Here is a 115,343-nt window from a genome sequence, read left to right on the forward strand (position 1 = left end):
TCACTCGCAGTAATCTCTGCGAAGTTCGTATAGTTACCTGTAGCGGTTACTACCGCTGTATAGGTCAGTACTAATGGCGTGGTCGTTGTAACACTAAGTCCACTCCAACTGATCAATCCACCACTCTCACTTCCGCTGTTACTAATACTTCCAATGGTAGTATAACCATCTGGAACCGTATCGCCAACACCAACTCCGGTAGCATCATTGGCACCTGCATTGCTCAGCGTAACACTAAAAGTGACCGTGTCACCGGCACTAATCGTTGTACTCCCATCAGCATCTGTAGTCAATACTGCACTCTTGGCAATACTCAAATCACTGGTCAATGCAACGGTAGGTGTAGCACTGGTCTCATCATCTTCTACTGGTGCATCGGTATCTGGAGTACCATCTGGGGTACTGTCTGGATCAAAATTATCACTCGCAGTAATCTCTGCAAAGTTTGTATAGTTACCTGTAGCGGTTACTACCGCTGTATAGGTCAGTACTAATGGGGTCGTCGTTGTAACACTAAGTCCACTCCAACTGATCAATCCTCCACTCTCACTTCCACTATTACTAATACTTCCAATGGTAGTATAACCATCGGGAACCGTATCCCCAACGCCAACTCCGGTAGCATCATTGGCACCTGCATTGCTGACTGTAACACTAAAAGTGACCGTGTCACCGGCACTAATCGTTGTACTCCCATCAGCATCTGTAGTCAATACTGCACTCTTGGCAATACTCAAATCACTAGATGGATTGACCGTTAACGTTGCACTATTCTGTTCATTAATACATACATTATCAGGGTGTGTTACGATTACATTATACGTATTCCCACTCAAACTTGTGGTTGGATTTGTAATTGTTAATGTAGCGCTATTAAAATCACTATAAACTCCACCATCTATAGTACCGTCTATATTAGTTCCATTTCTTTGCCATTGATATGCAATAGTTCCAGAAACATCAGTCGCAGGAGGGATCGCATAATTAGGAACAGTTGCCGGAGGGGTTCCTGTATATGTTGTGGTAGATTCCGCATTTGCAGTTACACTAAAAGTAACAGTAACACCGGCATTTACCGTTTCGTTTGCAGGTACAGCACTTACTGTTAATCGCGTTGCAACAACTTCATTACCATTTACTCCATCATAACCACCAGTTCCACCTGTTACCAATCCATTTCCATCAAAGCCAGTACCATCCAAAACACCATCTGCTGGAGTAGTATCAGTACCTCCAGACTCTACGACATCATTACAACCATCATTATCACTATCCAAGTCTTGACCGTTAGGGGTTCCATCTCCGTCTACATCAGTATTACAAGAAGGAGTTAATTCTAAATTAAATTGAAAACTACCGACAAAACCTAAATTGGTGTATCTAATTTCTAAATCATCTCCTTTATTAACATTAAAACTGAAAGAATCATTTGGAGAATCAGAAGCACCACAACAGAAGGAAGCAAAAACTTGCCTAGTTCCATTAATAAAAAGTTCGAATGTGTCATCAACACTAAATCCAGTACTTCCAAAAGTTAATACTCCATCTATATCAGCTTCACGTTTAAATATTGTTTGATAATAAGGTTGGAAACCCACATCATCTATATTTGTCCCTACATAACTTGGGGGCACTAAACCTGTACTAGAATTTGTATCAAAAACACCAGGTGAAGTTTGAGCATAAGATCCTGACTCCGTAAAACTCAAAGAATTCCCACCTACAAAAGCTTCTCCAACAAAAGTAGGTGCACCTACAGAACCATTAAGTGTACTATTCTGATCACTATTTCCAAAAGTAGACCCTACAACCGCAAAATGACCACTGTAATACTCTGCATCCCAATACCCAACTCCAAAACTACCATCTTCTACTCCATCTGGACTTCCTATAAGCACAGTACTTACATAACATTCATTCTCATCTAATATTCCATCGTTTTCATCATCTAAATCTGTCCAATCAGGTTCTCCGTCCATATCAGTATCCACTGCGGATCCATTGATAGTAATGATAAGATTAGCATCATCTATACTTAGAAGTGCATCTCGTAATTCATAGGGAATCGTATCCGTAAGTGTTTGACCAACCAATAAATTAGCCACTGCAGGGTTTGTGGTATCTACTGTATAAGTGTATGTACCGTCTGGATTAATAGTAAGAAACCCATAGGTAGTTGCTACCGTCGTTACACCAACAACAGGAGTACCATCAATAGTGATTACTACTACTCCATTATCTCCTTGCCAAAAGATGTCTGAAACACCTGCTATTTGTGCACTTGGATCAGCTGAAGTTGCATCCGGACCATAATTGTATGACAACACTAATTGATCAATCGGTCCATCAAATGCTACATTAATATTACCTGTGGCATCTGATGGCACAGCATTTCCTATACCATAAAATGTACCACTACCTGCTTCCACAATACCTCCTGTTCTAGTAAACTGATAAGAAACAGGGGAACCTGACAAACTACCTTGAATAGTTATTTGATCTTGCCAAAAACTTCCCTGTGAATAATCAATATCAGTTACTAAAAAACCAAGATTAAAGACTTGTTCCGAAAAGCCAATGATGATCTCAGTATCAGCAACGGGTTGAGAAGGCGGATCTATACTAAATAACAAATATCCAGTATGTCCTCCATTTGTACCAGTATTCAATGAAATTAAGTTATTTGCAGCTCCTATGCCGTCTGGGTCCAGCTCTGTGAAACTTAACATTACGGCATCTACTGTTCTTGACAAACCATCTACGGCTTGACCGTCCGTAAATTCATTCTCCCAAATTAACCTAGACAAAGGTCGATCTAATAAATCTTGACCTACTCCAGTACCATCACCATCAATTACATTTCCAGTTACTGTATTGTTAATATTAACAGTTACACTGTTAACATCATCAATAGCTAATGGAGGGTCATCAACTCCGTTAATAGTAATAGTAAGTATTCCATAATCAAACATTCCATCATCATCTTCTACTGTATATGATATGATATCATCTAATGAAGTCCCGTTAACTAACCCTAGCACGGCTTCATCGTTATTATCAACCGAGTAAGTATATGAACCATTCGAATTGATTGTGATTTCTCCATAAAGAGTTTGGTAGGTTGTTCCTACTGCAGCAGGAAACACATCAACTTCTGTCACTGTTAGAGCAGGAGTGCCAGATGGCGGTGTATCATTACCTAATAAATTACCCGTAATATCTATAGTCGAATCAGCTAAAATTGAATTAGAATCATCTGCAGCATATGTTTGTGTTGGGAATCGAACTATATTAATCCTAGTTTGCGACATTGATGATCCACCAGTAGTATCATTAATAGTGAAATCTATAAACCTAGAGCCAACTGAATAAGGATCTTGAAAATTTCTATAGAAGATTCCTAAAATAAAATCTTCGAAAACATTATTTGGTATTGGATTATTAGAAGTTTCTGAAATCGTAAAATTAGTTCCGACTTGTGATAATTGAATAACTATTGCACCTGCATTAAAACTATATGTCGCAGAATTTGTACCTCCAAAGGTGAAAAAATTAATTCCTCCCCCATCTGCAAAAAGAAAAATTTGTTCATTAGCATCTATATTACCAGTAACAGTAAAAGTAGCTCCAGACACAAAACCATTATCTGAAGTAAGACTAACTCCTCTTCCTACTGCATATCCAAAACCTGGATCAGGAATCTGGTTAAATTCAAAATCGGTACCTACGACCAAATTATCTAAATCAAGAACAGGAGGATCCAAAGGAGATCTTGAAAAAGAACTCTTTTTTCCAATAGTTTTACCAAAAGCATTATTTTGTTCTATTACATAATAGTTATTAGTAAATGTATCAACCGAACCATTATGATAATTTGGACCGTTATACACTTCAACTCTATCTTGGGCTTTTAGAAGCAATGGATTCATTAAGAAAACGCAACTAACAATTACCAAAATATTATTTAACTTATAGTAACAATTTTTGTCTGTAGTTCCATTGACTAATTTTTGAAAAAAAAATGATACTTGCTTGTAAATCTTTTGCATACTTGCAATTTTATTGAGTTTGTTTGAATTAATAGTTTATAACAGAAATGAGGTTTTATTGGATTATGATCTGAAATCAATCTTTTCTTTTATTCCAACAAGAGTGTTCCTTTCTTATTGTTCATAAAAAATAACATACTAGGTTTGAAATAAAGAGAATGAAAAATTTACTCTTCAATATTTCCTTTAAATTTTTATTAAGCATAGAAGTAACGAAGTATTTTTTAACCATTATAATCAAGAGTATTATTTGATTTACGATTCTTTTTTTAAAGCTATTAACATTATTGCTTTTTCAATTATTTCATTCAAAGAATTGAAAATCTTAATAAAAAAACCACTCATTGCTTATCAATGCGAAACATCAACCAAGTTTAACCTTTCTAAATTTAGACATATTAAAAAAATAAAACTTGTTAAATAACCGCATTTTATATATGTAAAAACCACACTAATTATTCGCCTTTTTCATTCCAATTTTTAGCAAGTTAAAAAATTAAATAACTGATTTTTAATAATTTACATCAATATCAAGTTTTATATATTTTTTAAAAATGAAAAAAAAAGAGAGAATAATACACTTTTTCAAAAGTATAATTCCCTCAATTTTTAATAAAAAAAAGTTAAAAATTCCCTTATCAATAGTTATAATTAAACACCGAAGAGAAATAGAATGTTAATTCAATTTGTATACTAATTTTCTAAAAGGCAAAAAAAACATCCTTAATGGAGTTTTTTTTGTTCTCAACAATTAGTCAGGAGTTACACAGAAACATTCGCCAGTAAATATATTTGCTTCTACAGTGCCAGCACAATAATCTCTACAATCATCCATTAACTCTCTTCCACCTCCGTGAACAGTTTTCTGGGCTTTTTTACTTAATACACTTACACCTTGTAAACTTGATAGCTTTTTCATAATTAAAATAAATTTGATTTTTCTGTAAACATTTTACGACACTTACAGATTATGTCGAAAATCCATACTATAATATCCCACCAAAAGATATTATCTATCTTATGATTTTAGAAGAATAAGCTATAAAAAAAGAGTTTATGTGAAGTATTAAAATGCATTATTACTATCCTATATTATGGAACAATGCCTTTCTAAAACATTGCTAAGCTACTGATAAACAAGCATAAAGACATAATCAAGATTATGGTTTTACCTCATTTAACAAAAGAATTAACGTAAATTAAAGAAAACACACCACATATCTTAATTAAAAGTTAATTTTATGTAAAATTAGGGGGAAAATCCCCTGTATAAAAATTAGATTATTCCTTCTTTTTTATGTTTGTTTTAAACTTTATTAAAGCATTTTACTCTGTACCAATAATTTATTAAACAAAAAAAGGACAGCTAATGCTGTCCTTTTAATCAATATTATTTAAAAAAGTACTTTATATTCTATACGAAACCTCTTTTACGAGCTTCCTCTAACAATTTTTGATCATCGGCTTTGGCAATAGAAAACATCTCTTTGATCTGATTTTTGCGTTTTTCTATTGCACTTAATGACAAGCTTACATAATTGGGTAAATTCTTAGTTTTTACACCTCTAGAAAGATGATATAGAATCTTTAGATTTTTTTCATCTAGTGAGAAATTGTTAGTCATCATTTTTCTAAAATGATTATTCACTGTTGCACTATAATAAGGAGTACCACTCACTATATTATTAAATGCTAGTAACAATTCACTAGAAGTCAAGTCACTTTTTATTAAAAATCCTGATGGATTGATATTCTTTAATATATTATGAATTCTATGATCTTCTCTATGCATCGTAAGGATAATAACTTTGGCCTTAGGTAACAGTTCCTTTGCATGTTTTGCTAAATCCTCTCCGGATGTAATCTTTCCATCAGAAGAAGGTGGTAATTTAATATCTACAAAAAGCATATCATAAGGAGTGGTCTTAGAAGATTTTAGAATACTATCATACGCGTCATCACAATTAGATGCGATATCGATTTTGATTTGATATTCTTTTTGGTTTTCTCCTAATAAGGTGTTCTTGTATCCCTCGATAATCATAGGGTGATCATCAATCATAAGAACTTTTAGCTTTTTCTTCATCTTTAAAAATTTGTGTGTCAATTGTTATCCTATCGGCTCTATATAGTAGTAACTATGATTATCACCTTTTTATTATATGGAAACCAGATTTGATAACTTTTTACATTAATTAAATTGGTATGCCTACAGATACTTTAGTACCTGCATCTTGATTACTAATAAAATCTACTACACCGTTCATTTGAGTAACTCTAGATGTAATGTTTTTTAAACCAATTCCTCTTTTTACCTTACTGCTTTTGAATCCTATCCCATCATCTAAAATAGTAAGATTTATTTTATCATCCACATAATCGAAGCTTATTTTTACACTTTTTGCTTGCGCGTGTTTAAATATATTCTGTAATGACTCCTGTATAATACGGAATAAGTTTACTTTTTTCTGATCATCTATGGTCTCCCAATCAATATTTTCATCATTAGTAAACTCAAACTCCATTTTATGAACTGTACACAAATCACTGACCAAACTCTCTACTACATCTACATAGGCAATATCTGGCGATAAGGTATCTGTACCCAGATCATGAGAGATTAATCGAATCTCTTTTTCTATAGATTTAAGCTCATCAATAAACACATTTCTGGATTCTGTAAATCCATCGTTAGCCCGCTGATTGATCCCATCCAGACTTAATCGTACTCCGAATAATCTACCCAGCACCCCATCATGCAATTCTTCAGACATACGATGTTGTTCCATCTTACGCCCTTCTTCTAGCTTAAGTTGCTGACTAAGAAGTAAACGATAAATCTCCTGGTTAGATTGCTGTTGCTTTTGCTCGAATAGTAGTTCTTTATTACTCTGCTGTTGTCTAAAGATTACATATCCTAATAGAAACAATACCGATAATCCTAATATGGCAAAAATGAGTAATTGGTTTTCTCGGCTTATGGCTGCAATTTCCTCTGTTTTTTCTTCGGTTTCAAACTTGATTCTAGCAAATTTATTAGTATATGCCCGTTCTTCTTTAATCAAACTATCATTAAGTTTAATATGTTTTTGAGCATACGATAAGCCATCACCACTAGCAGTAACTTCCATTAACATTTGATAAGCCAATAATAATTCTACATTATTATTTACGATTGGTGCTACCTCCTCAACTTTTAATGCATGAAATTTAGCCAAACTATCATTTCCTTTCGACTTATGAAATTCTGCAAGGTGCATATGGTTTGTTGATAAACCAACTAAATCATTAACACTATCTCTTATTCTCAAAGTTTTATTAAACAAATCTAGTGTTTCATTACTATCAGCTCCTGATAAAAACTGAACATATGCCAGATTATCCAATAAACGAGCGTAGTGTTTAGGTCTGTTTCCAAAAAAGCTTTTGTAGGATAAAGCTTTATTATAAGACTCTTTTGCTTCTTCATACTTTTTAAGAGATTTATATACGGTTCCAATGTTATTATAAGATTGAGTAGCATAAAAAACTTCTTTTGGAGTATTCTTCGCGTGTTCTATAGCTTTTTCATAATACAAAATTGCATCATCATAACGCTCTAATTGTTGAGCAATAATACCTAAGTTATTGTAAGATAGTGGGACATATTTCAAGTTACCAGATGTCTCAAATTTTCTAATAGCTCTGACCACATAATCCTCACTTTCCCCGTAATCTTTAATCTTTCTTGTTAATTTTACCAAGTCAAGTAAAATCGAACCATGTTCAAATGCCAGTTCTGCTACATTGTAAGAATTACTGTTTTCTAAACTCTTATATATCTTATCAGCTCTATTGAAATTTATATATGCACTATCCAAAATTGTATTCCTGTAAAAAACACCATAATTAACATAAGCCTTGGCCATACCTATAGAATCACCTATTGAAACCGCTAAATCTAGCATTTCATCAGTAACACTTTTTGATTTACTGTGTATTTTTAATTTTCTATAGATTTTGGATATTTCGCCATATTTTTTTCTTTTGTAAAAATTATCTTCAAGACCTCTAGCTAAATTGTAAGCATTATGAGCATTAATTTTTCGATCTTCCTCTGACATGGTTTTGTCATTCGATTTGGCAATATACTCTTCTATTAAATTCGATTTTATTTTCGCTTCATTATTACCATCAATAGCTATTTTATCACATCCCATTAAAAAAACAAGAAAGAAAAAGGACATACTTACGGCAACGCTATTCGAAGAAAACTTAGTCATTATAAAGTAATTTTATTAGCTCAATATTCAAAATTGCTATACTTTTAAATAAATATACAAAATAAAAAAGAGCCTATTAATAGACTCTTTTTTATTTTGTATATTTTATAGTTTTAGCTTCCGTACTCCACCTCTTCCTCGTCTCCTTGTTCTCCTGATTTCATTTCTAATGTATCAGCTTCATCAATTCCTACTTCTTCACTAATCGTGTCCGCTTCACAAGCGATGAACATTGAACTTACAAATAATACTGCGAAAATAGTTTTTATAGCTTTCATAACGGTTTATCTTTAATAGTTATATTTTATTTTGGTGTAATCAGTTTATTAATAATTTTTTTTCCTTTTTCAAGACTTTTTTTGTCTAGTTAGAATATACTTTCGTCTATTCAATTTTAATTGGTTAAGGATTTCGCTGGCCAGCAATACTCCGATTTCTCTTTGTATATCCTTTTAGTAAATGTGTAATAGGTTGATAACCTTAATTGTACACTACAAATGTAGGGAGATTGCCCCCTTGCGCCTAATATATTAAGGTAGGTTTAGTGGATGGGTACCTGTAGGAAGTAGATAGGTAGGTTATACGAGTGGATGACCCGATTTCAAAAAGTACTAAATTGTGTAGGAATTAGATTACTAGTGTAGTTCATGTAAATAAACCATAAAAAAAACTTAAAAAAAATAAAAATTCAATAAAAAGAATGATACAATCACTTTTAGCCCTAACCCCTCTTCTGTGCTGAATCAGAGCTAATTATGGATATTCCCCAAACTATGATAAGAAAATTCCCTCAAAAACCCGTAAGTCACTCATTTCAAAATAAATATAAAAAATCCCCGAACTCAAAAAATATAGTATATAACTTTATATACTTATTAAATAGGGGAAAAATGACTCTATAGATCCTAAAAAATCACATTGTATACATTTAAATACATGCAAGAATAACTAATTGTCATAAAAAAACAATGATCATAAATTTAAACCGGGGAATATTCAAATCATATATTTCATTACATCCTATAAGTTTATGTGAACAAAAAATAGGTGACAGAAAATTATATGTATAATAAGGTATACTCGTGAAATGTCCCACAAAACCCCTTACCTTAATCCCTGCCTAACGGTAAGGCAGGCGCTCCCCAAAGAACCACTATGTCTACATAAATTTGAATTTAATGAATTGAGAAGAACATCCCTCTATATCTCCCTTCAAAGGGAGACTTTTTACCCCCTTCCTTTTGAAGGAAGGGTTGGGGATGGATGTTTTACAAAACATTAAAAAAACCTCTCTTAAAAAAGAGAGGTTTTGACTTGCGTTTTATTATACAAATGATTTTGTGTGAAATTAGTATAAAATAAAACAATCTGCTGCCCTGTTACACATTTACTAGATATTTACAAACAGCATCCTATTATTTATCATATTTGTCGCAAGTAATCCACCCACAAGGATTTTCTAAATAAAATCTCACTACACATACAAGAAACTATTCTTAGCTAGTGTATCCTTAATCTCTTCTACATTTGTTTTATATGATTTAGAGAAAGGGATCATATCACTGGTATTCTTAATAGCACATTTTGCTTTACCAAAATGTATTCTAGACACATACTTGGTATTAATGATGTAGCTATTATGAATACGTACAAAATGATCTGGCAATAGATTCTGAAAATGTTTTAGTGTTTTAAAAGCCTCTACTTTATTACCGTTACTCATCATAAAGTCTGTTGTATTATTATCCGCTTTTAGATATAACACTTCGTCAATATTTACAAAACGATAATCTCCATAAGACTTAAAACATAAGGTATTATCCATAACTTCTCCAAAATCTTTCTCGAACCTATGTAAAGTTTTGGTTAAATCACTCTTAGAGAATGGCTTGAGGATATAATCCAAAACACTGTTACGTATACCTTCTATAGCATAAGCAGTTGTTTTTGTAATAATTACAAACTCTGGTAGATTTGTCATATACTTAGTAAGTTCTGACATTAGGTTATACTGGGTTTTAGAAGATTGAACTCCCGGAACTTCTGGTTCTAGAAAAACCAATCTTGGTTTTCTTTCTAAAATCAAATCCAATGCTTCCTGCTCATTTTTAGCAATTCCAGTACAGATGTAATCATTGTGATCTTCTAATGCGATCTGAATTGTGCGTGCAGAATTCTGATCATTATCAATAATGATATAAGGGTATTTCATGAGGTAAACAATTAAAGGTTAGCGTTGGTTATTAAATACTGTTAGTATTCTAAAAAAATTGTACACATTTACTGACTACAAGTTATACTATTTAGTAGTATTTATATTACGGTAAAACCACAATATTAGTACGGAACTGTACTATTTATAGGGATTTGAAGTATTTCTTTGATCGGGGGTAAATTGCATGTTATCGGTTTATGGGGTTAAGATTCTCTAAACGATAAAAGATACATCTTAGTATATTTAATTAAAAAAAAAGATTTTTGAAATACATTTTGACTCTAAAAATCCAGACAACCACCTATAAACTTTTTATGTCCGTTATGGATTCCGGTGTAGACCAGAATGACAGATATTAATTTGTTATTCTAAAGACTTGTCATTCCAGCCCTTCGACTTGGCTCAGGATAGATTAAAGGCTGGAATCCATTTTATCACGCTTAATACCTTACCAAGCTTAGATAAGAATCCCAAGAAGGAGAGGGACACTAAAAATTCAGGAACAATCTTTTAATCCAGATTATACATTGGAAAAGTAGTATAAAAAAATATCAATTAGATTTATATGGTGATTATGATTAAAAAATATCCATATAAGCAATGAGTTAGATTAAAATATTTTAAATAGTTTTAGAGAAAATAATAAACAACCTATTATTCATTTTGACATTTTTCAATCTAAAATTCGTCAATTATAGTACTTTGACTTTAGGAAAAGTGTATCGAGAATAGAATTTCAGATTCAAAAAGCTATTCTCGATACGTTTTGCCTTCTGTCATCTAGGGTAAAATACTCGAACTGACGCTTTTTCAATACTAAATCCTCAGGTAAATAACAGGTTTCAATATTAAAAATAAACAAATGAAAAAAGTAGTTGTACTTACTGGTGCAGGAATTAGTGCAGAAAGCGGAATTAATACTTTCAGAGATGCTGATGGACTTTGGGAAGGCCACGATATTATGGAAGTTGCTTCTCCTATCGGCTGGAATAATGACCCAGCATTAGTGTTGGACTTTTATAATAAAAGACGAAGTCAATTACATGCCGTAGTTCCTAATCAAGCTCATCAAGCTCTTGTTGCATTAGAGCAAACACATCAGGTTACTATTGTTACCCAAAATGTAGATGATCTGCACGAACGTGCCGGAAGCAGTAATGTAGTTCACCTACACGGAGAATTATTAAAAGTAAGAAGCCAGTTTGATAAGGACCTAGTATTAGACTGGAAAACAGATCTTAATCTAGGAGATTTCTGTGAATACAATTCTCAATTACGTCCGCATATTGTTTGGTTTGGCGAAGAAGTACCTATGTTAGACAAAGCCATACAGATAACTGAGCAAGCTGATATCCTTATGATTATTGGTACTTCTATGCAGGTATATCCTGCCGCAAGTCTGGTTCAATTTGTTTCTAACAACACCCCAATATATTTTATAGATCCTAAACCTGCGATTTCACCTAAAGATAACCTAACTATTATTAGCGAAAAAGCTTCTATTGGCGTTCCGCAAGTAGTTAAAGAGCTAAGTGTTAATTATTAGATATTAGGTGCTAGGAAAAGCCTGAAGGGTTTGCTTTATACTCAGTATTTTATGCTTTTTTACTTAATACTTTTCACTTTTCAAAACTGAGTTCTCGCTTGTTTTCCCCAATCAATTAATTTCTGTGCGTTTTCTTCCGATAGATTTCCATGAATCCACGTATAAGAATCTAATGGCATGGTTTTATCTTCCACCATTTCTATCAACTCTTCTAACTTATGATCTTTTTTCTTATCAGAATAAGTATCCCAAGCAGAAGCATCAAAATGTCCTTTTCCGTGTTCTATATGATCCGCTAACCAATAATTAACTGGAGTAATCTCTGCATACCAAGGATATTGGGTTTGCGAACTATGACAATCATAACAATTGGTTCTCAGTATTTCTTTTACTTCTGAGGAAGGAGTAGTTTGAGCTTCAAAAGCTGCTATGGCTTCATAACCGGACTCATTCTTATCTGGTCTAAAAAATTGTATAATTATTACCAGGACTACTAACGAAATTCCAATTTTTTTTATCATTTTTTATATATTGCATTTATAGTGCCCAAAATACTAATTAAAATATAATATTCATTATCCAAGTTTTCTTTTTAATCTTTAAATAAGAGTATGATCAATCTAAAAGAGGAAATTAGAAATACCAATCATTCTAGAGAAAAACGGAGTTATTTTGCTAATCTAATTTTACAAAATCCTGAACTACTACCGCAATTATTAGATATCTGTAGTAAAGTAGATGATGAAATTTCATGCAAAGCTTCTTGGGGATTAGAATTTTTATCTAAAAACAACCTCCACGCAATATTACCTTATCTAGATTCATTGACGCCCATCTTTCCTATAGTACATCAAGATCCTGCTGTTAGACCTATTGCGAAAATATGCGAATATCTAACGCTGGCATATTACAAAAAAAATGATATTGTAGTTAAGAAACATCTCACCTCAACACATAGAGAAAAAATAACAGAAGCCTGTTTTGATTGGTTGATCTCTGACCAAAAGGTGGCGGCAAAGGCATACTCTATGACAAGCCTATATTTATTAGGTACAGAATTCGATTGGGTACATGCAGAACTTAAAATTACATTACAGAACAACTATCACGATGGCAGTGCTGCATACAAAGCAAGATCGCGCATGATATTGAAAAAATTATGAGTTGATGGTTGAAAAACACAAAAACTAAAACAACAAAGTTGTAAAGACCGAAACTTTAAACTCCAACCATCCAAAACTCTGGTAATCCAAAAAATCATTCTTCGTACTTCGTAATTCGTGATTAAATAAATTATCTTTGCAACTTTCAAAAAAAACAACGTTATGTCATTATCTCCTTTACAAGCTATTTCTCCTATTGATGGTCGCTATGCTTCTAAAACACAATCATTAAGTACTTATTTTAGCGAAGAAGCCTTAATAAAATATCGTGTACTAGTAGAAATAGAATATTTTATCGCTTTATGCGAAATACCACTACCGCAACTAAAGAGTATTGACACTTCTGTATTTGGAAAATTAAGAGAGATCTACACTGAGTTTTCTACCGAAGATGCACAGGCTATAAAAGATATTGAAAAAGTAACTAACCACGATGTAAAAGCTGTTGAATATTTTATCAAAGAAAAATTTGATGCCCTTGGTTTACAAGAATATAAAGAATTTATTCATTTTGGGTTAACCTCGCAAGATATCAATAATACAGCTATACCTTTAAGTATTAAAGAAGCGGTTGGCGATGTATACATACCTCATTATCTAGAATTAAAGGAAAAATTAAAGTCACTAGTAGAAGAATGGTCTGAAATTTCTATGCTAGCGCGCACTCATGGGCAACCTGCCTCTCCGACCCGATTAGGAAAAGAGTTTCAGGTATATGTAACCAGACTAGAAGCACAATTTGATTTATTAAATGATATTCCGAGTGCTGCAAAATTTGGTGGAGCTACAGGAAACTACAATGCGCATAAAGTAGCGTACCCTAACATTGATTGGAAAGCGTTTGGAACTCGTTTTGTGCAAGAAAAACTAGGTTTACACCATTCTTTCCCTACGACTCAAATAGAGCACTATGATCATATGGCAGCTTTGTTCGATGGATTAAAGCGTATAAATACTATTATCCTAGATTTGGATCGTGATGTATGGACATACGTTTCTATGGACTACTTTAAACAAAAAATCAAAAAAGGGGAAGTTGGATCTTCTGCTATGCCACATAAGGTAAATCCTATTGATTTTGAAAACAGTGAAGGAAATATTGGTATTGCTAATGCTTTATTCGAGCACTTATCTGCTAAATTACCAGTAAGCAGATTACAACGTGACCTTACAGATAGTACAGTACTTAGAAATGTAGGAGTTCCTTTTGGACATACTATCATTGCATTTCAAGCGACACTAAAAGGGCTAAACAAATTGTTATTAAATAAAGAAAAGTTTGCCCAAGATCTTGAAAACAATTGGGCTGTAGTAGCAGAAGCTATTCAAACTATTTTAAGAAGAGAAGGGTATCCTAATCCTTATGAAGCTTTAAAAGGATTAACCAGAACTAATACTAAAATCAACCAAAACTCTATTGCTGATTTCATAGGAACATTAGAAGTTTCGGATTCAATAAAATCCGAATTAAAAGCAATAACACCATCTAACTACACAGGTATTTAGTGATTAGTAGTTGATTAACGGGATATTCCTATAAAAACTAAACAAAAAGCTTCGACTAATATTTAGTCGAAGCTTTTTGTTATAACGTAAACTTATATTATTAATTAATGTCTATCTCTCCTATAATATTTTTAAAAGCATTCATATCTACATCTCCTTTATCAATAGCATTCATTAATTTGGCAACATTTTGCGGTTTCATATCATCTCCTAAAACTCTCACTAACGCTAATCCTCTTTCTTTATTAGAAGCAAAAACAATCATTTCATTAATATCATCTTCATCTCCCTGAAACTTAAGCACTGCTTTTGTCCCGTTAGAACCAAACCTCATTAAAGTTTCATACTTTTCTGAATTAAGTATGGTATTGATCGCCATTTTTTCCTCATCATACCTTGCTTTGGTTTTATCTTTAAGTGGTAATGCTAAGAAATTGACTTTCTTAATGCTCTCCAATGCTTCTTTTTCTTCTTTAGAAAGCGCTACTTTATCAGTGTCTAATAAACTTGTAGCCAAATCTACTGCTACAAAATCTTCATCTCCCTGATGATCTACAAAATACTTCTGCAGTGAGGTTCCATTACTACAACTCATGAATAACATTACACAAGCGATACCTATTAATTTTTTTATGTTTTTCATTTTAATTGGTTTTGATCCATCTTAGATGGACAAGGTTGATTGATTGATGATGATAAACTACTTCAGACCATTACATCTGAAGTAGCTTTGGTGTACGTAACTTAAACTAAATATATACTCTTAATTTTTCTTTTTAACTTTCTTAAGCTCTTGTCCCCCAGGAACATTAAGGTGATCTGCAATTTTAGACACTTGTCTTAAATCAATATCACCAGTTATTGTTAGCACTACTGTATTAGGTCCTCCGTCATTTTCTATTCCTTCCATAAACATAAACAGTTCTGTTACAAAATTGTCATTTTTACCAGGCTTAGAATAAAACTTCACATTTTTACCATCACTTTTTACTCTCATCAGTTCATCTAATGAAGTACTTTTTAGGTATTTCTGCACATCAGCCTTCATCTTCTGACCGATTTCATTGTTTTCTGTAGCAAAAACTTTGATATTTTTAATATTCTCTACTAAGTTAATATACTCCTTAACTTCGGGATCATTACTTTCTAGATCCATTTTGCTTAATAACTTGAACATTTTACTAGTTACCACTACAGATGACACATCGTTCATGTCTTCATATTTATCAAAATTACTCTGAGCAACAGACAGGTATGGTACTAATGCTACTAATATTACGATTGCAAACTTTTTCATAATTAAATCATTTTTAAAGATTCCCATATTTGGGAAAATAATATTCGTTTTTATTTTATCAATTTGTTTTTAGCATTTTCAAATTCGTTTAGATACACTAATTCTTTTTTAGCAGTATCAAACTCATTAAGGTATACTAGATCCTTTTTACCCTCATTCATTAATTTAGCAACCAAATTAAGGGCTTCTTTGGTTTTTTGTAATGCTATTTCAGGATCATCATAAGTACCATAAACTCCTTCGTGATCAGCTCCTATCGGCACATCTTTTATAAATAGCCCCACAATTAAAGCTATTGATGCTGCTACACCTATCCAAGTGTACCAAGGGACTCGATTGGTACTTAATGTAACCTCTGAATTAGTAGTTACTTGACTTTCATCAGAAAAAAACTGAAATAAATCTTTATATCTCTCCAAATGTGACGGCACGCTTTCTCTGGTAAAATAAACCTTTAATTCTTTTTCTTCAGAAAGGGTCGTTTCTCCTTCAAAATACTTTTCCAGTAATTTTTCTATGTTAGACAACTCCATAATTGTGTTTTTTTAATAATTCTTGTCGTATTGTTTTTCTTCCTCTTGATAATGCTACTCGTACAGCTGTTTCGTTCATTTCTAACATTTCTGCTATCTCCGCATTATTATATTGTTCTATATCTCTGAGCTGAACAATCATTCGCTGTTGTTCTGGCAATCCATTCATGATCTTACCTACCCAATCCAGACTATCTTTTGCTTCTATCTCTCGCTGTAATGAAGCTCGCTCATCTTTATAATTACTATGTACTATTTTTAAATTTCCGGTTTCTTTTGCTTTTAACTTATCATAACAATAGTTTTTGGTCATGGTCATCGCAAATGCTTCCACATTTTTATACTCCGCCATTTTGGTTTTATTCCTCCATAGCTTCAATAATACTTCTTGGGTAGCATCCTCTGCTTCCTCGTTGCTTACCAACAATCGTTTAGCCAATCTATATAGCTTGTCTTTAAAACCATTAGTAAGCGTTATAAATGCTCTTTCTTTCATCTGCTTTCCTTATTTATGGTTAATACACAGATGGAATTCGCAAATAACAATTCATATTTTATATGTAACCATTTACTATTGCTCATTTCATATTTGTTGGTTGGTTGTTACAAAACTAACTTGTTAGCTTTATATAAGGGAGACGACTACATCTGTAATTTGTTACATCATTTTTTTAAAATTATAATAAAGTCCCTATTTTTAGGGTTCTATAAAACAAAAAAGTCTATGAAATTCTTGAAGTATTTTGCCTTACTCCTTTTCTCTGTAACTATGTTCACTAGTTGTTTTGAAGATAATGATGATGTACTAAGAATATCAGGAGTACAGGAAATTAATGATTTTATCTGGAAAGGTATGAATGCTTTTTATGTATACAAAGCGGATGTAGATGATTTAGCAAACGATCGTTTTTCTTCTAATCAAGAGTACAGTAATTTTCTTAATAGTTTCTCATCACCCGAAACTATTTTTGAAGGGGTAAGAACTCAAGGAACGGTAACTGTAGGTTCAGAACAAATAAAAGTTGATGAATTCAGTTTTTTGGTAGATGATTATATTGCATTAGAACAAGCTTTTGATGGAATCACTAGAAATAATGGCATGGAGTTCGGCTTGGTTAGATACCCTAATAATAATTCTAATGTATTTGGATATGTAAGATACGTACTTCCTGGAACAGATGCAGAGACAAAAGGAATTGAGAGAGGTATTATTTTTAATACCATAGATGGCACTCAGATTACGGATCAAAATTTTAGTCAATTACTTGCTCCTGATACCTATACAATTGGTCTTGCTACTTTTGATGGAAACGATGTAACTCCAACAACTACATCGATCTCTCTTACCAAAGTACAATACACCGAAAACCCTGTTTTTCTTACCAAAACATTAGATGTTGGAGGAAATCCTGTAGGATACTTAATGTATAATGGATTTACAGCAGATTTTGATGCTCAGTTAAATACCGCGTTTGGTCAGTTTGCATCTGACAATGTTACAGATCTTATATTAGATTTACGTTACAATGGTGGAGGTTCGGTAACAACTGCAATTGACTTATCCAGCATGATTACCGGACAGTTTAATGGGCAAGTATTTACAACAGAAGAGTGGAATGAAGATCGACAAGAACAATTTGGTGACACCAATCTTTTTGATAATCAAATTAGAACCGGTGCTGGAATTAATAGTTTAAACCTTAGTAGAGTTTATGTATTAACAACCAGAAGTTCTGCATCTGCAAGTGAACTAGTAATTAATGGACTAGACCCTTATATTAATGTAATTCAGGTTGGTTCTACAAGTAGAGGAAAATTTCAGGCTTCTATCACTTTATATGATTCAGATAATTTTGGACGAAATGAAGCTAATACAGGACATACATACGCAATGCAACCACTAGTGCTTAGATCCTTAAATTCTGCAGGATTTACAGATTATTTTGGTGGTTTTATACCTGAAATTGAAGTTGCTGAAGATTTCTCAAACCTAGGAATATTGGGTGATCCTAACGAACCATTACTAAAAGCAGCTATTGATGATATTTTAGGAAATAGATCACTGTCAAAATATAATTCTATCGAATTAGAAACTATAGGCGAAAGTAAAATGTATACTCCTAATTACCAGAGAATGTATAAAACTCTGGATAAGAAATAAATAATTCACATAATAAAGAACAACAAAAAAGCCCTAAACTAAAGAGTTTGGGGCTTTTTTGTTGTTCTTTAAACTAAGCTCTTAGAATTTTAGATTAAATCCAATTCTGGCATTCCTACCTCTGGTACTAAATCCAAATATTTCTTGATACTCTTCATTGGTAATATTATTCATTGCTGCAAAAACAGTCATATTATCCAAAAGTTGATGACTAATGTAAAAATCCAAAATTCCATAGCTATCCAAAGGAACAGGAGTAGGCTCAAAAGTTACCGGGTCAAAATTGGTATCAGTACGCTCCCCATTATATTGATAACTTAGAGATGTAAATGTTTTACCTGATAATTGGTACCCAATATTTGCTTGAATAGTATGTTCTGGAATTCTAATATCATTTTCCAGCCTAGATATATTTGTATATGTATAATTACCACGTAACGTAAATTTATCACCTAACATTTTCGCATCAAACTCAAACTCAACACCATCAACTTTAATATCATTAGGCGAATTAAAGTTTACAAAAGTGTTAGGATCAAAAGTGATGAAATTTTCAGAATTACGGTTAAAATATACAATACTTAAAATAGCTCTTTTTTCATGAGAGAATTCTAATCCTCCTTCAATCGTCCTGCTTTCTTCTGGCTCTAAATCCGGATTTCCACTAAAAAATGCCGTATCAAATAATTGAAATAATGAAGGTGTGATGTAAGCTGTACTATATGACGCCAAGGCTTTGATATAATTACCTCCAAAAGTATAGGTAAAGGATGGATTAACATTATAAACCATATGATTCCCATAAGCACTATGAATATTTAGTCTTGCTCCAGCATTAACGTTTAACCCAAATTTAGATACATATACTAGATTTACATAAGGATCAATGATGTCAAAGTCTGCTTCATTATCGTTAATTGTTTGCTCTAAATCATCACTACCAAATGGAACACTGAAAAGATTAAAATCACTATAAGAACCATTAGCTCCAATTACAGTATACAATGTCTTATTAAAACTGTACTTATTATATGCATCAAAAGTATATACTTTACTCTCATATCTAGATGGAAAATTAGAATCAAATTCTCTCTCTAATAGTGCATAACTATCCACAAATGTGAAACTTCCATTAGGATATTTTGCCTCCCAAAATGATCCACCTCTTAATTGGCGGCTATCAAACTGATTATCTGCATCAAATCCTGCACCACCATCAAAATCAGTTTTATATTGATCTAAGTTTCCAAAAAAGTGAAACTTAAAATTCTTATTCCATTGATATCCTAATTTAGCAGAAACATTAAATTTATTATAAGCATCACTTTCCGCTCCTTCGGCTTCTGCAGCAGAAAGTCCATCTGTAGATTGATGCGAAAGACTTCCTAAATAACTCACCTTGCCAATTGTACCATTAATCGAAGCTAAGTTTACAAACTCATTTATATCGTAGTCTTGATCGTCCTGCGACTGATTAGTTCCAATACTAGAAGAAAATTGCGCTGATATTTCATCTTTGCTTTCAGACTTTGTAGTTATATTTATTACTGCTGCCGCTGCTCCAGAACCATATAAGGTACTAGAAGCTCCCTTTAATATTTCTATAGATTCAATTTGGTTAGTAGACAATAATCGAAGATCATAATCTCCAGCTGATGTAGAAGGATCACTTACAGTGACTCCATCAATTCTAATAACCACCTGACGATTACGTCCTCCACGAACATATACTCCTAATGGTTCTCCGGCTGCATTATTACTACCATTAATAAACACTCCTGCTACTCTGTTTAATACGGTAGCTACTGATTGCCCTTGACTACGTTCTAGCTCTTCAGAACTAATTTTGGTAATTACCTTACCACTTTGTTCTCTTTTCAATTTGAATTTAGAATCAGAAAGTACCACCTCCTCTAATTCGTTTACTTTTTCATCTTTTGTCGAATCTTGCGCTGAAACAACCTGAGCCCCTAACATGAATAGTGTAGCCCCAAAAAACACTTTTTTGTTCATTTCCTAAATGACTTAATTTTACAATTACCGGAAAAAAGTATGCAGTTTACCCATACCTAAACTTCTATCCCGAAAGTTTAACATAACAAATCTAGGCAGGTCTCCTGGCTTGCGTCTTGTTATTTACCTTCCCACCATAATAGGCAGTGGTTATAAAGAATTAATAACAGGCATCCGTCTTAATCGGACATAGCTTACAGTTGCGGGAACAGCTCAGGATTCATTAATTCCAAATTCAGAATTAATGCACCTGATTCCCTTTTAATCCTTCACGCTATGAAAAGCGTGCTGGAACCAAAATTCTGCGCGAATGTATCATATTTCTTCGAAAGTGCATTCGCTTTACCAAATAAATTAGTTTTACTAGTATCTTAGCGATCTTTAAAACCTTGTTACAAATGTTGTATTATATTACTGGTGGAGAGCGTTCAGGCAAAAGCAGCCATGCTCAAAACCTTGCTTTAGAACTATCAGACAGTCCTACGTACATAGCTACATCGAGAGTTTGGGATGGTGATCATCGAAAACGTATTGACAGACATATTGCAGATCGCGATAGTCGATGGACCTCTATCGAAGAAGAAAAAGAACTATCTAAAGTCATTAAAAATGATACAGTTGTTGTTATCGATTGTGTCACATTATGGCTTACCAATTTTTTTGTTGACACTAAAAATGATACTGAACTTTCTTTATCTCAAGCTAAACTAGAATTTGATCGACTTCTGAAAATTAATGCAACTATCATTATCATATCTAACGAAATAGGCATGGGAGTTCACGCTACTACGGAAATAGGCAGGAAATTTACCGAATTACAGGGCTGGATGAATCAGCATATTGCAAAGCAAGCCGATCAAGCAATACTAATGGTATCTGGAATACCAGTAAAAATAAAATAAATGAGTTTTGATATTACTCCATTAGACAAATCATTAGAGAATAAAATTCAGCATAAAATAAACCTAAAGACCAAACCTCTTGGTTCCTTAGGTACATTAGAAAAAATCGCATTACAAATAGGATTAATCCAAAACACGATACATCCCAAACTACAAAAACCTACCATACTTGTTTTTGCAGGAGATCACGGTATTGCACAAAAAGGCGAAGTAAACCCTTATCCTCAGATAGTGACGCAACAAATGGTCTACAATTTCCTTAAAGGTGGAGCTGCTATTAACTCATTATGCATTCAGAATAATATTAATCTAAAAATCGTAGACGCTGGTGTTAATCACGACTTTAATAATATAACAGGACTCATTGACGCTAAAGTGGCTTATGGCACAAAAAACTATCAGACAGAACCTGCTATGTCCATTGATCAATGCAACACAGCTATTGAAAAAGGAGCTACTGTTGTTTCAGAAACATTTCAAAATGGATGTAACGTAATAGGGTTTGGAGAAATGGGAATTGGAAATTCATCTGCCGCTGCATTGCTAATGGCACATTTTACAAAAATACCAATTACAGAATGTGTAGGTGCAGGAACAGGAGCGCAAGGAGAAGCTATAAAAATAAAACGAACTATTTTAGAGACTGTTTTTAAGAAACACTCTCCAAATACTCCAATAGAAGCTTTAGCTAGTTTTAGTGGGTTTGAAATTGCAATGATTACAGGGGCAATACTAAAAGCAGCAGCACTAAAAATGACTATTATAATTGATGGTTTTATAGTTACAGCCGCACTTTTATCGGCATGTGCAATCAATGAAAATGTACTTAACTATTGCATTTTTGCTCATACATCTGAAGAACAAGGTCATCAAAAAATGTTAGATTTTTTAGAAAAAAAGCCTCTATTATCTTTAGGCATGAGATTAGGCGAAGGTACTGGAGCGGCAGTTGCTTATCCTATTTTAGAATCTGCGGTTGCGTTTCTCAACAATATGGCAAGTTTTGAAGAAGCCGAAGTAACTACCAATGAATAGCTAACCATTCCACTACAATGAAAAAAGGTTTTTTATCTATATTAGTTTCCGTAATAGGTTTTTTCTTTGTGTATAAATACAATGCTTTAATGCATGAAATATATCATAGTCTAATTACTGGAAAGCAAATTCGTTTTCTCTTTATTGACGATTTAATTTCTTTTAAAAGATTATTCAAAATAGTTGTTATCTGTATTTCATTGTTGAGTTTTTATCTAGGAATCATAGCTTTTCTAAACAAAAACAAAATAGGACTAATAGGAATGTTTGTAGCAATTATTTTATTTATTTCAACTTTTATCCCTTTTTGGAAATATACTATTGAAGATTCGGGTTTAGACATCATAATTAATTAAATTTAAAAGAGTTTGTACTGATGAAAAAAGAGATTCATATATTTTTTACTGCTCTTATGTTTTTTACGAGAATACCTTGTCCGAAATGGGTAGATCATGATCCTCAATATTTACGCAAGAGCTCAAAATATTTTCCGTTAGTTGGTATTCTAGTGGGAAGTATTGGAGCGAGTGTTTTTTACGGAAGTTCGTATATTTTTTCTATAGAAATTTCATTACTACTTTCTATGTTTGCAACAATTTATACAACCGGAGCTTTTCATGAAGATGGGTTTGCTGATGTCTGTGATGGTTTTGGTGGTGGATGGACCAAAGAGAAGATTCTTTTAATCATGAAAGATTCTAGACTAGGAACCTATGGTACTGTCGGAATTCTGTTAATACTTGCTATCAAATTTTTGGCATTACGAGAAGTAGAAGTCTTTTATATTCCTTTTGTGATAATTGCAGGACACAGTCTCAGTCGATTTATAGCGACAACACTAATATTCACGCATCCATATGTGCGTGATACAGAAGATAGCAAAGCAAAACCAGCTGCAAAAAGCATGAGTATTTCTATGCTTTTGATTAGTGGTTTCTTTGGAGTTGTTCCTTTGTTTTTATTCTTAAACCCTTTACTATTTTTGACACTCATACCAATGTATCTATCTAAAATGTTTTTAGCTTCAAAATTTAAAAAATGGATAGGTGGCCAAACAGGTGATTGCGCGGGAGCAGTACAACAGCTTAGCGAAGTAATATTTTATCTTAGTATCATAGCTTTATGGAAATATATCTGGTAAGACATACCACTCCGAATATCGAAAAAGGAATTTGTTACGGGCAAAGTGATCTGGGTATAACAGATAGTTTTGAATCTGAAGTTATAGAAATTCATAACCAAATTCCAATAAAAGAAATTTCAAAAATATACTGTAGCCCTTTACAGCGTTGTAAAATATTAGCAGAAACATTTGATATTCCAACTACTTTTGACAACAGACTTAAAGAGCTTGATTTTGGTGATTGGGAACTAAAAGTTTGGAATGATATTTCTCCGTCGGCACTGAATCCCTGGATGGAAGATTTTGTAAATGTGCAGGTTCCTAATGGCGAATCCTATATTATGCTTCAGGAAAGAATGTTGGAGTTTTATAATTCTTTAGAACACGAGGACGAAGACAGTATCATCATTGTAGCCCACGCAGGGCCGATGCGAGCATTACTCTCGTATATTCAGCAGATAGCTCTTAAAGACTCTTTTAGTATCAAAATAAATTATGGAGATGTCATTAAAATCTAATCAATCTCTAGTCTTGCAAAGTTGTAATTAGAAGATATTTCCTTACCAATTACTTGGATATTTAATCTTTGGGCAAAAAGCGGAGCGTTTATTACCAATGTATGATATTCCCCATTTTCTCCACAAGCATCTACGTCTAGAGCTTCTAAATCTTTAATAAGTTTCTGGTCAATTATTCTTCCTAAAAAATCTGGTCCTAACGTTTTATTACATGATACAATAATGGCTTCAATTCCATAATCAATCATGTCTAATACCAATTGTTTTCTAGGTTGTTGCCAGATGGGTAACATCGCTTTTATACCAGCTGCCATTGATACTTTTTCCTCCCAATCTCTATGTGACTGAATATCGATATCCCCAAATACGGCAGATTTCAAATTAAATGTAGCAGTTAGTGATTTTAAATTCTTAATATATAATTGTTCATAATCATTCCAGGTGCTTTCAAAAAAATGAATCGACACCCCAAGAGCTTTTGCCTGAGCTTTCAGTATAGCTTTCGGAATTCCGTGCGAACGAGACCGATCTCCGTATTCATTTAATACATTTAATAAAACGGATGGTACATATCCATTTTCTACAGCTATATGCATGGCATAACAACTATCTTTCCCTCCACTCCAAGAACATAAAAATGACATATAATATTATTTAAAAACACAAATTAACGGTAAATCATAGTAGGTTTTCAAAAAAATATCGAAGTTTGACAAATATTCTAAAATCACATGAAGAATTATCTAATTCTATTAGTACTACTTGCTTCTTTTCTATCCTGTAAACAAGAGAAGAAGGTAATTATTCCCGTCACTGTTGAAAAACTTATAGATCAAAAAATTGACTATGCTACTGGTTTTACTATTCAAAATCATGAAACGTATAAAGAAATAAGCATTACATCACCGTGGCCTGATGCTAAAAGTACATTTACTTATATCTTATATCCTAAAGGATCAGGAAAACCAACTATCAATAGTAAAGCTTCTTATATAGAAACCCCTGTAGATAAAACCGTAGTTACTTCTACTACTGATATCCCTATGCTTGAGTATTTAAAATTAGAAAATAAGCTAATTGGTTTTCCACATAGTGATTATATTTCTTCAGAAAAAACTCGAACTTTAATTGATAATGGAACCATTGTAGAATTAGGAAACAATGGTCATTTAAATACAGAACTTACTTTAGAATTAGCCCCTGAGCTTATCATTGGATATTCTGCTACTGGAGATATAAAAACATATGATCTTCTGGAAAAAACAGGAATTCCAGTCGTTATGAATGGTTCGTGGATGGAACAACATCCATTAGGGCGTGCTGAATGGATAAAATTTGTTGCTGCTTTTTACAATAAAGAAAAAGAAGCCGATAGTATATTCAAGAAAATTGAGAAAGATTATAATGATGCTGCCTCCTTAGCCAACAATGCTGCTACAACTCCTACAGTTGTATCAGGTAATATGTTTAAAGATGTTTGGCATGTACCAGGAGGCAATAGTTATGTAGCTAAATTTTTAAAAGATGCTAACACTAACTACTTATGGGCTGAAACCAAAAAAACAGGAAGTATCGCATTAAACTTTGAGAGTGTATTAGAAAAAGCTCAAAACGCCGAGTTTTGGATCGGCTCAGGATCTTCTAAGTCATTGGAAGAGCTAAAAGGAAAGAACAATCGATATACCTTTTTTGAAGCATTTAAAAATAAAACCGTATATTCTTCAACATTAAAAACTGGTGCAAAAGGCGGATTGGTATACTATGAATTAGGGCCTATGCGTCCGGATTTGATCCTTAAAGATATTATCCAAATAACGCACCCCGAATTATTAACAGATTACGAACCTTATTTTTTCGAAAAACTGAACTAATTGACCCCAAACAAATCATATAAAACTGTATTTATTATCATTATCATAGTATTGCTACTATGCTTTGTTACGAACATTAGTTTAGGTTCTGTACTTATTCCCTGGTTTGACACCTTAAAAAGTTTAGTAGGTGCCACTGTAGAAAAAGAATCCTGGAGACATATTATTATCGATTATCGATTACCTAAAGCAATCACAGCAATTATAGTAGGAAGTGGTTTAGGGGTATCGGGATTATTAATGCAAACTTTATTCAGAAACCCATTAGCAGGACCTTTTGTTTTAGGAATTAGTTCTGGTGCAAGCCTTGGTGTAGCTTTATTGATTCTAGGAAGCGCTTTGATTGGTGGTTCTACAGCATTGTTTTTAGTATCCAATTGGGGTCTTGTTATTGCTGCCAGTACAGGTAGTGTTTTAGTCCTTTTTATGGTCATGCTGGTTTCTTCTCGAGTGCGAGATACCATGGCAATTCTGATTATCGGTTTAATGTTCGGTAGTATCACTGCTGCCATAGTCAGTGTACTCTCCTACTTTGCTCCGGCAGAACAATTGCAACGCTATATTTTTTGGGGATTCGGTAGTTTAGGAAATTTATCATGGATCGATTTATTAATATTTTCTGTTATCGGAATAATCGGAATGATACTCGCTACATTTGCTATAAAACCTTTAAATACATTATTATTAGGAGAAAACTATGCGCGTAGTCTAGGATTAAATATCAAAAAAAGTCGTTTTCTGATTATAATTGCCACCGGATTGTTAGCAGGAAGTATTACCGCTTTTGCAGGGCCAATAGCTTTTATAGGATTAGCGGTACCGCACCTAACAAGACAATTATTTCATACATCAGATCATAAAACATTAATTCCGGCAGTTATATTATTTGGAAGTATTATCATGTTAGTTTGTGATACCATTTCCCAATTACCTGGTACAGAATACACCCTACCCATTAATGCTATTACATCCTTAATTGGTGCTCCAGTTGTAATCTGGCTATTGGTACGAAAAAGAAAGATGTTATTTTAAAAACTAATACTGAGGATATCGTACAAAGTATTGAGTGATTAGAATTAAGTAAAAAACTAAATCTAACAAAGAGAAACAGGAAATTACATATAAATAATAATGAGGAAATAAAAAGTAAGAATATTCAAAAAACACTCTGTACTAAATACTTTGTACTAAGTACTAAATATAATCATGGAAATAGAACCATTAGATACTGAAAATCAAAATATCGTCCTAAAAACTGAAGATCTCTCGATTGGTTACAGTCATAAAAACAATTTAGAGGTTGTTGCTGCAGATATCAATCTTAAATTATATGAAGGAGAACTTGTAGGATTGGTCGGTGCTAATGGTATTGGTAAATCTACGTTGCTTCGCACGCTGTCCAAAGTACAACCAGCACTTCGTGGAGATATATTTTTATCTGATAAAGAAATTAAAACTTATAAAACTTCTGAATTAGCTTCTCAATTAAGTATTGTTCTTACGGAGCAAATTGCTTCAAAAAATCTAACAGTACAGGAACTAGTTGCACTAGGAAGACAACCTTATACGAATTGGGTAGGTAAATTGTTAGAAGAAGACATCGAAAAAGTTCGTAAAGCGATAGAAGTTACACATATTACCGAATTGGTAGACAAACGATGTTTCGAATTAAGTGATGGGCAGCTACAAAAAGTGCTCATCGCTCGCGCAATTGCTCAGGATACTCCTTTCATTATGCTAGATGAGCCTACAACGCATCTAGATGTTTACCATAAGGCATATATTTTAAAACTTTTGAAACGGCTAGCTTTCGAAACTCAAAAAACAATTTTATTCTCTACACATGAAATTGACTTTGCGATACAGTTATGTGATAAAATGATTGTAATGAATACGGAAGGTTTTGAGTTTGGTCGTCCTAAAGAATTGATACAGTGTCGAGCTTTTTCTTCTTTGTTTCCAGAAGATCTTATTTTATTTGATCCAGAAACCGGTAGTTACAAAGTAAGGCATTAACTCCTCCTTATTTGATATATCTTTCCGTTTGTCCAATAAATATTCCTTTTATAGAAAAAACGTATAATTTATGAGCAGTTAACATCTCTGTTTTATATTTAGAACAGATACCTTTGTTCCTTAACAAAATTTATAAATGATGAACAAAATTTTTAGACTCAAATCGATTTTAGTAGTATTCACTTTAGCATTACTTTTTACTGGTTGTAGTGCTGATGACAACACTGATTTAATTATTACGGATCCAGACGCGGAGTTTGATGCCGATCTACTCGTTACTGAAGCCGGAACTGGTGACAGAAGAAATGTTACTGTTAATGCTACTAACGTTTCTGGGAGCACTTTTAAAGCAAAAGTTAAGTTTTCTGCCAATACGGCTAATATGAGAAGGTTATATATTACTCAGAATATCTCTGCTTCTGGAGAAGAACCTTTTGTATTTACTTCTCAGGAAGTAGATGAAAAACCTGATGGATCATTAGATCTTGTTGGAGATGATAAAGATGATTTCGAATTCCAATTAGACTTACCTAAACCAACATTGACAGCTGGAACCGTAGTATATAAGTTATGGGCGACTACAGGAAGAGGTGATTTTAGAGATGTTAATAAGCGTAACGCACTTGGTGACGATGTAGTTGGTACTATTACACTACAATATGGAACAGGTGTAAATAATGGAAATGGTATCAAATCTTTTTCTCAAACTATGTTAGCTGCACCACTTGGCGATGGATCTTCTGAAACATTCATATCTCTTTTTAACAATGAAGTGTATGTTATCAACGATGGTATAGAGACTGCTGCATTATGGGATTTTGGATACTATTACGGAGCGACACAAAATGCATCTTTAGCTTCTACAGCTAACTACCCATCAAACATTATTGATGTACCAGCAATTTCTGGTTTAGACGCCGCAGAACTAAACAATTTTTATATTGCTACTTCTACAATTGACTTTGATGCAATTACAAGTGCATCAGATCTTAATGGTATCACTACACCAACTACAGAAAGAGTAACAGGTTTATCTGAAGGAGATGTATTAGAATTTGCAGATCAATATGGTAATAAAGGAGTAATTAAAGTGATGGAAATTTCAGGAACCGATGGAACTGGAGATTTTATCAAAATAGATATTAAAGTTCAGATTTAATTATAACACTTATTATTATTTTTTAAATGGCTATTCGTTTTTCGGGTAGCCATTTATTATTTTTGGTTAAAACAAATTGCTGTATCCTCATTGTTGCTTAATTTTATAATAAATTTTTACTTTGGAAAATCTACAAAAGATTATCAATCAAATTATACAATGGGGAATCACTCCAAAACTCTCTATTAAAAAGAAAGAACTTGTTCTAAAAAAATCGTTAATATCATTATATCAGGAGTATCTACTCATAGAAGGAAACATACAAGAGGATGAAAAAGAATATCCTGAGGCGCCAGAATTTAACTTCGAAAAGATCTCTAACACTATACGATCTAATTTTCCTAAGTTAGGGTTTTATCAAATGGTCTTAGATCCTTTTGACATGATAAAACCAGATAATGGACTTGGTGATGCCAATGACGATTTATCCGATATTATCAAAGACCTGATGGAAGTACAATGGCGATTCCAAAACACCAGCAATGTCGATGCTATTTGGTATTTTGAATTTATTATGCGTAACCACTCCGAAAGACATTTAGTAAATATTTTGAAGACGCTAAAGGATTTGGAGGAACAATTATAATTTGATTATTTCCATAAACTTCTTCTCGGCATATACTAGCTAAATCTTTATCTTTGAAAAACAATTCTCAAGACAAGCTCTTGAGGATTTGTAGTAAACTTATTTATCTTGGGGAAACCTCGGGAAATTAAAATCTCGATTATCGAGTAAACAAAAAATTACATGTCAGAATACATATTGCTTATTGTTGCAGTTGTTGCAATAATCATCGGTTTCTTTATCGGTAAATACGTGGCTTCACTAAAAAACAAAAGTGATCAGAGTACACTTAATGAGCGTGCTAATCAATTACAATTACAGTTTGATGAAGCTAAAAAAGCTGCAGATCAACAATTGGAGTTCACCAAGCAACAGCAAGAAACGTATAAGCAATCTTTAGAAAAACAACTTTCTGATATTTCAACCGAACGAGAAGAAATCCGTAGAGAAAAAGATTTCCTTAATACAGAATTGACACGTCGTAATGCGGAGTTTGAAAACCTGCAACTCAAAAACCAAGAACAAAAAGACGAAGTAGAAAAACTACAGGAAAAATTCACTAAAGAATTCGAAAACCTGGCCAATAAAATCCTGGATGAAAAATCCAATAAGTTCACAGAACAGAATAAAGAGAATATCAAAAACATCCTGAATCCATTACAGGAAAAGATCAACACCTTCGAGAAAAAAGTAGAACAAACACATAAAGAAAGTATCGATTATCACGCAGCTTTACGTCAGCAAATAGTAGGATTAAAAGATCTTAATGAACAGATGAGTAAAGAGGCTACCAATCTTACAAAAGCTTTAAAAGGTGATAGTAAGATGCAAGGAAATTGGGGTGAACTGGTGCTAGAGCGTGTATTAGAAAAATCTGGTTTAGAGAAGGATCGAGAATATTTTGTACAACAAAGCTTCACAACAGCAGATGGTCAGCGCGTATTACCGGATGTCGTAATTCATCTACCAGACAGTAAAAAAATGATCATTGATTCTAAGGTAACGCTAACGGCCTACGAACGCTTAGTTAATGAGGATGATGAAAATCTCAGAGCTACCTATTTAAAAGAGCATATCACCTCATTAAAACGCCATATCGATCAACTTTCTGAAAAAAATTATCAAGATCTATATGATATCGAATCGCCAGATTTTGTGCTGCTTTTTGTTCCCATAGAACCAGCATTTGCTATTGCGATTAATGAAGACAATAAATTATATAACCAAGCCTTTGAAAAAAACATAGTAATTGTAACCCCATCTACACTGTTAGCTACACTGCGCACGATTGATACGATGTGGAACAATGAAAAACAACAACGTAATGCAATAGAAATTGCCAGACAAGCAGGAGCACTATATGATAAGTTCGAAGGATTAGTAAAAGATCTTACTGGAGTTGGTAAAAAGATAGATGATGCTAAAAAAGATTACTCTTCTGCTATGAATAAACTAGTAGATGGACGAGGTAACCTAATAACCAGCGTAGAAAAACTTAAAAAGATGGGAGCCAAGGCCAAAAAATCCCTTCCTGAGGCAATTATAAAACGTGCATCGGAAGATAATACTAATGACATTATAATGTAACTCTTATGGAAACAGATATTTCTCAAGTTCTAGTTCAATCATTGACAGGACTATTTTATGTATTACCAACATTAGTATTTATTATAATTAGTAGTTACTACCTAATGAAAATGGGAGGTAAAATGGATGGGATTTTGATACTGGTTGGGAACATTATTATTTTTCTCTCCTCCATTATTAACCAGGTATTGTTTATTCAACTTTCTGTCTACCAATCTTGGGATGGTTATTACTATTCTTATATATCAACTGCTCTTAGTATTTTATCATTTATTGGTTCTATATTATTTGTCGCGGGAACATTTCTTTTAATCAGAAAGGTTATAAAAACAAAATCATCTACAGAAGTTATTGCAAAAAGGACTGTAGATGATAATGAATCGTAAGAAATTAATACAAACCTTTATCTATGGAACAAGCATATCCTGATTTTTTAGAAATTATAAAATACCTCATCATAGGAATTTTTAGTTCGATTACTCAAATTTTTGTTTCCATCGTTTGTATATATTTTTATCGAAAAATAGGTTCTAGTGTAGAACGGATCTTGTTACTTATAGGCAGTCTATTATTAACACTATTCACTATACTATCTAGTTCTTCGATAGCATTTTATATGTTTTTGGGAGCAAATCAATACGCTACCATTTTGTACATATTTCAAATAGGTTCATTTTTAGGATCTTTACTATTTGCTATAGGTTTTCTGATTACTATAAGAAAAATAGTTAAAACTAAAATGATAACTCAAAATTTATAAAATGCAAAATCAATTTCTAAAAATATATTGCTTAGTATTTCTTTCTGGAATTGCTTTTCATTTTACCAATGCCCAAGAAATCTATTTCCCAGAGCGCGGAAACTGGGAAGAAAAAAAGTCTTCAGAATTTAAGATAAATACAACCAAACTTAACGAGGCGGTCCAGTATGCGAAAGACAATGAATATTCTGGATCTAAAGATTTACGCCAAGCCATACTAAAAGGATTCGAAAAAGAACCTTATCATAAAATATTGGGACCCACCAAAAAAAGAGGAACTCCTGCCGGTTTGATTCTAAAAGATGGATATATCATTGCTAAATGGGGCGATGTAGATCGTGTAGATATGACATTTAGTGTTACCAAAAGTTATTTATCCACCGCTGCAGGATTAGCTATTGATGAAAAATTAATCAATTCTGTAGATGATTTTGCATATAATTATGTTTGGGATCACACGTATGATGGTGAACATAATAAGAAAATAAGCTGGCGACATTTACTCACCCAATCTTCGGATTGGTCAGGACAATTATGGGGAGGATATGATTGGGCAGATCGTCCACCAAAAGAAGGAGGCATCGATGATTGGAAATTTAGAAAATTAAACGAACCTGGAAACGTTTTTGAATATAATGATGTTCGGGTAAATGTTTTGGCATATTCACTTTTAAATGTTTGGAGAAAGCCTTTACCGCAAATCCTTAAAGAAAAAATTATGGATCCTATTGGTGCATCCACAACCTGGCGATGGTATGGCTATGATAATTCTTGGGTGAATATCGATGGTATCCAAATGCAATCTGCAAGTGGTGGTGGGCATTCTGGTGGAGGATTATTTATAAATACTGAAGATCATGCACGTTTTGGATTATTATTTATGAATAATGGAGCATGGAAAAATCAACAATTAATTTCTAAAAACTGGATAGCAGAAGCTGTCAAACCTTCTAAAGCTAATATGAACTATGGATTCATGTGGTGGTTAAATAAAAAAGGGACTCGCCATTGGAAAGGTTTACCTGAACATTTATTTTATGCTGCAGGTTTTGGGGGTAATTTTATCATTATTGATCAAAAACAAAATCTAGTCATTGTAACTAGATGGTTAGAGCCCAGCCAAATTGACGAATTTGTAAACAAAGTATATGAAGCTTTTTAAACACATCAACTAAGAACTTATGAAAAAAATATTAGCCTTGATAATTTTAGCCATTACGTTGCTTTTTGGTATTTGGTATGCCACCGTATATTTTGCTTCTTACAGCGAAGGTGTAAGAAGTGGAGAATTGATCAAATTCAGTAATAAAGGAGTAATGTTTAAAACTTGGGAAGGAGAAATCAGTCAAGGAATTTCTGGAGCTCAGATATTTAGTTTTTCTGTAGAAGATAAAAACAAAGAAGTGATCAAAAAGCTAGAAGAATTTCAAGGGAAATATGTAAAACTAAAGTACAAAGAACGTTTTGCAACGATTTCCTGGTTAGGAGATTCCAAGTATTTTGTTATCGATGCAGAAGAAGAAGAATCACCGCATTTTAGAAAATAACACCAATTGTACTTTGAATGTGTTGTTAAAGAAAATATACTGTTTTAGTACCTAGAAAAAATTCAGAAAAATAATGAAAAATTGATTTTTCAGTCTATTATATTGCAGTAGCTTTTTAGACCTCACAGGTTTTAGAAACCTGCGAGGTCTTGACTAGATCAAAACTTTTGATGGATTATTGTCTAAAATCAATTTTTATAATATACTCAGCTATTTTATATATAGTAAATTCAAAGTCAACAAGGTATAATCTAAGAAATCAATTAAATGAAAAAATATAAAACCGCCAGACAATCCAGAGTTGTCATTTCAGAATTAATGCTCCCCTCTCATTCTAATTTTAGTGGAAAAATACATGGGGGTTATATTCTTTCTTTAATGGATCAAATTGCATTTGCCTGCGCATCTAAACATTCTGAAACCTATTGTGTCACCGCCAGTGTAGATAAAGTAGATTTTCTAAAACCAATAGAAGTTGGTGAACTGGTAACTATGAAAGCTTCTATAAACAACGTAGGTACCACTTCTATGGTAGTTGGCGTACGTGTAGAATCAGAAAATATTATGACTGGTAAAGTTAAGCATTGTAATTCTAGTTATTTTAGCATGGTTGCGAAAGACTCTGAAGGAAAAAGTGTTCCTGTTCCAGGTTTAGTTTTAGAAAATGAAACAGCCGTACGTCGTTTTGTAAGAAGTATCAATCGCAAAGAAGATGTTAAAGCTAGAAGAGATCGTTTTAAAGCATCAGAATTTAAACTTGAAGATCACCTAGAACTATTAAAGGAATACAATGTTCAGGTAGCACTATAATTTATCAAAAATCTTTACGTTATAGTTGTGAAATCAGAAGTATTGTACGCTCCTGATAATATTTGCTATATTGAAGAAAAAAATAAACTTATGAAATCCCCAAAACTATTATTATCATTATTTACAATTGTTTTATTAAGCTGCGGTGGCAGTGATGATGATACTACAGAACCTGAAGTTACTGTAGATCCAGATCCAATTCCTGAACAAACCTCTACCTATAATGCTCACGTAAAAACGATAATAGATACTAATTGCATCGAGTGTCATGGAACTCCTCTTCAAAATTCTGCTCCAATGGCATTAGAAACTTTTCAGGAAGTGAGAAATGCTGTAACTGATAGAAATTTATTTAGTTTCATTGAAACTAATAATGGCTTTAATGTAATGCCTCCTTCAGATAATGGAGGAAGAATGCCACAAGCTACTATAGATATTGTAGAAGATTGGATTGCTGATGGACTTTTAGAGCAATAATTATCTAAAAAGTCAACCCTTTGGCTACGCTCAGGGTTCGACTAAGTGCGCTCAAGATTCGTTTATATCCGAGGATTAAGCGAATCAGAAGATCACTTTACACCAAAAACTGAAAAAGATCAGGTTTATCATTTAGGTAATCTCCAAAGAAGTTATGCTTCTTCATTCTAGAGATAAGTGGCTGTAGGTCATTTTTATCTTTAAGCTCTATACCTACAACAGCAGGACCATTTTCTCTACTTGATTTTTTAGAATATTCAAAATGCGTAATATCATCATTAGGTCCTAAGATTTCTCCAACAAACTGTTTCAGAGCTCCAGCTCTTTGTGGGAAACGAACAATAAAATAATGTTTTAGATCTGCAAATAGCAACGCTCGCTCTTTAATTTCCGCAGTACGAGTGATATCATTATTGCTTCCACTAACGATACAAACCACATTTTTACCTTTTATTTTATCTTTATAAAATTCTAACGCTGCTAGCGTTAATGCTCCTGCGGGTTCTACTACAATTGCATCTCTGTTATATAAATCTAAAATAGTTTGACATACTAACCCTTCTGACACTGTTATCATATCAGACAAATGAGATTTACAAATATCAAAATTTAAATCTCCTACTCTTTGTACTGCTGCTCCATCAATAAATTTATCGATATTAAAAATCTCTGTATTTTTATTTCGCTGAATTGAGGTCAACATAGAAGGCGCTCCTTTCGGTTCTACGCCAATAATTTTAGTTTTAGGCGAAAGTGCTTTCATCGCTCCGCATAATCCCGAAGCGAGACCTCCTCCTCCAATTGCTACAAAAATGTAATCAATCGGATCATCCGTTTGTTCAAAAATTTCCAACCCTATTGTTCCTTGCCCTTCTATAGTTTTAGGATCATCAAATGGATGCACAAAAGTTTTTCCTTCTTTAGTACATAATTCTTTTGCCGCTTTGGACGCATCATCAAAAGTATCTCCTTCCAGAACTATCTCTACAAATTTACCACCAAACATTTGGGTTTGTTCTACCTTTTGTTTTGGTGTTACAGATGGCATGTAAATAGTACCCTGTATCCCTAAATGGTGGCAAGCAAAAGCTACACCTTGTGCATGATTTCCTGCACTGGCACACACAACGCCTTTAGCTAATTGCTCTTCCGTTAAAGAACTAATTTTATTAAAAGCTCCTCTTATTTTGTAAGATCTAACTCGTTGTAGGTCTTCTCTTTTCAGTAATATATTCGCATCATACATTCTAGAATAACGAATACTATTCATTAAGGGAGTAACCATAGAAACCTCCTTGATAGTGGAGGCCGCCTTTTGTATATCTTCTAATTCCGGAAAATATGTAGTTACTTCTGTATTCATGAATACTAATTTTATATTTTAAGGTTTGCCAGTCTGAGCCCATCAAAGATTACACAATACACATCTCAAAAAACTTCAACAGACCCAGCTAGACAAATAAATTATTTGAAGCGTCATTTCGAGTGATTTTTCGTAATAAAATGAAGAAAAATTGTATCGAGAAAAGCTTCAACTATTCAAAATCTTATTCTCGATACACTTCTCCTCACGTCGAAGTACTCGAATCGACGATTTTTTTACACTATTGGCTTCATTGCCGTCATAGATGCTCTTAATCTTGCTCCTACTACTTCTATAGGATGATTTCTTAAAGCAGCATTTACTTCTATTAGCTTTGCATTATCAACTCCATTGCTTTTACCCTCGTCATAAGCTTTACCAATCACATCAGTATTGATTTTTTTCATAAAATCTCCTAATAACGGTTTACACGCATGATCAAACAAATAGCATCCATACTCTGCTGTATCCGAAATTACTCTGTTCATTTCGAATAACTTCTTACGTGCAATTGTATTCGCAATAAGTGGAGTTTCATGTAGTGATTCATAGTAAGCAGATTCCTCGATAATACCAGATGAAGTCATTGCTTCAAAAGCAAGTTCTACTCCTGCTCTTACCATAGCAACCATTAGCACCCCGTTATCATAGAATTCCTGTTCAGAAATAGTTACCTCTCCTGCTGGTGTTTTCTCGAATGCTGTTTCTCCAGTTGCCGCTCTCCACGATAATAGATTTTTATCATCATTTGCCCAATCTTCCATCATTGTTTTAGAGAAATGACCACCGATAATATCATCCATATGTTTTTGGAACAATGGACGCATAATATCTTTTAACTCTTCAGAAAGTTCGAAAGCTTTTACTTTCGAAGGATTAGACAATCGGTCCATCATATTTGTAATACCTCCATATTTTAATCCTTCTGTAATGGTTTCCCATCCGTACTGAATTAATTTAGAAGCATATCCTGCGTCAATTCCTTTTTCTATCATCTTATCAAAACAAAGAATAGAACCCGTTTGTAACAAACCACAAAGAATAGTTTGCTCCCCCATAAGATCTGATTTCACCTCTGCAACGAAAGACGATTCTAATACCCCTGCTCTATCACCACCTGTTCCTGTAGCGTATGCCTTGGCCTGTGCTAACCCATGTCCTTTAGGATCATTCTCTGGATGTACCGCAATTAGTGTAGGCACTCCGAATCCTCTTTTATACTCTTCTCTCACTTCAGAGCCAGGGCTTTTTGGTGCTACCATAATTACAGTAAGATCCTCTCTGACTTGCATTCCTTCTTCTACAATATTAAACCCGTGAGAGTACGATAGAGTAGCTCCTTTTTTCATTAACGGCATAACAGCATTTACTACCTGAGTATGTTGTTTGTCTGGCGTAAGGTTGATCACCACATCTGCGTTAGGAACCAATTCTTCATAAGTTCCCACTGTAAATCCATTATCTGTAGCGTTCTTATACGATTGTCTTTTTTCTTTGATAGCAGCTTCACGAAGTGTGTATGAAATATCCAATCCCGAATCTCTCATATTCAATCCTTGATTCAGCCCTTGCGCTCCGCAACCTACTATTACTATTTTTTTTCCTTTAAGGACTCCAACTCCGTCTGTAAACTCAGAAGAGTCCATAAATCTACATTTTCCTAATTGTGTTAATTGATCTCTTAATGATAGCGTATTAAAATAATTTGCCATTTCTTTCTTAATTTGTGATTACTTCCGCTTACACGGAAATCTATTTAATTTTGATTTTTAGTTGTTTCTTTTTCTTTTGGTGTATCCCTTCGACTGCGCTTTGACAATACTTCGACACTTGTCCGCCTTTGGAGGAAGCTCAATATAGCATCTCAGTGTGACATCTCAGGGTCGGGCTATTCACTATATCTTTTCTACTGGTTCTCGATACATCCGCCTAGGACGGATACTCGAACTGACGTAGAAAAGGATGTCGTTGCTATCCCTTACACAGTCTCTACTCCAAAACTTTCTATTATTTTAGATATATGCATCTTTTCTTTTGTAACAGCAATTCTGCCTGAACGTACAAATTGCATTAAACCATACGGTTCTAATTTATCATACAACTCTTCAACTTCTTTACGTCTTCCTGTTTTTTCCAAAACAAAAAACTCTGGCGTTACAGTGACAATGTTTGAGTTGCTTTCTTTAATAACATTTTGTATTTGTCTTTCTTCAAACAAAAGTTTAGATGCTACTTTAAACAATGCTGTTTCTTGATAAATTGTTTCATCATCCTTATGATAAAAAGCTTTAATAACCTCAATTTGTTTTTCTATCTGACCTACCAGCTTCTTAACCTTTTCTTCCGTTATTTTTACTACAATCGTAAATCGAAAAACATCTTTAATTTCTGAAACGGATGCTGTCATACTATCTAAATTAATATGACGCTTCAGGAAGATTGCTGATATTCTGTTCAACAATCCTATATTATTCTCAGTATATACTGATATGGTATAACACTCTCTCTCCATTATTATATCTTTTAATAGATTCTAACCTACGCTAGAATGACAACTTATTATTACTCTAATCTTATATCCGAAACTGATGCTCCTGTAGGTATCATCGGAAATACATTGTTTTCCTTTTCTACACATACTTCTAAAAAATATGGTTCTTTTGAAGCTATCATTTCCGCAATAGCTCCTTGTAAATCTTCTCTTTTATTTACTCTTTTAGCTTCTATATGATAACCCTTTGCAATAGTCACAAAATCAGGATTCACCATTTCTGTTGATGCATATCGCTTATCAAAAAACAACTGTTGCCACTGACGTACCATACCTAAGAAATCATTATTAAGAACAACAATCTTCACAGGAACTCTAGTCTGAAAAATAGTACCCAATTCTTGTATCGTCATTTGATATCCACCATCGCCAATAATAGCTACAACTTCTCTCTCCGGAGCTCCCATTTTCGCTCCGATAGCTGCTGGCAAAGCAAATCCCATGGTTCCTAAGCCTCCAGAAGTTACATTGCTTTTGGATTTTATAAACTCAGCATATCTACATGCGATCATTTGGTGTTGTCCTACATCAGAAACAATAATAGCATCTCCTTTTGTTTCCTCATTAATACCTCTAAGTACTTCTCCCATAGAAAGACCTTCTTTAGAAGGATATAACTCCTCTTTAATCACCTTATCATATTCTATAGTATCAAAATCCTTAAACTCCTGTAACCAAGCATCATGATTATTAGACTCAACCATCGAAAGTAATTCTCCCAATGTATTTTTTACATCACCCATAACGGCTACATCTGCCTTTACATTCTTATTTACTTCTGCAGGGTCTATTTCGAAATGAATTACTTTAGCTTGTTTTGCATACGTTTCTAAATTACCAGTAACACGATCATCGAAACGCATCCCTATCGCTAATAAAAGGTCACATTCGTTAGTTAATTTATTAGGTCCATAATTACCGTGCATTCCTACCATTCCCACATTAAGTGGATGAGCCGTTGGCAATGCTGATAATCCTAAAATTGTCCAAGCTGATGGAATGTTAGTTTTTTCAATAAAATCCTTTAATTCTTCCTCTGCTTCGCCAAGAATAACTCCTTGACCGAAAACAATCATTGGTTTTTTTGCGCTGTTAATCAAACTAGCAGCTTGCTCTAATGTTTTAGGATCGGTTTCAGGAACCGGTTTATAACTTCTTACTCCTTTACATTTTGAATATTTAAAATCAAGCTCACCAAACTGAGCATCTTTTGTTATATCGATAAGAACCGGACCTGGACGACCGGAACGCGCAATATAAAATGCTTTGGCTAACACAGAAGGAATATCTTCAGCTTTGGTTACTTGGTGATTCCATTTAGTGATTGGTGTAGAAATTCCTATAATATCTGTTTCCTGAAAAGCATCAGATCCTAATAAATGAGATCCTACTTGCCCAGTAATACAAACCATAGGTGTAGAATCAATCTGAGCATCCGCTATTCCTGTTACGAAATTAGTCGCTCCTGGCCCGGATGTTGCGATTGCTACACCGACTTTTCCACTTGTTCTGGCATATCCTTGAGCAGCATGCGTTGCTCCTTGTTCATGTCTAGTAAGTATATGTTGTAATTTATCCTGAAACTTATAAAGTTCATCATAGACTGGCATGATTGCTCCACCAGGGTATCCATAAATTAGATCGACCCCTTCTGCTAGTAAGCAATGTATTACAGCTTCTGCTCCTGTCATATGACCAGTAGTTTCATTAGCTTCCTTTTCTATTGTTTGCGTTTGTGTTTCCATTACGCTTTATGTTTTTATATTCCGGTTATTTACCAGAATGTTCTTAGAACTCATCTGTCACACATCCTTGTGATGCAGATGAAACTGTGTTTGCATATTTATATAAAACTCCTTTACTGAATTTTAATGGCGGTTGAACCCAAGAAGCTTTTCTTCTTTTAACTTCTTCTTCCTCGATCGCTACAGTAATAGAATTCGTTTCTGCATCAATTGTAATGACATCTCCATCTTCTACCAATGCTATCAAACCTCCTTCTTGTGCTTCTGGAGTGATATGTCCTACCACGAATCCATGAGTTCCTCCAGAGAATCTACCGTCAGTAATTAGTGCAACCTCTTTACCAAGACCCGCTCCCATAATTGCCGCTGTTGGTTTTAACATTTCTGGCATTCCGGGACCTCCTTTTGGGCCTTCGTACCTAATGACGACTACATTTCCTTTTCCCACTTTTCCATCTCTTATTCCATCATTAGCATCATATTCGCTATTAAACACTATTGCTTTTCCTTGAAAACGAAGTCCTTCTTTACCCGTGATTTTTGCAACACAACCTCCTTCTGCTAGGTTACCAAACATTATTCTAAGGTGTCCTGTAGGTTTAATTGGGTTCTCTAATGGTTTTATTACATCTTGTCCTTCTGAAAGATCTGGTACATCTAATAAATTTTCTGCAAGTGTTTTTCCCGTAACGGTCAAACAATCTCCGTGTAACAACCCTTTCTTAAGTAAATATTTAAGTACAGCTGGAATTCCACCTACCGCGTGTACATCTTCCATCAAATATTTCCCACTTGGCTTTAGATCTGCTAAAAACGGAGTCTCATCACTTATTCTTTGGAAATCTGCAAGTGTAAATTCTACATCTGCTGCTCTCGCAATTGCTAAAAAGTGTAATACCGCATTGGTAGAACCTCCTAATATAGTTACCAATCGTATCGCATTTTCTAAAGATTTTTTGGTGACAATATCTAATGGCTTAATATCTTTTTCTAAAAGTGTTCGCATCGCACGACCTGCTGCGATACTTTCTTTTTCTTTATTGTTGCTAATTGCAGGGTTTGATGAATTATACGGCAAAGACATTCCTAAAGCTTCTATTGCAGAAGCCATGGTATTGGCAGTATACATACCTCCACAAGCTCCTGCTCCGGGACAAGCTTTTTCTATTACACTCTTATATTCGTTCTGAGTAATAGTTCCAGCTACTTTTTCTCCCCAAGCTTCAAAAGCAGAAACTATATCCAATTTCTTTCCCGCGTGTAATCCAGAAGCAATTGTACCTCCATACACCAAAATTGAAGGACGGTTTAATCGTAGCATAGCCATTAATGCTCCAGGCATATTTTTATCACATCCTACTACTGTTACCATTCCATCATAAGACATAGCCTGTACAACAGTCTCCATGGAATCTGCAATTACATCTCTGGACGGCAATGAGAAACGCATTCCTGGTGTTCCCATAGAAATACCATCGCTAACACCAATCGTATTAAATATTAATCCTACTACATCCTCTTCTTGCGTTCCTTGCTTTACTAGCTTTGCCAAATCATTAAGATGCATATTACACGGATTACCTTCATAACCTGTACTTGCAATACCAACCAATGGTTTTTTAAAGTCTTCGTCAGTTAAACCAATAGCATGAAGCATTGCTTGTGCTGCCGGTTGTGTATCGTCTTGTGTAACTTGTTTACTATATTTATTAATGCTCATTCCTTTTGAATGTAAATTTTTTATTAATTCTTTAAAATTTTAACTATTTATTCGATTAATTAATACTTAACCAAACAAACCACAGTATAAAACTATTTCGTAATGACTAAACTGTTGAATTTTATTCAATAAGCTTACAACATCCAACCACTACCAAATGCTTATTAATAACTGATTTACAACCATTTAACTTCTTTTTATTTACAATCACTATTTGTTAATTTTTGTTACACATTATTTTCAGACATAAAAAAACTCCCTTCAAATTACGAAGGGAGTTTAGTATATAAATTATATCAATATCCCTCAGCTTAGTGAAATAATCACGACGATACTAATGACATTGATGTTTCTATTTTTTATTACTCTCATTGTAAATTTTTAAATATGGAATAAAAAAATCCCTTTACTTTCGCAAAGGGATCAATTCATATATTATATATCAACAATATCCCTTATCAAGATGAAATAATCACCTCAATACTAATGACATTTTTGATATTTATGTTTTTACTTTTCATTGGTGTAAATATAACAAAATATTTTTTTGAAAAACAAACACTGTTTTAAAAGGTTTTAATCCAGCTTGAATAAATTATTTTTCATACAATATATTACTAGCCCAACTCTGGTTTTCACCTGTAACTTCTTAAAAACAGATTCGCGATAGTTCTCTATAGTCTTTGGACTTAGGTTCATTTCACCAGCAATACTTTTATATGTAAGTTCTGAACACGCATATTTTAGAAATGTCCATTCTCTATCTGTTAACTTATCCGCAAGGTTTTGACCAATATCAGCATCTGGTTTTTCAGAATACTTTAGCGCAGTCTCTATTTTACTAGAATAATAAAACCCTTGCTCTATGACCATTTTCATCGCAAACTCAAAATTCTCTGGATGAATATCCTTCAATAAATACCCTCTAGCGCCTGCTCTCAGCATTTTTATAATGGTTTCTTCGTCATCTTCCATCGTCAATGCTAAAGCCTTCTGCTCCGGCTGGTTTTCTTTTAACCATTGCATGGTCTGGATACCATCCATCACTGGCATTTTTACATCCAATAAAATAAGCTCTGGTTTTTTTCTTTTATGTAGGTAATATTGTGTTAGTTCTTTCCCGTTCTTAAGGATTGCCAATACTTCGTAGCCTTCTAGATTTGTAATCAAGCTTTCTAGAGATTGTGCAAAGAGAAGGTGATCATCTACAATAACCACAGTTTTTTTCTTCATTGTAATTTAAATTTCATTATACCTTATCGTCATCTTTAAATGGATACTGCAAGGTAAGCAAAACTCCTTTACCCGGTTCGGATACACTGTCTAAATTTGCATTAACCAGCCCAGCTCTACTTTTCATATTTAACAAACCAGAATTGGCTTGAACCGACTCCATATCATACCCAATCCCATCATCTTTTATAGTAATTGTTAAATCATCTATAGTATATTCTAATTTTACTAAAAGATGAGATGCTTCTGCGTGTTTTATGGTATTTGAGAAAAACTCCTGAATGATGCGATATATAATAATTTCATCTTTAGGATTTATAACCACTTCTTCTCCGGTTACGATAAACTCTGGTGTAAGAAAATTTAATTTTTTAAAACGGTCTAATTCTACCTGGATAGATTTCTCTATACCGATATTCTGAATTACTTCGTGATTAAGAGTTTTAGAAAGGTTTCTTATTTCTTGTAGACTATCGCCAACTAAGTTTCTAATATCCTGAACAGAATCTTTGATTTTTGGTTCAAGATTGGTATTTAAAATATTGATTTGCATCACTGCAGTAGACAATAACTGACCGATATTATCGTGTAATTCCCAGCTTACGTTTTTAAGGGTTTGTTCCTGGATTTCTAGTTTAGAGTTTTGTAATTCTTCATCAAAACGTTGTTTTGCCTTGAATTGCTCAAGAAGCAATTTATTTTTACGTTTTTGAAAAGCAATAAAAAATATAATACCGAATATCGCAAAGAATAAGATAATTATGGTAAAATAAACAATTAATAAGATTTGTTCCTTTTCGAGCATACCAGAAATCCAATAGTATAACAAGAATACATAAAAATATTCACTATTGTTAATATTGTTAGAAAAATTCTAACAAATTCAGGACTGACAGTATTACTATAATACTGTTCATAAATAAAAATTGGATTCACTATTAGATGAAAAACTAATGCACCTATAGAAACATAAAATGGGATAGTCTTATAAAAATTTAGTATTTCATCACTTTGCAAAATTTGAAAATAAAAATACATTATAAACAAAACCAGCAATAAAGTACCAAAAATAGAATTAGGCGCAGAACTGGAAGTAAAAAATACATCAGAAAAAGCTAAATTAAATACAGAAAAGATTACATATATAGCTATAATATTTAATCCAATCTTCTTATTCTTATTTGACTCAATTAAGTTAGCAAAATAAAGTAAATAAAACAGAGAACTTACAACTTCAAAAGTATTATAAATCCACTTATTACGAGCAAAAATTGTATCCTCTAAAAACTTAAATGAATTGAAGATTTCAACAAACGTAGGTAACCAACCAAAAACCACCTCTACAAAAACATTCAACCATAAAAAGAAAACAAGATACCGAGTAGAGCGATCTACTTGATATCTTGAAATATAAACTGTTCCGGCAATTGCCGCAATTAACTCAAAGAGATTAATAACTATTAAGTTTATTGAATCACTCATTAATAATCATTTGGAGGAAAACCATGTCCACCTCTGTTAAAAGCAGGAATATCATAATTATTTTCAGGATCACCATCTCCTTTACCCGATGCTCCAGGTCGTGAACCTGTTGGCGCCATAAACAAAGTCGAATACCCTTTCTTCATTTTACATTTTGATTTAGGATATGCTCCCATATATATTCTTATACCTGGATCTTTAATTCCTTGTTCTTCTGATTCTTGTTTCACATATGCTAAATACTCTTCTAACTCTGCAACGGACCAATGAAACTCACGAGCATCCTCAAAACCTAATTTCTTCTGAAGACGTTTTCCTCTTTTCTTACACCAATTATCATGAAGCTCTCTTGCCTCTTCTACTTTAATGCACTTTTCGGGTTTTTGTACTTTTTTTGCCATAATCTTTTTATTTATTGGGTTATTGATGCTAATATATTTAAAAATCTAAGTTTTAAACAAATACGGCAACCCTTTTTTATAATAATTTTACGGCAAAACCACATTGTTAATCACTTGATAACAAACATTATAGGTAATTATCAAAAAAACAAAAAAAAACAGCTTAGGGTGTTTTTCCCCTGATAAAAAAGGGTGGATTCACCCCCTACACAAATTCCAATCATTGTCCAACCTTCTAAAAACCATCTAGTATTAATTAATAATCGAACTAATACATATCTAATAACTACACATGTCTAATAAAAATAAACATATTATATATCACAAAAAAACGCAAGCATACACTAAAACTACTATTATTCAAAAAAATATTAACAAACTGTCATTAAATAGTTTTTAGCTCAAACCTAATTTGTCCACCCGTTCTTTTTTGAGCTATATTATTAATGGCATCCTTAGTTAATTGCAAGACTCTTGGATATCCTCCTGTGGTTTGACAATATTTCATCAAGATAATCAATTTACCTGATGGAGTTAACTGAACCGTACCTGGTAAAACTGGAGAAGTTAACATAGATTCTAAATCATTTTTCAATGTATCATTCTGATCGATTACCACTCCATTTACACCTACGAAATCGTTAAATAATCGTTAAATAACATCCTTTTTAACAATTATACAGGTAACAATCTCACCTATTAAAACACAAAGTTATAGAGTAATTAAATTTTCAATCGAAAATATATCTTGTTAAAAACGAAGGTCATATAAAAAATGTATATATCACTACTATAGAATTGTAATTATCGACAAGTACTGCAGCAAATATATGGTTGTCTTTCCTATTATCAAATAGCGAGAAGTACTACTAATATTACTGTAACAAATAAAAATTAATGCCGTTATTATTATATAACAACATTTTGTTAGTCTAATTTTTCCCTAAAATAAAAACAAATATATAGGCTTTACAGGAGAAAAAATTAATACCCACTGGAGCTAATTCTTGGGGTTTTGATGGCGCTGTTTGATCGTCAATAGATTATACAAACTTGACATATTAGTAGTTTCATTATTTCATAAAACTATTAATTCTTTAATCAATTATTAACCCGATTTTCTTAATAGAAAATCAAAAACATTTTATCACATGAAAAAACAAAAATCAATGGACAGCTTACTTAGCAGTCTAAAAGATCAAAAACAACCAGTCGTATTAGATCAAGAAGGAAAATCAGTACAATACTGGTGTGGGATTGGAGTTAATGCTGGGGATCACGGTAATTCTGGTCATCCTCCAAATGATTAAACCTTATACACTACGGATTATAAAATACTATAATCTGTAGTGTTTTATATTAATTATTAATCCGATTTTCTAAACAGAAAATCATAAAAATTTTATCACATGAAAAAACAAAAATCAATGGATTCTTTAATGAACAGTCTAGAGAATCAAAAAGAAGCAGTGGTCCTTGACCAAGAAGGAAAATCAGTACAATACTGGTGCGGGATTGGCGCTAATGCGGGTGATAAAGGTGGTTCTGGATTCCCTCCTAATTAAAAAAATAAATTCTAAATAAACAATGGGCTTTATGACCTTATAAAGTCCATAGCCTTTTAATCAATTATTAACCCGATTTTCTAACTAGAAAATCATAAAAATTTTATCACATGAAAAAACAAAAATCAATGGACAGCTTATTGAGCAGTCTAAAAGATCAAAAAGACGCAGTCGTATTAGATCAAGAAGGAAAATCAGTACAATACTGGTGTGGGATTGGTGCTAATGCAGGGGATTTTGGCAGTAGTGGAAATCCCCCTACAGATTAAACCTTATCCACTAGAGATTATAAAATACTATAATCTGTAGTGTTTTTTATTAATTATGAACCCGATTTTCTAACTAGAAAATCATAAAAATTTTATCACATGAAAAAACAAAAATCAATGGACAGCTTATTGAGCAGTCTAAAAAATCAAAAAGACGCAGTCGTATTAGATCAAGAAGGAAAATCAGTACAATACTGGTGTGGGATTGGAGCTAATGCTGGAGATCTTGGTAGTGCTGGAGACCCTCCCGACAAAGGAGCAATCTAGATGCCTCGTAATAAGTTTTATTGAATTCACTTAATTATGAACCCGATTTTCTTAACTAGAAAATCATAAAAATTTTATCACATGAAAAAACAAAAATCAATGGACAGCTTATTGAGCAGTCTAAAAAATCAAAAAGACGCAGTCGTATTAGATCAAGAAGGAAAATCAGTACAATACTGGTGCGGGATCGGAGCCAATGCTGGAGATAGAGGTGGCACTGGTAACCCTCCTAATTAAAAAAGTATATTCTAAATAAAACTATGGGCTTTATGACCTTATAAAGTCCATAGCCTTTTAATTAATTATGAACCCGATTTTCCAAACAGAAAATCATAAAAATTTTATCACATGAAAAAACAAAAATCAATGGACAGCTTATTGAGCAGTCTAAAAGATCAAAAAGACGCAGTCGTATTAGATCAAGAAGGAAAATCAGTACAGTACTGGTGCGGGATTGGAGCTAATGCTGGAGACAGAGGTGGCACTGGTCACCCTCCTAATTAATAAAAATCACAAATTGTTTATTTAATAAATAGCAAAAGCTGTTGTATTTCACAACAGCTTTTTAAGAAACTAATACATATATGCATTTAATTTTTTCTGAAAAAATAGATTTCTCCACTAATAGAGTTATTGATTGGTTATATTATTATGATCAGGAGTATGAAAAGTTTATAGGACCATCAGAAAATAAGGATCATTTTAGATTTACAGACAAAACTATCTCTTTTACATTTGGAGGAGTAAATAAAGAAGAGAAACAAGACATCATAGATGATTCTAGTGCCTTAAAAATTGATTCTACTTGGTTCAGAAGACCAAATCATAACACTCGACCCTTTAATGCAGGACTTGAATATAATGGTGTGTACCCTGAAAATATATTAAAATATACTTTACAACAAAGAACCGATGTTTTTTGGGAATATTTGGGATATACATTAGAATCTAATAATCATCTTGGATCTTTTAAAACTTTTGAATTAAACAAACCTATAGTAATGCAAGAAGCAGAAAGACTTGGGTTGACTATACCAAAAACACTCATTACTAATTCTAAAAAAGATCTTAAAGCTTTTTTTAAATCTTGTAACAATAGAATCATCACCAAATCACTTCATGAAATAATACCGGAATACAAGCACCCAACAGAAGATTCAAACACGGAGTTATCTTTTCATCAATACACAACCCTGATTGATGACCTGAAGAACACCCCTGATGTATTTGCACCATCTCTATTCCAGGAATGTATTGATAAAGAGTATGAGATACGAACTATATTCTTAAATGGTTCTTGTTATTCTGCTGCTATCTTTAGCCAACTTAATGAGGAAACAAAAATTGATATGCGAAATAGGGACGCGAATACTCCAACAAGATATATCCCTTATCAACTTACGCCTGCAATAGAAGAAAGTATTATAAAACTAATGGACAAATTAAGATTAAGCTATGGAGCCATTGATATCATGAAAAGTATTGATGGACATTATTATTTCTTAGAAATTAACCCTGTAGGTCAATATGGAGATGTATCTATGCAATGCAATTATTATTTAAATAAAAAAATAGCAGAACACTTAATCAACAATAATTAATACATGAAAAAACTAAAACATAAAGATTTATTATCCTTTCCCGAGCATGTATCAATCCCTTTTGATATACACTATTTATCGATTAAAGAAAAGGATAAAAGAGATACACCAGAAAAATTTCAATACATGAAAAAATATAAAAGTGAAGGTGCTATTATGGATTTTTACAAAAAAAATTCTAATATATTAGATTTAAAATAAATGCATATACCAATTAACAAATCACATTTCTTATTATTTCCTACTTGTATTCCCGTGAAAGGATATTCCCAAAGCATTATTATGGATTTAGATAGAGGAGCTTATATAGAAATCCCAAACTTACTCTACGAAATTCTTCAATATGTTATCAACAAACGGAGTATAGAAGACATAAAATTAAAATTTGATAATGAACTTGATGAAGGTATTGACAAATATTTTGAATACCTAGCAGCTAATGCATATGGATTTTACACAAATGATCCAAGTCCATTTAATAAGCCAAATTCTATCTTTCATTCGCCACATAAAATAATATCTTCTGTTATTGCACTAGACAAATCATCTACTTATAACATTTCTGATGTATTAATCCAATTAAATGACCTATCGTGTCAATTACTCCAGATTAGATGTTATGATCACTATTCTCTAGTAGATCTAGGAAACACTTTGGATACCATTAAAGAGAGTTCTATAAGAAAGATAGAAATTTTCATCCCATATAATTCAGAATATACAGAGCAAGACTTGATCCAGTTTGTTCAAAAATTTCCAAGAGTAGTTCTAATTATTTTTGGAGCAAAAAAAGATAGAAAAATAAAAGTGGCGAAAAACTCTATAAAAAACCTAGTATTCAGCACGAAAATTCTCTCTAAAAACACTATGGAGGCCATTACTTTAGACTCCTTTACTATTACACACCAAATGTACTATGAATCCTTAACTTACAACACGGGCCTATATAGGAAAGTATCTATCGATACAAATGGAGACATCAAGAATTATATATCACACAAAAAGGTACATGGCAATATCAACAAAGACAAAATAGGTGAAATAATCAATACAACTAGTTTCAAAAAAAAATATTCCTTCTCTAATGATAAGATAGAAAAATGTAAAGATTGTCAGTTTAGACATATGTGTACTTCTAATTCTGATATCATATCAAAAGAACAAGCATATACAAAAATGGATCTTTGTAATTTTGACCCATACTCCAATACCTGGAATTAATTTAATTTATGCGCAAAAAATTTCCCCATTATCGGCAACTTAATTCTATGGAATGCGGTGCTACTTGTCTAAGAATGATCTCCAAATACCATGGAAAAAGTATTTCAATAAAAAAAATAACGGATTACACTGAGACTACAAGAGAAGGAACCAATATGCAATTATTAAGTATTGCTGCAGATAAAATTGGTTTTAGAACAATTGGAATAAAAATTAGTCCAACTCAGTTTTTCGAAGAGGTTCCTCTTCCTGTAATTATTTACTGGAAAACTAACCATTTCGTAGTTGTTTATAAGGTAACTAAAAGATCTGTTTATGTTGCTGATCCAGCATCTACAACTATAAAATACTCTAAAAAAGAATTTATACAAAACTGGATCGGAAAAGGAGCTAATGAAAATTCTAATGAGGGACTTGTACTCTTGTTTGAACCAACACCTAAATTATATGAAACCGAAGACACCCCGCTTAAAGATGAAAATTTTAAAAAGAGTTTTAAACATATAGTAAGCTATCTTCTTGTTCATAAAAAATTTGTTACTCAATTAATAATCGGAATTGTTGCCACAAGCATACTAAATCTATTATTCCCTTTTCTGACACAAAGCATTGTTGACATAGGTATAAACAATCAGGATATAGGTTTTATATACATTATATTATTTGCTCAAGTGTTTTTATTTATTGGTAAGATTAGTTTAGACATTGTTAGAGGCTGGATATTATTACATGTTTCGACCAGGATCAGTATATCTTTAATTTCTGATTTTTTTATTAAACTGATGAATCTACCTATTTCCTATTTTGATTCGAAGTTAACTGGTGATATTCTAGAAAGAGTAAATGATCATAAAAGAATAGAAACACTATTAACAAATTCTCCTTTATCTTTTATTCTTTCGATTTTAAACATAATAGTATTCGGCACTGTTTTAGCCTATTATAGCTTGAAAATTTTTGGTGTTTTTATAATAGGAACAGTTTTATATTTTGGTTGGATAACTTTATTCTTTAAAAAAAGAGCTATCATAGATTCATCGCATTTTCATTTGATAAGTGAAGAAAAAAATAAGATTATCGAACTTATTAATGGAATGCAAGAAATAAAACTTCATAACGCAGAACAGGAAAAAAGATGGGGATGGGAGTTTATTAAAGTGAGAATATTTAAACTTGCAACAAAAAAACTATCTCTCGAACAACTTCTAGATATCGGAACTTCTCTTATTAATGAACTTAAAAACATATTCATTGTTTTTTTTGCTGCAAAACTTGTTATAGATGGTGAAATAACCCTTGGAATGATGCTATCTATAATGTACATAATAGGGCAATTGAATGGTCCATTACAAGAGATGTTAAAAAATAGCTACACTGTACAAGATGCTAAAATCGCGATAGAAAGATTAAATGAAATACACAAACTGCAAGATGAAGAAAATATTAATGAATCCAAATCAGATGTTGTCGATATAAACCATGACATCACTGTAGAAAACTTATCCTTTTCATATCCAGGAAGAAAAGAAAATATTTTAAAAAATATCAACCTTACAATTCCGCCTAATAAAACAACAGCTATTGTAGGTGTTAGTGGTAGTGGAAAAACCACGTTAATTAAATTATTACTAAAATTCTATGAACCAACAAAAGGACAAATCAAACTAAAAGATCAAAGCATAGAAAATTTTTCACAAAGATCCTGGAGAAATAAGTGCGGAGTAGTAATGCAGGAAGGCTACATCTTTAATGACACCATTTTCAAAAACATTACCATAGGACATCCATATGTTGATAAAAAACGTTTAGTTAAAGCTGTAGAAATTGCCAACGTTAAAGACCTCATAGAACGACTTCCTCAAAGCTACAATACTAAAATCGGAAGCGATGGCATAGGGCTTAGCACAGGAGAAAAACAAAGAATACTCATAGCAAGAGCGGTATACAAAAACCCTGAAATTGTATTTTTTGACGAAGCCACAAGTGCCTTAGACACAAACAATGAACGCATAATTGTAGAAAACCTAAACAAATTTTTAAAAGATAAAACAGTAATTGTAATCGCTCACCGTTTAAGTACAGTAAAAGACGCCGATCAAATAGTGGTTATAGATGATGGAGAAATAGCCGAAACCGGTAATCATGAATCATTGACAAAACTAAAAGGAAAGTATTTCAATTTAGTTAAAAATCAATTAGAATTAGGTGCTTAAACAATCACTTATATTATTTATGAACCAGATTTTATTGCAAAAAACAATTAAAAAGTGACCACATAACGAAGGTTATTCTACATCATCACAAATAAACTACGCACTCAAAAAGACACTATAATTCTTCAAAACAATTACTCCCTTGTACCTGATTACAGAAACCAATCTAAGAGCATGTTTAAAAACTCTGGTTCCTGTTAACTACTATTTTAGCAACCGTGACTTCGTTTCAAATAAACAACGTATCTAGATATGTTTCTGATCTGAAGAATTGCCAGAACGCCAAACTACTGACAAACAGTTTACATCATTTTTAAACATACTCTTAATTACATCAATCCAAACTGAATCTTTTCGCCACTCCTTTTTTGAGCTATATTATTAATGGCATCCTTAGTTAATTGCAAGACTCTTGGATATCCTCCTGTGGTTTGACAATCTCTCATCAAGATAATCAATTTACCTGATGGAGTCAACTGAACCGTACCTGGTAAAACTGGAGAAGTTAACATAGATTCTAAATCATTTTTCAACAACTCATCCAAGGGAATCGCCATTCGGTTCCTATCTCTAGAAATCGTAAAATCCATATCCAACAAATCATACTTTTGTGTTTCTGACAAGAGATCAAAATCCGGTCCTTCGAAAGCAATAATTTCATTTGATTTATCCCAAAAAACAGTTTGATTAATAGCAGTATAACTTGTCGAAAAATTAGCATTTACTTTATAAGGAACAATATCACCTTTTTGAAGTATTGACGAAGTAGTAATCATTTTATATTGAGATCTACTTTTCAACACTACTTCGGACTGAAATCCCGATCTAATTCCTACAAAACCACACACCCCTTTTACGACATGTTTAAGTTTTAAAACATCTCCTTTTTTGATAAATAATTGACTGTTCATTTTCTTTTTTTCATTATTCAAAAATGGAACACAAACTGCACCTGTTATTGAAATAATGGCATCACTATGAAATTTTAAAATTGGTGGAATCATTGTCCACTCTATAACAGCGCAATTATTATCATTATTTAAAATCGCATTTGCTAAAAAAAAAGATTGACGATCCATCACACCACTTCTTGGAACCCCAAATTTAGAAAAACCCAAACGACCACTATCTTGAATAGTAGTATATAAACCTGATGAAATTATTTCAACACTACTTATCATAAAACATGACTTTCAAATAAATAATTACCTGTTTCGACCAACTTACTTAGATCGTTATATTCACTTTCCTTAATCGACACAAACTGAACCTTATCTCCTGAAGAAGCAAAGCAAGGTTTTCCTTCATTAAGATCAAAAAAATTAATAGGGGTCCTACCTATCACATGCCAACCACCAGGACTATCACACGGATAAACCCCTGTTTGATTTCCACCTATAGCAACAGATCCTTTTTCTAACTTTAAGCTCGGAGTAGATTTCCTAGGAGTAATCAATTTTTCATCCAATCCACCTAAGTACAAAAATCCAGGAAGAAAACCGACAAAATAAACAGTATATAATGGAGTAGTGTGTAATGAAATTACCTCATCAATATTCATCGATTTGTTAGCTGCAAAAGAAGAGAGTTCCGGAGCAAGTGAAACTGAATAGCAAACTGGTATTTTCCACAAACGTTTTTTTAGCACCTGATTATCAAAATGATCAAAAAACAATGATTTAAGTGTTAAAACCTCACTATAGACATCTTCTATAGTAGATGCATAGTAAATTAATAGCGAGTTATATGATAAGATTACCTCAACAATTAGTTTATCATAAAATTTTTCAATAGATTTTTTATAAAAAAGAAGTGTTTCTAACAAAATTTCGTCAATTTTTGACGGACCTTGAATCAAAATTGCATGTTCGCCATAGCGTTTGTATTGAAATTTGATTTCAGATTTTTTCATTTCAATACAAAATTTCGTTTCAAAAACTCCTTATATAAGTACTCCAAAATTTCCACGGATTTTGGATTATCTCCATGCACACAAATCGTATCAAAACAAATTGACACCTCCTCACCTTTTATTGTTTTCACTTTTCCATCGGAAATCATCCTAAACACATGATCGAAAACTTGTTCCGGATCTGACAACACCGCGTTGTTTTCAGAACGTGACACCAAGGTCAAATCTTGATTGTAATTTCGATCAGCAAAGACTTCAAGTTTCACCTCCATATCTTCTTCACAAATATAAGAAATTACAGAACCTTTAGGTGTTATAATTAATAAACTTTTATCGACATTATTAACCGATTTAATAATTGCATTTGCAACTTCTTCATTTTTCACTGCTTCATTATATAATGCTCCGTGAGGTTTCACATGATGCAATTGTTCGCCTCGATCTTCCGTGAAAAATTTTACTTTTTGAATTTGTTCAGTTATCGTTTCAACTAGATGATCATATGAAATATTCATGACTTCTCTTCCGAAATTTTCACGATCTGGATAGGATGGATGTGCTCCAATTTTTACTTGATACTGCAATGCTAAATCAATTGTTTTTTGAATCACTTGATCATTGCCCGCATGAACTCCACATGCAATATTACACCACGATATAAAAGGCATAATTTTCGCATCAAAACCAGCCTCTTCACCAACATCAGAATTCAATATTATTTTTTTCAAAATTCTTACTTTTAATAAAGATTTTTCTTACAAATTAACTATAACTTTCCAGATACCTCTAAATCCTAAAAAACACGTAATAAATACAATCAAAAAACCGAGTATATTTTGCTTTAAAGAATTAGTAAATTTCCCCAAAATATTCTTCTGATTCATAACCCATAAAAGGAAAATTGCTATAATGGGTAAAAGAAGCCCATTTGCTACTTGTGCAAACCGAATAATCACTATTGATTTTATTCCTAAGGAAGAAAATAAAACACCTAAAAAAAGTATGAAAATCCAGATAGCTCTAAAGGATTTACTTTTCAATCCATCTTGCCAACCCATACATCCTTTTACCACATAAGCTGCAGCCAAAGGTGCTGTGATCGCCGAAGTAATTCCAGCTGCAAATAACCCCATTGACAATACATATTTTGCCATAGACCCAAAAACTGGCTCAAGCCCTTTTGCCAAATCAGCAGCATTATTTACTTCTGTTTGTTGGATTGCTGCTCCCGCAATTATAATCGCCATGGAGACCAATCCTCCTAACACTATTGCTACAATAGTATCTTTTCTAGCACCAGGAAGGTCATTGGTAGATTTCCATTTTTCACTTACTATTGATGCATGAAGAAATAAATTATAGGGAACAACAGTCGTTCCTATCAATCCAACAATTGTGAGTATTTTATCCGTTGATAGATCGGGTACAAAACCTTGGAATAGCAAAGAAAGGTCTGGTTTGGTAACAATTGCAGTAATAATAAACGCAATACTCATAAATAATACGAGCACTATTAAACTGCGTTCTAAAACTTTATAATTACCTATGTACAACAATATAAAGGCTATTACTCCAATAGTAATACTCATATAGTTAATAGAAATGGTACCTATTTCTATTATTGGCGATCCTAAAATGGTAGACAATCCTAATACACCTCCACTAATATTACCTGCTTCATATGCTGCATTTCCTATAAAAATAGCCGAAAGAATAACTCCTATTAGGATCCATCGTACTATTTTGTTATCGAATTGTGACTTTACAACTTCACTCAAACCTTTTTGAGTAACAATTCCTAAACGTGCCGACATCTCTTGTAACACAATACAGGCTATTATTGACAGCACCAAAGCCCATAATAAAGAATATCCAAATTGTACTCCAGCCAATGTACAGACGGTAACAGTTCCAGGACCTATAAAGGCAGCTGTTACTAATGTTCCAGGACCGATGTTCGAAAACCACTTTTTCACGCGTTTACGTTTTAGTTATTATTTGTATAAAACTTGTTCCGAAAAACAAAAAACATCTACCCATATCCTTCTTCAAAGAGGGACTTTTAGCTACTCTTCTTCAAAAGAGCTGTTGGGTGAGGATGCGTATTATTCCACTAAATTTTAATTATCAAGAAACCAACAACTCAAATTTCACTAAATTCATCTTCTTAGTTAAATTATTAAGGTCGCATTATTGAGAACTATCATCAAGTGCATAGATTGCAAAAGATCCTAACCAATGGCCGCCTTCATAACTATCTCCCACTAGATTAGGCAATGAATATTTTATATGTTGATTTGCAGTATTAATAAGATGTTTGTATTCTGGATATTGATTCGCTAATCCATACAACACCCATGCTCTGCTAAAATTAAGACCATCCAGATGTACCAATTTTCCATCGCTACGATCAGAAACCTCACCCACTTCTATCTTAAAATCACGCTTTTTAAGTTGCGGCATAAAGTCACTAATCCAAATATCAAAAGCTGTTTTATCCAATACTTTCCTCATTAAATCTACTTCTTCAAAACAAGGTGATAAGAAATCATATCCACTGGGTTCCCATCCTATTGGACAATCTGAATCGGTACCATAAAAATCCTTTGCTCTAGCGGATATAATACTTTTAAGGCTTTCATCCTTAAGACTATTTGCATAATCCAATGCAAAAGACAATCCGAATGCCGTATTGGTATGTTCACCTACTCGAATTGGATAGTTCAACTTTGGTAAAAAATCTAGATATCGCTGTACTATCAAATCAGTCAATGGCTGTAAGTTTTGCTCCAAATCTTTTGCTATTGGATCTTCCCAAGTATGAATTTCTTCCGCAAGTTTTAACAACCATGCCCAGCCATAGGTTCGTTCATATGATGTACTATGTTTTCTATTAAAATATGCAATCTCAGCTTCTATGTTTTCTTTGGAAATACTTTCGGAAAGCTTTGTTTTTATCTCATTGGCTTTTTCTATGTCTGGAAAGGATTTTAATAGTTTCACCAATGACCAATGTCCATGAACCGCAGAATGCCAATCAAAACATCCATAAAACGCAGGATGTAAGCCTTTAGGCTCTCCCAAATCTTCTTTACTGCCTATGGTTTGTCCTAGTTTATTTGGATACTCTGTATGGATACAGGCTAAAGGCAATTCCGCCAAAGTATTCGCCTGATCTTTGGTTAATTTTAAAGGTGTTTCTACAACAACTTTAGAAATATCTTCTCCGACTGAAGATGATTCTAATATCTTTTTAGCGTTAGTTTCCGAAGTATTGCAAGCTGCAATAATCATTAAAAAAAACAAAATAGTTAATCGATTCATGTGTCAATACTTTTAAAATTTCCTCATCTAAAAAAATGATTCCCTTTTAAAAATATTGATTTCCCTCTGTTAATCTATATGATTGTTAATAACATAGGTAAATAGTTTATAACCTTTCTAATTAGGGTTATATCGCCACCATTTTACCTTCTTTGAGGTATTCTTTTTTAATCCCTTCTAACATGGTTTCAAGAAGAATTGACTCATGTTTAGAAGCTATAGTCTTAAGACAGATGTATTGCACTACATTGATGATATTTGCCCCAGTAAGGGCGTACTTTTTTGAAACTTCCTCCAAAGAAACACTTTTGTCTAATGCAATTTTATCTGGTAAGTTTTTCTTCCAAAGGGATAATCTTTCTTTATACGATGGGTTTTCGAATTCTATAATCGACTGAAACCTACGAGTGAATGCTGTATCAATATTATTTTTGAAATTTGAAGCTAAAATAACCAATCCTGGATGTGCCTCAATACGCTGTAACAGATATGATACTTCTTGATTAGCATACTTGTCATGAGCATCCCTCACATTGGTACGCTTTCCAAAAATAGCATCGGCTTCATCAAAAAACAGAATCCAAGATTTGTTTTTTGCTTTGTCAAATAATTTGGATAAGTTCTTTTCGGTTTCTCCTATATATTTGGATACAATCATAGATAAGTCAATCCGATATACATCCTTGCCTGTGAATTTCCCTAACAAAGTAGCGGTAAGTGTTTTTCCGGTTCCTGGTGGACCTGAAAAAAGAATACGATATCCTGGTTTAATTCTAGATTTCATATTCCAATCATTCAGTACAATTTCATTATAGTTTAACCAAGTTTCGGTCTCTTTTATCTGCTGTAATGTTTTACTTTGTAACACCAGATCATCCCAGTCCAATTCGGTATCTATTCGTTCTGCTGGGAAATCCTTACTCATTGTCGGTTTTAGGACTTTACCAGTAGTAAACAACTCTATGTACTCTTGATCCATCGTCAAGCGGCCACTCATTCTTGGTTCTCCTGCAGGTATCATATCTAAATATAATACACCTTCTCTCCTAAAAAGATGGTCTTCATAGAATATTTCGGTTAACTGAATCCTTTTCTGGATATCATTTCCTCCTATAATAAACTGTACTGTTTCTCCGGTTGGTATAATTCCTCTATGATTTTTGCCTTTGACACCTCCAAATTCAGGTAATTCTCCTCCATTGGGTAAAAAATCAGATATGATAGTTGTAAAAAAACTAGGTGAAATATGAGGTACAATTGCTAATAATAAAGTGATTACTTCTTCTAAAGACAATTGTTTTCTCCTCACAAATCTAGAAAACCAAGAGTCATCAGATACAATAGTATCAAATTTTGGAAAAACAGGTATTTCACTTGTATAATTATCTTTTAAACGGTATTCAATCACTTCTCTTAGAAATGATAATTTACTATCAAAATGAATTGTATTCTGAGCCAATGCTTTTTTCATCTTTTTATACTAAAGGTTCAATAGAGAATACGTCTATTTTGGATCGTCTATAACTTCTGGTTCTTTTCATAACGGCTACTCCATTTCTAGAGCCTTGGTGATTTGTATTCCCTTCTATTGTTTCTATCACATCTCCTTTTATTGCCGTTATCACACCGGTATGTGTCCAATCTAAACGTGATTTTTGAATTAGAAATATATCTCCTTGTTTTATGATAGAAGGGTCTTGTCTTATTTTACTAAATCTGGATAATAGTCCCTTTTCTAAACCTGTATTGCCTACTGTATCACAACTATAGGTTAGTGGCATTAATGTTTTAAAATTTTCACCAGTAGCACTAGCAGCCTGATCAAGTATGGATTGCGCGAATCCCATACACCAGAACCAAGGAGACCCATCATGACCGTCCATATAACTTCTTACCCAGGGACCACTATTAGACTGTCCTTGTATTTCCAGTTCAAAAGGATGTTGCTGTAAATGATTTTCTGCTACTTCAACCATCAAATCTCTTAAATTATTACTTATTAAAGGTTTTTCAAAAGCGTCTTTCAAACCAAAAGAGAGTGTATTAAATAGTTCTTGATCAACAATACCAGTTTTTGTTAGGTTATTAAAACTCTGAAAGTTTTTTACTGATCTTTCTGTCGCAGGGCCAAAATCTCCATCAATTGCCGTTGCTGTGCCGCTGATGGGATTCCTGATAGAAAATAGTGTTAACCAGGATTGAATTTTCATTACATCCTTTTTGTTGTTATCTGTCCCTTTTCTTTTTTGAGTAGCTTTGATTACGAGTTCTTTCTGATATGCTGTCTTTTTCATAACCTTATCTTATTTAAGAACATAAAGTTAACTCTATTTAGCTAGTTTTTCATGAGGTAAAAGACTCATCTTTTTAGGGGTATTTTCCTATTCTCTTTCTATTAAAACCCTTGTTAAAATGCACTATTCTTCTTTGGAACAGTTATTTTTACTTAATACTTCCATTGCTTTTGCAAAAACTCTAGCCTTCAAAGCAGCGCGCCCCAAGAATTTTTCTTTTTCTTTTAATGTATTAATATCGTTACCTGCTACCCAAGAGGATTCCGGACCTTTCCCCTGAAATGAAGGGTTTCCTTTAACATTTCCGGATACAGCTACTCCACCTGCCATATGCATATATGCTGCAGAAAAAAGAAAAGTGTATTCTGGATCTGAAGCCTTGGTAGCATCTTTTTTGATTGCTTCCAATGCTTTTTTAATTGTTTTCTTGTCATCCTCAGAAACTTTTTCATTCTCTAATAATGCATCCAAATATGCTAGCACCCTTATATATCCATCTTTATGAGTAGTATGAAATGCACCTCTTCCTCTAAACTTTTCTCCACCTCTGTAATTAGCCATCCATTTATTTTTGGTTTCAGTAAGGCTCATAAGGTTATTACTTTCTCCTGCGGCATGAGCAAGATACACTGCCTGAGCTTTGATAGTATCTATACCCAAAATTCTAAATGCATTATTAAGGTGATCTACTACTTTGTTAGCTTTTAAAAATGTTAGATATTCATCTTTACTTTTTAGGCACTGATTATTTTCAATCTCTTTACAAGTACGACCTTGTTCATTTGCTTTAAATTGATCTAAAAGATCACCTTCTTTAAAAATTGCGATTAAATCAGCTTCTGAAATAGTTTGACACGATTTCTCAACATCTTCATTCCAATCACTTGCCGCTTGAAAAATGACATCACTTTTTTTAAGAATCTTCATCATTTTTTTTGGAAATTTACCGTTGCGAATAGCATTAATCAATAATTTAAAAATATTTACGATAGCTTTTTTCTTAGGATCTCCTTGCAAACCCTGTTTATGCTTGATCAATGAATTTCTCCATATACCAAATACATCTTTATGTTGTTCCGGGATTTCATATTTAGCATTTTTATCTACATTCTGAAAAATTACCTGAATTTCATATGGCATAAAGTTATTTCCTGAGAATGCATCCTTATGCCATTCATCCTCCTCTTTTTTTTGAACTTCTTCTTCCGTATCTTTTTGAATTATTGATAATTTAAAAAAAGAACTTTGATTATTCTCTTGAGGTAATGTATGATCTAAAGAATTTCCTGATTCTTTTACTTCATCAGGTTTCTCAATTTCGATTTTAGGTTGAATAAAACTTTCATTACTTCTTCCTGTTTGAAAAAGATGCGGTTTTTGATTCTTATTATTCGCTTTATGTACTGTTGCTTCCCTAAACATCATCTTCTTTTTTTTGAAACGTTTATTACCTATCCTTTAGAGCAGCTAATACATTTAGAGAGAATTATTTAGTCTAGTACTCTGGCATGGTTTAAATCATTGTCTACTTATATCCATCAGTTTAATTTATTTTAATAAATAACAAATTTTCATCCCTAAACGACAGCCATTTATGCCTATAGTTTCTTTTAAAAGCAATTTCTTTTAGCGTTACTATTCTTTTGCTGCACATTCCATTAAATAATTTACTATTTCCTCGTCTCCTACTCTTTTAGCAAACTCTAACGTATTCTCACCAGATCTATTCGTGAAGCTTTTAATTTTGGCCCCTCTTTTTAATAAATATTTTATCAACATTAAATTTCTACCTGAAATTGCAAACATCAATGGAGTACCATTTCCGCTTCCATAATTGACATCGGCATTATTATCTAAAAGAAATTCAATCAAATCTATATCTGCTTCAGCTTCAATCGCATTGATTATAGGTGTTCTTTTATTACCTGCATCAATATTAACATCTGCGCCTTTTTCGATTAAAATCTTAGTTAGTTCTAAACGATTCCAAGAACAGGTTATATGCAAAGCGGAGTTTAGATCGTTATTATAAATTGTAGTGTCTGCTCTATATTTTAGTAATGTTTGCATATTGTTAGGACAATTATAGTTTGAGGCCACTATTAAAGGTGTATTTCCATCAGAGTTTTTAATATCTATATCTAAGCCAAGTTCTATCAATTTAATAATTATGGCTTCTGAATTTTCAACTTTGGCTGCCACGTGAAGTAAAGAATAATTGCTTTGGTCAAATTCGTATATATTAATTTCTTTATCTTCTATCTCTGTAAAAAACTCTCTTTCTTTTTTTTGATATATAAATTCTGCTAATTCGTCAATACTAATCATACATTTTTTTTATTATATTATAAATCTTCCTTTTCCATACAGACTGGCAATAAGTTGCATTGATTGATTAAAATCCGAAGGAACATTTACCCTTGCCCTTGGTCTACCTGCTTTTCTTGTATTCATTCTATTGATAAACGAATCCGGTTCAGATCCATTATAACTTGTGAAATTATCTCTTCTTCTCTCATCATTAATAAACCGGGCCATTGTCTGTGAAATGTGAAAGTCTTGAAACACATCAAAATCCTCCATAGCCATAAGAATATTCCAACCTTCCGTATTAGGATAAAATTTACGATCTTTTGCTTCTCCGAAATCAGGTATTGCTATTGGGGAAATACCAAAACTCTTGGGATTAGCAGGACCCGGGCTCCAAGTATTTGCATTATTATCATAGTCCATATACCCATAGTTTGCTGAAACTGATTTTGGATAACCACTATAATCAATGTTTTCTATTCCTTCTGTAGGAAATTCATCATGAAAACGAACATCTACACTATACCATAGTACTTTATTATCAGGAGAACCAACATCGCCTACCGCAAATCTTTCCATATCATTATAGAATGCAGTATTCACTGCCGACTTAGCTGGTACAAGATTGGAGTCAGTAGCTTTTCCTCCAAGCCCATCATGAAGGAGATGCATTTTCACATAATTCCCTATTTCTCTTACCGATGCATCCACTTTTACTAGGTTATCATTTTTATCTTTAATTGTTTTTCCGCCCGAAACAATGAAGTTTTGTAAATTTCTCCATCCCCTTAGTGTTGCTCCATTATTTGCACTAGCATCTTCTCCTAGGGGCGTGTGACTAGGATCATTTGTTATATATTTAGCAAAAAACGACCGTCCTAAGCCATTGTCAAAAGTAGGGAGTTCAACAGGAGGTGTTACTACTTTTTTAGGTTCCTCTTGAACTTCTCTTTGAACATAATTATAATCCCACGTATCTCCTCCATCTGTTACAGAAGATATATCAATGACTGAGGCATGGTCTGTATTCACCTTATTTTTGATGCCTTCAGCTTCCTCTACAGTAACTTCTCCTTCATCCTGTTCTCTTCCACTTTCAGTTGCAATTTCTGCTAACGCCTCTCCAACTGGACCTGTAGGAGCTTCCTCTTCTTCAGATGATGGAGCACTTCTTCCCATCACTCTATCCAACAACGCCATACCAGTATCTACTGCTTTATTCACTAACCAAGTAAGCGCTTCATCTATTAATGCTCTTACCGAACCTATAATCTCTGCAATTCTAGCTCCTATTCCGCCTAATCCTACCTGATTGGCAAGGAATCCAATGACTACCGGCATAGATTGTCCCATTGTTCGTTCTAAGTAATCTGCAGCTGTAGCTACATTTCCTTGCGCTATATCCGCTACACCATTCACAAATGAATTGATGACTTCTAGCATTTCACGCAAGTATTGAATAAAACTCTGAATTGCACTAAAGAAAGCCATCGCTCCATTGACAACCGCCATAATACCTGTTGGATCTAGCATACTCAATAATCTGGTTGTTATTTGCGTAATGATACGTGTCATCACAAAATTCTTTACAGCATCTATTACAATATTCCAAAGGTTACTAAGCTGTTCCTGAATTTTGTCCCAAATGGCTGCGATACCTCGTTCTTGTACATCTTTTATAAACGTCCAGATACCTTCTAATGTATTAATAGCTCCTCGTATTCTGGCAACTCTTTCTGGGCCTATACGTGGATGCTCTGCTAGTTTTTCCCAGATCCTTTCTATAGACAGCCCTAATACTTCTAAGACCCAACTAATTACTCCTTGTAATGAAAAATCAGTAAGTTCTGGAATACCTGCATCTCTTAGTTCTCGCATTAACCAACCCATCACACCATTGATTAAATGAGTTACGATATTGTCAAAAAATTTCATGAAACCTTCCTTGATTGCTCTTAGTATATTTTTCAGGAAGCCTATTGGGTCTCTTTTGATGTCTTCCATAGCTTGAAGGGATCGGGTAATAATATTTCCAATCAACTCGAATGGGAAATTCATAATTTCCAAAATAGCTACTATTACAATTCGTACTATTTCTGCTACAAAAGCAATCAATCTACTGATAGGTTCACCAAATTGATCTATAATTCTTACAAAAGCATCAATAGGATTAAGAAGATCATCGATAGAAAAAGAGTTCCAGAGATCCACAAACAACTGTACAATAGACTGCGGAGTCATATTCAGGGTTTCCACTGCAGCGTCAATTTCACCTACTATTCTCGCGATGGCTCCAGTCTCTACCATCTGGGCATATTGCGCTTCGCCTCCATCCATCAAACTCATAAATCCTCGGATAAGATTAGGAACAGTTCTGGGTACGTACTCATCCGTAAAAGGATCTTTGCCAATGATTACTTTTACAAGAGAAAAGCCTCTGGTTTCATTAGCCACAGAAGAAAGCCAACCAAGTAGTGCATTTTTAATTATCTCTAAAACTTTAAGAGCTACTTCAGCCGCAAAAGCTAAAAAGTCATTTAATAATTCTGTGAAATCTGTCAATAGCTCACTAAAAACGGTTGGTATATCACGAAGATTTTCTAATGAGAAAGCATCCCAAGCTCTAATAAACAAGGCATTGAAACGACCTAGTAAAGAATAAAAAGTAATCAATTGTGTATCGATCCAATCTGCAGTTTCTTGCAGTGTCCCTTTATTTTTCATCTCTTCGACTTCTGTTTCTTTACCAATAAGAATGAGGAAATCTTCTAAAATCTCTACGGTAGGTGCATTTACCTCTTCTTCTAAGGGAAACTTACTCCCAATTACCTTTGTCGCTAATGCATAAGTTGGGCTATTGGTTTCTAAAAAACCAACAAGTGGCGTTATCACAGCGTCTTTTATAAAACCTAACACTTGGTTTTTTAAAGAATCTGCAAAGGAAACTACATCATTATACAATCCTGTAAATTTTCGTTCTAAAACCCCAACATTGTAATCAAAAGGATCGAATCGCACGAAATCCATATCTTCCCAGGCCTCATTAATCAGTCTTTCAATCCTGTCAGTAGTAAGGTTTAACCTAGTTAACTCTCCATCAATCCATTCAAATGCAGTCTGTAAAACATCGTATTCTCTAAGTTTATTAACTAATAATACTCCCCAGACAGGAATAATTTCCAACAAACCTTCTACTACATTAGTAGGTGTTCTTCTTACAGTTTCTCCTAAAATAGGGTTGTATTCAATCAGTACAGTGAATAAAGTATATCCGGGGATAAAACGAGCATAGTCATTAAGTCGACTAGCAATAAAACCTGGTAATAACTGTACCGTATTTGAGGTTTGTGAAATTTCTGGTTTACGTTTAACACCTCCTTCTTGTTGTACGGTATGTGTCAATTCATGGGCCAACAAATGTTTTCCGGAATTAGAAGATGTATCAAATTTTCCTTCATTAAAATAGATATCATTTCCGTGAGTAAATGCCTGAGCTCCTAAGTCCTGGCTCATTTGTTTCGCATTAGCATCTGTGTGTACACGCACATTACTAAAATCAGTACCAAAACCTGATTCCATTTGAGATTTGGTGTTTTTTGGCAATGAAGAACCACCTCCTTTAGAACTGCTTAACCTAGATTCAATAGATGAATTCTCGACTCCGCTCGAACTGACAGCTGTATTGATTTTAGTTTGAACAAGCTGCACTTCCTCCTCCTCCTCTTCTTTTTCCTGAACCTCTTCTTCCTGCTTTTGTATATCAGAGACTACAGACGTATTATCAGTTTTTTCTTGAATAGCTGTTTCTGCAATAGCTTCTTTCTTCTGAACTCCCTCCTCTGATTGTTGCTGAATTTCTTCCTGTTCTTCTTTTTGCTGTATAGGTTCTTCTTCAGATTGTCGCTGAACTAATGGACTTATATGTTCTACTAGCGATTTTTGTTGAATTTCATTTTCTGTGGTTTCTTGTTTTTGAACCTCTTCTTCTTGTTGTTTTTGTACAAGCGGTGCCGGACTAAAAAATGAATTGCTTTGGTCATTTCCTTTAGCGACAATGGTATCTGCAACTCGATCTGCCTCTACTTCGTACTTATCTCCAGGTTTTCCAATATTTAGTTTAGGCTGAATAAAGGCACTCTCTCCTCCCTCTTTTTGAAAAAGAGAGGAATTGCTTGATTTAGCATTTGCAGTATGTGCCGTTGTCGTTTTAAACATTACTAACTATTGCATCTTATTCTTTTGATTGATTAACATTATCCAATACTAATTACTGGTTACTTAATCTTTTTTGTTTTTTTCTTTTAAGAATGACATTCTTAGTTCCTTTTAGTTCATCATCTACTTTAATACTTCGTATTTCAGCTTTTAAAACAGCCGTATCCAGATTATCGTTTTCCATATTCTGAATCCGTGCTAATTCTTTTAATTGAATAGCTTTACTCGTAGTTTTAGATTGTTCGATTAGAGAATTCATATCGTTTGTACTAGAATCTGATACGGGTATTTTATCATCAAATCCCGATCTTTCTTTTTCGATTTTAATAGCTTTATCGGCGTATGCGATGGCTTCTTTGGTGTTCCCTAAAAGCAATTTTGCTTTACTAATTTGTATGATATCTTCTGGTGTTTGAGCTCTTTCTTTTAGCTTATTGGTAAGCTTTATTAATTTTTGCTCTACAACTGTATCATTGGGGTTTTGTATATATTCTTCCTGATATTTAGAAAAAGCAATTTTATCACTAGAAATAGTAACCTCTTTAATACTGGGATATCCTATCATCAAAATTGGTATGGGGAAAAACAAAAGCAACTTTTTTATTTCCTCTTTTTTAATAATATAATACAGTAATCCTGCACTTAAGATCAAGAATAAAAATATTCCCAAAAACAAAAGCACGAGTTCGTATAAATGTAAATCTGTCAGTATTGTTTTCATGATTTTTACTTTTATTTCATTTATATAAAGCTTTCCTTTTTATTAATTTTCTATTTCTTATTCGGATCCTTATTTTTTTATTTCTAATGAAATAGTTGAAGTAATAGTTCTTACTTTATTTATGCCTTTTGATTGATTACTTCGTATACTAATTGAGTTATATTCAATATCCATTGAAAGAGTAATGGTATATATTCCTTCTTTTTCAAACGTTACTAAATCGTTCAAAAGATATTTTGCAGATAATTCTTCTCCTAAAATCAATGGATATTCTGGTATAAAACTTACACCTATATCGGATTCATCAATATTTAATTGATATTCTCCAGATTGCCTTATTTCAACTCTTATATCTGCAGGTATTTCTTTCTGAAAAAACACATAAATCGGCTTTTTAAATTTGTTTTCCATTCTGAAATGAATCCAAATATTCTCGTTTATATGGTATTTGTTTTTTTCGAATTGAAAAGAACCTGTAATCGGGGATTCTTTAGTTATATCCATTCTTATGAAAATTAATATCATTAATAAAGAAATGATAATTAGTAAGACATTGTATTTCTTGTTCTTGAACATGCTTACTTTTTATGGTACTTCCACTTTTCGGGCAAATCTAAAACCAGCTCCTCCATACTTCACTATTCTATAGAACCATTTATTTGTTCCTTTGATTCGATACACAGTCCTTCTAATTGTATAACGCTGACCAGGAAAAGTATGCCAATTACTATCACAATTAGGTCCGGTACATCTCCATTGATACACTTGATTGGCGATACTCTTTCCATATACTTTGGATAGACTTGCTGGAGGATAACTATGAGTATCCATTCCTGCGCCACTGGTTCCAGCCACAGTAAGTATTGTTGGATTTGGTGGTGTATAACCAAATGGTGGGTTAGGTACGTTTTTGTATTTTACTACTTCTCTTACCGTACAATTAGAAAGATCTGCCAGAGCACCTGTACTACTTTTCCAATTAATATCTATCCTCATTGCATTTGCTCCATGATTCCTAGCATTTCTATGCCTCCATTTGATTGGACGAATACACTTTGGTTTTTTTTTAAGTTGTATTCCTTGATTTCTTCTCCTATGAATATTTTTTCGTTGCACCATTCCTTTTTGCTGAATGGTATGCGTCAATTCATGAGCTAGTAAATGTTTTCCTTCCTTAGAACTAGGATTATATTTTCCTTCATTAAAATATACATTATTACCATGAGTAAAGGCTTGTGCACCTAATTCCTGACTCATCTGCACTGCATTACTACCTGTGTGAATATTTACATTACTAAAATCTGCTCCAAAACCAGATTCCATTTCATTTTTAGTATTGCCAGATAACTTACTACCTCCACTATTATTAAGCTTGGATTCTATTGATCCAGAGGTATTAGTTTTTTTTGACTTGGCTTGAATACCTTCTTCTTCCATTTTCTGGACTTCTCCTTCATTTTCACATTCTGCACACTTTGCCTGCACGGGTTCTTCCTCTTCCATTGCTTGCACTGGTTCTTCCTCCTCCATAGCCTGAACAGGTTCCTCTTCTTCCATTGCTTGAACTGGCTCTTCTTCCTCCATGGCTTGCACTGGTTCCTCGTCTTCCATTTTTTGCACAGCACCTTCTTTTTTATCCTTAAACATGCTAGTTTGTACCAAAGGAGTAATTGAAGATGCTAACCGTTTTTGTTGTACTTCTTCTTCTGCAGTTCCTTTTTTTTGAATCCCTCCTTCTGAGTTTGTAGAAGTTTTATTCACTACTTGATCTGCTATTTTATCCGCTTCTGCCTCATATTTATCACCTGGTTCGCCAATTTTTAGTTTTGGTTGTACAAAAGATAAATTATCTGATGCGGCACTTTGTTCTCTTTGTTGTCTAAAAAATCTCATAAAGCTTCCTTTTTTATCTCGCTTCTTTTTGCTTTGGTAATATCTCTAATCAAACTTACCAGTTGATGCCAGCCATCAGTTCCCCCTGCTATTATTGTAGCGGTAAGTATACAATCTAAGGTTCTAAATGCTACATTCTGGAATAATTGAGTGTCTGAGGGCGGGTGCATAAATGTTTCTAAAACTCTAAACCCAACAATGGCAATAAGCAACCCTATCGTAAATGAGGTTAAGGTGGTATGTCTAAAATTTTTATTAGGAGTTTTGTTTTCAGTATCCGGAACAATCTGAACCTGATTAATTTTTTTAATTACAAATAATTCATTGAATCGCTCTACCAATGCCAGTAAGATTGGAAATGAAATTAATAAAGTACTTAAATCTATATCTTTTAGAGGTTTCAATTCTAAAATCGTAACATCAAAATGATATAATAAGATTATCGTTAGAATAAATAATGCTAATATGTAGAGTGTTATTTTCATTTTTTTTTATTTTACCATTCAACAAAAATTAATCTATTAACCCAAGGAAACTTAATAATAGTAAGGTTCCAAGGCAATTTCTCTAGTAAGATATCTTGTGTTTTACGAGCTACAATAATTCTATATTTAGATGATTCATCCAGCATCAACTTACCTTCTCTTTTAATAAAATTTTCTCTTAGACCATCTCCAGAAGTATTTTTTAGTGTGTGCCAATTATTTACTACTGCTTTCAGTAAACTCTCAGCTTCATCCTTGAATTTTTGGGGTAATCTTATATTTTTACGGATTGGTTTATCTATAGGATATCCACACAAGAATTTTTCAAAAACCAAATTACTTTCGACTTGTTTTTCTCTTTTAGTAGCCACAAAATGTAATAAATGAATAGCCAACGTTACTTTTTCTGGTTTAATTTTTCCTTCTTGGTTTAGCAACTTCAGCGTAGAGAATAACTTCTCTATATATGGATGTAATAACAATAAACCAGCATTATGGATATACACAAAGGATTCAGATTCTGTATCTTCTAATTCAGTGTTATTTTGATATGAATCTTTATTTATTTTACTATCCGAAGTTTTTACTGCATCGTACTGAAAATCTTCTAGTTTTTCTGAAATCAGTACTGAAGTAAATGAAACTATTTGTTCTTTAAACTTATCAAATTCTTCTTTTAGCATTTGATACACTCGTTTGCTACTTATCTTTAGTACTTCATCTAAAATTTCTACATCAAAATGTTTCCTTAATTCACTATAGATTACTTGTTCAGAAAAGGTTGTTTTTTGAGTTAATTTTAGTTGTTTGAAAATTATTTCCTTCAAGCTTTTTATTATAAAATGTTTTAGCTTGAATATTTGCTGTGCTATATTTATTTTTTGAAGTTCGTTTATCTTTTGCAGTCCAACTATTCGCGTTGATTCTTCTAATAAAATTTTATTGACATTTTTTTCAATCTTATCCTCTTTTTGTACTTCTAAAAATATTGAAACCAAACCTCTCTGTAAAGACTTTATGTTTCTATCTGCTATATATTTTAGTAATATTTCCCAATAGTGTTCTCTTATTATTTTTCTTTTAAGGGCTTTTGGAAACTGCAAAGCAGATTTATTTTTGTTAAAAATTTTTATCAAAACATCATCAGTAAATTGATATGTCAATCTTTGACGCACATTCGAATTAAACAAACATTGACTAAGCTTTTCATTAAAATTTTTATTAGAAATAATCGTTTCTAAAAACTTAGCATCTTCTATATTATTTTCTGGAACCCACCAAGGATTTTGGCCAGATTTAAGAAAGTACAAAAATGTATCAACATCACTTTTTTCCTTATCAGTAATCAAAAATGCAGGATTTTTTTCTCCAAATGCTTTTGATTCTTTTTTCAATATTAACTGTTTTTGAAGTGACTTGATTATGTCTAATTGTAATTGTACTTGATCTTTTGCATCCGTGCTATCGATACTTAGTTCTAGTTTATCAAATCGGATTATTTGATCTTTTACTGAGGTTAGACTATCGAAATATGCCTGAATTGTTGGAAAAAGACTTTGTTTTAAAAACACATCGAGGTTATCCTTCAGGTAATATGCAGTTTTTATATCTGACGTATTTACCTCAAAGAAAACTTTACTTATGATATGTTTTTGCTTAATCATACTTTTAGGAATTAAGGATTTCTAACTGTATTTTTATATTCTCATGTAAAAGTTCTTTTTCTCCAACTTTCTCACGTGTAGTATTCAAAAATTCTTTTAGCCTTCCTTCTTTATCCACTTCTATCTGATTCTCTCTAAATTGCTCGAGTGATTGATTAATTTCTACAAGTACCTCTTCAATTATAGTTTCAAATTCCTGAAGTAATTCATTAGATTGACAACATATAATGCTATACACCAATTGAACTTGTAACCTAAAAATATTGGTTATAGCAAAGAATTCGAAGCTATCTTGGTTATCGAGAGACAAAATGTTTTTTGCAGTAGTTCGGATTAATTCAACAAATCTACTATTCAATTCTTCGTTTAAGTCTCCATTGACAAATGCTTCCAACTGTTCTAAAACCTCTTTATACTGAACCGTAGTAGGTTCTAACACTTCCTGTCTCAGGTTCTCTGAGATATCACTAAATTCTGGTAATTCTTCTAAGCCTTTTTCGATAACTTCTTTAGCATTTTCGATACATTCTCTATCCACTACCTCAACCTCGAATTGTATATCGTGAGAAACTGAGTGACTGCATTTACCATTGGTAATTGTTAAGGCTACAGTAACTAAATTAACCTCATTTGCAGGCAGTTGATATTCGTGTCTAGGATTCTCATCAGTTCTGTTATCTGGTAAGGTGTCATCTCCAAAGTCCCAGAAATATTTAACCCCTGCTGGTAAATCAACTCCCTGAACAATAAAGTTTACGGAAGCTACTGTATCCTCTTTAAAATACTTTGGTTCTGAATTAATAAAATCAAAATCGGGTTTTTTAAACACTATAATTTTGGCTTCAGTAATTTGATCATTCACTGTAAATTCTATCTCCTTACCTAATAATGAATCCCTAATTTGTGTTGCATCAAAGAAATACTTACCATCAATCTGTATGACTCCGCCAATACCTTCTTCAACATCTGCAGTAACAATTCCATCTGCAGGAATCACCTCGAATGGTATTGGCGTCGTACCATCGTGCAGACAGACAAAATCTACTGGTAAACGAAGAGAAACTGGTTGTTTAGGTATAATAAATGCTGTGGGAGCACAATCCGAACTACATAGATATGGTAATGCAAAATCAGCCACAACCGTATTCTCCGTTACATTTGCAATTGGACGGAATAGAGATAATCTATCAAATTCATTAAAATCCAATACATTTAATTGTGGTGATATCTCTTCGAAGGTTCTAATATTAGGATTAATCGCTATTGAAGGATTAAAAGCTCTACTTATTGCAGGGTTATTAATTGCAAACGTATTGATCCTTGATACATTACTAACTTCTAATGGAGCTGCTAAAATGGTATTTGTTGCTAAAGAAGGTACACGACCAATAGTCGTACTTTTTCCTTTGTATACCATCACAAAAGTACCTCCTGGTTTTACTCCGGCTTTATGTTCTAAGCCACTATGTTTCTCCACGAATTTAGATAAAAGTTTTTGTGATAATACTTCTTCCTTACGTTTTTGAATTTCATCTAATAATATTTCAATTTTTTCTGCAGCACAGCAATTGATTGATAATTGATTTAACAACAATGCATATTGTTGCTCAAAACCTGCTCTTCTATAATTTGTAGATTCCGCATATAATAAACCTGTTGTTTTCTTTTTATAAGCTTCTACTTTTTCGCATAAACTGGCTATTGTTATCTTGTAATCATTGATTCTCTGAACGTCCATTTCTTCCACACTATTAGGAATATATCTTGTTGCCACTTTGGTATGCGCCAGAATCTCGGCTGGTTGATTAATTGCGACATCTCTCACCTCAGCTTCCCAAGTAGAAATCACTGGATCTTCATCTATATCTTTTTTGATCACTGCAATAATATCCTCTGCAGAGCCTTCTGGTTTCTCTCTAAAAGCTTTATCTATTACTTTACCCAGGACATCTTCTTCTTTTATTATGTTATCAGCCACCACCGTATCTACATCATATACAGTTTGGAACCCGCCTATTTCTCTAAAAGAAGCGTTTAATGCTACTGTATCTATAGAGGCAGCTCTACTTGTTATTGGAGTAATGGGTGACAATAATATTCTTTCTGATACAATCGGTTGCTCCGAGACCAAACCAGAACTTGCAGCAGCTTCAAAACTATCCACTTTATAATATTTATGTCTTCCTTTATCTTTAGTACTAAATCCAGAGAAAAATTTTGCCACATTGGCATTTAGACAATTCTGTTCTGCTCGCCAAGCTTTTAACACTGCGTTCAGATCCTCAAACTGACATTTGTAATCAGAAAGGTCTAAACTTTCTAATGTCTCGTCAATACTTAATACTTTGATATCAAAAGCTAACCCTTTTTCATTTTTTATAGTATCTAAATCTTTTATTGCTGTGCGATAATCTTTCCCCAAGTGTCCTTCGATTCTATAAAAATCATTCCCATCAATATTATAATCTAAAGGATTCTGAATGGGGTCAATATTAGAAAGATTGGAGCTTCGATATCCTAAATTTTGATCTTCTTCATACTTTCTGGTTTTTATGTAGTCCCAATTTTCAATAAGATTTTTTGAAGTACTGTAATAATATGGAATAGAGCGCTTGCTAAGGGAAGTATTATAATCTAACGATGGAGTAACTTTGATATCTGTAAATGCGGATTGTGTTATGTTATATTCCTGTAACATATAGTATATCTTTACTATCAGGTTTCTAATCTCTTCCCATTTTTCTTTTCCATGAGATAATATAGGTGAAGGATAGAAACTGTGTCTACATTCTAAATATGTAGAAGCAGGAGCTAATTCTCCCAATAGTAAATGCTTAGGAAATGAATTTTTATCTGGACAACAGATTACTCTTAAATCAAACAAAAGACATTTGATTTCATTATAAGTATTTACCACATCCTTTAGCACATCGTATCGATATTGAATATCTAAAGGAATATTGATTATCTTAAAATTGAATATTGAATCAATTCTATTATTAATAATGGTTGATGAATTTACTGCTAAAGAATCTGTATCCAGTAAAGTCTTAAAATCCGTAAACAATCTGGTAATTCCTACTTTTAGATCCGTAATAACCGAAGTGTTTTTTATAATATCGTGATAGCTTTTCTTTAATTTAAAGTAATCCGCAGTATTAGAATTTTTCGAAATAACTGCATTTCTAAGATTACCAAGTACATACTCATTTTTAAGAATAACACGTTTAACGAAAATCTCAGGAAGATTGATGGATTTTTTGATGTTGTTATGTTTGTCAAATATTGGGTCATTAGTTTTATTACTGATTGTCTTTACATCATTTTTAGACAGTAGTAACATTCTTATGTTAGCAACTTGTTCCTTACCCTGAGTATCACAATCGGTAGAAGTACATGGCGTTTCTTCTTTTGCGAAATTTTCAAGATATAACACAACTACTTTATCTGCGATATCATCCAGCGTGTTTAATACTGAAGCCTCTGTCGATTGAGACTCTTCTGTAGTCAATAATTCATGAATATCCGAGATACCGATAAACTTACTATAGTTAGCATCTTTGTCTTCAAACGGTTTAGTATGGGTATACATTTTAGCTAAATACTTTATCAAATCTCCATCTGTAGTTACTGCGCATCCATCCGACACTGTAATAGAAGTGTTTTCTATAAAAGTTACATCAAGTCCGCATACAATACCTACTCCGCTTAAACAAACACGGGTTAGTCTATGCTGATCTTCAAAATATTCTATTATTGTATTAAGTTGTTCTGCCGTCAATACCTGATCATCGACAAAGGATCGATATTGTGTTGTAATTTCTTCTAATCTTATTGTTGCCATGACTTTTCTTCTTTTTTAAAGGTTGCCAATATTTGTTCTTCCTAATATTATTTTATTTCCTGTTTCTTCGGTATCATCATTATCACAATCGTGTAATCGTCCTGTATGATAAATTGTATGTGCATCATTCATGCATTTTACCAATTCATTTACTGTAGTTCTATAATTTTCTATTGCCGATGTACTATCAATAATTGTATCACAATGCAGTTGTTCTAAAAAGCTTTTGTACTTTTCTTGCAGATTGAACATGTCATTTTCCTCATCAGGCACTAAACCTATTGGGTATCCAACCCAACAGATTCTTGCTAACACATGAGCTGGTAATTCTTCTCGGATTAATTGTTCTGCAAATCTTCTAAAATCTTTATTCCCAAATCTTTCTGTCCAACCAGGTAGTATAATAGAAACTCTAAAAGAGTATGGATCTACAGGGCTACATGATTTACATACAGAATCCAAACACGTAGGCATAAAATCTTGCGGACTAGCATCTGGCAATAGTTCATCTGGATTTTCTACATCGAATTGATTCAGATTATTAGTATCGGGGCGTAACAGAATATGTTCAATGACATACATCCCTTCATCTGCGTTAATTTCTTTAATGAGTACAATTAAAGCGTCTCTAGCATCTATTGCTTCTTCTTCTGTATCGGTAAAAGCAATCCTTCTTGCAATAATCCAATCTTCATTTTCAGGATCTGAGATATCAGGGTCAATTAAATTGAAATAAGTTTGCGTACCGTCTTCAGTCAATCTAAAGTCATAATTATCCGCATTCTTAGCCAAATGATACGCCCGAAAAAGCTCTTCAAAAGCATCTGCAAGATTATGATAGTGTTTGCTGGAAGATAATAATACCTGACTTTCATTTTTAATTCTCCATCTGTACTCGATAATTTCATCATCATCCAGCTCTTCGTAAACTTCTAAAAACTGTGATGCCAGATCTCTTCTTGTATAATCAAGCACTCCTAAAAGTTTTGATATTCTTTTCTGTACTCCTGAAACATTAACAGTATCCCAAATACCGCTATCGTTTGCTGCTGTTTTAGGATTACAATAATTGAATCCTACTCCCCTAGCACAACTAATTTCTTTGTAGTCTTGTAAAAAACTGAGTTTTGCTCTTAGAATTTCGTCATTAGCACTCTCATTATCTCCGTATAACAACTTCATAACAAAGACATAATCTCCAAATCTCTCGGAAAATCGACTTATCAGGTGATCCAGAAGCTCGTTACGTCTTTTATAAAAAACCTCACTACCGGTTTCTTCGCCTTTTACTTCGTTCATAATCCCTATAAGATCCTGCTCATAATTGCCGTGATCAGAAATTATAGTTTCTATATCGACGATATCCTCTACCCCTTGTGTATAATATGTTTGTTTAGCTTTTAACTCCTCTGTTTCTGTAAGTAGGTCATCATCTATATATAATCTTTTAAGATTCTCATCTACAGACAATAAGCCTTTAACCTTCGATAAATGTTTAAAGTAATTGGCCAATATCTGATCAAAAAACAATAAATATGCTTTTAATTGTTTTGCCTTTGCTTTTCGTGGTTTTTTTGCATTTCCAGGAAGCCCAAACGGAGAAATTCCATACGTATCTGGAAAATCATTCTGAATTGTAGTGTAACTTTCTGGTGTTTGATAATTCCCCAGAGGAATTTCTACATCCTCAATGCTTACACTTTGTTGTTTTGCTTTTTCTTCTGCTTTAAGTTTGTCAATATTCTCAGCAACCCTGGATTCATTAATTCCTATCGGTAATAATCCTTTTGTAAAATTAAAAGTACTTTTATCACAACGAGTTGGTTTATGCCATTCTTTAACACAGATATTCCAAGATCCTTCTAATCCTAAAGTGCCATCACAATTACCAATAGAAATATCCTTAATCACATGAACCCCCTCTATATTCATGATTAATTGTATAATATCCGAAAGTCGAACTTCTTTTCTAAGGTCTGCATTAATCAACTCTTCCTTATCTATAAATCCTCCTTTGATATTTTCAAAATCTACACAGGCTTTAGAAAATGGAATAGGTCCTTCAAAAATTTGATCTGTTGTATATCCCTTATCAAACATCTGTTGTAAAGAATAGAAATTTACCGATGGAGAAAAGTAGTAATCTATTGCTTGGTAAATTAATGCTAAAATATACTCTTCATCCGCTCCAGGTTCTAAATCTATATAAGCGCAAATGGCTATTGGATCTTCCTTTACAACCGTAACATCTACTATGTCTTCACACAAATTTCTATTTTGATGATATACATCTCTTACTAGGTTAATAATGCTTTCTTTATCTATAGCTTCTTCTTCCAGATCTAAAATAATATCATTAAGCCCTTTTAATTTAAGTGGAGCTGGCAATACCTGATTTTCATCAATAACATTATATGACAGTTCTACAGGATGTATTTTGCAATTAATGTGTATGTACTGCTCGTGAGCTTTGATCCACGCATTTTTAACTCCCTGCACATGAATAAACAAGTTTCGATAATCCAATGCTGTGACAGGTTTTGTAGGAAGAATATTTATTGCCGACAGAAACTGCTCGTGCATCTTACTTTTATTATTCTCTTTTGAAGCTAATAAATTCTGAATCGGCATCTCGATTCGTTGTGAAAGATCAGTAATCGCATATGACAACATTTCCAACATAGTCACTCCAGGATCATGAACATTATAATCCGTCCATAATTTGCTTCCGATCTTCTCGACATAATCAACACCTACATCTCTTAGATAATCATAATCCAGATCATCTCCTGTATTTACATTTTTTGGTATGGAAATCGTTTCTTTCATCTGGTTCTATTTATTTTTTTAGAGGTCAGATGGGATCTTTGACGATCAAAAAAATCTTTACTCCGTACCCTTAAATATTTTTTTAATCGTGTCGGTTTCATCTGGTTCTATTTATTGTCCTGGTGTTAATACTGTGCATCCTTCTTCTGGAGTTACTACTCCTATTTCATGGCTCGTGAATTTCACTGAAGTGAGAATTACCTTTGCATTACTTGGTTCTACTTTCTTTACCGATGAGAATATTTTTATTCCTGAATTGGTTACACCTGTTGCTTTTTGTAATTGAAAATCAGTTACATAATCTACATACTCCAATTTTTCTATATAGTTAATGACTACGCTTTCATGCAAGGTAATTCCAAAATCAATGATCGAAGTTTCTTCAAAAGCCCAAGGAGCTAGTAATTTTGCTATATCTTTTTGCAATTGAGTTGAGTAGAAATTTTCATCTTTACCTTCGTAAAACTTCGCTTTCAAAATCACCTTTACTTCTTCATAAATAGGATTAATTACCTGCGCTGTCACATGAAGCGTATTTAGTTGATTGATGAAATTTTGTATTTCATTTCTCTTCGCCTTACTAATTCTAGGCTTATACGGGTCGTACACATTTTGGTTTATGATATTAGGGATGATCACCAGGGTTATATCTCCAAGAGATAAAAAAGAGGTTATCGATGTGTGATTTAAACAGTTTACCTTATAGATATCAGGAAACTCCTGTAAAACTAAATGTTCATAATCCCAGATAGTAATTGCCCGTTGTTTATGTCTTAATCGTTCGCTAATTCTTTTGTAAAACTCTTTATCCGTTTCCTCTGATTTCCCATCAAAAGATCCATACTCCTGAATAACTCCTTTTACATTTGCTAAACGTTCCACCAGTTTAGAAATAGTGCCAGCAGGAATACCATATTGTAGATGATTCAGGTTATTATTATTATTTTCAAATTGAGCCAATACTGCTTGAGACTTGATATCAATCAATTGACTCACAGTATCAAAATCTCTTGGATTATCGACTTTTAGCCAAAAATATCCCGTTGGTAATTTTGTATTTTCCTTCGTAGCCTGTTTAGGAATTAAAAATTTTATAATTCCTGATCTTAAAAAATTATCCGTGTTATTAGAAATTATAAAATCTTGATTTAAGGATAACCATTCGTTATTGCATAGTATAGACCATTCTAGTTTTTCTCCTTCTACAAAATCATTAATTGTTTCTGGGTTTTCGCTTCCTTCTAATGTCTGGACAAGTAACGATACACTTTGAAGATTCTCTGCATTTTCTAAAGCAATAAACAAAGATCCATTTTGATATGCAGGTAGTAATTTTATCGCTCTATTTGTTGTTTTTAAAACTGAGTTATTTTTTAACTCCTCATTTTCTTCAGAAACTCCAAAAGGATGTTCATGAAATAATTTCACATTATTATCAGTCGTACTAGCTTGTGCATCGTATCCAACTTTGATTGTTTCGATTTGTGGTGTATATGGTGTATTAGGAATAAGGGTATTAGATACATTTTCTTTGGACAACGCTACAGAAAAAATTCTAGGAAACAAATCATGTAAAAATGATTTATTCAGAATGAGTTTTACAAATCCTTTTTTTACAGCGGCTGTAAATTTTTCTTTTGATGGTTGTTTACTTTGAAATATAGTTCCACCTTTTTGAAACTTTCTCATAGCCCGAAAGGGGAAATCAAAAAAATCTTCCTTATTAGCAGCTGTATCAGCAGTTTTTGTAATCTCTATACTACTTTTATTACGATCAACGGTACTAAACAAAAAATGGTTTAAATCCTTAGTATCCCAAACCCCATTATCTAGAACCTGCACTTTTGTTGTAAAATAATCTTCGCTATCTACTATAGCACTCAATGAATTAGGATTGCTAATAACTCCATTTGCATCAAGTGTTAATGTATATCTATCTTTACTGATTTTATCAATAAATTCTGTTCTATAAGCGATATAATTATCTACCAGATTTAGCTTATCCTTCCAATCAAAATCTATATTTATTTTAGTCCAGTTTTTATCTAATGCTTCTGGTAATCCTATAAAAAAATTAGATCCTCGTTTGGGTTGTGGTCCGAAAGGGTAGAATGGTTTAGAAGCATCCAAAACTCCTAAATCATTCTCGACTGTAATATCCTGTATTGCATCAATTGATACAGCTATTGTTGCACTATTTATTACCGTAGAAGAAAATAGTTGTTGAGCTTTATAACCTTTATCATTTGTAATACTATTTCTTATCACAAACCTAACAACTGGATCTGTCGTATTATATGGTTCAAGTAGCACTTTTTTGTCATAATTTATTATAGGATCCAAACCTTCGTTAAGTTCTACTACTATTTTTAATTCTCCAGATACAATTGAAGATTCACTCGTAATTATATCACCTTCAATCCATTCTGCTTCTCCACTAAAAAAAACTGCTACAGCATCTGTAAGATCTGAAGTGGTTAATTGAGAAGCGTTAAAGGGACTAAGACTAAAAGTAAACGTAACAGTTCTCTTTCCTTCTTTTAGCAATAATACCGGAGAAGATAATCCGAATCCAATTTTTGCAAAAGAAAGGTCGGGGTAGGACCCAGAATCCTGTGTAGCTCCTGAAGTATCAGTGGGATACCCAAATGGCCACCATCTAACTTCGTCTTCAGGAAAATCTTCTCCGATTCCATCATAAGAATTCGCTACAAAGGCATTTTTTATTCCAACTCCTTCTTCGTGAAAAACATTTAATAATGAAGCTACTGAAGCTTTATTCACTATAATTTCTTCCTGAGTTTTATATATACGTTTTAGCCCATCATCATCTTTTCCTCCATCAAGTGAAGTTTTTTCGCTTATTTTAACTTCAGTACCATTTTTAGCTAACTCAAATAATAAATGTACCTTATCTTCAACAGGAGCTTTGTTATCTAATTTCAAAACTTCTTTATAGTAAAAATCCAGATGCTTTTTAGATAAACTATTTAATCGTTCTTGGGAAAATGAAGTCAATTTTAAAAAGGCTGCAAAAAGAGTGAGATGTGGTTCTATATTCTTTTCTACTATATACGCTTCAGAAGGTTCTTCTAATTTTTTTAGTTTCTCTACAAAAGATAAAATTTCATCTTCTTTTACAAAGAAATTACTCCAATCTCCGGAAATAGTATTTGTTTCAGTTTTAAAATAATGTACGCCTTCAGAAAACTTAAGAGCAAATCGCATCCAATCTTCTGTTGTTAGATCGTGCAGTTGAATATTTTTAGGGTCCAGTGCATCAATACAACGCTGATTTTGGGATGTTCCATTCCGCATCAATAATAGATCGTTATGTTCACAACTGTTACTCATCGTATTTTGTTTTTCTATTATATGTTAGTTCCTTCTTCTTTGTAGAATGGGAATACCAAGTTATTTCTAGCATTGGTAGCTCTGATTCTATATTCAATTAGGATCAATAGTTCGCCATCTAATTCGTTGGTTTGATCGATCTGTATTTTCTCTGCATCAATTCTAGGTTCGTAATACAGGATCGCATTCTTAATCAGTTCCTTCACAAAGGTTTTCAACGTTAGGTTTAGGGGTTTGAACAATAGTTCATCTAGATTACACCCATAATTCGGTACCATCACACGTTCACCTAGTCGCGTAGAAAGTAAAATCTCCAAACTACTTTTTATATCTACTTCATCGGATAACATTGCTGTTTTTCCAGATCCGCTTGCTTCTTTGTTAAACTCTGGTGGGAATCCCCAACCTGTTCCTAAAAATGATGTATTATTATCCATAATTAACCTCCTATTATTACTGTAGGTAACCCTAAAACAATAGTTCCTCCATGTGCGGTACTATCTCCCATTCTTGCTGCTGGCATTCCACCAATCATAACGGTTCCAGAACCTACAATAATAGTATCTGGTGGTCCTACACAGGTTGCCATATCGCCAACTCTTGCCGCTGGTAATCCTCCAATAAGTACTGTAGGTTCTCCTGCAGGAAGTATTGGACCTCCAACATGAGGTACTACACCTGTTACCATAGGACATACATGCATATCTGTTATTCTTGCTGCTGGTGGCATATTGTTTTGTTTATAGTTGTTAGCTCTAATTTACTATTTCATTATAGGGTATAGATGCGTATTAAAACACCTCCCTAGCCCTCCTCAAGGAGGGAATTAATTCTTTGTATACTCAATACTAGTCACTTAACACTCAATTAATCTGAACTAAAGAACCTTTAAGCGTTGCTGTTGCGCTAGAGGACATCTCGACTCCTGCTGATCCTTCTGCTTTAAACTGTGCATTGGCTGTAATATTTACGTTAGTGCCTTCGATATTTACATCTCCTGATGCCGTTAGGTTTATATCGCTAGCACTTTCTATTGCTATTCCCGAATCATCTATGGTAATTACATTAGAATTATCGTCTTCTACTATTATAGATCCTGCATCTTCATCTAGTACTATCTTCTTTCCTGCAGGTGTTTCGATACTTATTGATTTTTTATCATCATCAAACAGCACTTTCATCTCGCTTCTGGTAACAAATCCTTTTTCATGATTATCATCACTTGCTGTAATTGGTGAAGGTTTAGCACTACTATGTAACATTCCTAATACCACTCCATCATTAGGGTCATCATTGATAAAGCCTATAATCACCTCATCAGATATTTCAGGAAGAAAAAAAGCGCCTCTATTTTCTCCAGCGTCTAAAGAAGCTACACGGCACCAAACACCTTGCTCCTCATTATTTACTATTGGCAATTGTACCAATATCCGATTCTCTCCATCCGGATCTTCTTCGAGCTGACTCACAATACCAATTTGCAATCCACACACTCCAGATAATAAACCAGATGCTGGCATCGGATTCGTATCATATGTTTCTGAAAACCACTTAGGGTTAATTCCAAACTGTGCATCTACTGTCCAATTTCCTTCAGAAATGTGATGGCTTATACCAGTAACATATACCTTCCCGTTAAAGCGATCTCCAACACCTTGTAGATTTAAAATTGTTCCTGGTTTTACAGCTGGAATACCCTGAAATTTAACTCTACCCCTAATTTTAGAAAGCTGCTGAAACATCCATTTAGCATCACTCCAATCTTGCATTTCTGTGGTAGAAAGTGCTCCACCGTGTCTTAATTCTAAGTTTTCTAGTGCTATTACCGTGGCTAAATCGGAAGGTTCTAAATTTCCGTTTAAGGATACAGCAGGATCAGCCGCTTCAATCTCAACAAGCTCTTGATCAGCATAATTCCAACTATACGCTGTTACCTTATCAATCTGATGTCTTGCGTCTATTTCTGCATCTAAATCCAACATAGTAGCACCAAAGGTGACTGTTTCTATTTCTGTAGTACCAAAATCAGGTTTTTTGATGCTTAATTTCCCATCATCCACGAAACAAAGTTTCCCATTTGCCTGTGCTCTACTCACTATAAAATCCCAATCAGAAATATTATACTGCACCAGTTCTTTATGTTCATAATTAGTAGCTTCTACATCCTTATCAATTCCGTAGGTATCAATAATCTCTTCAATAATTCCACTATCCTTATTTTCATAGAAGTACTTACTTTTTCTACCGATTGTTAGTTTAACAGATTCATCTTTACATTCGAGAATTAGGTAAGAACCATTGGTTCTTATTCTTATATTGTGTTTGATTACAACACCCTTAAAAACTGTTTCTTCATCGGAATGATATCCGGCTGTTATTTCGATTTCAGTACCTGGAATTAATAATTCTTCATTACTTAATTCAAAATCTTGCTTTGCCGGTTCCCCATCTATCAAAATAATCTTAGCTGTTGAGATTCTATTAACCTCTTTTTCTATAGCTATGGTCTTAACCTGATATTTTTTTGACAGTTCCTCTCCTGCTAATAGAAGTTTATGAGTAACTAGATCTGCATTCTTCGAGGTTTGTATAACGCTACCTTCTGCCATAATTATGATATTTTTTCTATAGGTGGAAAAAAGATTTCTTTTCCTACTTCGAGTTTTCTAAAAGATGACAGTTCATTTACCTTTGCTATTTCTAAATAATACTTTGAATCTCCATAAATGCGATGCGACATTAGCGGCAATGTATCTCCTTCTTTTACCAAACGAATGTGAGTTAAATCTGGGGATTGATTATTCTCTTTAGCTACTCGTAAATCATCCTCTACAAATCCTTGAAACTTTGCCTTTGCAACTGCTCTTATTGGAGTACCGTCTGATTTAAAAAGTTTAAACTCAACACTCATTTCGGTCAGACTTCCTTTAAATAATAAGGTTCCCCAATAAATCATTACATAATTAGGTTTGTGCTCATCACCATTATAGTCAAGAATTACTTTTTTAAACTTTTCGATATCCTCGATAACACCTTCGCCTTTATCCTTAAAGACTGTATCATCAGAGCTTTCATCTGGATTACTACCATAATGAATAATCACGCCAGTTCTATCAAAAAGAAATTCTAACGCTAGGTCTTCTGGAAGTTTTTTATTGAATCTAGGAGATAAATCACTCGTACCTGATGCTTGATCTTCATTCTGTTCGATCTTATAATTAAAGGTATACTTCTCGGGATTTACCAAAGTGGTAAATTCTCCATCAGCAACCTCATTATTAAATTGAGGATCACTATAGGCTTTAATCTTTAGTTTTGTTAATTCTCCTGTACTCATAACTATCGTTCAGTTTGTTTAGCAATGATCTCCATAACTTGTTCCACACACTCAGCAATGATCACATCCTTATTACTTTCAGATTTTTTAGAATCATTACTAACGGATTTACTTTTTTCATTATCAACATTAATTTTGATATGAAGCTCTTTGATCTCTATTGCACCCATTATTATGTTATGGTATTATAATAGTTGTATACTAATTCAATCGTTTCTATAACTACTTTGCTTTCTTCTGCATTAAAATCTGCTATTGACCATTTTATAGGATATGCATGCACAATGTTCCAAGATAGTAGTGGTTCGTGCTTTTCGTTAAGAAGTTTAACAATGAGATCTATAGGCTCAAAATCAAAATTCTCTACTGCTTTTTTACACCAATCCACTACTTCTGAATCGACTAATAAACCTCTCTTTAAAACAAGATTAGGATACTTCGTCCTTACTGGAATTTTATGCTTGAATCTATTTTCTCCACCTTCTGTAATTTCTTCAGTTTCAATATCAACAGTTAGTCCAGAGACGGATTGAAACTGATGATCTTTATCACCAGTAGACAAACCGGTAAACTCTACACTGAAGTGAAATCCAACTGGTGGATAATAGGTAGCCATTATGAAGCAAGTTTAAGACTGTTAATTACAAATTCTGCGGATTCTATTGCGATCTCGTTTCCATCGGCTTTTAAGTCAGTTGATTGGATTTTCAACAACCACGCATCTGCAGCTTCCCAGGTAACGATAGGTTCGTGTTTTTCATCTAGTAAACTGATCGTAAGATCACTTCTGTATTGTTCTTCGCCTTCTTGAAAGAATACATTCTTTTTCCACATATCGTAGAACTGACCTTTTGTTGAGGCAAAGGTTCCTCTCTTAATTGAAATATTAGCAAACTTGGTCATTCCAGGTTGCTTTTTCTTGAAATAATCATTGTCCGCTCCGCCTCTGTATTCAATTACTTCGGTTTCAAAATCTAAACCTGATACTTCGGTACAATTTAATTCGGTATCACCGCCAATTGTAACCTTAAAATGGAACTTTGGTAATGGATATTCTGCCATGATTTCTATGTTTTAAACTCCTCTGCCTTTCAGGCATCTCCCTAAAAAAGGGAGAAGTATTTTTTTTTAAGTTACTTGTTTGGCAAAAGAGAGATGTTATTATTAATGATTTACTTTATGGTTATTTTATTTACTAACTACTAATATCTAGCTACTAAAAATCTACTCTAAGCTTCCTGCATTTTATGAGAGAATTTTAGAATAATAAACTCCGCTGGTCTTACCACTGCCATTCCGATTTCAATAATCATATTACCATCAAGAATATCATTAGCTGTCATCGTCTCTCCTAAACCAACATTAACGTAAAATGCTTTATCAGGTGTTGGCCCGGCAAGTGCTCCTGCTCTCCATTGTAGTGTTAAGAAGTTATTAATCATTGCTTTTACACGAACCCAAGTATTCATATCATTTGGCTCAAAAACGAATTGCTCTGTTGCTTTCTTGATGGATTCTTCTGCCATATTAAAGAATCTTCTTACTGGAACATATCTCCATTCTTTATCATTACCTGCTAAAGTTCTTGCTCCCCAAACTAATGTTCCTTTTCCTGTAAAAGTTCTGATGGCATTTATTGATTTACCAGTTGTATGTACGTTTAGATCAAATTGATCTTCGTGAGATACCTGAACAGATGGTTTCGTTACATAATTAACACTCACATTAGCTGGTGCTTTCCATACTCCACGATCACTATCAACACGAGCGTACACTCCTGCCATTGCAGAACTTGGTGGTAGTTTTATAGGCAGCAAACCTATTTCTGCTTTGATTCTGTTATACAAAGCATTATCTGTTGGTTCCAGCGTATTTAATTTTACTGTTGTTGTTCCCCCACCAGAGGATGGTAAAGCAGCTATCAACGTAAACAATTCTCCTGAAGCAATTAAAGTATCTACTTTTGATTTCATTGAGTCCGCTGCTGCATCATCATTATGGACTCCTAAAACTCTTCGTAAAGACGGATCATTTGTCGTACTTGTTGAAATCTCATTTTGCACTGTAAGTTTAGAGTCGTCACTATTGAGTCTATCAATAGTTTTATTTAGATCCAACACTGTTTGCTCTAATTCATCCGTCATCCAAGTATCTAGCGCGTTAGCTTCTGTGTCAGCACTTCCGTCTGCTCTAGCTATGTCCAAACCGTTCTTTAATCCTGATTTTAGAGTTTGTATATAACTAATAATCTCATTTATTTTTGCTTGAATATTAGGAACTAATGCAATAGAAGCGGCATCATCTGCTGCGTTATTCACTTGTGTTTCTAAATCATCTAAGTCCAAAATATGGTCATCAATTTCTGTAGTATCGATTGCATCTGCAATATCCTGAACTTCTTGTTGAACATCCGCTGGACCTGCTGCGCTTTGGGTTACATCAATTTGACTTTCATCATATGAATAATCTAAGATTGTTTCTAAGAACGGATAGTATACAGCACCATACTTTAAATAATCTTTTTCAGAATTAATACCATCACGAACTGCAGCGTCTGGATTTACATCATTATTTAGATCGTTGTTATACTCTGCATCAGAGTAGGTATCGATAATTGTAAACCTATCTTGTAAATCTTTACATTGTGCTAAGGCATTCTTATAAAGGTTATAAAAATCCCCATCACTTAAAAGCGATGTTGCATCTGGAAACACCAATAAAGTTGGTTCATCTTCTTTTCTAATTAAATCCAATCCTATATTTAATTTAGAAAATTCTACAAGTGTAGCTGGAAATGAAAGATTAGCATCATACTGCCCTACAGATACTATATAGCAAGGACCCCCTCCATTTGCAAAATATATTTGCATAGCGTAGAACATCATAAACGGAGACTTATTCGCCGATGTTGGAGGCGTAGCTGATATCACTTCGTCTATTACTGAAACTGTGATATCAGTTTCTTTTTTTGCATTTCCAAAATAGGTTTCGTATTCCAATAAGGAAGTAATTCTTGTGGGAATATTGTCCAAATCTCCTTCGGCTTTTTTCATTGCTTTCTCTGTGTATCCTATAAAAGCCGGTATTGCTGTTTCTACTTGGGCTACCGAAGGAGGAAATTTTACAATCTCCTCGATATAGACCCCTGGTGTTTTGTACGTAGTTGCCATAATTTTAATTGTTTTTTAAATAAAAATTTCAGAATATGTTGTTGTTATATTTGTGTTTACGTCAGTAATTTGTTTTATAATGTTAACCGTAGGGTTAGGAAAAATGTATTTATCTATATCTGTGGGTAATGGACCAGAAAAATCGGCATCTGGATCAATTTCTATAAAACCATTTCTGGTTAAAGGTTTTACTGAAGAAGTTTCCAATTCGTTTTCATCCGATTTCTTAATATACTTCCAAATGGTTTTCCTGTTTTGGAAATGAAGTTTATATACTGGAGTGGGATCTAATAAGAAACTTTTAATATCATTAGGATCTGTACTATCTATCTCTAGGACGTCCATATTATCATCACCAACCATTTGTAGTTCTATGATTCCTAATAATCCTCTACCTTGTTCTTTTTGGATGTATTGATCTATAATTTTTTTTCCTTCGTCTGTAACCAGATCATCATTATCTAGTTCTGCAACAAGATCTAATCGTGTCGCTATTTCTGCTCTTATATTGTCTTGCTCCAAATCGAACCATAGCTGTCTTGTGCTTTCTTCTGTTAATAAAAAATCATCAGTAATGAGATCGTTTGAGGAACTTAGATGAATATATGAGTACGGATCTGCTTCAGTGGATGGTTGCCTATTAGAAAAATAATAAAGTCTATTATCAGTTTGTGTTAATTCAGTATAGTTATCAAATAAATGATCTTTTATGTATACCAAAAAGGTAAGTTTTAGATCATTTTCTAAAAACCTATGCGATTTAAATTTATTATTTTCTTCAATCACACTACCTAATATTCTGAAACTACCCAGCCCCTTTCTTAAAACTAACTTATGATTTCTTAAGGTTGCCTGAGTTGCGTATGTTGGGATCACATTGATATAATCTAAAAAATTGTAGTTTTTTAGTTGTTCTTTTTTATCATCATCATTCATAGATATATAAGGAGACAATCCGTCATCCAGGAAATAAGAATGTAATAGCTCTATCTCAAACAATGTTTTATATAGTGTTCTAAATGCCATTTTATTTATGATTTAGAGTTCCATTTATTTCGGTGATTAAACTTCCTTCCGATTGTGTAACATCTCTTTCGATTTCGAGAACACTTGCTTTATATATTACAGAAGGATACTGTTTACCTCCAAGTGTACCCCAGATAAAATTCATCTCTTCGAAGGATGGACTAAAGAGTTCTACTGTAAATCGAAAGCCTCTAATCTTATCCATTCCATCTACTTCTCTATCAAAACTGGTATTACTTTGTGTAAAAATTCTTTTTGACTGGAAAAACTCTATGATTTTTGATAAACTTTTTAGTGATTCTGTATAATCACTTCTATTAGCAGAAAACATTAGATATAGATTCAAATGAACCTTGTTATTTTTGTAGACAACTTTGGTTCCTTCTATTTGATGGTTGAGTATGTTTTTTAATGTAGCTTCCTCCTCTGTATGCAGTAATGATAGTACTACATTATTACTGGTGTTTGAATTTTCGTTAGTTTCTGATTCTATAAAGGCTATATTATCTAATGAAACCGGTTTTTCTTCGATTTCTATATTGAAGAAATTGTTGACCTCTTCCGTAATAATTTGTAATACCTCGAATATCATATTCTTTTAATTATGAATTAACTGTTTTCAAAAATCACTTTCTTCTGCATCAAGAGTTAAAAACAAAAAATGATGTACATTTTAAAATCCAAAGAAATAGGGCGGGTTTATACTAATAAGTGGGGTAAGTACTCTTAATCAATTAAAAAGGGAATTATAGGTTTGATTAAGATGATATAAAATTATGTTTTAGACAGATAAGTTAGCATAGCTAAAACACGGAATCTATAAAGGAAAATAACTTTTGAATAAAGGGTTAAATGTCCCTAAAAAATTACTGTTTTATTGTACTCTAATTAAGAAAGGAAAATTTAATGTTATAACCTATAGACCTAAGAATTTTCATTCCCTGAAAACAGTGAAGGTATTTTCACTATAAGAGGTGTACTCAAAATCTGTTTTATTCCGAATCTTTGTAAAGATTAAAACTAAAAGCACCTTTATTATGAAAAAGATACTCTTTACTCTATTGTCATTTTTAAATCTATTTTTCTTTACCAAAACTAACGCTCAGGAATTGGCACTCTTAACTAACAAAATTACAGATAGTACTTATTCAAATATTGGTAAACAGAAAAATATTCAGAATACATTCTACTATAACAATGGTTCAATTAAAGAAATAAGAGAGACAAAGGGTAACAAATTAAACGGATCATGGAAACTCTTTTACACTAACGGAAAATTAAAAAAGGAAGGAGCATTCAAAAATGATAAAACTCAGGGTCAGTGGAAAATTTATAATAAAAATGGAGCCTTAACCTTTATCGAAAATTATAATAATGGTGAGGAACATGGTAATTGGAAAGCTTTTTATTCTGATGGGAAGATAAAAATTGAAGGTACGTTTGTGGAAGGTAAACGACAAGGTCCATGGAAAATATACAATCAATTAGGAGCGTTAGAAAAAATTGTGACGTTTGAAAATGATATAGAAAAAAGTGAATTAATTTTAAATCACCAACCAATAGACCTAAACTTCTTTCCCGTTAGCCAATCTATTGGTAATTACTAGGAATTAAATAAACTTCACATAATCATGATAACAATTATTTTACTGATAATAGGCATCGCAATTATATTGTTGTATTATCAATCCTATTGGTCAAAAATTGAACGACATTATGAATGTATCAATTATGAAAATTATTCACTAATTAAAGAATCTCCTTTTTCTAAAGAGTGCAGCACTTATGAAATTTTACAGAAAGAAAACGAGATCTGGTTTAAAATAGATGGATATTCCTTGTTTTATATTCATTTAATGTCAAAAGAGTCAAGAAATGTTGAATTAATCGGATTGGATGGGTATGGGATTCGAAACATGGAATTTAAAAAATATGTTTGTAAACTGGTTCAAAAAATAAAAATAAAACATAATAGTAATTAAGTAGAGTTCTTATATGAATTAACCCTATAAAATTGTTTCTTTTAAATTCTTACCTCGTTAGAAAATTATTCAATAACTATATTTCGACTTAGATCAATAAAAGTCGTTATTCAGGAGTTTTCTTCCTCATCTGAAATTAAAATAACTCCATTTAGTTTTTTTATCATTTTCATATAAGATCAAGATAAATTAAAATAAGGGAGAAAATTAAATTTTCTCCCTTATTTTTTTAATATCAGAACGGTGTAATACTTACATCTTTACATCGGACAATTTCACTTCTTTAGCATCTTTGTCTAACATTAATACTTCATCAAAACCCGCATTCTTAAATTGCTCAAATTGAGTAGCTCCATCACCAATAACTAAATAAGCCATTTTGGACTCATCAAGATATTTGTTAGCTAATGCTTTATGTTGCTCAAGAGTCATTCCTTCGATAATTGTTTCTTCTTTAGCTATATAATTAGGGTCAAGATCATATCGACCCATTTCTTGTAACATCCCTAACAATGCTCCCTGAGTCTCAAATCTACGTGCGTTTGATTTGATCAAAGCATTTTTAGTAAATTCTAAGTCTTCTTCAGAAATTCCTCCTTTATATTTTTCTATCTCATCTTTAAAGATTTTCACAGATTCAAAAGTAGTATTCGTACGTACGCTAGAAGACGCAGTAAATGTTCCAGGAATCTTGCTACCACTAAATCCTGATCTGGCACCATATGTATATCCTTTTTCTTCTCTAAGAATTAGATTTACATTTCCAGAGAAAGATCCTCCTAATTTATAGTTCATAACAGTCGCAGGAAAATAATCCTCATCCGTACGAGCCATAGAGAGATAACCAATATTAATAACAGATTGCTTTGCATTAGGAATATCTACAAAATATAATGAAGATTTATCTCTATTGTTTACAATCTCATATTCCGGAATCGTTACTTCTTTACTTGCCCATTTACTTTCTAAATTTTTAAGAGCAGTAAGTGCCTTATCTTGATTTAAATCTCCTACAATCTGAAACTTACTCACAGAAGGAGAGAAATTGTTCGTATAAAATTGTTTTAAATCATCAATAGTGATCGATTCTACAGACGCAACTGTTCCGATTGTAGGATATGCAAACATATGTTTTTCACCATAAAGTACTTTATTATATACATTTCTAGCTACAACATTAGGGTTAGCGGCAGATCTTTTAATATCATTAATAGTTTTTGTCTTAATTCTACCAAACTCCTCTTCATCCCATCTTGGTTCCATAAGAATCTCTTCTACTAAATCAATAGTCTTCTCTAAATTACGAACTAAGGTGTTTCCACTAATCACTATAGCTTCTCTTGTCGTATACATATTAATGGAAGCTCCTAGTAATTCTATTTCTTCTTCTAATTGCTCAGGAGTTTTAGTAGCTGTTCCTTCCATCAAGATATCAGTCATAAGGTTAGCAACACCTACTTTATCAAAAGAGTCTAATAAATGTCCTCCTGATATTATCAAACTGAAATTTGCTAACGGAAGTTCATTTTGTTCAATACCATATACTTTCATACCATTAGCCAGTGTCGTATTCCAAGAAGATGGCACATTCAATTTAGGTGATTCTCCTTCTTTTGGAGCTACAGATCGATCAATAGCGGAAGGTGTTTTCTCTATTTCTTCTTGTACCTCAGCTACAGCAGTTTCTACATTTTCCTTGATTTCTTCCTCTACCACAGCTGCTTTCACAGAATCATTTGCTGCCAAATCAGTCTTTCCTTTAGGCACAAAACTAGTGATTATATAAGGCTTATCCTTGATGTATGTATTATAAACTCTAACTACATCTTCCTTAGTAACCGCTTTAATATTTTCTATATCTTTAGTTATAAATCCAGGATCTCCTGCAAAAACGTTATACTGAGCTAATTGAAACGATTTTCCTAACACACTACTGATTCCATTGTAGAATTGCGTTTCTAGACCTGCTTTAATACGCTCAATATCTGTTTCAGTGATTCCTTCTTCTTCAAATTTCTTAAATGCTTCAAAAACCCCAGCTTCGATATCAGCTAGGCTTTTTCCTTCATTAGCTGTAATATTAACTCTAAATTTTCCTGCAATTTCCATAGAGCGATTCCAAGCATTCGTATCAGAAGTTAATTCTTTCTCTTTTACTAATACTTTATATAAAGGTGCTTTCTTTCCTTCTGCCAATAATTCTCCTAAAAAGTCTAGTGCATATGCATCCTTAGTATATTGTTCTACGGTTGGCCAAACCATATTAAGCTGTGCAGTAGTAGCAAAATTATCTTCGTGCATAAACCTTTTCGTTTCTGATAAGGTCACATTCTGAACTTTAAGTTTTTCTACAGTTTGTCTTTTTTTGATCTCGCCAAAATACTTTTCGATCATTGCTTTAGCATCTGCAGTTTCAAAATCTCCTGCAAGTACTAAAGTTGCATTGTTTGGGCCATAATACTTATCATAAAATTCTTTTACATCTTCTACCGTTGCATTCTGAAGGTCTACTAACTCACCAATTACCTGCCAGTTATATGGATGTCCTTCTGGGAAAATATTTTTGTCGATGACCCAACTGGTATGTCCATAAGGGTTGTTGTCTACACGTTGTCTTTTTTCATTCTGAACCACTTCTTGCTGATTCTTAAAAGCACCTTCCGTAACAGTATTGATTAAGAATCCCATTCTATCAGATTCTAACCACATAACTGTTTCCATTGCATTTTTAGGAACTACTTCATAGTATATAGTTCCATCCTGCCAAGTTCCTCCATTAAGAGTTCCTCCAACATCCTGAATTATTTTAAAGAATTGATCCTGAGGTACATTCTCTGATTCTTGGAACAACATATGTTCAAATAAATGAGCAAATCCAGTTCTTCCAGTTTTTTCGCGGTTAGATCCAACTCCATACTGAATAGCTAAAGAAACAATAGGATCTGATTTATCCTGATGTAAAACTACCTGAAGACCGTTTTCTAATTCATACTTTTCGAAATCGATGGATAACTTACCAACTTCTTTAGTTTCTGATTGTGCTTGTACTTCTGTTTCTTTCTTACAAGAAACGATTGTGAAAAATAAAAAGGATATTCCTACAAGTAGCATCCTAGATATCTGATTTTTCATAGTTTAGTTTTTTGATTATGGGATAAAAGTAATTGAACAAGATGAGTATACATGTTGACGGATTATTAAAAAAAAGTTAAAAAGACTGTTTTTTATTCAATAAACTTTCTATATCCGTCAAAATTTTAAGGTTTACCCCAACCAACCATAACGATCCAAACTACGATACATTCTGAAGTTGAAAAACAGAAAAAGCTCTCTTGATTCTATTTTGGAAAAATTCAGAACCTAGAGAGCTTTTTAAAATTTAATTCAAGAAAAGTAAATAAAATTTATATAATTATTCCTTAACCATTTTTTTAACTAATCTTTTTTGATCATTTTCTATAATAATGAAATATGCACCAGAGGTTAAAAATGAAGTGTTCAACTCAACTTGCTTTGAAGTTATTCTCTGAATATCAACTGGGTTGTTTAATTTTCTTCCTCTAATATCAAAAACTGTTATAGTTGGATTAAGAAAATCCACTGTATTATCTATATATAATTTGTTTTTGGTTGGATTAGGGTAAACTCTAATCGTATCAAAATCAAAATCATCAACACTAAGAGTAGTGGACTTAACATCTAAAACAAAACTAATGACTTGAGGAGCAGCTCCACAATTGGTGCCAAAAATAACTTCTACGGTCCAATCTCCATCTTCATCTCCATTAAGTTCAATATTATTAAAACTAATGCTATCGGTATTATACGTCTGACCTCCGGGAGCAGTCCATACTACTGAAGCATTAAACGGAGAAGCGGGTATTGTTAATTCAATATCTAAATCTTGTATAACTTCTATAGTTTCTCCATCACTAAAAGATACCGCTGAACCACCATCAATACTGTATTCAGTATCTCCATCTGATAAGTCTGGATTATCTGTAGCAAGATTAACATTAATTGGTGTTCTTATTGATTCGCATCGCCCCCCTTTAGAAGTAAAATTCCAATCGTAAAAAAAATAATAGAAATCAAAAGCGTTTACGGTATTACCAATAATTGAAACTACATTAGAAGGTGATGTATACGGATAACTAACTCCATTACCAGATGGTGTTCTTCTTATAGATACAAGGTCACTAGATACTGATATTATATTATTATTTCCTTTAGGAACATTAAGATTAACTGTTACCAGTGATTCTCCCAAAGGAATATTTACTGTTGTTGAAGCTACAATATTACCTGCGCTATCAGCAACCTGTATTGTTCTATCTCCTGCGGACATGGCAGACATCATAAAAGATTCTATAACAATATCATCATTGGTATTAAAAATCATTCCTTGAGAAAAATCATAGTCGGTAGCAGTACTCACATCAGGTGAAGAAGTTTGCTCCGAAACTATAACAGCCGAAACTCCAGAAACATAATATGTCGTAGCTGCTATTATAGCTGGGGTTATATAAGATTCTCCTGTTGCTATTTCTGTCCCTCCAGTAGCCGCAGTATACCATTTATAATCTGCACTTCCCGAAGCTTTTAGATTTGCTGAATCATTTGCACAAACATCTATGTCTGAAACCATAGGTAGTAAAGCCTCTTCTATATCCAAAGAAAAAGAGTAATCTATAGCTCCACAAGTACTTGCTGCATTAATTGTAACTAGATACTCTCCGCTCTCATTCAATGATAAGTCATTGATAGTTATTGATGAATCAGTACTCGAAAAATCACTAGGTCCAGACCAACTGAACGTAGGACTATCTCCTGTTTGGACATCTAATTGGAATGTAATCGATTGTCCTGTACATAAACTTATTAAGGATCCTTCTTCAATTGTCCCATTATCTACTGAAAACTGTTGTTTTGCAGTAATTGTAAGACAACTAGGAAGTGAAGATCTCCAAATACCTCTTCCGTAGGTTGCTGCAGTAATAGAATTATCAGAAACACTTATTTCTAAATCATTTACAATAGTAGTTGGTAAATTATTGAAAAACGGAGTCCAAGAACCGTCAGTCACACTTCTATATACGCCAATACTTGTAGCTACATATATTGGATCTTGTGCTTGCCCTGCATGATGAACAATATCATTTAAAAAGAAATAATTATCAGTAACTGGTAGATTAGAAGAAATATTATTAAATGTGACACCTCCATCAATAGACTTTTGAACAGAAGATGATGTTGTAACCCATACAATATTTGGATCCGTATTGTGTATTGCTATTCCTCTTATATTACCCCCGAAAGTAAAAACGTCAGTGACTGTAGTTCCCGAATCATTAGTTTTTTTAAGTATACTCCCAACTGCAATATACATTAAAGTATTATCTGATGGAGCTATTTCTATTTGATTCGCAGGGTTACCCAAATTTGCTAATTCTATCCATCCAGTTTCAAATGCATTTAAACGATATAAATTATTATAACCTGCATATAATTCTCCATTAGTATCTATTGCTAAAGGTGTTATCCAATTTCCATTAGAACCAAGTGGTTGATCTACGCTTCCAGAACCGCTACTTCCAGCTGTAATAGATTTGTACAAACCTCCTCCATTTTGGATAAATCCAAAATATTTATCATCATTCGTAGGGTCAATTGCAGTATCCATACCATCTGCGCCGTAATAATTCATCCAATTACCATTCCCATTATCATATGCATGACCTCCATTATCTTGTAATCCTCCAACCATCTTATTTGGATCGTTAGGAGAAACAGCTACTTTATAAAACTGACTTGCCTGAATTCCTGCCGTATGGTCAGTAAAATTAATACCTCCATCAGTAGATGAATAAATACCTCCATCAGAACATACAAAAATAACACCTCCAAAAGACCTAATCATATGTATATCGGCATGTGTATATGATGGTCCTTGAGGAACATTCCAATTATTTACTTTACTAAATGCAGTGCCTCCATTATCCGACTTCCATACATTAAGACAACCAACAAATACTTCTTCTGCATTAGTTTGAGAAACACCCAAAGCCAGATCATAAAAAGCCTGTCGGCTCTCTATAACGTCTGTAAAAACATTTTTTACTGTAAAAGAATCTCCACTATCTTCAGAACGATATACACCTTTAAAAGATTCATCGGTATTAACACTTAATAAATATACAAATTCATTGTTTGCTGGTGTTACATCTATTACTATTCTGCCATTTTCTATAGGAACTCCATTAGTGATCATTGTAAATGTATCTCCTCCATTAATTGATTTATAAAATTCATTTGGAGTCACAGCGTACATAACATCGGGATTACCTGGTTTTAGTTTAACATCTTTAATATTACCTGGTAGCGTCACATTCCAAGTTGCTCCTGCATCTATTGATTTATACATTCCCAAATTAGTAGCCACCCAGAGAATATTAGAATTAGCTGGATGCATATACAATTCATTCATTGAAGATGGAGTATTATTAGGATCTAATCCTGTCGGATTCCAAGTTTGTCCTCCATCTATTGATTTAAAAACTCCTGCACTTTGAGTATCATTTCCATCATCATCACCTGTAGCAATATAAATAATGTCCGAATTTGAATAATCAACAGCTATACCTGAAACGCCTATCTGAGGTAGGTTATCTGTTAAAGGAGCCCAAGTACTTCCCGCATCAACTGACTTCCATAGACCTCCAGCCGGAGTACCCACATACCAAGTACTTGTATCGTTAGGATCTACAACAATCGCATTAATTCTTGCCTGACCAGAAGACCAAGAACCTGTGTTTGTATGAGTAAAAGGACCTATTGCTTCCCAATTACTTAGATCTGTAGAGACCAATTTATTTTGTGTTTCATTTTTATGCTCCCAGGCAATCCATTTATCCTTAGATGTTGGAAGATAACCTTCACCATCAACAACATCTTCCCAAATATACTCCCATCTCTTAAATGGTTTATATCCACTACCCTTTACACTTGGATCACGAGTTTCCCAATATGTATTAAAAGCTTGTTGAATTTCTTGAAAAGTTGGTTTAAATTCCCCACCATTCTTACTTTGTTTAAGACTTTGCATCCATGGGGCATCCTGATTGTATTGTGCGTTAGTTATTCCACAGAAAAATAGCACAAAAAAGAGATAAAAATACTTCATAGTTTATTTAAAAGGTTAATAAATAATTAAATGACTGACTCATTCACTTTGATAAAAAAGTCTTCTTCTTTAGTAATAACAAGTTAAGCTAAAATTACCCTAATCTTATTATTGGAAAATATTTTATACTTTCATTAACTAAGATTTTACCCCAACCAACCATCGCGATCCAAACTACGATATTGTATCGCTTCGGAAATATGATCTCCTTTAATCGATTCTGCCCCTTCGAGATCAGCAATGGTTCTGGAAACTTTTAGAATTCTGTCATAGGCTCTGGCAGAAAGATTTAATCTTTCCATAGCTGTTTTCAATAACTCTTTGGAAGCGTCATCCAGTGCGCAATATTTTCGGATTTGCTTAACTCCCATCTGAGCGTTATAATGAATTTTTTGAGATTCAGAAAATCGAGTTGTTTGAATATCTCTTGCGGTAGTTACCCTTTTTCTAATATCCACACTACTCTCTCCTCTTCTTTCTTCACTTAATTTATCAAAAGGTACGGGAGTCACTTCGATGTGAATATCAATACGATCTAACAAAGGCCCAGAGATCTTACTAAGATATCGTTGCATCTCTGCCGGAGATGAGGTTACCGGTGCATCCGGATCATTAAAATATCCTCCTGGACTAGGATTCATACTCGCTACTAACATAAAACTTGATGGATAGGTAACCGTAAATTTTGCTCTAGATATCGTTACCTCTCGATCCTCTAATGGTTGTCGCATTACTTCCAGTACTTCTCTTTTAAATTCCGGGAGTTCATCCAAAAACAAAACTCCATTATGAGATAATGAGATTTCTCCAGGTTGGGGATAACTACCCCCACCAACTAGTGCAACATTAGAAATTGTATGATGTGGACTACGAAATGGCCTTTGAGCCATTAATCCTACATTATCTTTTATTCTGCCTACTACACTATGAATTTTGGTAGTTTCTAATGCTTCTTGTAGCGACATTGGTGGCAAAATACTAGGCAACCGTTTACTGAGCATGGTTTTACCACTTCCTGGAGGTCCTACTAAAATGATATTATGCCCTCCCGCCGCAGCAATCTCCATACACCTTTTTATACTTTCTTGTCCTTTTACATCTGCAAAATCAAACTCTGGATTATCCAATTCTTTAAAAAACTCTTCTCTAGTATCCACAATCGTTTGTTCCAATGTTCCTTTTCCATCAAAAAAGTCAATCACTTCTTTGATGTTTTCCACACCATATACTTGAAGATTATCGACTATTGCTGCTTCTTTAGCATTTTGTTTAGGTAAAATAAAACCTTTATACCCTTCTTCTCTTGCTTTAATAGCAATTGGCAATGCTCCTTTTATTGGTTGAAGACCTCCATCCAAAGAAAGTTCACCCATAATTAAGTAATCAGAAATCCTTTCTCCTTTGATCTGTGAGCTGGCTGCAAGAATCCCTAGGGCTAGTGTTAAGTCATATGCAGATCCTTCTTTTCTAAGATCTGCAGGAGCCATATTAATTGTGATTTTCTTTCCGGGAAGTTTATAGCCGTTATTCTGTAATGCTGCTGCAATCCGGAAACTACTTTCTTTAATCGCATTGTCTGGTAAACCAACCAGGTGATACCCTATCCCTTTATCTATATTAACTTCTACTGTAATTGTTGTCGCCTCAACACCAAAAACTGCACTTCCAAAGACTTTAATAAGCATATTCTCTATTTTGATTAAAGCTGTAGTACTATATTTCTTATGTGTAATACTACTATCATTAATACGTGTTTGTTATTGAGTACATGTTACCTCGAAATAGATAGTTTTTTTAAATAAATTTCAAAAACTCTAAAAAATGACATTACTACTTCATTGTATTAATAGTATGGAATGGATATAAACCTATAAATAATAGATTATTATAAATAGCTACGTGAGATTAGAAACAAAAAACTGAAAGAAAGAAAGAAAGAAAGAAAGTGATTTCCATAAGGAAATTTTCTCTTTAGTATCATTAATAAAATTTATTGAAATACAAAAAGCTTAATAAAAGTAACCGCAACGATTGAGTAAAAAACAAATAAAACAATTTCTAAGCGATATTTTTCTACAATTCTCTTTAACATTATAATAGGTTTACGTTTCTAGTTTCTATGTATAAAACAGTTAATTAAAGAGATACCCTATATTTCTTAAAAAAAATAATTTTAATTAATTTAAAATTATTGTCAGCTATAGAAGTACGTATTGCTTTAGTACTCTAACTTTTACTCATCATTTTACATAACAAACAATTTAGAGAATAACTTCTGGATGCGTAAGAAACAATTTCTCATTTAAAAACCTAAGGGTTGGTATTTTATCTTTAGTCTCTACAAGAATAGAAATATTATTATTACTTCCTCCATAAGAAATCATTCTAACCGGTATATAATTTAGTACTTCAAAAAGTTTATGTGAGTTTTTATCATTAATAACGGATTCACCTACAACACATATGATACTATGATTTTGCTCTACCGTTACTTCTGCATATCCTTCTATTTCCTTTACAATATCATCAATATAAGTAGTATCATCTATTGTTAAAGAAATAGCAATCTCTGAGGTAGTTATCATATCAATTGAAGTATGGTAATTATCAAATACTTCAAAAATTCTTCTAAGATACCCATGTGCCATCAACATCCTATTTGATTTAATCTTAATAGCAGTAATATCATCTTTTGCGGATATTGCTTTTAAACCTTTTCTATATGTTTTATTTGAAATAATAGTCCCAGAAGCTTCTGGATCAAATGTATTTTTTAATAACACAGGAATATCCATATCAACAACAGGCGATACCGTCTGCGGATGTAAAATTTTTGCTCCAAAATAAGCTAATTCCGCTGCCTCATTATAAGTTAGGTGAGATATAGGATTTGTTCCTTCAACATATCTAGGATCGTTATTATGTAATCCATCAATATCCGTCCAAATCTGTATCTCATGCGCATTTAATGCTGCTCCAATTATAGTAGCCGTATAATCGCTTCCTCCTCTTTTTAATGTGCTTAATTGATTCAAATGATCCTTACAAACAAATCCTTGAGTAATATATATTTCAGAGGGATTAGCTTCTAAAATTTTATTAAGTTTATTAGAAACTTTCTGAATATTAGGATTATCTGTATTATCTACATTCATAAACTCCTTAGCACTAATCAACTTGTTAGCAACTCCAGTAGCATTTAAAAAATTTGAAAAAATATAAGTTAGTAATGTTTCTCCGAAAGTTAGTACCGTGGCGTTTAAAACTTCGGAATACCCTTGATTTGACACTTCTAACATATCAGTTATCATTGAAGATACTCCATCTTTAAGGTTATTTCTTAATTCAGTATCTTCAATCAATTCATCGATAACGTCTATGTGCTTATTTTCTAATTTATGTAGGTTTCTGGTAATTGCTTCTGCATCTTTTAACTTTATGTAAGCCACCAAATTTACCAATTGATCTGTCACTCCAGACATTGCAGAACACACCACAATCTTTTGGTCTTGATCACTGATAAGAATATCTTTTACTCTATGTAGATTAACTACAGATCCAACAGACGTTCCTCCAAACTTTAAAATCTTCATCGCATTATCTTTTTAACAGTACATAATTAGACAATAGTGTATAAAGAATAAATATTTTCATGAAAAAAACATATATTTACACAATATGTTAAATATCTAACAAAATGAAAACTATAACAGATTGTGTTCACAATATACTTAGGCATCAACCATTTTTAGAAGATGCACTATCTAGAGATATCATTAATTTTAGTTCTCTTGCTACTGATTTATTACCTCAAGTAGAAAAAGAAATGCGAAAACCTGTAAAACCAGGATCTATTGTGATGGCGTTACGTAGATATCATCCAAAAAGGATTAAACACTCTGAAAATCTTGGTAATTTAGGAGATATAGTGGTGCGATCTGGTATTACTGAATATACTTTTCTAAATTCTAATACTATTCTTACAAGTCAATCTAATCTGTTAAACACTGTAAAAGATAAAACAAAAACTTATTTCACGTATTCTAGTAATTTCCAAGAAAGTAATATACTAGTATCTTCATCTTTAAAAGAAATTGTCGAGAACCATTTTAAAGATGAAACTTGTATTTCTGTAGCTGACAATTTATCCTCTATGTCTATTGCACTGCCTGATGATAGCGCTAGATCTATCGGGCTATACTTTTATATTTTTAAGCTTTTGGCTTACGAAGGTATTCCGGTTTTTGAAATTATATCAACTTCCAATTATTTTACCTTATTTCTAGAAAAAGAATATGTAAACGATGCTTTTCTATTAATGAATGAAATAAAAGAAAATTAAGAACGTATATAAAAAAAGCCCTGAAAACAGGGCTTTTTACTATTCTTACTAATTGGTAATTTACCAAATATTTACTCTTTTCTCTGAAGCTAAATACATTTTATCTCCTTCTTTAATATCAAAAGCATCATAAAATGCTTGAACGTTTAACAAAGGTTGTATTGCTCTTGTTGTTCCAGGAGAATGCGGGTCTGTCTTAATCTGCGTTCTTAACGCATCTTCTCTAATCTTTGTTCTCCATACAGTAGCCCAAGACATAAAGAATCGTTGCTCTGGAGTAAATCCATCAATATCTTCTGGTCTTCCATTTTCGGCTAGATGCATTTGCAATCCATCATAAGCACCCAAAACTCCACCTAGATCTCCGATATTTTCTCCAAGGGTAAACTTACCATTGATAAATACACTATCTAATACTTCTATAGCACTATACTGCTCTGCTAGTGCTCCACCTCTCTTTGTAAATTGTTTAAGATCACCTTCTGTCCACCAATTAGAAAGGTTACCTTCTGCATCAAAACGAGCACCAGAATCATCAAAAGCATGTGATATTTCATGACCTATTACTGCTCCAATTCCACCATAATTAACAGCTTCATCAGCTGTATAATTATAGAATGGTGGTTGTAATATTGCAGCAGGGAATACAATCTCATTAAACAATGGGTTAAAATATGCGTTTACCGTTTGAGGAGACATCCCCCATTCAGTTTTATCAACAGGTTCCCCTATTTCACTTATATTTTTATTGAATCCCCACTCTGAAATTGCCATCATATTTTCGAAATATGAGTTTCCATCCTTCACATCAAGAGTAGAATAATCTTCCCACTTATCCGGATATCCAATTTTTACTGTAAACTTATCTAATTTCTGAATTGCTTTGGTTTTGGTACTGTCACTCATCCAATCCAGCACTTCAATTCTTTTTTGGTATGCTTTGATTACATTAGCAATCATCTTCTCTGCTTTTGCTTTTGCTTCTGGCGGAAACTTAGCATCAACATATAATTGTCCAATTGCTTCTCCTACAGAACCATTAACTCTTGCTAGAGCTCTTTCTTCCATAGGTCTTTGTTTGATTGCACCGTTAAGTGTTTTGCTATAAAAATCCCAATTTGCCTTTTCTATTTCTGTAGAAAGAGCTCCTGCAGCATCATTTAATGTAGCCCAACGCATTACTGTTTTAAGATCTTCTATATTTGTTTCTGAAAGAACATTTTGTAATTCTTTCATATACTTAGGTTGCATTACAATTACTGAATCTAATTGCTTTTTTACACCTATATCTTTCATCAATTTATTCCAATCAATAGAGGACGTCATTTCGGAAAGTTCCTCCATTGACCTTGGATTATTAAAGTTTCTAGTATCCCTACTCTGAACTTTATCTAATCGTGGTTCCGCTAACTTAGTCTCTATTGCCAAAATAGTTTCTGCATTTTTACGAGCCTGTTTCTCAGTTTCTCCTATATACTGAAGCATTCTGGTAATATGATCGACATATTTGCCTCTGATCTCGACAGATTTTTCATCCTGATCCAAATAATAATCACGATCTGGTAATCCTAATCCTCCTGTAGCAATATATGGAGCATTGATCTCACTATTACTTAGGTTAGGAAAAGAAACTAATCCCGCAAATGGAGCTGAAGCCCCTATTTCTGTAGCTAGAACTGTTTGAAGTTCACTTAAATTCTTTATGCCAGCAATTTTATCCAAAGTAGGTTGTAATGGGGTCACACCAGCTTTATCTCTTGCCACAGTATCCATAATAGATTCATAAATCAATAAAGCTTTATATTGATCTGTTCCTGCAGCATATTTACCACTAGACTTTGCCTTTTCCAGAATCTCAAGTACATCATAGTCGGTCTTTTTTCTTAATACACCAAAACCTCCCCATCGAGTTCTATCTTCTGGAATTTCTGTGTTTTTCATCCAACTACCATTAACATAGTTGTAAAAATCTTCTTTTGGACTAATACTTGTATCCATATTATCCAAAACAATACCTGGTATTTTTTCTACCTCTGCTATCGCTTCGGGTTGATTTTCACCATCTTTTTTGGCTTCATCCTTGCAACTCGTAAAAGCAATTATGAATACTGCCAAAAAATACACTTTTCTCATTTTTTTAATCATTTTATTAATAAATTAAGTTTAGTTCTTTCGAATATGACGTGTAAATTGAGGATTCGTTACTCATATCGAACCAGCCAAGATATATAAATTGTAAAAATGTAGGAAATTCTTTATAAAAATTTAACTTACAATAAGACTCAAAATAAACACAAGATATTGATTAACAACACTTAACTAATATTTAAATTTTATTGATTAACAAAACATTAAGCTTAAATAATTAGCGAAATAAAGTGATTCTATTATAAAAGTTAATATTCATAAACTTAATTCAAATATTAAACTATCAATAAACTTCAAAATCTATTTTAGCAAACGAGTATCAAAACTAAAAGGCTCTATTTCGATCAATTTTACCAAATCAAAGTTAGGATGCAAAGGATTAATAAGAAGATTTTGTTCTCTAGGGACAATTATACTTGGTACTTTCAACCCTAATTGAATATTCTCTGATATCCAATTCATCGCAAAATGTTGAATACCTGTTGATGGAGGGATTTTATTCCAGTCCTTGGGTAATTCTTTAATATCTATCGTAGAAGTCAATTCATCTGGTAATTCTATCGTAGCAATTGCCATATCATCAGGAAAATAAGCTGCTGGTAAGTGAGCCAATACTTCGAGAACAGAAAGGGCAACAGTAGTACTTGTGTATAAAACTGCAACTCCTTTGGGGTTCCATCTACCACCAACGGTTTTTGCTCCAATACCTGTTAAGTCTTTTATATACTTTTGTTTGGCAATTCTATATACTAGCATTATGCAAAAATTCCGTGCTCTATACGAACCAACTCTTCATTTAATAATTGAAATCCAAATGTAGTATCAAGAAGCTCTTTAGGTTTTTTGGTTGCTAATGCTATATTGGGATGTTCCATCCACCTTTTGAAACGGTCCAAATCACCAAAAATATTCTCCCCTCTAGCATAAAGCTTAGCTAATTGTAGTGCTTTGGCACTTGCCTCTGTACTCAATTTCTTATTTAATTCATAACGTTGTATAGTGCGTTCGGATAAATGCAAAACATGTGCTAATTCACTTAGATCAAAATCGATCGTTTTTGCAAGATGTACTAATGCTCTTTTATCTATACCGTTACGAGATAATTCTATAAAATCGTAAATATTATGTAGAGGAATATCCAAATTAAGATACCTTAACAAACCTTCACTTTCTAAACCATCGTAATCTAATGGGGTTACTGCGCTCATAATACAAATGAATTTATTATGACAAAAATACAAAAAAAAATGACAAATGACTTTAATCTTCTATAATTAAATCCAATTCCTCACTAACTTCATCTAATCGAGCTTCCATAGACCGGATTGCAATGGTAGATAAATAACGTCCCAGAGGAAGAACCGGTTTAATAGCTAATTCTTCTTTATCTATATCATTAGATAATAGAGTCACAGAAGGCGGTGTTATCTTGGTTTGTTTTAGGTTAATAATATAATCACTCTCCAACCTCTTCAAAATTTCCTGAGTATGTCCATATCGCACATTTTTTAATGTAGTTAACGGAGCTTCAAACTGTGTACTGGTTCTAGCGATCTTACGTTCTTCTTCATTAGCTATAACCAAATGTTTAATTTTTACTTTTTCTTTTAGATCAGGAAAAGAATCATTTAATACTTTTTTTAATACCTCTTCTATACCTCTAGATACTCTACCACCAATATTATCATAATATCCAGCATCCGCATATTGATCAGATTTTAATGCATCCGTTTCTGTAATTTTTCTAACCTCACCTACCGGCGTTATATAGGGGAAACTCGCATTAATACGCATAGCCGTAGAAAGCGCGATAGAATTATTAGGGTAACTGGATTGTATATTATTCAAAAAATCGTTCATCCCTGCTAATGGTCTCAAATGGGAATACCTTACCGGACTGATAATATTATAATTTCCTGTTTGTGTATGTGTTGTATTAATTAATAATAACGGTGGAATTTGCTGACCGATAGTATCTACAGTATTACTTGGAATATTTTGATAAAAAGATAGAAACTCTTTATCAAGAACATTTTGACCTTTTTGATCATAAAAATACTTTTCATGAGCTTGAATCCATTGTTCTTCTAATAACTGCCCCCTATTTTTAAAGTTAAACAGGCTCGTAACCTCTTTAAATAAATCTCGTCCTAATAAAGAAAGTAGTGCTACTGATAGATAATTTTCTTTATATATGATGCTAGCTTTATACTTAAGATTAGGGTGTTCTGTATCTTTAATAATCTTAAAATTAGACTTTTTATTATTAAGGCTTGTATTTCTCGCTTCCGCAAAAAACATAGAATTACCCACACTACCACCTGAAGCTCCTGTTAATGAAAGTAAATTTTCTTCGAAATAAGCCCCGTTTGACTTTTCATACAAATAACTATGTACCAAAAATGACCAAAGCCCGGCTCTGGATCCTCCCCCTTCTGCAGAAACCATTATAATAGGAAAAGCTTTATCATTATTTTCTATAATCCCCTCCCTACTCTTTAACCAATGATAAATATAAGTATCTAACGGCGGTCTCAAGGCTGTAGTTTCTTTTAAGTTTAGTTGATAATGATCAGATGTATCAGAAAAAAATCTAGCAGAAAAAATACAAAATATAGTAACAATTGAAAGAAGTGGTAACTTAATCTTTTTTCCTATTAAAATTAATATGAAACAAATCATAAAAAGGCTTAGCAAAGAAAGGATCAGGATAGACAAGGGGTTTACTCCACTTGCCAAATTAGGATAGAAATTCAGAATTAAAAATGTAAACAACAATATAAACCCAAATGATATAATCATTCCATAAAACAGTTTCTTAGGAAAACCATTAAGAAACCTGTAGCTATTAAATGATAGAGTAGAAAACAATAGTGCCAAAGCGCAATTAGAAAGAAATAGATTGCCTAAATCCTTCTCAGCTTGTGTATTTAAGGTTCCTAATGATATAATTAAAAGCATTAATCCAATAGATACACCAAAAAAAATAACCGTTGTGTTAGAACTTCGATTAAGAAAACCTTTAAGTACCTTATATATTTTAGGTTCAGATAATAATAACAGTAAAAATATAATAAGAATTAAAGTATTTGTTGGATCTAGAAACTTTGTATAAGTGTTTTCTAATCCAAATAACTCCATTGCATTAAGAATACTTAGTGCTGATATTGCCAATAATAAGATAGCAAGAATTCTCGGCAATGTCTTTCTCATATGAATTCTGGTCATATAAGGGTAGCTGACAGATTCACTTCTATCCTGAAATTTATAATGTTGATTAGGAATAAAACCTATGAGATTAGAAAAAGAAATATCTTTATAATTATGAAAATAAAAGTATTTAGGAGCATTCCATATTAAGAAAGCGGCAATTATAAGTAAACTAAAGTATAAAGGGACTTCTAATAAAAAAGTATCCGCCTGGTTAAGAATCAACAATAAGTCCACCGTTTGAGGAAAATGCCATAGTGCCAGATAAACAGCTCCAATAAAAAAAATACTAATCATATTATTAGTTAATTCTCTTAGAAGGTTTTTAAACCAAACACTGAATCCTTGGAAAAATAATAATAGCTTGATGATCATTGTAGCCAAATTTAGAATTAAATATCCTTAAATCATTGCTCTATTTAAAAATAACAACTAAAAAAACAGATCATTGCTATTTTGCAGGGTTTGAGCCAAAAAAGCAATAAACTAACAATCAATATGTTAATGAAATGTAAAATTTAACATTTGTCTAAACACCTGTGTTTACAGGAGCGACGAGATTTTTAGGAAAATTAACGCTATAGAAATCAATATTTAAATTCAATAAATTACGGTTTTAACATAAAAAAACGTATCTTGTCGTTGATTATGTGTTTTACGACGATAAAAACACCTTTAACGTAAGATAAAACTTACTTTTTTAATTGCAGTTTAACCCAAAAACTGAACCTTATGAAAAAATTATTACCCTTATTAACATTACTTATTGCAAGTGTAACATTTGCAAACGTAAAAATCGACATTTCTTATAAATTAATGTCTGTGACCGAGAATACCGTAATTAACGGATTAGATGAAAATACTGAAGAAGGTGTAATTTTTATAACAGAAAGTTTACATCTTGAAAACGGCGTTCGTATCAAGATTAGAAATGCTTGTTTAATCATTTTAGGAGATATTTCTGGAAATGGAATTCTTGATGTAGACGAAACAGCCACAGTAACCCTAGAAGGTGAGAAAAAAGGAAGAGTTACCTTTATTGATAGATTTTTAGCAGACTCAACTTGCCAACAAGATACTGGAAATAAAACCTTTAAGCACGTAAGAGAAATACCTACTGGTATTAAATATAGCCTTTACACACTTTCTGGAAGATTATTAGATAGTGGTATAATTGATGAATACATTCATAATTATGTGGATCCTAAAACATATCTTATTAAAGTAGAAGGGTATAAACTAAAAAAAATAGTTTTCAAAAATTAAGTCAATCATAAAAAGTAAGGTTTATTATGATGATAACACGGCAATTTTTATTGTCGTGTTTTTTTATGACACAAGTAAACTTTAAAATTCTCGAAATATAGGTTTCTTCCAAACAAAGCAATATTTTTGAAACAAAATAATTGTGTATGATTTCTGTATCAACAGCGCTATCAATAATTTCAAAAATATCTTATACGCCTAATCCTAAAACCATTCCATTAAAGAATGCAAATGGATTACTTCTCGGTGAGAATATCATTTCTCAAATAAACATGCCTCCCTTTAGACAATCTGCAATGGATGGCTATGCATTACTACTTCACGATGAAAATTCTTATCAGATTATCGGTGAAGTAAAAGCAGGAGACGCAGATAATTACTCTTTAGAACCAGGACAAGGTGTTCGTATTTTTACAGGAGCTAGAGTCCCTGATAATGCAAATACCGTAGTAATTCAGGAAAAAGTAAATAGATCAGAAAACACCATAACCCTTGATAGCGAAATACACGCAAATCAAAATATTAGAGCGGTAGGAGAACAAATAAGAAAAGGAGCTACTGCATTAACCAAAGGAACTAAACTAACCCCTGCTGGTATTGGGTTTCTTGCTGGATTAGGAATAACAAATGTAGAAATTTACACTCCTCCCCGCGTCTCAATCATTACCACCGGTAATGAACTTATAACCCCTGGAGAAAAGCTTAAAGAAGGAAAGATTTATGAAAGTAATTCTATACAATTAGAGACTGTATTGCAACAATTACATATTAAACAGATTACCAATTATGTAGTACATGATGAATATAAAAGTACTAAAGAAACGATACAGCAAGCTATAGATAATAATGATCTTGTATTAATAAGTGGTGGTATTTCTGTAGGAGATTATGATTTTGTAAAAGAAGCTTTATCAGAACTACATACTGAAGAATTATTTTATAAGATTAAACAAAAACCAGGAAAACCATTGTTTTTTGGAACTAATAATAAAACTATGATTTTTGCCTTGCCTGGTAATCCTGCTTCTTCGCTTACCTGTTTTTATATTTATGTACTACCAATTATCCAAAAAATGATGGGAGCAGACACCATAGGTCTCAAGAGAACTACAAAACTTATTACCCAGGACTTCACTAAAAAGGGAGATAGAGCACAATTTCTTAAAGCAAAAGTATCCGGGGAAACAGTAGAAATTCTAGAAGGCCAAAGCTCAGCCATGTTATATACTTATGCTATTGCCAATGCATTGGTTTATATCCCAGAACATGTAGATAGCATTAAAAAAGGAAATGAAGCTGAAACTATTTTATTACCTCAGTAACTTTTTCTCTTTTTCAAAAAGAATATAGCATTAATTTCAGTTTAAATCATTACGGTCTTTTATTTTTGAATTAATCATAAAAATTTCTGAAAGAGTTTATTCTTTATCTTTTTCGTTATATCTTGCAGGAAACAACGCTTTCATGTATCATATAAAAAGTAGAATTTGGATAGAAGGAGAAGAAGGTGTTTTTCTTGGAGAAGGACGAATTAAAGTCTTAAAAGCAATAATGGTAGAAGGTTCTCTTTCTAAAGCTGCTAAATCTCTAGGAATGTCATATAAGAAAGCTTGGAATTTAGTTGATTCTATTAACAAAAATGCCTCGACTCCTGTCATTATTACTAATACTGGTGGTAGCGGTGGTGGTGGAACAAAGATCACAGCCTACGGAATAAAAATGATTACTGCTTTCGAAAATATTAATAAAAACTGTTGGGATTTTCTGGATCAACAACTAAAAGATCTCCAACTATGACTTTAGGAATAGATCAGGATATAACAGGAATTATACTTGCTGGTGGAAAAAGCAGTCGAATGGGTCAGGACAAAGGGTTGAAACTTCATAACGGAAAGCCCTTTATACAACATATTATACATTCAATAGAGACGATTACTAATAAAATTCTAATTATTACAGGTAGTAGTAATTACCAAATATTTGGCTATCCGTGTATACCAGATATTATTCCGGATCAAGGTCCTGTTGGTGGCATTTATAGCGGTTTAAAACATACTAAAACAAAACAGAATTTAGTTTTGAGTTGCGATGTCCCCTTTGTTAAACCTCTTGTTCTTAATAACCTTATTTCTGAATATGACCCCAATTATGATGTCATAACATATGAGGATATTCCTCTTATCACCTTATATAATAAATCGGTAGAAAGAACCTTTTTTGAAAGTATTCGAGAGCAACGTCTTAGTCTGAGGAAAACACTTTCAAAATTAAACGTAAAAAGTATACCTGTTAAGGAGAGTATAGCTCCTTATGTAAAAAATATTAATACACACCAACAGTATAAAGAAGCAAATACATGGAAGTGAAAGTTTTGTATTTCGGAATGATTGCGGAAGCTACTGATCGTAAAGAAGAGTTGATCTCTTTAGAATCCGGCAGTAATGTTGGTCAACTTGAAAACCTGTTAAAAGATAAATATGAAAATTTGCAACATTTGTCATTTAAAGTAGCAATTGACAAAGAAATTTCATCGAGTAACACCTTACTTACATCCAATAATGAAATAGCATTATTACCTCCTTTTTCTGGCGGTTAAAAAAATAAAATATGAATAAAAGAAAAACAGTATTTATAGAAGGTCCTATTACTCCTTCTTTTATTGCGAATTCTATAGAAAAACATCAGACCAAAACTACCATCGGTGCTCACGACATATTTTTAGGTCAAGTAAGAGCAGATAAAATCGACGGTAAAATTGTTCAAGCAATTGACTATTCTGCTTATACTGAGATGGCAGAAAATAAATTTCATGAAATTCGTGAAGCCACTTTTAGTAAATATGATCTTACCTGTATGCATATATATCACAGCTTGGGTAAGGTAAAGGCGGGTGAAATTTGTCTTTTTGTATTCGTTTCTGCTCCTCATAGGAAAGTTGCTTTTGAAGCATTAGAATTTTTAGTGGAAGAAATAAAAAAAGAAGTGCCTGTATTCGGAAAAGAAGTTTTTGAAGATGAAACACACGTTTGGAAAGTTAATAAAGTTTAATTTTTCAAAAAGTTCCAATAAAAAAAATACAACCAAAACCCTAGTAAACGATTAAACAGTAAAATGGTAGATATTACACATAAAAATAATACACTCCGAACAGCAGTAGCACAAGCGATTGTTAAGGTTGGAAGCATAGAAACCATCGAAGCTATTGTATCTAAAAATATTCCAAAAGGTGATGTTTTTGAGATGGCAAAAACTGCTGGGTTATTTGCTGTAAAAAGGACTAGTGATATGATTCCGGATTGTCATCCTTTGCCAATTGAATATACCAAAATAGATTATAAAATCAATAATCTCGAAATCACAATAGAGATGATCGTAAAAACTATCTATAAAACTGGTGTAGAAGTTGAAGCAATGCATGGAGTATCTGTTGTTGCACTGACGATGTACGATATGCTAAAACCTGTAGATAAAAATGTAGAAATACAACATATCAAACTACTGCATAAACGAGGTGGTAAATCCAGTTATAAAGATAATGGAGCTCCATTTACTGCTGGAGTGATTGTCTGTTCTGATTCCATTTCTGCAGGTCACAAAGAAGATAAAGCCGGTAAAGCTATTATAACCAAACTAGAAGAATGTGGAGTTACTATTAACACCTACACAATTATTCCTGATGAAACAGATCAGATCCAACAACAAGTAAAACAATTAGAAAAAGCTGGTAATGATCTTATCATTTTTACCGGTGGTACGGGATTGTCGCCTCGCGATGTAACACCAGAAGCAATTTTACCATTAATCGAACGTCGTATTCCCGGAATCGAAGAAGCGATTCGTAATTATGGACAAGATCGTATGCCGTATGCTATGCTCTCCCGAAGTGTAGCTGGAGTGATAGGAGAATCACTAGTACTAGCATTGCCAGGGTCTACAAATGGTGCTAGAGAATCGATGGAAGCAATTTTTCCTGCTGTGTTGCACACCTTCAGAATTCTAAAAGGTGCAAAACATGATGGAAACTAAAACAAGAATGTAAATATAAAAAACCAGCGCATGCTAACAGATAGTTTCGGACGTAAACACACATATCTTAGGATTTCATTGACAGAGAAATGTAATCTTAGGTGTACATATTGCATGCCTGCAAACGGGATTCCTCTAAGCCCAAAAGAACATCTGATGTCTGCAGATGAAATCTATACGATTGCCAAAGAATTTGTAGGATTTGGAGTTAACAAGATTAGACTAACTGGTGGAGAACCTATGGTGAGAAAAGATTTTCCTTTAATACTAGAAAAACTAGCTAGCTTACCTGTCGAATTAGGAATTACAACCAATGGAGTATTAGCAGACCGTTTTATTCCTCTCTTAAACGATAATGGAGTGAAGACTATTACAATTAGCATAGATTCACTTCATAAAGATAAGTTTGAGAAAATTACACGCCGCAATGAATTCGAAAAAGTTTGGAGTACGATACAACTTTTCCAAAAAGAAGGGTTTAAAGTCAAACTAAATATTGTTTTAATAAAAAACTTTAATGAAGATGAAATTATTGATTTTATTAACCTGACTAAAGATCGAGATCTAGTCATTCGTTTTATAGAATTTATGCCATTTGATGGAAATCAATGGAATATGGATAAACTTGTAACGCAGCAAGAAATCTTAGATAAGGTAAATTATACTTTTCCGTTACAGCTTAAACGATTAGACGATGCTCCTAATGACACTTCCCGAAACTATAAAATTGAAGGATATCGTGGTAGTTTTGCCATAATAAGTTCTGTTACCAATCCTTTTTGTGACACCTGTAATCGTATCCGTATCACAGCTGATGGTAAATTAAAAAATTGCTTGTTCTCTGGTAAGGAATTTTCATTATTAAAACCACTAAGAGCTGAACAACCTATATTTCCTGTTATACAATCTGCACTAGAACATAAATTTGCTACCAGAGGAGGAATGGACACTCCCGAAAAATTAAAAAACCCTGAGTTACATTCTAAAAACAGAAGTATGATTAGTATTGGTGGTTAATTTCTGAAAATTCTTTTAGTATACATTTCTAAAAAACCATTATATTTAGGCTTATATCCCAATAAGGCCCCCAAAATACCTTATCTGAAGATTAACTAACTTAAGATCTTAGTACAAAAAATCATCTATGAATCAAAAATCATGGTTTAAATCTGAAGCTGCCGCATACACACTATATGGAGTATTATTTGGCTGTATGTTTCCTGTTTTGGCTACTAGCATAGATATTGCCAAATTAGGATTAGATTTTTCAATAGATTCAGTAATATTTGTTCAGGAACAATATCCAATTCATTACATTATCGATACCGCTCCCCTATTTCTTGGTTTATTCGCCATGTTTGGAGGACGCAATTTGGATAAACTCAAAGAGAGAAATACGCAAATCCTACAAGCTTCAAAATTTAAACAGGATTTCTTGGCTAACATGAGCCACGAAATCAGGACACCTATGGTGGGTGTGATAGGTATGATTGATTTGCTTTTTAAAAATACTGAGCTAAATAATTTACAAAAAGAATATGTTACTACAATTCATCAATCTTCACAAAACTTATTAGATATTTTAAATCAAATCCTTGATTTATCTAAAATAGAAGCAGGAAAATTTACACTATCTCCTAAAGGGATTAATCTTAAAAAGTTAATCGACCAAAATGTAGATCTATTTCTTGCAAATAGTAAGGCAAAAGGAATTAAACTGGTTTCTGAATATCCCGATACCTTGTCGGAGCATATTTATGCAGATAATAACAGGCTAACGCAAATATTATCCAATCTTATCGGTAATGCTATCAAATTTACCAATGAGGGCACTATCACTATAAAATCATCTTTAGTTTCTAAAAAAAATGAAGAGTTAACCATTAAAGTAGAAGTAATTGATTCTGGAATTGGTATCAGCAAACAAGATCAAGAATCCCTTTTTAATAGATTTAGTCAAGTACATAACGATACTGTCCTAATCGGAGAAGGAAGTGGATTAGGCCTTACTATCAGTAAAAAATTAGTGGATTTAATGAATGGAAAATTAGGCGTACATAGT

102 protein-coding genes and 1 riboswitch (1 of these 103 running past the window's edge) are annotated in these 115,343 nt (G+C 33.0%); of the genes, 43 read left to right on the forward strand and 59 right to left on the reverse strand.

Annotation, left to right across the window (positions count from 1 at the left end; genetic code table 11):
* The 6 genes from Q0921_RS21565 to Q0921_RS21590 all read right to left on the reverse strand — a co-directional run.
* Window positions 1–4,049, reverse strand: a 4,049-nt coding sequence (locus Q0921_RS21565; RefSeq protein WP_299260625.1) for a VCBS domain-containing protein, incomplete at its 3' end; no start/stop codon positions are given.
* 751 nt (window positions 4,050–4,800) lie between these two features.
* Window positions 4,801–4,968, reverse strand: a complete 168-nt coding sequence (locus Q0921_RS21570; RefSeq protein ID WP_299260627.1) for a hypothetical protein — start codon at window positions 4,966–4,968, stop codon at window positions 4,801–4,803.
* A 495-nt stretch (window positions 4,969–5,463) separates the two neighbouring features.
* A complete protein-coding gene (locus tag Q0921_RS21575; protein ID WP_299260629.1) occupies window positions 5,464–6,135 on the reverse strand; it encodes a response regulator in 672 nt (223 codons plus the stop codon).
* A 109-nt stretch (window positions 6,136–6,244) separates the two neighbouring features.
* Complete coding sequence (locus Q0921_RS21580; protein ID WP_299260631.1) at window positions 6,245–8,311, reverse strand: sensor histidine kinase; 2,067 nt, start codon at window positions 8,309–8,311, stop codon at window positions 6,245–6,247.
* A 113-nt stretch (window positions 8,312–8,424) separates the two neighbouring features.
* The gene (locus tag Q0921_RS21585) at window positions 8,425–8,589 is read right to left on the reverse strand and encodes a hypothetical protein (RefSeq protein ID WP_299260633.1); all 165 of its coding nucleotides are present in this window, start codon (window positions 8,587–8,589) and stop codon (window positions 8,425–8,427) included.
* A 1,196-nt stretch (window positions 8,590–9,785) separates the two neighbouring features.
* Window positions 9,786–10,523 (reverse strand): LytTR family DNA-binding domain-containing protein, encoded by a 738-nt coding sequence (locus Q0921_RS21590; protein WP_299260635.1) that lies wholly within the window; start codon window positions 10,521–10,523, stop codon window positions 9,786–9,788.
* Window positions 10,524–11,388: 865 nt separating this feature from the next.
* Between Q0921_RS21590 and Q0921_RS21595 the strand changes: the two genes are divergently transcribed.
* Window positions 11,389–12,072, forward strand: a complete 684-nt coding sequence (locus tag Q0921_RS21595) for a Sir2 family NAD-dependent protein deacetylase (protein ID WP_299260637.1) — start codon at window positions 11,389–11,391, stop codon at window positions 12,070–12,072.
* Window positions 12,073–12,152: 80 nt separating this feature from the next.
* Here Q0921_RS21595 and Q0921_RS21600 read toward each other — a convergent pair whose 3' ends face one another.
* The gene (locus tag Q0921_RS21600; RefSeq protein WP_299260639.1) at window positions 12,153–12,593 is read right to left on the reverse strand and encodes a heme-binding domain-containing protein; all 441 of its coding nucleotides are present in this window, start codon (window positions 12,591–12,593) and stop codon (window positions 12,153–12,155) included.
* 90 nt (window positions 12,594–12,683) lie between these two features.
* On the opposite strand from Q0921_RS21600, the gene Q0921_RS21605 reads away from it, so the two are divergent.
* Together Q0921_RS21605 and purB are read left to right on the forward strand one after the other, a co-directional pair.
* Window positions 12,684–13,235: an adenylosuccinate lyase gene (locus tag Q0921_RS21605; protein WP_299260641.1), complete on the forward strand. Its 552-nt coding sequence runs from the start codon at window positions 12,684–12,686 to the stop codon at window positions 13,233–13,235.
* Between the two features lie 162 nt (window positions 13,236–13,397).
* Window positions 13,398–14,741 (forward strand): adenylosuccinate lyase, encoded by a 1,344-nt coding sequence (gene purB, locus Q0921_RS21610; protein ID WP_299260643.1) that lies wholly within the window; start codon window positions 13,398–13,400, stop codon window positions 14,739–14,741.
* Between the two features lie 100 nt (window positions 14,742–14,841).
* On the opposite strand, the gene Q0921_RS21615 is transcribed toward purB, so the two are convergent.
* The 4 genes from Q0921_RS21615 to Q0921_RS21630 form a co-directional block, all read right to left on the reverse strand.
* On the reverse strand, window positions 14,842–15,384 hold the full coding sequence (locus Q0921_RS21615) for a DUF4252 domain-containing protein (protein ID WP_299260645.1): 543 nt from the start codon (window positions 15,382–15,384) through the stop codon (window positions 14,842–14,844).
* Between the two features lie 120 nt (window positions 15,385–15,504).
* On the reverse strand, window positions 15,505–16,038 hold the full coding sequence (locus tag Q0921_RS21620) for a DUF4252 domain-containing protein (RefSeq protein WP_299260647.1): 534 nt from the start codon (window positions 16,036–16,038) through the stop codon (window positions 15,505–15,507).
* Between the two features lie 50 nt (window positions 16,039–16,088).
* Window positions 16,089–16,571, reverse strand: coding sequence for a hypothetical protein (locus Q0921_RS21625; RefSeq protein ID WP_299260649.1), 483 nt, complete (start codon window positions 16,569–16,571; stop codon window positions 16,089–16,091).
* Window positions 16,558–17,067, reverse strand: a complete 510-nt coding sequence (locus tag Q0921_RS21630; RefSeq protein ID WP_299260651.1) for an RNA polymerase sigma factor — start codon at window positions 17,065–17,067, stop codon at window positions 16,558–16,560. Before Q0921_RS21630 ends, Q0921_RS21625 begins: the two co-directional genes overlap by 14 nt.
* A 228-nt stretch (window positions 17,068–17,295) precedes the next feature.
* On the opposite strand from Q0921_RS21630, the gene Q0921_RS21635 reads away from it, so the two are divergent.
* A complete protein-coding gene (locus tag Q0921_RS21635) occupies window positions 17,296–18,732 on the forward strand; it encodes a S41 family peptidase (RefSeq protein WP_299260653.1) in 1,437 nt (478 codons plus the stop codon).
* Between the two features lie 81 nt (window positions 18,733–18,813).
* On the opposite strand, the gene Q0921_RS21640 is transcribed toward Q0921_RS21635, so the two are convergent.
* Window positions 18,814–20,745 carry a TonB-dependent siderophore receptor gene (locus Q0921_RS21640; RefSeq protein WP_299260655.1) on the reverse strand — a complete coding sequence of 644 codons (1,932 nt, stop codon included), beginning with the start codon at window positions 20,743–20,745 and terminating at the stop codon, window positions 18,814–18,816.
* A 76-nt stretch (window positions 20,746–20,821) separates the two neighbouring features.
* A riboswitch (cobalamin riboswitch) is annotated at window positions 20,822–21,059 on the reverse strand.
* 84 nt (window positions 21,060–21,143) lie between these two features.
* On the opposite strand from Q0921_RS21640, the gene Q0921_RS21645 reads away from it, so the two are divergent.
* Genes Q0921_RS21645 through cobC form a run of 5 tightly spaced genes read left to right on the forward strand, consistent with a single transcriptional unit; the run spans window position 21,144 to window position 24,323 of the window.
* The gene (locus tag Q0921_RS21645; protein WP_299260657.1) at window positions 21,144–21,647 is read left to right on the forward strand and encodes a bifunctional adenosylcobinamide kinase/adenosylcobinamide-phosphate guanylyltransferase; all 504 of its coding nucleotides are present in this window, start codon (window positions 21,144–21,146) and stop codon (window positions 21,645–21,647) included.
* A complete protein-coding gene (gene cobT / locus Q0921_RS21650) occupies window positions 21,648–22,682 on the forward strand; it encodes a nicotinate-nucleotide--dimethylbenzimidazole phosphoribosyltransferase (RefSeq protein WP_299260659.1) in 1,035 nt (344 codons plus the stop codon).
* Window positions 22,683–22,699: 17 nt separating this feature from the next.
* Window positions 22,700–23,038, forward strand: coding sequence for a hypothetical protein (locus tag Q0921_RS21655; protein ID WP_299260661.1), 339 nt, complete (start codon window positions 22,700–22,702; stop codon window positions 23,036–23,038).
* 20 nt (window positions 23,039–23,058) lie between these two features.
* Window positions 23,059–23,823 (forward strand): adenosylcobinamide-GDP ribazoletransferase, encoded by a 765-nt coding sequence (locus tag Q0921_RS21660; RefSeq protein ID WP_299260663.1) that lies wholly within the window; start codon window positions 23,059–23,061, stop codon window positions 23,821–23,823.
* The gene (cobC, locus tag Q0921_RS21665) at window positions 23,805–24,323 is read left to right on the forward strand and encodes an alpha-ribazole phosphatase (protein WP_299260665.1); all 519 of its coding nucleotides are present in this window, start codon (window positions 23,805–23,807) and stop codon (window positions 24,321–24,323) included. The genes Q0921_RS21660 and cobC overlap by 19 nt, the downstream gene beginning before the upstream one ends.
* On the opposite strand, the gene Q0921_RS21670 is transcribed toward cobC, so the two are convergent.
* The gene (locus Q0921_RS21670; protein WP_299260667.1) at window positions 24,320–24,967 is read right to left on the reverse strand and encodes a diphthine--ammonia ligase; all 648 of its coding nucleotides are present in this window, start codon (window positions 24,965–24,967) and stop codon (window positions 24,320–24,322) included. The genes cobC and Q0921_RS21670 overlap by 4 nt on opposite strands.
* 87 nt (window positions 24,968–25,054) lie before the next feature.
* Here Q0921_RS21670 and Q0921_RS21675 point away from each other — a divergent pair, with 87 nt between their 5' ends.
* The 12 genes from Q0921_RS21675 to Q0921_RS21730 all read left to right on the forward strand — a co-directional run bounded on the left by Q0921_RS21675 (window position 25,055) and on the right by Q0921_RS21730 (window position 35,115).
* Window positions 25,055–26,194, forward strand: a complete 1,140-nt coding sequence (locus Q0921_RS21675) for an ABC transporter substrate-binding protein (protein WP_299260669.1) — start codon at window positions 25,055–25,057, stop codon at window positions 26,192–26,194.
* On the forward strand, window positions 26,195–27,226 hold the full coding sequence (locus Q0921_RS21680; RefSeq protein ID WP_299260671.1) for an iron ABC transporter permease: 1,032 nt from the start codon (window positions 26,195–26,197) through the stop codon (window positions 27,224–27,226).
* Between the two features lie 174 nt (window positions 27,227–27,400).
* Entirely contained in the window at window positions 27,401–28,210 is an 810-nt protein-coding gene (locus tag Q0921_RS21685) for an ABC transporter ATP-binding protein (protein ID WP_299260673.1), read from the forward strand.
* A gap of 139 nt (window positions 28,211–28,349) precedes the next feature.
* A complete protein-coding gene (locus tag Q0921_RS21690; RefSeq protein ID WP_299260675.1) occupies window positions 28,350–29,369 on the forward strand; it encodes a hypothetical protein in 1,020 nt (339 codons plus the stop codon).
* Window positions 29,370–29,490: 121 nt separating this feature from the next.
* On the forward strand, window positions 29,491–29,955 hold the full coding sequence (locus Q0921_RS21695; protein ID WP_299260677.1) for a DUF5063 domain-containing protein: 465 nt from the start codon (window positions 29,491–29,493) through the stop codon (window positions 29,953–29,955).
* Between the two features lie 162 nt (window positions 29,956–30,117).
* Entirely contained in the window at window positions 30,118–31,521 is a 1,404-nt protein-coding gene (gene rmuC / locus Q0921_RS21700) for a DNA recombination protein RmuC (protein WP_299260679.1), read from the forward strand.
* Between the two features lie 5 nt (window positions 31,522–31,526).
* The gene (locus Q0921_RS21705; RefSeq protein WP_299260680.1) at window positions 31,527–31,907 is read left to right on the forward strand and encodes a hypothetical protein; all 381 of its coding nucleotides are present in this window, start codon (window positions 31,527–31,529) and stop codon (window positions 31,905–31,907) included.
* 23 nt (window positions 31,908–31,930) lie between these two features.
* Complete coding sequence (locus Q0921_RS21710) at window positions 31,931–32,281, forward strand: hypothetical protein (RefSeq protein WP_299260682.1); 351 nt, start codon at window positions 31,931–31,933, stop codon at window positions 32,279–32,281.
* A gap of 1 nt (window position 32,282) precedes the next feature.
* A complete protein-coding gene (locus Q0921_RS21715; RefSeq protein ID WP_299260684.1) occupies window positions 32,283–33,443 on the forward strand; it encodes a serine hydrolase in 1,161 nt (386 codons plus the stop codon).
* A gap of 19 nt (window positions 33,444–33,462) precedes the next feature.
* On the forward strand, window positions 33,463–33,828 hold the full coding sequence (locus Q0921_RS21720; protein ID WP_299260686.1) for a 6-phosphogluconate dehydrogenase: 366 nt from the start codon (window positions 33,463–33,465) through the stop codon (window positions 33,826–33,828).
* A 267-nt stretch (window positions 33,829–34,095) separates the two neighbouring features.
* A complete protein-coding gene (locus Q0921_RS21725; protein ID WP_299260688.1) occupies window positions 34,096–34,638 on the forward strand; it encodes an acyl-CoA thioesterase in 543 nt (180 codons plus the stop codon).
* Window positions 34,639–34,728: 90 nt separating this feature from the next.
* A complete protein-coding gene (locus tag Q0921_RS21730) occupies window positions 34,729–35,115 on the forward strand; it encodes a cytochrome c (RefSeq protein ID WP_299260690.1) in 387 nt (128 codons plus the stop codon).
* A gap of 97 nt (window positions 35,116–35,212) precedes the next feature.
* On the opposite strand, the gene ilvA is transcribed toward Q0921_RS21730, so the two are convergent.
* From ilvA to Q0921_RS21780, 10 genes are all read right to left on the reverse strand, one after another.
* Window positions 35,213–36,478, reverse strand: coding sequence for a threonine ammonia-lyase (gene ilvA / locus Q0921_RS21735; RefSeq protein ID WP_299260692.1), 1,266 nt, complete (start codon window positions 36,476–36,478; stop codon window positions 35,213–35,215).
* A 236-nt stretch (window positions 36,479–36,714) separates the two neighbouring features.
* Window positions 36,715–38,190 (reverse strand): ketol-acid reductoisomerase, encoded by a 1,476-nt coding sequence (ilvC, locus tag Q0921_RS21740; RefSeq protein ID WP_299260694.1) that lies wholly within the window; start codon window positions 38,188–38,190, stop codon window positions 36,715–36,717.
* 266 nt (window positions 38,191–38,456) lie between these two features.
* Complete coding sequence (gene ilvN / locus Q0921_RS21745) at window positions 38,457–38,990, reverse strand: acetolactate synthase small subunit (RefSeq protein WP_299260696.1); 534 nt, start codon at window positions 38,988–38,990, stop codon at window positions 38,457–38,459.
* A 50-nt stretch (window positions 38,991–39,040) separates the two neighbouring features.
* A complete protein-coding gene (gene ilvB / locus Q0921_RS21750) occupies window positions 39,041–40,774 on the reverse strand; it encodes a biosynthetic-type acetolactate synthase large subunit (protein WP_299260698.1) in 1,734 nt (577 codons plus the stop codon).
* 43 nt (window positions 40,775–40,817) lie between these two features.
* Window positions 40,818–42,494, reverse strand: coding sequence for a dihydroxy-acid dehydratase (gene ilvD / locus Q0921_RS21755; RefSeq protein ID WP_299260700.1), 1,677 nt, complete (start codon window positions 42,492–42,494; stop codon window positions 40,818–40,820).
* Window positions 42,495–43,070: 576 nt separating this feature from the next.
* Window positions 43,071–43,727 (reverse strand): response regulator transcription factor, encoded by a 657-nt coding sequence (locus Q0921_RS21760; RefSeq protein ID WP_299260702.1) that lies wholly within the window; start codon window positions 43,725–43,727, stop codon window positions 43,071–43,073.
* Between the two features lie 16 nt (window positions 43,728–43,743).
* Entirely contained in the window at window positions 43,744–44,532 is a 789-nt protein-coding gene (locus tag Q0921_RS21765; protein ID WP_299260704.1) for an ATP-binding protein, read from the reverse strand.
* Window positions 44,505–45,209: a hypothetical protein gene (locus tag Q0921_RS21770; RefSeq protein WP_299260706.1), complete on the reverse strand. Its 705-nt coding sequence runs from the start codon at window positions 45,207–45,209 to the stop codon at window positions 44,505–44,507. Before Q0921_RS21770 ends, Q0921_RS21765 begins: the two co-directional genes overlap by 28 nt.
* On the reverse strand, window positions 45,209–45,610 hold the full coding sequence (locus Q0921_RS21775) for a hypothetical protein (RefSeq protein WP_299260731.1): 402 nt from the start codon (window positions 45,608–45,610) through the stop codon (window positions 45,209–45,211). The genes Q0921_RS21770 and Q0921_RS21775 overlap by 1 nt, the downstream gene beginning before the upstream one ends.
* Window positions 45,611–45,995: 385 nt before the next feature.
* Window positions 45,996–46,229 carry a hypothetical protein gene (locus tag Q0921_RS21780; protein WP_367183352.1) on the reverse strand — a complete coding sequence of 78 codons (234 nt, stop codon included), beginning with the start codon at window positions 46,227–46,229 and terminating at the stop codon, window positions 45,996–45,998.
* Between the two features lie 532 nt (window positions 46,230–46,761).
* On the opposite strand from Q0921_RS21780, the gene Q0921_RS21785 reads away from it, so the two are divergent.
* The 10 genes from Q0921_RS21785 to Q0921_RS21830 all read left to right on the forward strand — a co-directional run bounded on the left by Q0921_RS21785 (window position 46,762) and on the right by Q0921_RS21830 (window position 52,746).
* Window positions 46,762–46,920 (forward strand): hypothetical protein, encoded by a 159-nt coding sequence (locus Q0921_RS21785; protein ID WP_299260733.1) that lies wholly within the window; start codon window positions 46,762–46,764, stop codon window positions 46,918–46,920.
* Window positions 46,921–47,019: 99 nt separating this feature from the next.
* Window positions 47,020–47,175, forward strand: a complete 156-nt coding sequence (locus Q0921_RS21790) for a hypothetical protein (protein ID WP_299260735.1) — start codon at window positions 47,020–47,022, stop codon at window positions 47,173–47,175.
* Window positions 47,176–47,285: 110 nt separating this feature from the next.
* Window positions 47,286–47,444 carry a hypothetical protein gene (locus Q0921_RS21795; protein ID WP_299260737.1) on the forward strand — a complete coding sequence of 53 codons (159 nt, stop codon included), beginning with the start codon at window positions 47,286–47,288 and terminating at the stop codon, window positions 47,442–47,444.
* Window positions 47,445–47,543: 99 nt separating this feature from the next.
* A complete protein-coding gene (locus Q0921_RS21800) occupies window positions 47,544–47,711 on the forward strand; it encodes a hypothetical protein (RefSeq protein WP_299260739.1) in 168 nt (55 codons plus the stop codon).
* Window positions 47,712–47,792: 81 nt separating this feature from the next.
* Window positions 47,793–47,948, forward strand: a complete 156-nt coding sequence (locus Q0921_RS21805; protein WP_299260741.1) for a hypothetical protein — start codon at window positions 47,793–47,795, stop codon at window positions 47,946–47,948.
* Between the two features lie 111 nt (window positions 47,949–48,059).
* Window positions 48,060–48,215 (forward strand): hypothetical protein, encoded by a 156-nt coding sequence (locus tag Q0921_RS21810; RefSeq protein WP_299260743.1) that lies wholly within the window; start codon window positions 48,060–48,062, stop codon window positions 48,213–48,215.
* An 80-nt stretch (window positions 48,216–48,295) separates the two neighbouring features.
* A complete protein-coding gene (gwsG, locus tag Q0921_RS21815; protein WP_299260745.1) occupies window positions 48,296–49,312 on the forward strand; it encodes a grasp-with-spasm system ATP-grasp peptide maturase in 1,017 nt (338 codons plus the stop codon).
* 3 nt (window positions 49,313–49,315) lie between these two features.
* A complete protein-coding gene (locus Q0921_RS21820) occupies window positions 49,316–49,513 on the forward strand; it encodes a hypothetical protein (protein WP_299260747.1) in 198 nt (65 codons plus the stop codon).
* Window positions 49,514–50,533 (forward strand): grasp-with-spasm system SPASM domain peptide maturase, encoded by a 1,020-nt coding sequence (gwsS, locus tag Q0921_RS21825; RefSeq protein ID WP_299260749.1) that lies wholly within the window; start codon window positions 49,514–49,516, stop codon window positions 50,531–50,533.
* Between the two features lie 8 nt (window positions 50,534–50,541).
* A complete protein-coding gene (locus Q0921_RS21830) occupies window positions 50,542–52,746 on the forward strand; it encodes a peptidase domain-containing ABC transporter (protein WP_299260751.1) in 2,205 nt (734 codons plus the stop codon).
* A 329-nt stretch (window positions 52,747–53,075) separates the two neighbouring features.
* Here the strand turns inward: Q0921_RS21830 and Q0921_RS21835 are convergent, their stop codons facing one another.
* From Q0921_RS21835 to Q0921_RS21970, 28 genes are all read right to left on the reverse strand, one after another.
* Window positions 53,076–53,927, reverse strand: coding sequence for a biotin-dependent carboxyltransferase family protein (locus tag Q0921_RS21835; RefSeq protein ID WP_299260753.1), 852 nt, complete (start codon window positions 53,925–53,927; stop codon window positions 53,076–53,078).
* A complete protein-coding gene (gene pxpB / locus Q0921_RS21840) occupies window positions 53,924–54,658 on the reverse strand; it encodes a 5-oxoprolinase subunit PxpB (protein ID WP_299260755.1) in 735 nt (244 codons plus the stop codon). The genes Q0921_RS21835 and pxpB overlap by 4 nt, the downstream gene beginning before the upstream one ends.
* Window positions 54,655–55,386 (reverse strand): 5-oxoprolinase subunit PxpA, encoded by a 732-nt coding sequence (gene pxpA, locus Q0921_RS21845; protein ID WP_299260757.1) that lies wholly within the window; start codon window positions 55,384–55,386, stop codon window positions 54,655–54,657. The genes pxpB and pxpA overlap by 4 nt, the downstream gene beginning before the upstream one ends.
* Before the next feature lie 27 nt (window positions 55,387–55,413).
* Entirely contained in the window at window positions 55,414–56,634 is a 1,221-nt protein-coding gene (locus Q0921_RS21850; RefSeq protein ID WP_299260759.1) for an Nramp family divalent metal transporter, read from the reverse strand.
* A gap of 214 nt (window positions 56,635–56,848) precedes the next feature.
* Window positions 56,849–57,982 (reverse strand): DUF2891 domain-containing protein, encoded by a 1,134-nt coding sequence (locus tag Q0921_RS21855; RefSeq protein ID WP_299260761.1) that lies wholly within the window; start codon window positions 57,980–57,982, stop codon window positions 56,849–56,851.
* Window positions 57,983–58,109: 127 nt separating this feature from the next.
* The gene (locus tag Q0921_RS21860) at window positions 58,110–59,453 is read right to left on the reverse strand and encodes an ATP-binding protein (RefSeq protein ID WP_299260763.1); all 1,344 of its coding nucleotides are present in this window, start codon (window positions 59,451–59,453) and stop codon (window positions 58,110–58,112) included.
* Window positions 59,454–59,457: 4 nt separating this feature from the next.
* Window positions 59,458–60,276 (reverse strand): peptidoglycan-binding domain-containing protein, encoded by an 819-nt coding sequence (locus tag Q0921_RS21865; protein WP_299260765.1) that lies wholly within the window; start codon window positions 60,274–60,276, stop codon window positions 59,458–59,460.
* Window positions 60,277–60,399: 123 nt separating this feature from the next.
* Window positions 60,400–61,701, reverse strand: a complete 1,302-nt coding sequence (locus tag Q0921_RS21870; RefSeq protein ID WP_299260766.1) for a hypothetical protein — start codon at window positions 61,699–61,701, stop codon at window positions 60,400–60,402.
* A 210-nt stretch (window positions 61,702–61,911) separates the two neighbouring features.
* Window positions 61,912–62,604 (reverse strand): ankyrin repeat domain-containing protein, encoded by a 693-nt coding sequence (locus Q0921_RS21875; RefSeq protein WP_299260769.1) that lies wholly within the window; start codon window positions 62,602–62,604, stop codon window positions 61,912–61,914.
* Between the two features lie 12 nt (window positions 62,605–62,616).
* Window positions 62,617–66,801 (reverse strand): DUF4157 domain-containing protein, encoded by a 4,185-nt coding sequence (locus Q0921_RS21880; protein ID WP_299260771.1) that lies wholly within the window; start codon window positions 66,799–66,801, stop codon window positions 62,617–62,619.
* 52 nt (window positions 66,802–66,853) lie between these two features.
* Entirely contained in the window at window positions 66,854–67,522 is a 669-nt protein-coding gene (locus Q0921_RS21885; protein WP_299260773.1) for a hypothetical protein, read from the reverse strand.
* Between the two features lie 69 nt (window positions 67,523–67,591).
* Window positions 67,592–68,026, reverse strand: a complete 435-nt coding sequence (locus tag Q0921_RS21890; protein ID WP_299260775.1) for a hypothetical protein — start codon at window positions 68,024–68,026, stop codon at window positions 67,592–67,594.
* A gap of 81 nt (window positions 68,027–68,107) precedes the next feature.
* Complete coding sequence (locus Q0921_RS21895) at window positions 68,108–69,415, reverse strand: DUF4157 domain-containing protein (protein ID WP_299260777.1); 1,308 nt, start codon at window positions 69,413–69,415, stop codon at window positions 68,108–68,110.
* On the reverse strand, window positions 69,412–69,900 hold the full coding sequence (locus Q0921_RS21900) for a hypothetical protein (protein WP_299260779.1): 489 nt from the start codon (window positions 69,898–69,900) through the stop codon (window positions 69,412–69,414). Before Q0921_RS21900 ends, Q0921_RS21895 begins: the two co-directional genes overlap by 4 nt.
* 11 nt (window positions 69,901–69,911) lie before the next feature.
* Window positions 69,912–71,564, reverse strand: coding sequence for a contractile injection system tape measure protein (locus tag Q0921_RS21905; protein WP_299260781.1), 1,653 nt, complete (start codon window positions 71,562–71,564; stop codon window positions 69,912–69,914).
* 4 nt (window positions 71,565–71,568) lie between these two features.
* On the reverse strand, window positions 71,569–75,408 hold the full coding sequence (locus Q0921_RS21910; RefSeq protein WP_299260783.1) for a hypothetical protein: 3,840 nt from the start codon (window positions 75,406–75,408) through the stop codon (window positions 71,569–71,571).
* 15 nt (window positions 75,409–75,423) lie between these two features.
* A complete protein-coding gene (locus Q0921_RS21915) occupies window positions 75,424–78,237 on the reverse strand; it encodes a hypothetical protein (protein ID WP_299260785.1) in 2,814 nt (937 codons plus the stop codon).
* A gap of 111 nt (window positions 78,238–78,348) precedes the next feature.
* Entirely contained in the window at window positions 78,349–81,591 is a 3,243-nt protein-coding gene (locus tag Q0921_RS21920) for a baseplate J/gp47 family protein (protein WP_299260787.1), read from the reverse strand.
* A gap of 17 nt (window positions 81,592–81,608) precedes the next feature.
* Complete coding sequence (locus Q0921_RS21925; protein ID WP_299260789.1) at window positions 81,609–82,028, reverse strand: GPW/gp25 family protein; 420 nt, start codon at window positions 82,026–82,028, stop codon at window positions 81,609–81,611.
* Window positions 82,029–82,030: 2 nt separating this feature from the next.
* Window positions 82,031–82,321, reverse strand: a complete 291-nt coding sequence (locus Q0921_RS21930; RefSeq protein WP_298312687.1) for a PAAR domain-containing protein — start codon at window positions 82,319–82,321, stop codon at window positions 82,031–82,033.
* A 133-nt stretch (window positions 82,322–82,454) separates the two neighbouring features.
* Window positions 82,455–84,200 (reverse strand): type VI secretion system tip protein VgrG, encoded by a 1,746-nt coding sequence (vgrG, locus tag Q0921_RS21935; RefSeq protein WP_299260791.1) that lies wholly within the window; start codon window positions 84,198–84,200, stop codon window positions 82,455–82,457.
* A gap of 2 nt (window positions 84,201–84,202) precedes the next feature.
* Window positions 84,203–84,928: a LysM peptidoglycan-binding domain-containing protein gene (locus Q0921_RS21940; RefSeq protein WP_299260793.1), complete on the reverse strand. Its 726-nt coding sequence runs from the start codon at window positions 84,926–84,928 to the stop codon at window positions 84,203–84,205.
* Window positions 84,929–84,930: 2 nt separating this feature from the next.
* Window positions 84,931–85,098 (reverse strand): DUF5908 family protein, encoded by a 168-nt coding sequence (locus tag Q0921_RS21945; protein WP_299260794.1) that lies wholly within the window; start codon window positions 85,096–85,098, stop codon window positions 84,931–84,933.
* A 2-nt stretch (window positions 85,099–85,100) separates the two neighbouring features.
* Complete coding sequence (locus Q0921_RS21950; protein ID WP_280929528.1) at window positions 85,101–85,544, reverse strand: phage tail protein; 444 nt, start codon at window positions 85,542–85,544, stop codon at window positions 85,101–85,103.
* Window positions 85,544–85,990 (reverse strand): phage tail protein, encoded by a 447-nt coding sequence (locus Q0921_RS21955; protein ID WP_299260796.1) that lies wholly within the window; start codon window positions 85,988–85,990, stop codon window positions 85,544–85,546. Before Q0921_RS21955 ends, Q0921_RS21950 begins: the two co-directional genes overlap by 1 nt.
* 167 nt (window positions 85,991–86,157) lie before the next feature.
* Complete coding sequence (locus Q0921_RS21960; protein WP_299260798.1) at window positions 86,158–88,098, reverse strand: phage tail sheath C-terminal domain-containing protein; 1,941 nt, start codon at window positions 88,096–88,098, stop codon at window positions 86,158–86,160.
* A 15-nt stretch (window positions 88,099–88,113) separates the two neighbouring features.
* Window positions 88,114–89,124 (reverse strand): hypothetical protein, encoded by a 1,011-nt coding sequence (locus tag Q0921_RS21965; protein ID WP_299260800.1) that lies wholly within the window; start codon window positions 89,122–89,124, stop codon window positions 88,114–88,116.
* 1 nt (window position 89,125) lies between these two features.
* Window positions 89,126–89,716: a DUF4255 domain-containing protein gene (locus Q0921_RS21970; protein WP_299260802.1), complete on the reverse strand. Its 591-nt coding sequence runs from the start codon at window positions 89,714–89,716 to the stop codon at window positions 89,126–89,128.
* Window positions 89,717–90,161: 445 nt separating this feature from the next.
* Between Q0921_RS21970 and Q0921_RS21975 the strand changes: the two genes are divergently transcribed.
* Together Q0921_RS21975 and Q0921_RS21980 are read left to right on the forward strand one after the other, a co-directional pair.
* Window positions 90,162–90,731 (forward strand): hypothetical protein, encoded by a 570-nt coding sequence (locus Q0921_RS21975; RefSeq protein ID WP_299260804.1) that lies wholly within the window; start codon window positions 90,162–90,164, stop codon window positions 90,729–90,731.
* A 24-nt stretch (window positions 90,732–90,755) separates the two neighbouring features.
* Entirely contained in the window at window positions 90,756–91,106 is a 351-nt protein-coding gene (locus tag Q0921_RS21980) for a hypothetical protein (RefSeq protein WP_299260807.1), read from the forward strand.
* A 252-nt stretch (window positions 91,107–91,358) separates the two neighbouring features.
* Here Q0921_RS21980 and Q0921_RS21985 read toward each other — a convergent pair whose 3' ends face one another.
* From Q0921_RS21985 to Q0921_RS22000, 4 genes are all read right to left on the reverse strand, one after another.
* Complete coding sequence (locus Q0921_RS21985; RefSeq protein WP_299260809.1) at window positions 91,359–94,238, reverse strand: pitrilysin family protein; 2,880 nt, start codon at window positions 94,236–94,238, stop codon at window positions 91,359–91,361.
* Between the two features lie 280 nt (window positions 94,239–94,518).
* Window positions 94,519–98,289, reverse strand: coding sequence for a T9SS type A sorting domain-containing protein (locus tag Q0921_RS21990; protein ID WP_299260811.1), 3,771 nt, complete (start codon window positions 98,287–98,289; stop codon window positions 94,519–94,521).
* A gap of 146 nt (window positions 98,290–98,435) precedes the next feature.
* A complete protein-coding gene (locus tag Q0921_RS21995; protein ID WP_299260813.1) occupies window positions 98,436–99,974 on the reverse strand; it encodes a YifB family Mg chelatase-like AAA ATPase in 1,539 nt (512 codons plus the stop codon).
* A gap of 576 nt (window positions 99,975–100,550) precedes the next feature.
* Complete coding sequence (locus tag Q0921_RS22000; protein ID WP_299260816.1) at window positions 100,551–101,882, reverse strand: aspartate kinase; 1,332 nt, start codon at window positions 101,880–101,882, stop codon at window positions 100,551–100,553.
* A 104-nt stretch (window positions 101,883–101,986) separates the two neighbouring features.
* On the opposite strand from Q0921_RS22000, the gene Q0921_RS22005 reads away from it, so the two are divergent.
* Window positions 101,987–102,631 (forward strand): hypothetical protein, encoded by a 645-nt coding sequence (locus Q0921_RS22005; protein WP_299260818.1) that lies wholly within the window; start codon window positions 101,987–101,989, stop codon window positions 102,629–102,631.
* Between the two features lie 60 nt (window positions 102,632–102,691).
* On the opposite strand, the gene Q0921_RS22010 is transcribed toward Q0921_RS22005, so the two are convergent.
* From Q0921_RS22010 to Q0921_RS22025, 4 genes are all read right to left on the reverse strand, one after another.
* Window positions 102,692–104,764, reverse strand: coding sequence for a M13 family metallopeptidase (locus tag Q0921_RS22010; RefSeq protein ID WP_299260820.1), 2,073 nt, complete (start codon window positions 104,762–104,764; stop codon window positions 102,692–102,694).
* Window positions 104,765–105,079: 315 nt separating this feature from the next.
* Window positions 105,080–105,535, reverse strand: coding sequence for an RES family NAD+ phosphorylase (locus Q0921_RS22015; protein WP_299260822.1), 456 nt, complete (start codon window positions 105,533–105,535; stop codon window positions 105,080–105,082).
* The gene (locus Q0921_RS22020) at window positions 105,535–105,987 is read right to left on the reverse strand and encodes an antitoxin Xre/MbcA/ParS toxin-binding domain-containing protein (RefSeq protein ID WP_118462353.1); all 453 of its coding nucleotides are present in this window, start codon (window positions 105,985–105,987) and stop codon (window positions 105,535–105,537) included. The genes Q0921_RS22015 and Q0921_RS22020 overlap by 1 nt, the downstream gene beginning before the upstream one ends.
* A 52-nt stretch (window positions 105,988–106,039) precedes the next feature.
* The gene (locus tag Q0921_RS22025) at window positions 106,040–108,364 is read right to left on the reverse strand and encodes a hypothetical protein (protein ID WP_299260824.1); all 2,325 of its coding nucleotides are present in this window, start codon (window positions 108,362–108,364) and stop codon (window positions 106,040–106,042) included.
* Between the two features lie 357 nt (window positions 108,365–108,721).
* Between Q0921_RS22025 and Q0921_RS22030 the strand changes: the two genes are divergently transcribed.
* The 9 genes from Q0921_RS22030 to Q0921_RS22070 all read left to right on the forward strand — a co-directional run.
* On the forward strand, window positions 108,722–109,255 hold the full coding sequence (locus Q0921_RS22030; RefSeq protein WP_299260826.1) for a hypothetical protein: 534 nt from the start codon (window positions 108,722–108,724) through the stop codon (window positions 109,253–109,255).
* 146 nt (window positions 109,256–109,401) lie between these two features.
* Window positions 109,402–110,577, forward strand: coding sequence for a gephyrin-like molybdotransferase Glp (gene glp, locus Q0921_RS22035; RefSeq protein ID WP_299260828.1), 1,176 nt, complete (start codon window positions 109,402–109,404; stop codon window positions 110,575–110,577).
* A gap of 142 nt (window positions 110,578–110,719) precedes the next feature.
* Entirely contained in the window at window positions 110,720–111,052 is a 333-nt protein-coding gene (locus Q0921_RS22040; protein ID WP_299260830.1) for a winged helix-turn-helix domain-containing protein, read from the forward strand.
* On the forward strand, window positions 111,049–111,621 hold the full coding sequence (locus Q0921_RS22045) for a molybdenum cofactor guanylyltransferase (RefSeq protein WP_299260832.1): 573 nt from the start codon (window positions 111,049–111,051) through the stop codon (window positions 111,619–111,621). The genes Q0921_RS22040 and Q0921_RS22045 overlap by 4 nt, the downstream gene beginning before the upstream one ends.
* Window positions 111,612–111,851: a MoaD/ThiS family protein gene (locus tag Q0921_RS22050; protein ID WP_299260834.1), complete on the forward strand. Its 240-nt coding sequence runs from the start codon at window positions 111,612–111,614 to the stop codon at window positions 111,849–111,851. The genes Q0921_RS22045 and Q0921_RS22050 overlap by 10 nt, the downstream gene beginning before the upstream one ends.
* An 11-nt stretch (window positions 111,852–111,862) precedes the next feature.
* Entirely contained in the window at window positions 111,863–112,303 is a 441-nt protein-coding gene (locus tag Q0921_RS22055; protein ID WP_299260835.1) for a molybdenum cofactor biosynthesis protein MoaE, read from the forward strand.
* A 63-nt stretch (window positions 112,304–112,366) separates the two neighbouring features.
* Entirely contained in the window at window positions 112,367–113,281 is a 915-nt protein-coding gene (moaCB, locus tag Q0921_RS22060; protein ID WP_299260836.1) for a bifunctional molybdenum cofactor biosynthesis protein MoaC/MoaB, read from the forward strand.
* Window positions 113,282–113,311: 30 nt separating this feature from the next.
* A complete protein-coding gene (gene moaA, locus Q0921_RS22065; RefSeq protein ID WP_299260837.1) occupies window positions 113,312–114,298 on the forward strand; it encodes a GTP 3',8-cyclase MoaA in 987 nt (328 codons plus the stop codon).
* Window positions 114,299–114,425: 127 nt separating this feature from the next.
* Window positions 114,426–115,343 carry the 5' portion of an ATP-binding protein gene (locus Q0921_RS22070; protein WP_299260839.1) on the forward strand. 486 nt of this gene lie beyond the right edge of the window, so only the first 918 of its 1,404 coding nucleotides appear in the window; it begins with the start codon at window positions 114,426–114,428; its stop codon lies off the right edge, out of view.

Source organism: uncultured Aquimarina sp. (assembly GCF_947496855.1).
GTDB lineage: Bacteria > Bacteroidota > Bacteroidia > Flavobacteriales > Flavobacteriaceae > Aquimarina.

Excerpts from the sequence above, each read along its gene's own strand:
- Q0921_RS21570 (WP_299260627.1), bottom strand. The coding sequence starts at position 4,968 with ATGAAAAAGCTATCAAGTTTACAAGGTGTAAGTGTATTAAGTAAAAAA.
- Q0921_RS21575 (WP_299260629.1), bottom strand. The coding sequence starts at position 6,135 with ATGAAGAAAAAGCTAAAAGTTCTTATGATTGATGATCACCCTATGATT.
- Q0921_RS21580 (WP_299260631.1), bottom strand. The coding sequence starts at position 8,311 with ATGACTAAGTTTTCTTCGAATAGCGTTGCCGTAAGTATGTCCTTTTTC.
- Q0921_RS21585 (WP_299260633.1), bottom strand. The coding sequence starts at position 8,589 with ATGAAAGCTATAAAAACTATTTTCGCAGTATTATTTGTAAGTTCAATG.
- Q0921_RS21590 (WP_299260635.1), bottom strand. The coding sequence starts at position 10,523 with ATGAAATACCCTTATATCATTATTGATAATGATCAGAATTCTGCACGC.
- Q0921_RS21595 (WP_299260637.1), top strand. The coding sequence starts at position 11,389 with ATGAAAAAAGTAGTTGTACTTACTGGTGCAGGAATTAGTGCAGAAAGC.
- Q0921_RS21600 (WP_299260639.1), bottom strand. The coding sequence starts at position 12,593 with ATGATAAAAAAAATTGGAATTTCGTTAGTAGTCCTGGTAATAATTATA.
- Q0921_RS21605 (WP_299260641.1), top strand. The coding sequence starts at position 12,684 with ATGATCAATCTAAAAGAGGAAATTAGAAATACCAATCATTCTAGAGAA.
- purB (WP_299260643.1), top strand. The coding sequence starts at position 13,398 with ATGTCATTATCTCCTTTACAAGCTATTTCTCCTATTGATGGTCGCTAT.
- Q0921_RS21615 (WP_299260645.1), bottom strand. The coding sequence starts at position 15,384 with ATGAAAAACATAAAAAAATTAATAGGTATCGCTTGTGTAATGTTATTC.
- Q0921_RS21620 (WP_299260647.1), bottom strand. The coding sequence starts at position 16,038 with ATGAAAAAGTTTGCAATCGTAATATTAGTAGCATTAGTACCATACCTG.
- Q0921_RS21625 (WP_299260649.1), bottom strand. The coding sequence starts at position 16,571 with ATGGAGTTGTCTAACATAGAAAAATTACTGGAAAAGTATTTTGAAGGA.
- Q0921_RS21630 (WP_299260651.1), bottom strand. The coding sequence starts at position 17,067 with ATGAAAGAAAGAGCATTTATAACGCTTACTAATGGTTTTAAAGACAAG.
- Q0921_RS21635 (WP_299260653.1), top strand. The coding sequence starts at position 17,296 with ATGAAATTCTTGAAGTATTTTGCCTTACTCCTTTTCTCTGTAACTATG.
- Q0921_RS21640 (WP_299260655.1), bottom strand. The coding sequence starts at position 20,745 with ATGAACAAAAAAGTGTTTTTTGGGGCTACACTATTCATGTTAGGGGCT.
- Q0921_RS21645 (WP_299260657.1), top strand. The coding sequence starts at position 21,144 with ATGTTGTATTATATTACTGGTGGAGAGCGTTCAGGCAAAAGCAGCCAT.
- cobT (WP_299260659.1), top strand. The coding sequence starts at position 21,648 with ATGAGTTTTGATATTACTCCATTAGACAAATCATTAGAGAATAAAATT.
- Q0921_RS21655 (WP_299260661.1), top strand. The coding sequence starts at position 22,700 with ATGAAAAAAGGTTTTTTATCTATATTAGTTTCCGTAATAGGTTTTTTC.
- Q0921_RS21660 (WP_299260663.1), top strand. The coding sequence starts at position 23,059 with ATGAAAAAAGAGATTCATATATTTTTTACTGCTCTTATGTTTTTTACG.
- cobC (WP_299260665.1), top strand. The coding sequence starts at position 23,805 with ATGGAAATATATCTGGTAAGACATACCACTCCGAATATCGAAAAAGGA.
- Q0921_RS21670 (WP_299260667.1), bottom strand. The coding sequence starts at position 24,967 with ATGTCATTTTTATGTTCTTGGAGTGGAGGGAAAGATAGTTGTTATGCC.
- Q0921_RS21675 (WP_299260669.1), top strand. The coding sequence starts at position 25,055 with ATGAAGAATTATCTAATTCTATTAGTACTACTTGCTTCTTTTCTATCC.
- Q0921_RS21685 (WP_299260673.1), top strand. The coding sequence starts at position 27,401 with ATGGAAATAGAACCATTAGATACTGAAAATCAAAATATCGTCCTAAAA.
- Q0921_RS21690 (WP_299260675.1), top strand. The coding sequence starts at position 28,350 with ATGAACAAAATTTTTAGACTCAAATCGATTTTAGTAGTATTCACTTTA.
- rmuC (WP_299260679.1), top strand. The coding sequence starts at position 30,118 with ATGTCAGAATACATATTGCTTATTGTTGCAGTTGTTGCAATAATCATC.
- Q0921_RS21705 (WP_299260680.1), top strand. The coding sequence starts at position 31,527 with ATGGAAACAGATATTTCTCAAGTTCTAGTTCAATCATTGACAGGACTA.
- Q0921_RS21710 (WP_299260682.1), top strand. The coding sequence starts at position 31,931 with ATGGAACAAGCATATCCTGATTTTTTAGAAATTATAAAATACCTCATC.
- Q0921_RS21715 (WP_299260684.1), top strand. The coding sequence starts at position 32,283 with ATGCAAAATCAATTTCTAAAAATATATTGCTTAGTATTTCTTTCTGGA.
- Q0921_RS21720 (WP_299260686.1), top strand. The coding sequence starts at position 33,463 with ATGAAAAAAATATTAGCCTTGATAATTTTAGCCATTACGTTGCTTTTT.
- Q0921_RS21725 (WP_299260688.1), top strand. The coding sequence starts at position 34,096 with ATGAAAAAATATAAAACCGCCAGACAATCCAGAGTTGTCATTTCAGAA.
- Q0921_RS21730 (WP_299260690.1), top strand. The coding sequence starts at position 34,729 with ATGAAATCCCCAAAACTATTATTATCATTATTTACAATTGTTTTATTA.
- ilvA (WP_299260692.1), bottom strand. The coding sequence starts at position 36,478 with ATGAATACAGAAGTAACTACATATTTTCCGGAATTAGAAGATATACAA.
- ilvC (WP_299260694.1), bottom strand. The coding sequence starts at position 38,190 with ATGGCAAATTATTTTAATACGCTATCATTAAGAGATCAATTAACACAA.
- ilvN (WP_299260696.1), bottom strand. The coding sequence starts at position 38,990 with ATGGAGAGAGAGTGTTATACCATATCAGTATATACTGAGAATAATATA.
- ilvB (WP_299260698.1), bottom strand. The coding sequence starts at position 40,774 with ATGGAAACACAAACGCAAACAATAGAAAAGGAAGCTAATGAAACTACT.
- ilvD (WP_299260700.1), bottom strand. The coding sequence starts at position 42,494 with ATGAGCATTAATAAATATAGTAAACAAGTTACACAAGACGATACACAA.
- Q0921_RS21760 (WP_299260702.1), bottom strand. The coding sequence starts at position 43,727 with ATGAAGAAAAAAACTGTGGTTATTGTAGATGATCACCTTCTCTTTGCA.
- Q0921_RS21765 (WP_299260704.1), bottom strand. The coding sequence starts at position 44,532 with ATGCTCGAAAAGGAACAAATCTTATTAATTGTTTATTTTACCATAATT.
- Q0921_RS21770 (WP_299260706.1), bottom strand. The coding sequence starts at position 45,209 with ATGAGTGATTCAATAAACTTAATAGTTATTAATCTCTTTGAGTTAATT.
- Q0921_RS21775 (WP_299260731.1), bottom strand. The coding sequence starts at position 45,610 with ATGGCAAAAAAAGTACAAAAACCCGAAAAGTGCATTAAAGTAGAAGAG.
- Q0921_RS21785 (WP_299260733.1), top strand. The coding sequence starts at position 46,762 with ATGAAAAAACAAAAATCAATGGACAGCTTACTTAGCAGTCTAAAAGAT.
- Q0921_RS21790 (WP_299260735.1), top strand. The coding sequence starts at position 47,020 with ATGAAAAAACAAAAATCAATGGATTCTTTAATGAACAGTCTAGAGAAT.
- Q0921_RS21795 (WP_299260737.1), top strand. The coding sequence starts at position 47,286 with ATGAAAAAACAAAAATCAATGGACAGCTTATTGAGCAGTCTAAAAGAT.
- Q0921_RS21800 (WP_299260739.1), top strand. The coding sequence starts at position 47,544 with ATGAAAAAACAAAAATCAATGGACAGCTTATTGAGCAGTCTAAAAAAT.
- Q0921_RS21805 (WP_299260741.1), top strand. The coding sequence starts at position 47,793 with ATGAAAAAACAAAAATCAATGGACAGCTTATTGAGCAGTCTAAAAAAT.
- Q0921_RS21810 (WP_299260743.1), top strand. The coding sequence starts at position 48,060 with ATGAAAAAACAAAAATCAATGGACAGCTTATTGAGCAGTCTAAAAGAT.
- gwsG (WP_299260745.1), top strand. The coding sequence starts at position 48,296 with ATGCATTTAATTTTTTCTGAAAAAATAGATTTCTCCACTAATAGAGTT.
- Q0921_RS21820 (WP_299260747.1), top strand. The coding sequence starts at position 49,316 with ATGAAAAAACTAAAACATAAAGATTTATTATCCTTTCCCGAGCATGTA.
- gwsS (WP_299260749.1), top strand. The coding sequence starts at position 49,514 with ATGCATATACCAATTAACAAATCACATTTCTTATTATTTCCTACTTGT.
- Q0921_RS21830 (WP_299260751.1), top strand. The coding sequence starts at position 50,542 with ATGCGCAAAAAATTTCCCCATTATCGGCAACTTAATTCTATGGAATGC.
- Q0921_RS21835 (WP_299260753.1), bottom strand. The coding sequence starts at position 53,927 with ATGATAAGTAGTGTTGAAATAATTTCATCAGGTTTATATACTACTATT.
- pxpB (WP_299260755.1), bottom strand. The coding sequence starts at position 54,658 with ATGAAAAAATCTGAAATCAAATTTCAATACAAACGCTATGGCGAACAT.
- Q0921_RS21855 (WP_299260761.1), bottom strand. The coding sequence starts at position 57,982 with ATGAATCGATTAACTATTTTGTTTTTTTTAATGATTATTGCAGCTTGC.
- Q0921_RS21860 (WP_299260763.1), bottom strand. The coding sequence starts at position 59,453 with ATGAAAAAAGCATTGGCTCAGAATACAATTCATTTTGATAGTAAATTA.
- Q0921_RS21865 (WP_299260765.1), bottom strand. The coding sequence starts at position 60,276 with ATGAAAAAGACAGCATATCAGAAAGAACTCGTAATCAAAGCTACTCAA.
- Q0921_RS21870 (WP_299260766.1), bottom strand. The coding sequence starts at position 61,701 with ATGATGTTTAGGGAAGCAACAGTACATAAAGCGAATAATAAGAATCAA.
- Q0921_RS21875 (WP_299260769.1), bottom strand. The coding sequence starts at position 62,604 with ATGATTAGTATTGACGAATTAGCAGAATTTATATATCAAAAAAAAGAA.
- Q0921_RS21880 (WP_299260771.1), bottom strand. The coding sequence starts at position 66,801 with ATGTTTAAAACGACAACGGCACATACTGCAAATGCTAAATCAAGCAAT.
- Q0921_RS21885 (WP_299260773.1), bottom strand. The coding sequence starts at position 67,522 with ATGAAAACAATACTGACAGATTTACATTTATACGAACTCGTGCTTTTG.
- Q0921_RS21890 (WP_299260775.1), bottom strand. The coding sequence starts at position 68,026 with ATGGATATAACTAAAGAATCCCCGATTACAGGTTCTTTTCAATTCGAA.
- Q0921_RS21895 (WP_299260777.1), bottom strand. The coding sequence starts at position 69,415 with ATGAGATTTTTTAGACAACAAAGAGAACAAAGTGCCGCATCAGATAAT.
- Q0921_RS21900 (WP_299260779.1), bottom strand. The coding sequence starts at position 69,900 with ATGAAAATAACACTCTACATATTAGCATTATTTATTCTAACGATAATC.
- Q0921_RS21905 (WP_299260781.1), bottom strand. The coding sequence starts at position 71,564 with ATGATTAAGCAAAAACATATCATAAGTAAAGTTTTCTTTGAGGTAAAT.
- Q0921_RS21910 (WP_299260783.1), bottom strand. The coding sequence starts at position 75,408 with ATGGCAACAATAAGATTAGAAGAAATTACAACACAATATCGATCCTTT.
- Q0921_RS21915 (WP_299260785.1), bottom strand. The coding sequence starts at position 78,237 with ATGAAAGAAACGATTTCCATACCAAAAAATGTAAATACAGGAGATGAT.
- Q0921_RS21920 (WP_299260787.1), bottom strand. The coding sequence starts at position 81,591 with ATGAGTAACAGTTGTGAACATAACGATCTATTATTGATGCGGAATGGA.
- Q0921_RS21925 (WP_299260789.1), bottom strand. The coding sequence starts at position 82,028 with ATGGATAATAATACATCATTTTTAGGAACAGGTTGGGGATTCCCACCA.
- Q0921_RS21930 (WP_298312687.1), bottom strand. The coding sequence starts at position 82,321 with ATGCCACCAGCAGCAAGAATAACAGATATGCATGTATGTCCTATGGTA.
- vgrG (WP_299260791.1), bottom strand. The coding sequence starts at position 84,200 with ATGGCAGAAGGTAGCGTTATACAAACCTCGAAGAATGCAGATCTAGTT.
- Q0921_RS21940 (WP_299260793.1), bottom strand. The coding sequence starts at position 84,928 with ATGAGTACAGGAGAATTAACAAAACTAAAGATTAAAGCCTATAGTGAT.
- Q0921_RS21945 (WP_299260794.1), bottom strand. The coding sequence starts at position 85,098 with ATGGGTGCAATAGAGATCAAAGAGCTTCATATCAAAATTAATGTTGAT.
- Q0921_RS21950 (WP_280929528.1), bottom strand. The coding sequence starts at position 85,544 with ATGGCTACCTATTATCCACCAGTTGGATTTCACTTCAGTGTAGAGTTT.
- Q0921_RS21955 (WP_299260796.1), bottom strand. The coding sequence starts at position 85,990 with ATGGCAGAATATCCATTACCAAAGTTCCATTTTAAGGTTACAATTGGC.
- Q0921_RS21960 (WP_299260798.1), bottom strand. The coding sequence starts at position 88,098 with ATGGCAACTACGTACAAAACACCAGGGGTCTATATCGAGGAGATTGTA.
- Q0921_RS21965 (WP_299260800.1), bottom strand. The coding sequence starts at position 89,124 with ATGGCATTTAGAACACTATATAAAACATTGTTTGAGATAGAGCTATTA.
- Q0921_RS21970 (WP_299260802.1), bottom strand. The coding sequence starts at position 89,716 with ATGATATTCGAGGTATTACAAATTATTACGGAAGAGGTCAACAATTTC.
- Q0921_RS21975 (WP_299260804.1), top strand. The coding sequence starts at position 90,162 with ATGAAAAAGATACTCTTTACTCTATTGTCATTTTTAAATCTATTTTTC.
- Q0921_RS21980 (WP_299260807.1), top strand. The coding sequence starts at position 90,756 with ATGATAACAATTATTTTACTGATAATAGGCATCGCAATTATATTGTTG.
- Q0921_RS21985 (WP_299260809.1), bottom strand. The coding sequence starts at position 94,238 with ATGAAAAATCAGATATCTAGGATGCTACTTGTAGGAATATCCTTTTTA.
- Q0921_RS21990 (WP_299260811.1), bottom strand. The coding sequence starts at position 98,289 with ATGAAGTATTTTTATCTCTTTTTTGTGCTATTTTTCTGTGGAATAACT.
- Q0921_RS21995 (WP_299260813.1), bottom strand. The coding sequence starts at position 99,974 with ATGCTTATTAAAGTCTTTGGAAGTGCAGTTTTTGGTGTTGAGGCGACA.
- Q0921_RS22000 (WP_299260816.1), bottom strand. The coding sequence starts at position 101,882 with ATGAAGATTTTAAAGTTTGGAGGAACGTCTGTTGGATCTGTAGTTAAT.
- Q0921_RS22005 (WP_299260818.1), top strand. The coding sequence starts at position 101,987 with ATGAAAACTATAACAGATTGTGTTCACAATATACTTAGGCATCAACCA.
- Q0921_RS22010 (WP_299260820.1), bottom strand. The coding sequence starts at position 104,764 with ATGAGAAAAGTGTATTTTTTGGCAGTATTCATAATTGCTTTTACGAGT.
- Q0921_RS22015 (WP_299260822.1), bottom strand. The coding sequence starts at position 105,535 with ATGCTAGTATATAGAATTGCCAAACAAAAGTATATAAAAGACTTAACA.
- Q0921_RS22020 (WP_118462353.1), bottom strand. The coding sequence starts at position 105,987 with ATGAGCGCAGTAACCCCATTAGATTACGATGGTTTAGAAAGTGAAGGT.
- Q0921_RS22025 (WP_299260824.1), bottom strand. The coding sequence starts at position 108,364 with ATGATCATCAAGCTATTATTATTTTTCCAAGGATTCAGTGTTTGGTTT.
- Q0921_RS22030 (WP_299260826.1), top strand. The coding sequence starts at position 108,722 with ATGAAAAAATTATTACCCTTATTAACATTACTTATTGCAAGTGTAACA.
- glp (WP_299260828.1), top strand. The coding sequence starts at position 109,402 with ATGATTTCTGTATCAACAGCGCTATCAATAATTTCAAAAATATCTTAT.
- Q0921_RS22040 (WP_299260830.1), top strand. The coding sequence starts at position 110,720 with ATGTATCATATAAAAAGTAGAATTTGGATAGAAGGAGAAGAAGGTGTT.
- Q0921_RS22045 (WP_299260832.1), top strand. The coding sequence starts at position 111,049 with ATGACTTTAGGAATAGATCAGGATATAACAGGAATTATACTTGCTGGT.
- Q0921_RS22050 (WP_299260834.1), top strand. The coding sequence starts at position 111,612 with ATGGAAGTGAAAGTTTTGTATTTCGGAATGATTGCGGAAGCTACTGAT.
- Q0921_RS22055 (WP_299260835.1), top strand. The coding sequence starts at position 111,863 with ATGAATAAAAGAAAAACAGTATTTATAGAAGGTCCTATTACTCCTTCT.
- moaCB (WP_299260836.1), top strand. The coding sequence starts at position 112,367 with ATGGTAGATATTACACATAAAAATAATACACTCCGAACAGCAGTAGCA.
- moaA (WP_299260837.1), top strand. The coding sequence starts at position 113,312 with ATGCTAACAGATAGTTTCGGACGTAAACACACATATCTTAGGATTTCA.